This window comes from Pseudomonas sp. UTLPPB19802 (assembly GCF_059730225.1).
The window spans coordinates 6,315,047-6,428,136 of sequence record NZ_AP048545.1 but is presented as its reverse complement, the minus strand read 5'-3'; the positions used below and the strand labels follow the sequence as shown (position 1 = coordinate 6,428,136).

Genomic DNA, 113,090 nt, shown 5'->3' with positions numbered 1-113,090 from the left:
CACAATACCGCGTTGCCCCAGTGCTGGGTGGCGTAGTACAGAGTGATGAAGGTCGCGATGGTGCCGAATCCGATGGAGCCCAGCGCCAGCCCGGTACCATGGGGCAGCACCCGGCCGAGCACGTGCAGGAACGGCAGGCGTTCACCGGCCACGATCGGTGCTGCCTGCTTCGGCCAGGCCAGCAACACGCCAATGGTCGCCAGCAGCAGGATGCTGACGCCCATGCTCCACAGTCCCAACTGGTTGACCAGCCACACCCCCAGCGGTGCGCCGATGGCCAGCGCGCCATAGCTGGCGATGCCGTTCCAGGAAATCACCTTGGCGGTGTTCTGCGCGCCGACCCGGCCGATGCCCCAGCCAATCGAACCGGAGCCCACCAGGCTTTCGGCACTTCCAAGGATCAGCCGGCCGATGAACAGGCTGGCCAGGCTCAGGCTCGGCGCTCCATGCAGGAAACTGGGCAGCAGCATGAATACTCCGCTCAGGCCGCAGCCCGCCAGGCCATAGATGACGGCACGCTTGGCACCCAGGTTGTCGATGATCCGACTGGCGTAGGGGCGGCTGAGCAGGGTGGCGAGGTACTGCACGCTGATCACCAGGCCGGCGATGACTGCGCCAAAGCCCAGTTCGCTGTGGACGTAACCCGGCAGCACCGCCAGCGGGATGCCGATGTTCAGATAGCCGATGAAGGTGAACAGGACGATGGAAACGACTTGCAGCGTCACCGCGAGCGGGCGCTGGGAATCTGACGTGGGCAAAGACTCACCGTGGCAGCGAAGGGGAAAGATAGGCTGCTTATGATAACGAGGCTAAGGGACTTGTAGGGGGTTAAATCGAAAAAAACGCAGGAGAAATCATCAGGACTGCGGCTGCGCCAACAAACGGGTGGTCACCAGTGCGGCCAGGGCGTTTTCCTGGCTGCCGAAACGGGCGAGCAGGGCGGCCTGTTTTTCCTCGGGCAGGTTGTTCCACAGGGTGATCATCTGTTCGGCTGCGCCGATCAGCAGGTTGGCCTGGGATTCGTCGAAGGTGTCGGTCACGGCATGTTCCTGGGGATTCGGACCTGCCTGGCCGTGTGAAAAAACATCAAGAGTGGTTTTTTCACACGGTCAGCTATTGCAGGCTTCAGTCGTTACTGTCGGCCTTCAGGCTGTCGGCAGCCTCGGTCGTTTCAGGCTGTTCAGCGCTGGCTTGTTGCGGGGTTTTCTGCTCAGTCTCGTGCAGGCTCGGGAAGGGGAAGTTGGGTATTTCGTGCATCGTCGTCACTCCTTGCAAAGTCTGTTTTTTAAATCGCTGGGTAGATCCGCGCTTTTAAAAAGCCAGGGAAGGATACAGCACTGGACGTGACAGAAAGATTTTTTATCTTTCATGCAGGCCAGTCATTCGTCGCGGGAAGGCTCGGCGATGGCCTGGTCGGGCATGAGCGGGCAAGCCCGCTCATGCCAGGTCGTCTACTTGCAGACGGCCGCAATTGCCTCGGCCAGGGCATCCAGACGGGTTGCGTCGATGCCGGCGACATTCGCCCGGCCCGAGCTGACCATATAGATGCTGTAGTCGTCACGCAGGCGTTGCACCTGGGCCGGCGACAGGCCTGTGTAGGAGAACATGCCGCGTTGCACGCCGATATGGGCGAAGCGTTCCGCCAGGCCATGGGGCTGGAGCGCCTTGACCAGGCCGCTGCGCAGTTGGGCGATCCGCGTGCGCATGGCTTCGACTTCCTCGCTCCACAGTTTCTTCAACTGGGGGTCGCCGAGAATGGTCAGCACCACCGCCGCACCGTGATCCGGCGGGTTGGACCAGAGGTTGCGCGCCACCGCCGCCAGCTGGCTGCGTACATCCAGCAGTTTTTCCGCGTCGGCGGTGCAGACGAGCAGGGCCCCGGTGCGTTCGCGGTACAGGCCGAAGTTCTTCGAGCAGGAGCTGGTGATCAGCACCTCCGGCAGTTCCCTGGCGAACAGGCGCACCGCCCAGGCATCTTCCTCGACGCCGTCACCAAAGCCCTGGTAGGCGAAGTCGATCAGCGGCAGCAGTTCGCGCCGGCGCACGACTTCCAGGACCCGCTGCCAGTCGGCGTGGGACAGGTCGAAGCCGGTCGGGTTGTGGCAGCAGGCATGCAGCAGCACCACGTCACCTTTGGGCGCCTGCTCCAGCGCGGCCAGCATGCCGTCGACGTTCAGGCGGTTATCCGCACCGACGTAGGGGTAGTGGCTGATCTTCAGGCCGGCGGCGTTGAAGATGGTCTCGTGGATCGGCCAGGTCGGATCGCTGAGCCAGATGCCGCGTCCCGGCAGGCTCTGGGCGATGAAGTCCGCGCTCAGGCGCAGGGCGCCGGTGCCGCCCGGGGTCTGGGTGGCGCCGACCCGACGCTCGGCGATCAGCGGCGAATCCGCGCCCATCACCAGCTCGCACAACAGGCTGCCGAAACGCAGGTCGCCATGGCCGCCGATGTAGGACTTGCTCGGTTGCCCGTCCACCAGCTTCTGCTCGGCCAGCTTGACCGACTGCAGGATGGGCGTCAGGCCTTGGGCGTCCTTGTAGACACCCACGCCGAGATCGAACTTGTTCGGGTTCGGGTCCTGGGCATAAGCCTCCAGCAAGCCGAGGATCGGGTCGCCTGGTACGCGCGCGATGGCGGTGAAATGCATTATTTAAGGCCCTCGGCGGTTTTGCCGACCTCTTCGGTGCGTGCCGCCATGATGAAATCGTTACGGTGCAGGCCCTTGATGGAGTGGCTCCACCAGGTCACGGTGACTTTGCCCCACTCGGTCAACAGGCCCGGATGATGGCCCTCGGCTTCGGAAATGGCACCGACGGCGTTGGTGAAGGCCAGCGCGAACTGGAAGTTCTTGAAGCGGTAGACCTTCTCCAACTGCATGATGCCGTCGCGAACTTCGATATTCCAGTCCGGAATCTGCTTGAGCAGTACCGGCAGTTCTTCATCGCTGACCTGCGGGGCATCGGCGCGGCAGGCTTCGCAGTGGGCTTGGGTAAGAGTGCTCATGGTGTTTTCCTGTCTGTCGTTCTTGTTCGTTGCACGCCCCTCGGCGATGCCGTTCGCTGGCATCGGCGCGAGGGCTCTTGGGGAATGGCCGCAAGTCGCCGCTCAGGCGGCCTTGGGCGGGAATTTCGGGGTGTGCAGACCCAACTGCATGGCCTGCTCGACCAGTCCCATGATGTCTTCATGGGCCAGGTCGAACAAGCGCTTGAGTTCTGGCAGGGCGAAGTACACCGGCTGCAGGATGTCGATGCGGTACGGCGTGCGCATGGCTTCCAGCGGGTCGAACGGCTGATGTTCGGGTTCGTCGGACAGGCTGTAGACCGTCTCCTTGGGCGAGGAGAGGATGCCGCCACCGTAGATGCGCCGGCCTTGTGGCGTGTCCAACAGGCCGAATTCGATGGTCATCCAGTACAGGCGCGCCAGGTACACCCGCTGCTCCTTGGTGGCCTTGAGGCCAAGCTTGCCGTAGGTGTGGGTGAATTCGGCGAACCAGGGGTTGGTCAGCAGCGGGCAGTGGCCGAAGATCTCGTGGAAGATGTCCGGTTCCTGCAAGTAGTCGAGTTCCTCTTCGGTGCGAATGAAGGTGGCCACTGGAAACTGCTTGTTGGCCAGCAGTTCGAAGAAGGTCTGGAAAGGAATCAGGGCCGGCACCCGTGCGACCTGCCAGCCGGTGGTCGCGGCCAGCACCGCATTGATCTCGCCCAGTTGGGGAATCCGGTCATGGGGCAGGCCGAGCTTTTCGATTCCGTCCAGGTATTCCTGGCAGGCACGGCCCTCGATCACTTTCAACTGGCGGGTGATCAGGGTATTCCACACCTTGTGCTCGGCGGCCGGGTAGTCGATAAACCCTTGCGCATCGGGCTCGCGAGCCACGTATTGCGTCTGCTTCATACAGCTCTCCTGCTAGAGGGATCGTTCTTGTTATGTCCAGCTTCGTGTCCCAGTTTGGATCCGGTTGGGCGCTGAATACATTGGGTCACCGCCCAGGGAGAGTTGTTATAGAGGGTGTTTCTGTAAAGTAATCGTTACGAATGTGGCGATACTGCGTGTGGGTGGCTTTTTTCCGGGGTGGTGTTGCGGATGTCTGTCACGTAATCTTTACGAAAAACTGCGATGCCACCTAAAAAGTTGTCGGATTGGTCCGTGAGACCCGTGAGGTCGGGCGATCCAGTTCCAGTTGCGCAGTCGTCCTGAACCTCTTCCCGAGCTTTTTTCATGCGTATCAAAGTGCACTGCCAGAACCGCATCGGCATCCTTCGCGATATCCTCAACCTGTTGGTGGACTATGGCATCAACGTCGCACGGGGGGAGGTCGGCGGTGACCAGGGCAATGCGATCTACCTGCACTGTCCCAATCTGATCAACCTGCAATTCCAGGCCCTGCGACCGAAGTTCGAAACCATCGCCGGGGTGTTTGGCGTGAAGCGGGTCGGCCTGATGCCCAGCGAGCGGCGGCACATGGAACTCAATGCGCTGCTGGGGGCGCTGGAGTTTCCGGTGCTGTCCATCGACATGGGCGGCTGCATCGTTGCGGCGAACCGGGCGGCGGCACAGTTGCTCGGGGTGCGGGTCGACGAGGTGCCGGGGATCGCCTTGTCCCGCTACGCGCCGGATTTCGACCTGCCGGAACTGGTGCGCAGCAACAAGTCGCGAATCAATGGCCTGCGGGTCAAGGTCAAGGGTGACGTGTTTCTGGCGGACATCGCGCCACTGCAGCCCGAACACGAAGACAGCGAGGCCATGGCCGGCGCGGTTTTGACACTGCACCGCGCCGATCAGGTCGGCGAACGGATCTACAACGTGCGCAAGCAGGAGCTGCGCGGTTTTGACAGCATTTTCCAGAGCTCGCGAGTGATGGCGGCGGTGGTGCGTGAAGCCCGGCGCATGGCGCCGCTGGATGCGCCGTTGCTGATCGAGGGTGAAACCGGTACCGGCAAGGAGTTGCTGGCCCGCGCCTGCCACTTGGCCAGTCCACGTGGGCAGGCGCCATTGATGGCACTCAACTGTGCGGGCCTGCCGGAGTCGATGGCCGAAACCGAGTTGTTCGGCTACGGCCCCGGTGCCTTCGAGGGGGCGCGGGCCGAGGGCAAGCTTGGCCTGCTGGAACTGACGGCCGGCGGTACGCTGTTTCTTGACGGGGTCGGGGAGATGAGTCCGCGGCTGCAGGCCAAGCTGCTGCGTTTTCTGCAGGATGGCGGGTTCCGCCGGGTGGGTAGTGACGAGGAGGTCTACCTCGATGTGCGGGTGATCTGCGCGACCCAGGTCGACCTGTCGGAACTGTGCGCTCGCGGTGAGTTTCGCCAGGACCTCTATCACCGGCTCAACGTGTTGTCGCTCCATATTCCGCCGTTGCGCGAGTGCCTGGATGGGTTGACCCCTTTGGTGGAACACTTTCTCGACCAGGCCAGCCGGCAGATCGGTTGCTCGCTGCCCAGGCTGGCACCGGCGGCGATGGAGCGATTGAGCCATTACCACTGGCCGGGCAACGTCCGTCAGTTGGAAAACGTGCTGTTCCAGGCGGTATCGCTGTGCGATGGCGGCCTGGTCAAGGCCGAGCATATCCGGCTGCCGGATTACGGCGTACGCCAGCCACTCGGGGACTTTTCCCTGGAGGGCGGCCTGGACGAGATCGTCGGGCGTTTCGAGAAGGCGGTGCTGGAACGGCTCTATTCCGAACACCCAAGCAGCCGGTCGCTGGGCAAGCGACTGGGGGTTTCCCACACCACCATCGCCAACAAGCTCAAGGCCCATGCCGTCGGCAAGGAAGATTGAACCCAGGATTCGAAAGGGACTTGTTCGTGAGCCAGGAGTGGCCTGGCGATTGCACCTCTGACCGATGCTTGCCGCTAGCGGCATGACAGCGCCGTTTTTTCGTCTTTGCACCCAAGGTTGGAAAAGCTCCTTTGGCTGCTACAGCCCCGGCTGGACTGGGGTTTACGGGGCGCAATGGAATGTTGGTGCAAAAATTGCTAAGGCTCTCGCCGTACAGCGGTGGGCGGCAAACGTCCGTCAGCAAGAGGAAAGACTGTGGACAAGTACCTTTACGTGGCAATGACCGGCGCCAGCCAGAACGCGCTGGCGCAAAAGGCGCATGCCAACAACTTGGCGAACATCTCTACCAGCGGTTTTCAGCGTGACCTGGAGCAGGCGCGTTCGATGCCAGTATTCGGTGACGTCTTTCCGGCGCGGGCGTTCGCCATGTCCGAACGGCCGGCAACCGACTTTTCGCCGGGCGCGATGCAGGAAACCGGGCGTGATCTTGACGTGGCCGTGGGCGGCAACGGTTGGATGGCGGTCCAGACGCCGGATGGCGGCGAAGGTTATGTGCGCACCGCGAGCATGAATATTGACGCCTTGGGCGTGCTGCGTGCCGGCAACGGCATGCCGGTCATCGGCAACGCCGGCCCGATCGCCGTGCCGCCCGAGTCGAAGATCGAAGTGGGCCAGGACGGCACCATCAGCATCCGCTCGATGGGCGAGGGGCCGCGTGTCGTGGCCGTGGTCGACCGCATCAAGCTGGTCAACCCCGATCCCAAGTCCATGACCAAGGGCCTGGACGGCATGATCCACACCAAGGATGGGCAGCCGGCGGTCGCCGATGCCAACGTCAAGCTGGAGTCGGGTTTCCTCGAGGCGAGCAACGTTAATGCCGTCGAAGAGATGACCGCGGTGCTGGCCTTGTCCAAGCAGTTCGAGTTGCATATCAAAATGATGAACACCGCCAAAGACGATGACCAGGCAATGGCTCGGGTCTTGCAGATCAGCTAATCACCACAACGTAGCGCCGTAAAACAGGCGCGCGAAGGAGAACAGAATGCTTCCGGCTCTATGGGTTGCAAAAACAGGTTTGGCGGCGCAAGACACCAACCTGACCACCATTTCCAACAACCTGGCCAACGTCTCGACCACCGGCTTCAAGCGTGATCGTGCCGAATTCCAGGACCTGCTGTACCAGATCAAGCGTCAGCCTGGCGCCCAGTCGACCCAGGACAGCGAGCTGCCGTCGGGCCTGCAACTGGGTACCGGTGTACGCATCGTCGGCACCCAGAAGAACTTCGCCGCCGGCAGCCTGCAGACCACCGACCAGCCGCTGGACATCGCGGTCAACGGCCGTGGCTTCTTCCAGATCCTGCAACCGGACGGGACCACGGCCTACACCCGTGACGGTACTTTCCACCTGGACAACACCGGCCAGATCGTTACTGCCGCAGGTTTCGCCCTGCAGCCGGCGATCGTGATCCCGAACAACGCCCAGACCTTCACTGTCGGCAAGGACGGTACCGTCTCGATCACCACCGCCGGCAACCCGGCCTCGCAAGTGATCGGCAACCTGCAGACCGCCGACTTCATCAACCCGGCCGGCCTGCAGGCCGTCGGTGGCAACCTGTTCCTGGAAACCGCCGCCAGCGGTGCGCCCCAGGTCAGCACTCCGGGCCTGAACGGTTTCGGTACCACCGAGCAGAGCACCCTGGAAACCTCGAACGTCAGCACCGTGGAGGAGATGGTCAACATGATCACCACCCAGCGTGCCTACGAAATGAACTCCAAGGTGATTTCCACCGCCGACCAGATGCTCTCGTTCGTCGCGCAGAATCTGTAATCAAGTCTATATGGCGGCCTCGGGGTCGCCTGCAACACCGTGAGGTAAGGGTCATGAATCGGTTGTTTTCTGTTCTCGCGCTGAGTGGGATGGCGGCGCTGGCCGGGTGCGTGAGTCCGCCGCCCAAGCCCAATGACCCGTACTACGCACCGGTGTTGCCGCGCACCCCGTTGCCTGCCGCGGCGAACAACGGCTCGATCTACCAGGCCGGTTTCGAACAGAACCTGTATGGCGACCGCAAGGCGTTCCGGGTCGGTGACATCATCACCATCACCCTGAACGAAGCCACCCAGGCCAGCAAGAACGCCAACTCCAACCTGTCGAAGAAAAGCTCCAACAGCCTGGGGCTGACTTCGCTGTTTGGCAGTGTGCCGAACACCAACAACCCGCTGGGCAGTGGCGACCTCACCCTGAACGCCGGCTACAGCGGTACCCGTGCCACCGATGGCACTTCCAAGGCTGGCCAGAGCAACAGCTTGACCGGTTCGATCACCGTGACCGTGGCCGATGTGCTGCCCAATGGCATCATTGCGGTACGTGGCGAGAAGTGGCTGACCCTCAACACCGGCGATGAGCTGGTGCGGATCGCCGGTCTGATCCGGGCCGACGACATCGCCACTGACAATACCGTACCGTCCACCCGCGTGGCCGATGCGCGCATCACCTATTCGGGTACCGGCTCCTTTGCCGATACAAGTCAGCCGGGTTGGTTCGACCGTTTCTTCCTCAGCCCACTCTGGCCTTTCTAGGTGCCGACGATCATGTTCAACTTCAAGCATCTGATGGCGGCCGTGCTGCTGATGTCGACCGCCTTCAGTGTCCAGGCCGAGCGGTTGAAGGACATCGCCAGCATCTCCGGCGTACGTTCCAACCAGTTGATCGGCTATGGCCTGGTGGTGGGCTTGAACGGTACGGGTGACCAGACCACCCAGACCCCGTTCACCCTGCAGACCTTCAACAACATGCTGTCGCAGTTCGGCATCAAGGTGCCGGCCAACTCCGGTAGCGTCCAGTTGAAGAACGTCGCGGCGGTGTCGGTCAGTGCCGACCTGCCGGCGTTTGCCAAGCCGGGCCAGATGGTGGATATCACCGTTTCTTCCATCGGTAACTCCAAGAGCCTGCGTGGCGGTACGCTGCTGCTGACGCCGCTGAAGGGGATCGATGGCAACGTCTACGCCATCGCCCAAGGCAACCTGGTGGTGGGTGGTTTCGACGCCGAAGGGCGTGACGGTTCGAAGATCACCGTCAACGTTCCGTCGGCCGGTCGTATTCCTGGCGGTGCGTCCGTCGAGCGTGCGGTACCGAGCGGTTTCAACCAGGGCAACAGCCTGACCCTGAACCTCAACCGTTCCGACTTCACCACCGCCAAGCGGATCGTCGACAAGGTCAACGACATGCTCGGCCCAGGCGTGGCCCAGGCTATCGACGGCGGTTCGGTGCGAGTCACCGCGCCGCTGGATCCGAGCCAGCGTGTCGACTACATCTCGATCCTGGAAAACCTCGAGGTCGATCCGGGTCAGGCCGTAGCGAAGGTCATCATCAACTCGCGTACCGGCACCATCGTGATCGGGCAGAACGTCAAGGTTTCGCCGGCAGCGGTGACCCATGGCAGTCTGACGGTGACCATCACCGAGGACCCGATCGTCAGTCAGCCGGGCCCGCTGTCCAATGGCACCACGGCAGTCGTACCGCGCTCGCGGGTCAATGCACAGCAGGAAGCCAAGCCGATGTTCAAGTTCGGTCCGGGCACCACCCTGGACGAAATCGTCCGTGCGGTGAACCAGGTGGGTGCGGCGCCAGGCGACCTGATGGCGATTCTCGAAGCCTTGAAACAGGCTGGCGCGCTGCAAGCCGACCTGATCGTGATCTGAGGACGATTCCATGGTTGATATTCGTAACAGCGGGATCGTCAATGCCAGCGACTCGGGGGCCTATACCGACCTCAATCGTCTGAACAACCTCAAGGTCGGCGACCGGACCAGCGACGGCAACCTGCGCAAGGTCGCCCAGGAATTCGAATCGCTGTTTCTCAGCCAGATGCTCAAGTCGATGCGTTCGGCCACTGAAGTGCTGGGCCAGGACAACCCGCTCAACACGCCCGCGGCCAAGCAGTATCAGGAAATGTATGACCAGCAACTGGCGGTGACCATGTCCCGTCAGGGCGGTGGTATCGGCCTGGCCGACGTACTGATGCGTCAGATGTCGAAGGAAAAAGGCTTGCGTCCGTCCGAGAGTGGGCTGACCGTTGGTCCGCCCGCCACGGCGACCGATACGCCGGCCGCTGCATCGGTGGAAACGCCGATCGCTGCCGGCACCGTTACCTCGACACCGGGCTCGCCGTTCAGCCGTTCCAATGGCCAGCATGCCTTGTGGGCCTCCAGAGTCGCCCACGGCACCGCCAGCGATGGCACCGCGCGCAACGACGTGGCCAAGCTCAACGCGCGTCGCCTGTCGCTGCCGAGCAAGTTGACCGACCGGCTGCTGGCCGGCCTGGTGCCGTCCGCCGACGCCAGCCAGGTCGCTGCAGCCGGCTATGCCGTACCGGAGCGCAACAGCGCCTCCGCCGATGCAGCGCTCAAGAGTGACAACATGGCGACCCGCAGCGTTGCCGTACCAGCGTCGCGAATGCAGGTTTACAGCCGCGCGGTGGCCCAGCCGCCGCTGGCGCCGGCCAAGCGCGCCTTCAGCTCGGCGGACGAATTCGTCGCAACCATGCTGCCGATGGCCGAGCAGGCTGCCAAGCGCATCGGGGTCGACCCTCGTTACCTGGTGGCCCAGGCCGCGCTTGAAACCGGTTGGGGCAAGTCGGTCATGCGCCAGCAGGACGGCAGCAGCAGTCACAACCTGTTCGGCATCAAGGCCGGCAGCAGTTGGCAGGGGCCGCAGGCGCGGGCCATTACCAGTGAATTCCGCGATGGGCAGATGGTCAAAGAAACAGCGGACTTCCGTTCCTATGATTCCTACCAGGACAGCTTCCATGACCTGGTCACGATGCTGCAAAGCAACAGTCGCTATCAAGATGTGCTGAAGTCGGCCGATAAACCTGAACAGTTTGTGCGTGAGCTGCAAAAGGCCGGCTATGCAACCGATCCGGACTACGCCAGCAAGATCACGCAAATAGCAAAACAGATGAAGAGCTACCAGAACTACGCTGCGGCGACGAGCGCTTCCACGAATTTATAAGGTCTGAATCATGAGTTTGCTCAATATCGGGATGACGGGGTTGAACGCTGCCAGCTCGGCCCTGACGACTACTGGTAACAACATTGCCAACGTTGACACGGCCGGTTACTCGCGTCAGCAGACCGTGCAGACGACTGCGGCCTCGCAGCGATATGGCAACGTCTTCATCGGCACCGGCACCACGCTGGCCGATGTGCGTCGGGTCTACAGTTCCTACCTGGAATCGCAGCTGCATACCGCGACCTCGCTCAACAGCGATGCCTCGTCGTACCTGGCCCAGGTGACGCCGACCGACTCGATGCTGTCGGACACCAATACCGGCATGACCGCGTCCCTGCAGAGCTTCTTCACCGCGCTGCAGTCGGTCTCGACCACGCCGACCGACGATGCTTCCCGCCAGAACACCCTGAGCAGCGCCAAGGCCCTGAGCGATCGCTTCAACTCCATCGCCAAGCAGCTCAACGACCAGAACACCGGGATCAACACCAACCTGGCGGACATGGCCGACCAGGTGAACAAGCTGGCGACCAGCATCGCCCAGCTCAACGAGCAGATCACCAAGATTTCTCCGTCCGCCGGTGCGCCCAACGACCTGATGGACAAGCGTAACGAGGCCGTGCGCCAGCTGTCCGAACTGGTCGGTACCTCGGTGACCGAGCGTGGCTCCAACTATGACGTCTACCTGGCCAACGGCCAGCCGCTGGTCATGGGCAACTCCACCAACACCCTGGCGGCCGTGCCCAGCAAGGACGACCCGAGCCGTTACGCGCTGCAGCTGAACCGTGCCTCCAGCACCATCGACATCACGGATACGGTCAGTGGCGGCGAGATCGGCGGGCTGCTGCGCTATCGCACCGAAGTGCTGAATCCTTCGCTCAACGAGCTGGGGCGCGTGGCCATGGTCCTCTCCGACCAGATGAACAAGCAGAACGCCCAGGGCATCGACAAGAACGGCAACTTCGGTACGGCGATCTTCAACGATATCAACAGCGCCACGCTGGTCAGCCAGCGCAGTATCGCCAAGTCGACCAACAACCCGGCTTCCGGCAACCTCAACGTGAACATCAGCAACACCGGCGCGCTGACTACCTACGACTACCAGGTGACCTTCACCAACGGTACGGACTACTCGGTCAAGCGTTCCGACGGCACCGACATGGGCTCTTTCAGCACCACGACCACGCCGCCGCCGGTGATCGACGGTTTCACCCTGAACCCGAACAGCGCCACGCCGATGACTGCCGGCGACAGCTTCAAGGTCACCCCGACCCGCGCCGGTGCCAGTGACATCCAGATGGTCATGACCGACTCCAAGAGCATTGCTGCCGCAGCGCCATTGACCGGTGTGACCAGTGCCAACAACGGTGGGACCTACACCCAGCCGGTGCTGGTCGACCAGTTGGGCACTTCCAGCGCCACCAACAACGCGCAACTGCAGGACGCCATCAAGTACGGCACGCCGGTCAAGCTGGTGTTCGACGCCGCCGGTACCGGCGCTGCGGCGGGTACCCAGGGCTATACCCTGACCGACGCCAAGGGTAACGTCATGGGCACCGGCACCATCGTGCCGGGCCAGGGCAACACCCTGAACCTGAAAATCAACATGGTCGACGCCTCCGGCAACCCGGTGATGGACAACACGGTCACCCCCGCGGTCCAGAAGACGTTCACCGTGCAGACCACCGTGGGCGGTAACCCGAAAGCCGGCGAAAGCTACACCATCTCGATGACCGGTGCCGCTTCTTCGGACAATCGCAACAGCGCCGCCCTGATTGCTCTTCAGACCAAGAAAACGGTCGACACCGGTACCACCAGTCAAGGTATCAGCCTGTCGGACGCCTACGGCAAGCTGGTTTCCAACGTCGGTACCAAGGCCGCCCAGGCCAAGTCCGACAGCAGTGCGACCACCACCGTGCTGACCACCGCCAAGGGCGCCCGGGATTCATTGTCGGGGGTCAACCTCGACGAAGAAACCGGCAACCTGGTCAAGTACCAGCAGTACTACACCGCCTCTTCGCAGATCATCAAGGCGGCCCAGGAAACCTTCAGCGTGCTGATCAACAGTCTTTAAGGAGTCGTAATCCATGCGCATTTCCACCGCCCAGTATTACGAAACGACCGCCGCCAACTACCAGCGTGGCTACGACGGCATGCTCAAGAGTGCAGCCGAAGCGAGCAGCCTGACCAAGGTCAACACCGCCGCCGACGATCCGGTCGGTGCCGCGCGTCTGTTGCAGTTGGGCCAGCAAAGCGCCGCGCTGACCCAGTACGGCACCAACTCCAGCGCCCTGAAGACCCAGTACAGCCAGAGCGAAACTGCGCTGAGCTCGATCCAGGACGCGATGCAGCGTGCCCGCGAGCTGGCCCTGGCAGCCAATAACGGCACCAAGACCGATACCGATCGCAAGGCGGCCGCCCAGGAACTGGGGCAACTGCAGCAGACCATCCTCGGCCTGATGAACAGCCAGGACTCCAACGGCAACTACCTGTTCGGCGGTTCCAATACCAGCACGCCACCCTATACCGCCAACGCTGACGGTACCTACAGCTATAACGGTGATCAGTCCACGCTGAGCCTGCAGGTGGGTGAAAACCTGTCGCTGGGCAGCAACATCACCGGTTGGGAAGCGTTCCAGCAGACCATCAATACCGCGCGCACCAGCGCCACCATGACCGCACCCGCAGTCGACGACGGACGCGTGACCCTGTCCAACGGCCTGGTCAGCAACAGCGCCACCTATGATGCCAAGTTCACTGCCGGCCAGCCGTACACCGTGACCTTCCTCAGCAGCACGCAGTTGAAGATCACCGATGGTGCTGGCAACGACGTGACCTCCGAAGCGACGCAGAACGGTGTCGTCAGCAATAGCAGCGGCGCCAACCAGACGGTCAACTTCCGTGGCGTCGACCTGGCCCTGAACATCAACCTGAAGTCGGGTGATGTGGCGGATACCGTGATTGCTGGCCATACCTTCACCCTGGCTGCGCAACCGGACACCTTCAACACCACTCGCAGTGCTGGCAACCCGTCGACCACCGTGGTCACCGGCGCGACCACCACCAACCAGACGGCCTACACCAGCACCTTCCCCAACGGTGGCGCGACCATCAAGTTCGGTGCCGGTGGCGCCTATGACGTGTACGCCACGCCAATCAGCTCGACCAGCCAGCCGATCTCCTCCGGTACCATGGCTGCGCCACCTGCGGCGCAGACCATTACGGCGGCCGGGGTGACCTTCACCTTCAGTGGTGCGGCGTCGGCCGGCGACCAGTTCATGGTCCAGTCCAACAATCACCAGACCCAGAACATCCTGGACACCCTGTCGTCGATGATCACCGCGCTGAACACTTCGGTCGATGGCGATCCGGTGGCCCAGCAGAAACAACTGGCGACCATGAACGCCGGGATCAGCAACATCGACAGTGCGTTCAGCCAGACCGGCTCGGCGATCACCACGGTCGGTTCGCGTGGATCGGCGCTGGATAACCAGGCCGCCACCAACCAGAGCCTGACCCTGGCCAATACCAGCAGCCAACAGGCGATCCGCGACTCCGATCCTGCCGAAGTGATGACCCGCCTGACCCTGCAGCAGACCATGTTGCAGGCCGCTCAACTGGCTTTCAGCAAGGTCAGCCAACTGGGCCTGTTCAACAAGATCTGACGACAGCGGGCGCGCCAGCGCCCCCTCGTTGCCCAGTATCGTCTGCCAGCCGCTGCATTCAGCGGCTTCAGGGGCCCTTCCGGCCGGAAGGGAACCCTCCGCTCGAGAGTCCTGCCGTGAACCCTATGCCGCTTGTCAGTGTCGCCATTCCCGCCTCCAGTCCACGGTTTTTCTCCAAGGCCCTTGGTGGGCTGCTGACCCAGGCTTATGGCAATTTCGAGATTATCGTCTGCGACGACAGCCGTGGCGATGAGATCGAGCAGGCGGTTCTGGCATTGAGTGAGCGCAGTGGCAGGGTCGTGCGTTATGTGCGCAACCCGCAGCCGTTGGGCTATATCGGCAACTTGCATGCCTGTCTGGCACAGGCTCGGGGCGAGTACGTCAAGTTCCTGATGGACGACGACCAGTTGCTACCCGACATTCTCGCGCAGCAGACCCAGGTCTTCATCGAGCAGTCGGACGTCAACCTGGTGCTTGCCCAGCGTCTGTTCTGGGACGCCGACGACCTGCAATTGCCATCGCGCCTGGAAAATACCGCGCTGTCGCCGGCGTCCGGGCTGTTCAAGGGCGAAGACCTGCTGGCCATCTGCGAAAACTTTCCGGTGAATTTCTTTGGCGGACTGACCAGTGCGATGTTTCGGCGTTCCGACCTGGTCGAACTGCTGCCGGCTCTTACCCAGCCGGGACATTGCTTTATCGCCTCCCTCGACCTGGCCCTCTATATCTGCCTGTTCCGGCGCGGCACGCTGGCCATGCTGAACAACGTGTTGAGCATCGAGCGTCTGTACCCGGAGCGCATGAGTCACCAGCAGGCGATGAAGGATGCCGCAGTCACGGAGATGGAATGGCTGGTGCAGATGCTCAAAGCGCGTAGTGGCGAATCGGCACCAGCTCCGGGCTGGGTGCGGTTCCTGCCGTTGGCCAGTGCCGTCGGCCTGCCGCGTGAGTGGGATGAACTGCCGCTGAGCCGTACCCTGGGCAACAAGCAGACCACGCAGCCCTGGCGCGTTGGTATTGCCAGTGAGAGCTTCAGCCAGTTGTATAGCGAATGGTTGTCCTGCCGGACCTTGCCGGAACCGCAGAAAAAGCTGTTGTCCGACACCCTGGCGGGGTGGGCCTGGCAGCCGAAGATCGTGCCGGTGGTGATCGACGAGCAGGGCGGCAGTTCCAGCCTGGGGATTACCTTGCGCAGCCTCGAGGAGCAGCTCTATGCCCCGGAACTGACGCTGGTGCTGTCTGCCACCTGTACCGAAGCGAGTCTGCACGGCAAGGTCTTCCACCTGCCGCTGGCGGATGATTGGCGCGAGCAGTTGAATGGGCTGCTGCCGCAGCTCGACGGTGGCGACTGGTTCTATCTGTTGCGCGCTGGCGATCGTCTGCGCGAGCCGGCGCTGCTGGTGCTGGCCGAGCGTATCCTTGCCAATCCGGCGATCCGTTGTGCCTACAGCGACGAAGGCGCCTTGCGCGACGGCGAGTCTGCCGGGCCGGTGTTCAAGCCGCAGTTCAATCTTGACCTGATGCGTAGCTATCCCTACGTCGGGCGTGCGCTGGCTTTTCAGCGCAAGGGCTTCGTGGAGCTGGACGGCTTCGATGTCGTGCAGGGCGAGTTGGCGCCCCAGGATCTGCTCTGGCGTATGGTGGAAAGCGACGGTACCCGCGCGGTGCACCATATTGCCGAGGTCCAGCTGGAGTCGCTGTTCTCATTCTCCAAGTGGCTGTCGTCGCCCGAGGTGCTGGAGCTTGCTCCGCGGGTGACCGAAGCTCATCTGAATCGCCTGGGTGTTGCCCACCGGATTCAGGTAGGCGATGACTCGCCGCTCACGCGTGTCGAGTATGTGCATGCCAGTCGTCCGCTGGTGTCGATCATCCTGGTCAGCAAGGATCAATGCGCGGCCCTGCAGCGTTGTATCGATACTCTGCTGGAGCGTACCGGCTATGCCGAATACGAGCTGCTGCTGGTGGACAATGGCAGCGAGAGTGCCGAGGCCCGGGCCTGGTTCGAGGGCATGGCCGAACTGGGCAGTGAACGCCTGCGCGTGCTGTCCTGTCCACAACAGGGTAATGCGGCGGCTGTGCGCAACTTCGCCGCGCAGCAGGCCCGTGGCGAATACCTGCTGCTGCTCAATCCCTATGCGGTGATCACCAATGGCCAATGGCTGGATGAGATGCTGGCCCAGGCCCAGCGTCCGGAAGTTGGCGTGGTCGGTGCCAAGTTGTTCAGCCCGGAAGGGCGGGTGCTGCATGCTGGCGTGATCCTGGGGCTACGGGGGCCGGCCGGCTTGCCGTTCTACGGCGAGGTGATGCAGGCCGCCGGCTACATGTACCGGCTCCAGGCTGTGCATGACCTCAGTGCCGTCGGTGCCGACTGCATGCTGGTGCGCAAGTCACTGTTCGACAGCCTTGGCGGGTTGGACGAGCAGAGTTTTGCCCACACCCTCAACGAGGTGGATTTCTGTTTGCGGGTCGGCCAGAGCAACCATCTGGTGGTCTGGACGCCGTTCGCACAACTGGCCATGGGTGCTGTCCCTGGCGTGGTACTGGAAGTCGAGGAGCAGACGCAGCGACAGAACGAGGAAAAGAGTTTCTACCAGCGCTGGCTGCCGATCGTTGCCCGTGACCCGGCCTACAACCCGAGCTTGACGCTGGACAGCCTGAACGGTTCGAGCTTCAGTCTGGAACCTGGTCTGCGCGATGGCTGGAGTCCGTTTTCCGCGCCGCATCTGCCGAAAATCATGGCGTTGCCGATCAACGCCTCGGCTGTCGGTCACTATCGGATAACCCAGCCGCTGATCGAGCTGGAAGCGTCTGGGCGAGCCATTGGCCGCACCTATTACACTCTGCCGTCGATCATCGAGGTCGCACGTCAGTCTCCTGACGTCATCGTCCAGCAGGGACGCTACACGGCATTGCCGATCGAGGAGATCGCGGTGCTGATGAGTTACAGCAACGCCCGACGCATCTATGAACTCGATGACTATGTCATCGATCCGCCGCGCAAGAACGGGCATATCCGCAACCTGCCACAACGCGATGAAATGGAGCGCCTGATCCGGCGCGGTATAAGTCTGTGCGATCGAGTCGTGGTGTCGACCCAACCGCTCGCCGACGCGCTGTCTTCGATGCACCAGGACATCCGCGTCGTCCCGAACATGCTTGCGCCGCACATGTGGAGTGACCTGCAGAGCCAGCGCCGGACCAGCAAGAAGCCTCGGGTCGGTTGGGGCGGTGGAACCAGCCATGCCGGCGACCTTGCGGTTATCGCCGATGTCGTGCGGGAATTGGCCAACGAGGTGGACTGGGTATTCTTCGGCATGTGCCCGGAGGAGCTGCGGCCGTACATGCACCAGTTCCATGGCGTCATTGATCTCAAGGATTATCCGAGGAAGCTGGCGAGCCTGAACCTGGACCTCGCCCTGGCTCCGTTGGAGTTTCATATCTTCAACGACTGCAAGAGCAACCTCCGGCTGTTGGAGTATGGAGCATGTGGCTATCCGGTGGTCTGCAGCGACACCAAGGCCTATGCCGGCTACCTGCCGTGCACGCGAGTCAAGACCAATACCACCGACGAGTGGCTCCAGGCCATTCGCATGCACCTGGCCGATCCCGATGCAAGCTACCGCATGGGTGACGAGTTGCGCGAGATCGTCCTGCGCGACTACATGTTGCGCGGTGATAACGTCCGCTACTGGGAACAGGGCTGGCTGGCCGATTGATGTGAGCGCTGGCTCTCCTGTCCCCACGGAGCTGGCGCGTTTCCTGCAAGCCCCCTTCATATCGCCATAAATCGTGCATTTGGCGTCAAGGCCTCGCGGCTTTGAGCCATCGCTTGTGATTTGACCCGGCAGTCTGGAAAGTTCCACAGGGCCCGAGCAGGTCCTGTGCTGAAGAAGAAGGGGACGTTGATGAAGGCAGTAATTCTGGCGGGCGGCCTGGGCACGCGAATCAGCGAGGAGTCGCACCTCAAGCCCAAGCCGATGATCGAGATTGGTGGCAAGCCAATTCTCTGGCACATCATGAAGCAGTACTCGGCCCACGGTATCCACGATTTTGTGATCTGCCTCGGGTACAAGGGCTACGCCATCAAGGATTTCTTCGCCAACTATTTCCTGCACACCTCCGACGTCACCTTCGACATGAGCAACAATCGCATGGACGTTCACCAGAACTACAGCGAGCCTTGGCGCGTGACCCTGATCGACACCGGTGAGGAAACCATGACCGGTGGCCGCCTGCGCCGTGCCGGCCGTTATCTGCAAGATGAGGAGGCGTTCTGCTTCACCTACGGTGACGGTGTCTCGGACCTCGATATCAGCGCCCTGGTGAGTTTCCACCGGGCCAGCGGCAAGCTGGCGACCGTCACTGCGGTACAGCCACCCGGTCGTTATGGTGCGCTGGAGCGTGACGGCGACATGGTCCGTGGTTTCGTCGAGAAACCCCGTGGCGACGGCGGTTGGATCAACGGCGGCTTTTTCGTCCTGTCGCCAAAGGTGCTGCCGTTGATCAGTGGCGACTCCACCATCTGGGAGGCCGAGCCGCTGATGGGCCTGGCCGCCGAGGGCCAACTGAATGCCTTCCAACACGATGGCTTCTGGCATCCGATGGACACCCTGCGTGACAAGAATCACCTGGAACAGCTCTGGCAGAGCGGGGAGGCCCCGTGGAAACAGTGGGACTGAGTCGGGCATTCTGGAGCGGCAAGCGGGTCCTGCTGACCGGTCATACCGGTTTCAAGGGCAGTTGGCTGGCGCTCTGGTTGCAGAGCCTTGGTGCGCAGGTCAGCGGCTTCGCCCTGGCGCCGGCAACCGAGCCGAACCTGTTCGAGCTGGCGCAGGTCGGCGAAGGCATGGACGATCGCCGCGGCGACCTGCGGGATCTCGGCGCGCTGCTGGAACTGATCGCCGAAACCGAGCCGGAAATCGTCTTGCACCTGGCGGCCCAGCCGCTGGTGCGCGAGGCCTATCGCGACCCGCTCGGTACTTATTCGAGCAACGTGATGGGCACGCTCAACCTGCTCGAAGCGATTCGCCAGGTCGGCGGCGTCAGTGCCTGTGTGCTGGTTACCACCGACAAGGTCTACGCCAACCAGGAGTGGCCGTGGCCCTACCGCGAAAACGAAGCCCTCGGCGGTCATGATCCCTATAGCAGCAGCAAGGCCTGTTGTGAGCTGCTCGCGCAGTCCTATGTGGCATCCTTTTTTCCACCTGAGCGTTATGACGTGCATGGCCTGGCTGTCGCGACCGCGCGGGCTGGCAACGTTCTGGGTGGTGGTGATTTCTCGCCGGAGCGACTGATTCCCGATGTGTTGCGCGCCTGGTCGGCCGGCGAGCCGGTGACCCTGCGTTATCCACAGGCGGTGCGGCCTTGGCAGCACGCGCTGGAGCCGCTGGCGGGCTACCTGCAACTGGCTGCGGCGCTGTATGAGCGTGGGCCGGACCTCGCCGGGGCTTGGAACTTCGGGCCGGGCGAGGACGACATGTGCAGTGTTGGCGACGTCGTTGCGCGGCTCGCCGCGCGTTGGCCGCAGGCCCCAGGCCTGCGCGTCGAGCCGAGCGAACTGCACGAGGCCGGATTGTTGCGCCTGGACAGCAGCCGCGCCCGGCAACTGCTCGGCTGGCAGCCTCGCTGGTCGTTGCAGCAGTGCCTGGAACAGACCCTCGACTGGCACCTGGCCTGGCAGGGCGGAGCCGACATGCGTGCGGTGAGCCTGGCCCAACTGTCGCTTTATCGGGGGGTGTTGTGAGCGAGTTCCTGATCCAGACGCTGCCCCTCGAGGGGTTGTTCAACGTTCAACACAAGCACCACGCCGACCCGCGCGGGCAATTTTCCCGACTGTTCTGCGAAGGTAGCCTGGATGCCTTTGGCGCGCCTTTTCATATCCGCCAGATCAACCATTCCTGTACCCGCGAGCGCGGCAGTGTGCGCGGCCTGCATTACCAGAATGCGCAGGCCCCGGAAGCCAAGCTGATCACTTGCCTGCGCGGCGAGGTCTGGGATGTGGCGGTGGACCTGCGCCCGGATTCGCCGACCTTCCTGCACTGGCATGCCGAGCACCTGCGCGCGGGCGATGGCCGCAGCCTCCTGCTGTCGGCTGGTTTCGCCCATGGCTTCCAGGCCCTGAGCGATGATGCCGAGCTGCTGTACCTGCACAGCGCCGACTACACGCCGGAGAGTGAAGGCGGGCTGTCGGTGCTCGACCCGCGCCTGGCGATCACCTGGCCCGAGGCTGTCAAAAATCTGTCGGCCAGGGATGCCAGCCATCCGCTGATCGACGTGTCTTTTCCTGGAGTGCGTTTATGAACTGCCGAGGTTGCGGCACCCCGCTGGTCCTGCCGTTGATCGATCTCGGCACCTCGCCACCGTCCAACGCCTACCTGCGTGCCGATCAATTGGAGCAGGCCGAAGCCTGGGTACCGCTGAAGGTCGCGGTTTGCCAGGCTTGCTGGCTGGTACAGACCGAGGACTACACCCGCGCCGACACGCTGTTCGACGCCGACTATGCCTATTTCAGCTCGTTCTCCAGCACCTGGCTGGCCCATGCCGAGCGTTACGTAGCCGAGATGGTCGAGCGTTTCGGGCTCACCGGTGACAGCCGGGTGGTGGAAGTGGCGGCCAACGATGGTTATCTGCTGCAGTACGTGGCCGACCGTGGCATTCCCTGCCTGGGCGTCGAGCCGACCCGCAGCACCGCCCAGGCGGCGCGGGACAAGGGGCTGGAGATCCGCGAGCTGTTCTTCGGCCGCGATACGGCCTTGCAATTGCGCGAGGAGGGCTGGGCTGCCGACCTGATGGCGGCCAACAACGTGCTCGCTCATGTGCCGGACATCAATGATTTTCTCCAGGGTTTCGCCACCCTGCTCAAGCCGACGGGCGTGGCGACCTTCGAGTTCCCGCACCTGCTGGCGCTGATGGCCGGGCACCAGTTCGATACCCTCTACCATGAGCATTACTCCTATTTGTCGCTGACCGCCGTGCAGGCGCTCTGCGAGCGCAACGGCCTGGAGGTCTTCGACGTCGGCGGCCTGCCGACCCATGGTGGCTCGCTGCGTGTGTTCGTGCAGCGTGCCGATGGCGAGCGGCGCGCCGTGCTACCGGTGGTGCGTCAGGTGCTGGAGGCCGAATTGGCCGCCGGCGTGAAGACCCCGGCGTTCTACGCCACCCTGGCGCCGGCCGCCGAACGCATCAAGCACGACCTGCTGCGTTTTCTGCTCCAGGCCAAGGCCGAAGGCAAACGTGTGGTCGGCTATGGCGCGGCTGCCAAGGGCAACACGCTGCTCAATTACGCCGGCGTGCGTCCGGACCTGCTGGCCTGGGTCGCCGATGCCAACCCGCACAAGCAGGGAAAATTCTTGCCAGGCAGTCGGATCCCGGTGGTTTCGCCGGAGCGCATTGCTGCCGAGAAACCGGACTACGTGCTGGTACTGCCATGGAACCTGTTGCAGGAAGTCAACCAGCAGCAGGTGGCGGTGCGTGAGTGGGGGGGGCGCTTTGTCGTCGCCGTGCCCGAGTTGACGGTCCTGTGAGCGGTCTGAAGGTATTGGTCACGGGCGCGACCGGTTTTGTCGGTCGTCATCTGGTCTCGGCACTTCTGGCGCGTGGGCACTCGGTACGGGCGGTAGCTCGCGATGCTCAGGTCGCAGGCAAGCTGCCGTGGATCGATGATGTCGAGTTCGTCGCGGCTGATGTGCATGTCGAAGACCTCGACCTGGCTAGCCTGAGCGCTGGTGTCGATGTGCTGGCGCACTTGGCCTGGCCGGGTTTGCCAAATTACCAGGCGCTGTTTCATTTCGAGCACAACCTGCTCGCCGACTACCGCTTCATCAAGCGGATGGTCGAGGCCGGCGTGCCCCAGGTGCTGGTCACCGGCACCTGCTTCGAATATGGCATGCAAAGCGGCCCGCTGAGTGAGGCGGCGGCCCCGCAGCCGAGCAATCCCTATGGCCTGGCGAAGAATACCCTGCGGCAGTTCCTGGAGACGTTGCGCCAGCAACTGCCATTCAATTTGCAATGGGCCCGGCTGTTCTACCTTTACGGCGAGGGGCAGAATCCCAACAGCCTGCTGGCCAGCCTGGATCGGGCAATAGATGCCGGTGCCGAGTGCTTCGACATGTCGGCGGGCGAGCAACTGCGCGACTACCTGCCGATCGAGGTTGCTGCCGGCTACCTGGCGCGCCTGCTGGAACAGCGGGATTTTTCTGGCGTGGTCAATTGCTCCAGTGGCCGACCGATAGCGGTCAGGACCCTGGTCGAACAACGGTTGCGCGAGCGTGATACGTCGATCGCCCTGAACCTGGGGCACTATGGTTATCCCAGCCACGAGCCCATGGCGTTCTGGGGCGTGGCGGATCGGCTGCGGCAGTTACTGGGAGTCGAACATGACGTATGAGTGGTCTCGGGCAGAAGGTCTGCCGGTGTGCCGGGAAGTGGAGCGCAGCGACATCATCCTGGGCTCATCGATCGAATTGGCAGTTTGGGGATAGTTATGCAAGACAAGTACGTTTCTGAACAGGCACGGTTCCTGCGGGATGCAGAGTCCCTGGGCGATCTGCTGACTGTGGTCATCGTCACCCACAATCGGCCGGCTTTCCTGCGCCGCGCGGTGGTCTACTACAGTGCCTTGCCTTGCAAGCTGCTGATACTCGACTCTTCGCCCGAACCATGCGTCGGTGTGGACGAGGGGCGCGATCGGGTCGAGTACCTGCACGTGCCTCAGTATGACTACTGGAAGATGCAGGACAAGTTCAGCCATGGCGTGATGAGCGTGAAAACGCCGTACATGACGTTTGCTCCCGACGATGACTTCATCGTCCATGACGCGCTTGACCAGTCCGTGGCCTTCCTGGAGGACCATCCCGACTATGGCATGTGTCACGGCTATTGCCTGATGTATCTGACACTGGCCAACAATGTCCTGTACTACCGTCGCGACAAGAAGGTCCACGAGGACTTCCCCGACGAGCGTGGGCAGGATCGGTTGTTGAAGTACATGGGCCAGTACGTGCCGCCGTTCTACGCGGTGCACCGGACCCAACTGATGCAGGACTGGTATTCGGCGATGCCACGGGGAACCAGTTTCCAGTGGCAGGAAATCGGCCACGTCTACTACATGCTGGCGCGGGCCAAGGCTCGCATCCTGCCGATCCCCTATGTGGTGCGCGAGCTCAACTACGGTGATTCGGAGCACGGGACCGAGGTCTACCACGCACTGTCCTATACCGACGCCAAGTCGACCGCGGAGCGCGAGGCGTTTGCCGACTTCCTGGCCACCTTGCCTACCGGCATCGAAGGCCTCGACCAGGAGCAGACCAGGGCCCTGGCCCTGGAGAGTTTCGAGGCCATGGTCGACAGCTTGCGCAGTGGTCGGGCGCTGACCGTCGAGATGATTTTCGACTCGACCTGGAACACGATCGACGAACCACCGCAGCGGCGTTTCGGGCCCAAGCAGTACGTGGAAATGCCGTTCTACAACCAGGGTTTCTTCGATAAGTTGACCCAGTTCGAGTTCCTGTTGCATGCCATGCCTGCTGGCCGCCTGCAGTTGCAGCGACTGGAGGCCGTTTGGGCCCGCCAGGAGGCGCTGATGCGCCCGCACAACAACGACACCCCGGAAAGTGTGCTCGACCGGCTCTGGCAGGCCCACGATTGCAACCTGTTCAATCGCCGGGTGGTCAGGGCCCTGGTGCAGCAGCTTGAAACCGTCGGCGAAGATGCCGAAGCACAGCGGCTCGCCGTCTGGAGCAAGCGCCTGGATGCGGTTTCCAGCAACGACAACCGCTCGACTTTCGATGGCATGCTCTCGGGGCGTCTGCTGCGGTGGCTCGATGCGCGTGAGCCGGATGCCAGCGAGCGTCAGGCGATTGCCGAGTACCAGGCGCGGCAGGGTGGTGGTCCGGTGTTCGGCCTGATGCTGCTGGACCTGGCGGATGATGTCGAGAAGTTGCAGGTGACCCTCGACAGTCTGCTTGAGGGCCACAGCAAGGCCTTCCGCATCGTGGTCTTCACCACTGGCGAGCCGCAGGCAGCAACCACTGTGCAGAACACCCTGCACTTTATTCGTGTGACCGAAGGCAATTACGTCGACAAGCTCAACCAGTTCGCCCGTCAGTCGTCCTGTGATTGGTTGCTGCTGGCGCAGGTTGGGGACGAGTTCACCGCCAGCGGCCTGTTGAAGGCCGGCCTGGAACTGCGCCATGCCGAAGGCTGCCGCGCAGTGTGCATCGATGAAGTCCAGCGCGATGCGGAAGGGGCGTTGAGCGATGTCTTCAGGCCGGGCTTCAACCCCGATCTGCTGCTGAGCGTGCCGGCCCTGATGGCGCGGCACTGGTTGATCCGGCGCGATGTGCTGGTCGACGCCGGTGGCTACAGCGCCGACTACAGCAATGCCCTGGAGTTCGACCTGCTGCTGCGGTTGATCGAACAGGGCGGCCTGGCCGGGCTGGCACACCTGGATGAGCCGCTGTTGATCTCGGCGAAACCGGAGTTGGTGGAAAATGCCCACGAGCGCTCGACGCTGCTGCGTCACCTCGGTGTGCGCGGCTACAAGGCCCAGGTCAACTCGCAGGAGCCGGGCACCTACATGATCGATTACCGGCACACAGAGCGTCCGCTGGTGTCGATCATCGTCCATGGTGCGGCGGATTTCGACCAGTTGGCGTGTTGCCTGAGCGCGCTGCTGTTGCGCACCCGCTACCTGAAATACGAGGTGCTGGTAGCGGATCACCCGAGCCGTAGCGAAGCCTTGTCGAGCTGGTTGCAGGGCCAGCCGCAGGCGAGCAAGGTCAGTGTGCTGCAGTCCGATTGGCCGAGCACCCCGGCTTTCTGCAATGCCGCGGCACGGCAGGCGAGTGGCGAATATCTGGTGCTGTTGGCCGCCGACAGCGAAGTGGTCAATCCCAACTGGATCGAATCTTTGCTCAACCAGGCGCTGCGTCCGGAGGTCGGGGTAGTTGGCGCCAAGTTCTACAGTTATGACGGCAAGATCTCCCAGGCCGGCCTGATTCTTGGCTTGAACGAGGGCGTCGACTCGCCGTTCGTGGGCGAGAAGAAGGATGCCAGGGGCTACATGCAGCGCCTGGCAGTCGAACAGAACTATTCAGCGGTCTCGGCGGCGTGCCTGATGGTGCGCAAGGCCCTTTTCGATGCAGTCGGTGGGCTGGACGAGGGCGATTTTGCCGAGGGCTTCAGCGAAGTCGACCTGTGCCTCAACCTCGGCCAGGCCGGTTACCTGGTGTCTTGGACGCCACAGGTGCAGGTCCTGCATCCCGGCGTACTACCCGAGGCCCCGCGAGCTCTGGCGGCCTTGCACGAGAAGTGGGCGGCCAACTTGCAGGCCGACCCAGCGTACAACTCGAACCTGGCCTTGAGTGGCAAGGGCTTCACCCTGGGGGCGGCCTATCATGTGGATTGGGCGCAGTTGCTGGTGTAGGCCGGCGCCCATGGGCGGGAACTCAGGGTATGCGCAAAAGTAAACCGTTGTTCATGACCGGCGCCGGCGAATCCGTCGCCGGCCATTTTCCAGCTCGCGTGGTCGAACCGTTTCGGCCGGAGAGGCAATCATGACGCCCTATCAGATTCCCTACGGTCACCAGAGTATTGAACAGGCTGATATCGACGCGGTGGTCGAGGTGCTCAAGTCGCCCTGGCTGACCCAGGGACCGACGATTCCACGTTTCGAGGCGGCCTTGGCGGAACACTGCCAGGCCGATTTCGCGGTGGCAGTCTGCAATGCCACCGCAGCCCTGCATATCGCTTGCCTGGCGGCAGGGTTGGGGCCAGGGGATCGCTTGTGGACCAGTCCGAATACATTCGTCGCCTCCGCCAACTGTGGCCGCTATTGCGGGGCCGAAGTGGACTTTGTCGACATCGATCCGCAAACCCTCAACCTGGACGCCAGCCTGCTGGCGCGCAAGCTGGAGGTTGCCGCCACAGCCGGTCGGCTGCCCAAGGTGGTGGTGGCCGTAGCCTTCGCCGGGCAGAGTTGCGATATGCGCGCGATTGCCGAGCTGGCCGAGCTGTATGGCTTCACCTTGATCGAGGACGCTTCCCATGCGGTAGGCGCCTCCTATCTTGGCCGGCCGGTGGGCTGCGGCGCTTATGCAGCAATGACCATCTTCAGTTTCCACCCGGTGAAGATCATTACCTCGGCCGAGGGCGGGATGGTGCTGACCAACCATCCCGAACTGGCTGAGCGCCTGCGTCGCCTTCGCAGCCACGGTATCACGGGTGATCCTGCGCAGATGAAGGTGCCTGAGCATGGCCTCTGGTATTACCAGCAACTGGAGCTGGGCTGCAATTACCGGATGACCGATCTGCACGCGGCATTGGGGTTGTCGCAAACGGCACGGCTCGACAGTTTTGTCGCCAGGCGGCGAGAGCTGGCGGCGCGCTACAACCGCCTGTTGGCGGACCTGCCGCTGGCCCTGCCGGTCACGCAGCCCGGGGCCGAGTCGGCCTGGCACCTGTATGTGGTGCGCCTGCAACTGGAACGCATCAAGGTCTCCCAGCGAGAGGTCTTCGAGACGCTGCGGGCTGCCGGAATCGGTGTGAACCTGCACTACATCCCCGTCCATCTTCAGCCGTACTACCGTGAGCAGGGTTTCAAGGACGGTGATTTTCCCGAAGCCGAACGCTATTTCGGCGAGGCGCTCAGCTTGCCGTTGTTCCCGCTGCTCACTGAAGAGGAGCAGGATTATGTCGTCGAACAGTTGAGAAACCTGGTCGCTTGAACGATGGTCATTGCTAGGAGGGAGAAGTCAGACATGCGTGAGTTCAGCGAGCAGGAGCATTTCTGGCACGGAGAATTCGGCGATCAGTACGTGGGCCGCAACCAGGGCCAGGGGCTGGTCGCTGCCAACCTGGCGCTGTTTACCAAGGCGCTGGCTTGCACAGGCCGGCTCGACAGTCTGCTGGAACTGGGGACCAACGCTGGCAACAACCTGCTGGCTTTGCACCAGTTGCTGCCTGACTGCCTGCTGCAAGGGGTGGAGATCAACGCCAAGGCCTGCGAGCAGGCCAATGCGCTGGGCATTGCCAAGGTTTGGCACGGTTCGCTGTTTGACTACCCACGAGAGCGTTGCTTTGACCTGACCCTGAGCAAGGGCGTGTTGATCCACCTGGCTCCCGAACTGCTGACGGCGGCCTATGAGCAGCTCTATCACTTGAGCGGCCGTTACATCCTGCTGGCCGAATACTACAGCCCGGTTCCGGTCGAGGTGTCCTATCGCGGCAACAGCGGCAAGCTGTTCAAGCGCGATTTTGCCGGCGAGATGCTCGATCGCTACGGCGACCTGCAGTTGCTCGACTATGGCTTCGGTTATCACCGCGACCGGCAGTTTCCCGTCGACGATGTGAACTGGTTCCTGCTGGAAAAACGCCCTTGAGCGCGGTTGCGATCATCCCGGCGCGCGGTGGCAGCAAGCGCATCCCGCGCAAGAACCTCAAGCTGTTCCATGGCGAGCCGATGATCGTTCGCTCGATCCGGCTGGCGCTGGCCTGTGGTCTGTTCGAGCAGGTGGTGGTCAGTACCGACGATGCGCAGATTGCCGAGGTGGCACGTGAACATGGCGCCCAGGTGCCGTTTCTGCGGCCGGCGACGCTGGCCGATGACTTCACCGGCACGGCGGCGGTGATCGCCCATGCCGTCGACGCCCTGGCACGGCAGGGGCAAGTGTTCGACTACGCCTGTTGCATCTACGCCACGGCGCCATTGCTGCAAGCGCGTTTCCTGCGCGAAGGCTTCGAGTTGCTGGAGCAGCATCCCGGGCGATCCTTTGCATTTTCCGTCTGCGAGTTCGGCTTCCCCATCCAGCGGGCCTTGACCTTGACCGGCGACGGAGCGCTGACCGCACTGTATCCGGAACACCGCCAAACCCGCTCCCAGGATCTGCCGCCAGCGTTCCAGGATGCCGGGCAATTCTACTGGGGCCGTAGCGACGCCTGGTTGCGGGGCGATGTGCTGTTTTCCGAAAAGAGCCTGCCAGTGTTGCTGCCGCGTCATCTGGTCCAGGATATCGACACGCCCGAGGACTGGCGCCGGGCGGAATACCTGTATTCAGCGCTGCAAGCCGGAGGGGAGTTGCAATCGTGAGGGTGTTGTTTCGGGCCGATGCGTCGGCCGCCATTGGCAGCGGCCATGTTGCCCGTTGCCTGACGCTGGCCGCGGTCCTGCGGGCCAGCGGTGCCGAGGTGCTGTTCGCCTGTCGGGAGTTGCCCGGTAATGCCCTGGCTCGCCTGGCTGCGCAAGGGTGGCCCTGCGTGACCCTGCCGGGCAATTATCCGGGCGAGGAGCCGGCGCAGGGCATCGAGGAGCCGTTGCCCTGGCAGGCCGATATCGATGCCTTGGGGCACGGCTTGGCGGGAGAACCCGAATTCGACTGGATCGTCGTCGATCACTATGGGCTCGATCACCGCTGGCAGACGGCCGCCCGCCGCTGGGCGCGGCGAATCGCGGCGATCGATGACCTGAACAACCGCCAGCATGCGGTGGACATCCTCTTCGACCAGAACTTCACTGCCGGCGACCCGGAATATGCCGGGCGCGCCCTGGGCCCGTGCCGGCAGTTGCTCGGGCCGCGCCATGCGCTGATTCGCGATGAGTTCCGTCGTGCTCCGGTCGAGATCAAGGCCCAGGCAAGTCGGGTGCTGGTGAATTTTGGTGGGCTCGACGGCGCCGGGGAGACCTGGAAGGCCATGCTGGCGCTGGCGGATTTCGACGATTTGGAAGTGGACTTCGTCGCTGGCACGGCCAATCCGCGCCTGGCACAGTTGCAGGCCATGGCGGCGGATCGTCCGTTGTGGCGGGTGCAGACCTTCGTCCAGGATTTTGCCCAACTGATGGCCCAGGCTGACCTGTTTATCGGGGCCGGGGGCGGCACCAGTTGGGAGCGTGCCGCATTGGGGCTGCCGACCCTGTGCATCGCCGTGGCCGAGAACCAGCAGGCCAATGCCGAGCGGCTGGCGGCGGCGGGGGCGCATCTCTATCTCGGCACCACCCAGGCGGTGGATGTCGACCGGTTGAAGCAGGCGGTGGGCTTCGTGCTGGGCAATGTCGGCTTGCGCCGCAGCCTGGCCGAGCGCTCGCGTGCGCTGGTCGACGGGCTCGGTGCCCGGCGTTTCGCGGTCGCCCTGTTGGGGGAGAGCCTCGACGTGCGACGGGTGACGCCGGAGGATTCCCGGCTGTTGTTCGAGGGGCGCAACCATGAATCGGTACGCCGTGCGTCGCTGAACAGTGCGCCGATAGAATGGCCGGCGCATCAGCTCTGGTTGGCGGCGAAGCTGCAGGATCGCAATTGCCTGCTGTTGATCGCCGAGTCGGGTGATGGCCCCGTGGGTGTACTGCGTTATGACCTGGCGGACGAGCGAGCCGAGGTTTCACTCTATCTGTTCGAGGGACGCATGGGCCTGGGTTGGGGGCGAGCGCTGCTGGCCCGTGGCGAGCAGGCCATGCGCGAACACTGGCCTCAGGTCACGGCGATTGATGCGCAGGTACTGCCGGACAATCCGGCTTCGATTGAATTGTTTTGTCACAGCGGTTACGTCCAGTCGGTCAGCCGTTTCGAGCGTGTAGTGAAGGAGCAGGCCCATGACTAGTTTCAAGATCGGTCAACGCGTGATCGGCCCGGATGCTCCACCCTTCGTCATTGCCGAAATGAGCGGCAACCACAACCAGTCGCTCGAGGTCGCCTTGCAGATCGTCGAGGCGGCGGCCAAGGCCGGCGCCCATGCGCTGAAATTGCAGACCTACACCGCCGACACCATGACCCTGGACCTGGCCGAAGGCGAGTTTTTCATCAAGGACCCCGGCAGTCTCTGGGCCGGTTCGTCGCTCTACGAGCTGTACGAGAAGGCCCACACACCCTGGGAATGGCATGCACCGATCTTTGCCCGGGCGAAGGAACTGGGCATGCTGGCGTTCTCCACGCCATTCGACGAGACGGCCGTGGACTTCCTCGAAAGCCTCGAGGTGCCGGCCTACAAGATCGCCAGCTTCGAGAACACCGATCTGCCGCTGATTCGCCGAGTGGCCGCGACGGGCAAGCCGCTGATCATCTCGACCGGCATGGCCAGTGTCGCCGAGCTGGATGAAACGGTACGCGCCGCCCGCGCCGCGGGTTGCCAGGACCTGGTGCTGCTCAAGTGCACCAGTACCTATCCGGCATCGCCGCTCAACAGCCATATCCGCACCATTGCCCATTTGCAGCAGTTGTTCGGCTGCCAGGTGGGGCTGTCCGATCATTCCATGGGCGTGGGGGTGGCGGTGGCGGCTGTCGCCCTGGGTGCCACCGTGGTGGAAAAACACTTCACCCTGGACCGTGCCGCCGGTGGCGTGGATGCCAGCTTCTCCCTGGAGCCGGCCGAACTGGCCAGCCTGGTGGTGGAAACCGAAAGGGCCTGGCAGGCCCTGGGCCAGGTGCGCTATGGCGTGACCGAGGCGGAGCAAAAATCCCTGGTCTACCGCCGCTCGCTGTATGTCGTGCAGGACATCGCCCAGGGCGAGCCATTCACTGCGCAGAATGTGCGGGCGATCCGCCCTGGCCTGGGGCTGGCGCCAAAACATGTCGATGGCGTGCTTGGGCGCAACGCTCGTGTGTCCCTGAAACGCGGTACTCCCCTGAACTGGTCGTTGATCGAATAGCTCCTTTGGCGCAGATTCGGGCAAAATAGGCGTGACTTGTGAGTCATGACGCGCATCTTCACTGTATTGTATTTGCCGGGGATGCGGGCGCCTGAGCCTTTTGGATCGGTGATTGCCCTTCTAATCCGCCGTTTTCGCCCCATCTTGGGGTGACGGAAAATCCCTGTTGATCGGCGCCCCTCGATGCCTGCGAGCGGCGATATTCAGCTGTTTATTATTGGGAATTCATAATGATTGGCATAAAAAGCATTGCCAGTTACGTGCCGACAGCCGGCGTGGACAACTACGCTCAGGGTGCCAAATTCGCCAAGGATGAAGAGTTCATCCTGGGCAAGATCGGATCCGCCTTCCTGCCGCGCAAAGACGCCGGGCAGGAAACTTCGGACCTTTGTGTCGAGGCGGTGAACGCCTTGTTCGCCAGCAATCCGCAACTCAAGCGCGAGAGCATCGATGCGCTGATCGTCGTTACCCAGAACGGTGACGAGGAAGGCTTGCCGCATACCGCGGCGATCGTCCAGGACAAGCTCGGCCTGCCGACCCATGTGGCGGCGTTCGATATTTCCCTGGGTTGCTCCGGCTACGTCTATGGCATCTATGCCATGAAGGGCTTCATGGAGGCGGCCGGCCTGAAGAATGGCCTGCTGGTCACCGCCGATCCGTATTCGAAGATCGTCGATCCGGAAGATCGCAACACCACCATGCTGTTCGGCGATGCCGCGACCGCGACCTGGATGGGTGAAGATGCGCCCTGGCAACTGGGCAAGTCGAAATTTGGCACTGACGGTTCCGGTGCGCCGCACCTGAAGGTCAGCGACGGTGTGTTCTTCATGAACGGTCGCCAGGTGTTCAATTTCGCTCTGCTCAAGGTACCGGCGCACTTGCACGAACTGCTCGACGATTCGGGCCTGCAGCCTAGCGATATCGACGCCTTCTGCATCCACCAGGGCAGTGCGGCGATCGTCGATGCCGTGGCGCGGCGCTTCGAGGGTGAGCCGGAGAAGTTCATCAAGGACATGGTCGAGACCGGCAACACCGTGTCGTCGAGCATTCCGCTGCTGTTGGAGAAGCATGTGCTCAATTCGGGCTGGAAGCGCGTAGCCCTCAGCGGCTTCGGCGTTGGCTTGTCCTGGGGGTCGGCGATCATTCATCGCCCTTGATCCTATAGGGTTGCAAAGTAGCGCTCCGGGTGAGTTAACCTTGAGCGCTATTTTTTTGCGCGGAGCGAGGCAGGATGAGCGATAGCTTTGAGCGGAATGCACGGATCCTCGAGGCACGCTGGCCGCAATTGTGGCAGCGCCTGCTGGCCGAGGATGGCGACGGATTGGCAGTCGAACTGGTCGAAGGGATGGGCTCGACACTGAGTGTCGGTGGCGTGCAGTTGACCAGTCGGCATGACCGTATCGCCGAGGCGCGCCTGCAGGCTTCGACCCTGCCGCCCGACAGTGCGACCCTGCATGTCTACGGTACCGCGCTGGGGGATCTGCAGCAGGTGCTGCTGGAGTCTCCGCAAGTGCAGCGGCTGCACGTGCATATCCTCAATGGCGCGTTGTTCAAGCGGGTGCTCGGGTTGCTCGAACAGAGCGACTGGCTGACCGATCCGCGGGTCGAGCTGAGCTACGCTGCCGACCATCCGGAAATCCTCTTTCCGTTTTTTGCATTGCCGGCCGAGCTGGTCCTGGCCGACGACTGCAACGCCCGTATGCGCGATCGGTTGGTGGGCGAAGTGCACTTCAGCTTCAACAACCGCGAATTCGATCCGCAGTCCCCGGAGATCCTGAGGCGCCTTGACGAGAGTCGCGAGATATTTGCCGCCGATCGCGATGTCGCCGAGCTGTTCGCCACGCAGGCGGGGCAACATGTCTACGTGATTGGCACCGGGCCCAGCCTTGAGCAACAGTTCGACAAGTTGCGTGCGGTTCGTGCCCGGGCGCAGCGGCCGTTGTTCATCAGTGTCGACACTGCCTACCGTCCGTTACATGAGCAGGGTATCGAGCCCGACCTGGTGGTGAGCATCGACCAGCGCATCGGCTTTCGGCACCTGCCGCCAGAGGCATCGGCGGGCATTCCCCTGGTCTACATGCCCATGAGCGATCCCGAAGTGCTCCGGGCTTGGCAGGGGCCGCGCTTTGGGGCCTATTCCGCCAGTCCGGTCTATGGAACGGTTCGCCAGCAGTTCAACCGCGGCATGCTCTATGTGGGGGGCAGCGTGCTGCATCCGGCAGTGGACCTGGCGGTGAAGATGGGCGCTGCGACGATTACCCTGTTTGGCGCCGATTTCGCCTTTCCGATGAACAAGACCCACGCTGGCTGGAACGATGGAGAGCTGGGACCTGGGGTCAACGAGGCACGGCATTGGGTGTTGGATGGCAAGGGGCAGCGGGTGCGGACGCAATTGAATTTCCGTCGTTATCTCTGCGAGCTGGAACGTTACATAGCCGCGCATCCGCAGGTGCGTTTCCTCAACAGCAGCCGGGCGGGCGCTCAGATCATCGGCAGTGGGTTCGATGGGGAGTTCGTACAATGAGGTCCTATGAATACGCGATCAACGAGGCTCGGCGTTGTGCGGCACTGTTCCGTTTCGGTCGGGATGTCGAGGCCGCTCTGTCGATGGTCGAGGTATTCGACGGTATCCAGACTCTGCTGCAGCGGGAGTCTGTCGATGTCCAGCAGATGTGGGCGCAATTGCTGCTGTCGATGTTCGGCTCTCAGGAACGTCAGGATTGGCTGTGCCTGGCGGACACCTTGCAATACGAATTGATGGAGTTGCTAGAGGCGGTGCAGGGCGAGCGATGAGGCTCTGCTGACGAACGGTTGGATGCAAGCGGTTCCCTGGCGCCATTTTTCCTCGGCGCTTGTGCGCTAAGCCCTTGTTTTCAGAGGGGTGGCAGGTTGCTAGCAAATTTTTTGAAAAAAGCCCTCAAGCAACCTGCTATCCCGACGATAACTATTACGAAGGTTCTCTAGGCCACACCCGGCGGTTGCCAGGGCCGGAAGCCGTAGTACACAACCCAACGAGGAATTCGTCATGGCTTTAACAGTAAACACCAACACTACGTCGCTGAACGTTCAGAAGAACCTGAACCGTGCTTCCGATGCCCTGTCTACCTCCATGCAGCGCCTGTCTTCCGGTCTGAAAATCAACAGCGCCAAAGATGACGCCGCTGGCCTGCAGATCGCAACCCGTATGGCTTCGCAGATCCGCGGTGGCACCCAGGCTATCCAGAACGCCAACGACGGTATCTCCGTAGCCCAGACCGCTGAAGGCGCTCTGCAAGCTTCGACCGACATCCTGCAGCGTATGCGTGAACTGGCTGTTAAAGCCCGTAACGGAACCAACGGTACTGCCGACCAGACCGCTACCAACGCCGAATTCGCTCAGATGTCTGACGAATTGACCCGTATCTCGGCTTCCACCAACCTGAACGGCAAAAACCTGCTGGACGGTTCGGCTGGTACTGTGACCCTGCAAGTCGGTGCCAACACTGGCAGCGCCAACCACATCGACCTGGTTCTGAGCTCGAAGTTCGACGCCGTCAGCCTGTCGGTAGGTAGCGGTACTGTAGTTCTGACTGGTACCACCGGTACTGGTGCAGGTTCGGCTGCAACCAACATCGATAACGCGATCACCGCAATCGACGCTGCAATCGCTGCCATCGGTGCTACCCGTGCCAGCCTGGGTGCTTCGCAGAACCGTCTGACCAGCACCATCTCCAACCTGCAGAACATCAACGAAAACACCACTGCTGCACAAGGTCGCGTACAAGATACCGACTTCGCCGCAGAAACTGCTAACCTGACCAAGCAGCAGACCCTGCAACAGGCTTCCACCTCTGTTCTGGCTCAGGCTAACCAACTGCCTTCCGCTGTACTGAAGCTGCTTCAGTAATCTCGGAATGAGTTTCGGCGGGGGAGTGTGCTTGTCACGCTCTCTCGCCTTTTTACGTTGAGAGGTGATGAAGATGGACATGAGTGTAAAACTTAATCTGTCTTACCCAGCAGTTCTGCCGGCCAGTTCCAATAGCACCACCGTGGCCGACAAGGCGGCTGCGGCGCCTCAGGCGGACAAGGTGAAAGCGGCTCCAGACACCGACGCCACCAACAAGGATGCGGATTCCTCCGAAAGACTCAAGCGAGCTGTTCAGGATATCGAAAAGTTCGTGCAGTCGATCAAGCGCAACCTGGAGTTCTCGATTGACGAGCATTCCGGGAAAGTCATCGTCAAGGTCATCGCCAGTGATACGGGCGAGGTGGTACGGCAGATCCCCACCGCCGAGGCCATGAAGTTGGCCGACAGCCTGAGCTCGGCAAGCAGTTTGCTATTCGATGGAAAGGCCTGACAACTGGCATGAATAGTGTTTGCTGGATCTTTGGCCGTCGATAAAGGTCAAAAGTCTGGCAGCAACCTGACGGGAGAGGCACATGGCAAGTCCAATTTTACCGGGAACGGGCCTAGGCTCGGGTCTGGATATCAGTTCGATCGTTACTGCGCTGGTGAACGCCGACAAATCGGCCAAGCAGACGCAGATCGATACCGCGACAAAAACCAACACGCTGAAAATTTCCGGTATTGCGTCGCTCAAGAGCGCCCTGGCGGCGTTCCAGAAGACCATGACCGATCTCAGCGCCACGACCAGTACTGCTTTTGCCGGTTATACGGCAACGTCGGGCACGGCGACCACGCTGACTGCAACTTCCGACAATACTGCTGTTCCGGGTACCTATAACGTTGTCGTGTCGAGCCTGGCCACGGGTTCGAAAGTAGCCAGTGCATCGTTTGCCGATGGTGCGAGCAGCGCCATTCCAAGCGGTACCCTGACGATCAGCAGTCAAAATGGCAGCAGCTATAACGTCGATATACCGGCGAATGCTACCTTGCAGAGCACCCGGGATCTGATCAACAGCAAGCTGGGTGGCAATGGCCTCTCGGCCAACATTGTGACCGACAGTACTGGCGCATCGCGCATGGTGATCAGTTCGACGACGACGGGCGCGGGTTCCGACCTGAAGGTCAGCGGTATCGCCGGCCTGGAAATCGACGGCACCCAGGTGATGAGCAGCAGCCCGTCGGCTTCGGATTCTGGAGCGGTCGGGAGCATCGCCAAGGACGCTGTGCTGACCATCGATGGTCTGCAGGTGACCAGCAAGAGCAACACCGTTACCGGCGCGATCAGTGGCCTGACCCTGAACCTGTTGTCGGCCGGTACTCCTGGTGTAGGCGCCAGTTCGACGGTCACCGTTGCCACCAATACCAGTGGCCTGCAGACGTCGATCCAGTCGTTCGTCGACTCCTACAACACCCTGATGAATACCATCAACACCCTGTCCAAGGCGACGGCGGATGCTGACGGTAACCTGACCGTATCGGCGGCCTTTACCGGCGACTCGCTGCCGCGCTCGCTGATTTCCGATCTTCGCCAGCAGCTCACGGCTACAGGCGCAGGCGGTCCGTTGTCGGTGCTGTCGCAGTTGGGCGTGCTGACAGTGGCGGGTAACGATGCCAGCAACTCCGGTAACCTGTCCTTCGACACTGCCACGTTCAACAAGGCCATGGCTACTCCGGGCATGAGTGGCCAGGTGCAGCAGTTGTTCAATGGCACCAATTCGACCAACGGCCTGTTTTCGCGGATGGGGAATGCGCTCAACACCTATCTGGGTACGCCGGTCGGTTCGACCACCGTCCGCACGGGCGGAGTGCTCGATGCGCGCAACACCAGCCTGCAGGCCGTGGCCAAGAACCTGACCAGTCAGCAGTCGGCGCTGGATCTGCGTGTCGCCAACATGACCAAGACCCTGACGGCCAAGTACAACGCCATGGACCTGTTGGTCGGGCAGATGAAGGCGACGGCGAGCAGCATCACCTCGTTCTTCACGTCGCTCAACGCACAGAAGTCCTCCAGTTAATCTGGGGTAACGCCAAAAACCCGGCTACGCTTTACCGCGTGCCGGGTTTTTGCCTTTCGGGTTAAAGTTTTTTGACTCGAGGGCGATACACTGATCATACGAACTTTTAGAGTTGCAGCGAGGTACGACATGAACCCGATGTTAGCCCTTCGGCAGTATCAGAAAGTGGGGGCCCAGGCACAGACCTCCGAAGCCACGCCTCATCGCCTGGTGCAGATGCTGATGGAAGGTGGACTGGATCGCATTGCCCAGGCCAAGGGGGCTATCGCGCGCAATGATATCCCTGCCAAGTGCGTGGCGATCGGCAAGGCCATCGGCATCGTCGGTGGTTTGCGCGAAGGCTTGGATCTGGAGAAGCAGGCGGATGCCCTGGCTGACCTGGACAGTCTCTATACCTACATGATGAAGCGTTTGGCCGAAGCCAACATCAAGTCCGATCCGAAGATCCTTGATGAAGTCTCGGGCCTGCTCAGCACGGTCAAAGAGGGTTGGGACGCCATTGGCGCGCCCGCTCCACAGTTCTAGGGAGTACAGCACATGAGCCTCGTACTGCAGCGTATCCAGGAAACCCGTGAAGCCCTGGTGAAGGCCCTGGCCGAACGGGACTGGGGAAGCATCGCCGAGCTGGACCTTGCCTGTCGTGCCTGCATGGAGGACGTGCTCAACGAGGCCTCGGTGGACGAGGATGCCTTGCGCAGCAATCTGGAAGAACTGCTGCACGTCTATCGTCAGTTGCTGGAGACAGCGATGGCGGAAAGGCAGGCTATAGTTGATGAGATGCAGCACCTCCAGCAAGCGCAGAATGCGGCGAAGGTTTACCATTTATTCGGTTGACACAGGGTTAATCGAAGCGTGTCGCGCCATAAATTTGACTGCGCACGTTTTTTTGACTTAACTAGTGCTGTTTTCCAGATTTCAGTCGTCTTTGAAGGTGATAGCCCACCTCGGGCGTCAAGGTTGCCCAACCATCCCGGGCATCGAGTTGACTAGGGAAGTTGCTATTGCATGTGGCGTGAAACCAAAATTCTGCTGATCGATGACGATAGCGTTCGCCGCCGTGACTTGGCGGTGATTCTAAATTTTCTCGGCGAAGACAATCTGGCCTGTGGCAGCCAAGACTGGCAGCAGGCGGTCGACTCCCTGGCGTCCAGTCGCGAGGTATTGTGTGTCCTCATCGGCACGCTCAATCCGCCGATGGGACTTTCGAGCTTGCTTAAGACACTCGGAACCTGGGATGAGTTCCTTCCGGTTCTGCTTTTAGGCGAAAATAGTTCCTCGGAGCTTCCCGAGGATATGCGCCGTCGAGTGCTTTCCAACCTGGAACTGCCGCCCAGCTACAGCAAGCTGCTTGATTCCCTGCACCGTGCCCAGGTCTACCGCGAGATGTACGACCAGGCCCGCGAGCGCGGTCGTCAGCGTGAGCCGAACCTGTTCCGCAGCCTGGTCGGTACCAGTCGTGCGATCCAGCACGTGCGCCAGATGATGCAGCAAGTGGCCGACACCGACGCCAGCGTGCTGATCCTCGGCGAGTCTGGCACTGGCAAGGAAGTGGTCGCGCGCAACCTGCATTACCATTCCAAGCGGCGTGATGCGCCTTTCGTTCCGGTCAACTGTGGGGCGATTCCGGCAGAGCTGCTGGAAAGCGAGCTGTTCGGTCACGAGAAGGGTGCTTTCACCGGCGCTATCACCAGCCGGGCCGGGCGTTTCGAGCTGGCCAACGGCGGCACGCTGTTCCTCGATGAAATTGGCGACATGCCGCTGCCGATGCAGGTCAAGCTGCTGCGCGTACTGCAGGAGCGGACCTTCGAGCGCGTGGGCAGCAACAAGACCCAGAGCATCGATGTGCGGATCATTGCCGCTACCCACAAGAACCTCGAAAGCATGATCGAGGTGGGCAGTTTCCGTGAAGACCTCTACTACCGCCTCAATGTCTTCCCGATCGAGATGGCGCCGCTGCGTGAGCGGGTCGAGGATATTCCGCTGCTGATGAACGAGCTGATCTCGCGCATGGAGCACGAGAAGCGCGGTTCGATCCGGTTCAACTCGGCGGCAATCATGTCGTTGTGTCGGCATGGCTGGCCGGGTAACGTCCGCGAGTTGGCCAACCTGGTCGAGCGCATGGCGATCATGCATCCGTACGGCGTGATCGGCGTGGCCGAGTTGCCGAAGAAATTCCGCTACGTCGATGATGAAGACGAGCAGATGGTGGATAGCCTGCGCAGCGATCTGGAAGAGCGCGTGGCGATCAATGGTCATACGCCGGACTTCAGTACCTCGGCGATGCTTCCACCCGAAGGCCTGGACCTCAAGGATTACCTGGGCGGCCTCGAGCAGGGGCTGATCCAGCAGGCGCTGGACGATGCCAACGGTATCGTCGCCCGTGCTGCCGAGCGTCTGCGGATCCGGCGTACCACCCTGGTGGAGAAGATGCGCAAGTACGGCATGAGCCGTCGTGAAGGTGATGAGCAGGCGGATGATTGACGCCTGTTTTGCAAATCGCTGAAAATCGGGCGGTTTTTTTTAGGCACGGGTATTGCTAAGTCTCTCGTAACGTTCCGTTTAAATGACGGTCAGTCATGCGAGAGTTTACGATGCCCCAAGCCGCCCAGATGTCTCCTGTCCCCGATGCCGCGGGACAACCATCTTCCGTAGAGCAGGCAAGCCGGCTTGGTCTTGAGCAGGCCTTCGCACTGTTCAACCAGGTGTCTACGCAACTCACCGATTCCTACAGCATGCTTGAAGCGCGGGTCACCGAGCTCAAGGGTGAGCTGGCCGTGGTCAGTGCCCAGCGCATGGCGGAGCTGGCGGAAAAGGAGCGCTTGGCCAATCGTCTGCAGAATCTGCTTGATCTGTTGCCTGGCGGTGTCATCGTGATCGATTCCCATGGCTTTGTCTGCGAGGCCAATCCTGCTGCGCGCGAGTTGCTCGGTGAGCCGCTGGAAGGCGAGCTGTGGCGGCAGGTGATCGCCCGGTGCTTTGCGCCGCGCGAGGATGACGGTCATGAAATTTCTCTCAAGGATGGTCGGCGCCTGTCGATTGCCACGCGTTCGCTGGAAGGTGAGCCGGGGCAGTTGGTGTTGCTCAACGACCTGACCGAAACCCGTCGCCTGCAAGATCAGTTGGCCCGTCACGAGCGGCTCTCCTCCCTTGGGCGGATGGTTGCTTCCCTGGCTCACCAGATTCGTACGCCGCTGTCGGCTGCCCTGTTGTACGCCAGTCATCTCAATGAACAGGCGCTGCCGCTGGAAACCCAGCAGCGTTTCGCCGGGCGCCTGAAGGAGCGCCTGCACGAACTCGAGCATCAGGTGCGCGACATGCTGGTGTTTGCCCGTGGCGAGCTGCCGTTGACGGATCGGCTGACCCCGGCGGTCTTGCTGCAGGCTCTCCAGGCTGCTGCGCAGACCCATGTGCAGGGTGTGGCGATCCGCTGGCAGTGCGACAGTCACGCCGGTGAGTTGTTGTGCAACCGCGATACGCTGGTCGGTGCGCTGCTCAACCTGATCGAGAACGCGATCCAGGCCAGCGGTGCCGATGTGCGCCTCAAGGTGCATCTGTACAGCCGTGGCAATACGCTGCGCCTGAGCATCAGCGATAACGGCAGTGGCATCGAACCCCAGGTCCTGGCGCGCCTGGGCGAGCCCTTCTTTACCACCAAGACTACCGGTACCGGCCTCGGCCTGACCGTGGTCAAGGCGGTCGCCCGGGCACACCAGGGCGATCTGCAATTGCGTTCACGGCTGGGACGCGGCACCTGCGTGATGTTGTGCCTGCCGCTGATTCCTGGCGCCACGGAGGCATAGTAATGGCTGCACAGATCAAGGTCCTGCTGGTCGAGGATGATCGGGCGTTGCGCGAAGCGCTGGCCGATACCCTGTTGCTGGCGGGGCATGAATTTCGCGCGGTGAGCTGTGCCGAGGAGGCATTGGCGGCGGCGGCGCGGGAGTCGTTCAACCTGGTGGTCAGCGACGTCAACATGCCAGGGATGGACGGGCACCAGTTGCTTGGCTTGCTGCGTGCTCGCCAGCCATTGCTGCCGGTACTGCTGATGACGGCCCACGGTGCGGTCGAGCGCGCGGTGGAAGCGATGCGCCAGGGCGCTGCCGATTACCTGGTCAAGCCGTTCGAGCCCAAGGCCCTGCTGGAGCTGGTTGAGCGTCATGCGCTGGGGTGCTCCGGGGTGGTCGAGAGCGAAGGACCGATCGCCGCCGAGCCGGCCAGTGCGCAGTTGCTCGAACTGGCTGCGCGGGTTGCCCGCAGTGATTCGACCGTGCTGATCTCCGGTGAATCGGGTACCGGCAAGGAGGTGCTGGCACGCTACATCCACCAGCAGTCCCAGCGCGCCAGCCAGCCGTTTGTCGCAATCAATTGCGCAGCCATCCCGGACAACATGCTCGAGGCTACGCTGTTTGGTCATGAGAAGGGATCGTTCACCGGTGCGATCGCGGCCCAGGCGGGCAAGTTCGAGCAGGCCGATGGCGGGACCATCCTGCTCGACGAAATTTCCGAAATGCCCCTTGGGCTGCAAGCGAAGCTGCTGCGGGTCTTGCAGGAGCGCGAGGTCGAGCGGGTCGGTGCGCGCAAACCGATTTCCCTGGATATCCGGGTGGTAGCGACCACCAACCGCGATCTGGCCTCCGAGGTGGCGGCGGGACGGTTCCGCGAGGATCTCTATTACCGGCTATCGGTTTTTCCGCTGGCGTGGCGACCGCTGCGCGAGCGCACCGCCGATATCCTGCCGCTGGCCGAGCGGCTGTTGGCCAAGCACTGCGTGAAAATGAAACATGCTGCCGTCAGATTGTCGCCTCGGGCACAGGCTTGCCTGGTCGGGTATGCCTGGCCGGGGAATGTTCGCGAACTCGACAATGCGATCCAGCGTGCGCTGATTTTGCAGCAGGGCGGGGTGATCCAGGCGGAGGATTTCTGTTTGGCCGGGCCGATCAATTGTGCGCCGTTGCCGGTCGCGCGGGTGCCCCAGGTAGAGGTCGACGCCAGCGAAATGACGGCGGTGGAATCGGCTGGCGCGCTCGGTGACGATCTGCGTCGGCGCGAGTTCCAGATGATCATCGACACCCTGCGCGCCGAGCGTGGGCGTCGCAAGGAAGCTGCTGAACGCCTGGGTATCAGTCCGCGTACGTTGCGCTACAAACTGGCGCAGATGCGCGATGCCGGCATGGATGTCGAAGCCTATCTGTTCGCTACTTGAGTCGCTTCACTCGCTTTACGCTCGTGTATCGGTTTTTATTCGGAGGCGACAAGGAGATGGCACCCTTGTTGCTAACACCACTGGTAACCGCTGCACGAGTGTCAAAAAATTGCAGGTCGCCGGAGAGAGTAGTTCATGAGCCAGGGTATTGAATTTAATCGGTTGATGTTGGACATGCGCGCCATGCAAATGGATGCCATGGCCCAACCGAAGTCGGCTGTGGCCGCACCAGAAGTCGCCGGCAGCAGCTTTGCCGACCTGCTTGGCCAGGCTGTCGGCAAGGTCAACGAGACCCAGCAGGCTTCGTCGCAGCTGGCCAATGCCTTCGAAATCGGCAAGAGCGGCGTCGACCTGACGGATGTGATGATTTCCTCGCAGAAAGCCAGCGTCTCGTTCCAGGCCTTGACCCAGGTCCGCAACAAGTTGGTCCAGGCGTATCAAGACATCATGCAGATGCCGGTTTAAGGGCGAGATTGAGTCATGGCAGAAGCAGTCGCCGATAACGTACCGGCCAAGGCCGGTGCGACAGAGAGCAAGCCGCTGTTCGGTTTGTCCTTTCTGGAAAACCTTTCCGAGATGACCATGCTGCGTCAGGTCGGCCTCATGGTCGGCCTGGCTGCCAGCGTGGCGATTGGTTTTGCCGTGGTGTTGTGGTCCCAGCAACCTGACTACCGGCCGCTCTACGGCAGCCTGGCCGGTATGGATGCCAAGCAGGTCACCGAAACCCTGGCGGCGGCGGACATCCCCTACACCGTCGAACCGAATTCCGGTGCGCTGCTGGTCAAGGCCGAAGACGTGTCCCGTGCGCGCCTGAAATTGGCGTCCGCCGGCGTGACGCCGAGCGACGGCACCATCGGTTTCGAGATCCTCGACAAGGACCAGGGCCTGGGCACCAGCCAGTTCATGGAAGCGACCCGCTACCGCCGTGGTCTCGAAGGCGAACTGGCCCGCACCATCTCCAGCCTGAACAACGTCAAGGCGGCCCGCGTGCACCTGGCGATTCCGAAAAGCTCGGTATTCGTCCGTGACGAGCGCAAGCCCAGCGCCTCGGTACTGGTTGAGCTCTACCCTGGCCGCTCCCTCGAACCGGGCCAGGTGGTGGCGATCATCAACCTGGTGGCCACCAGTGTTCCCGAACTGAACAAGTCGCAGATCACCGTGGTCGACCAGAAGGGCAACCTGCTCTCCGACCAGGCGCAGAACACTGAATTGACCATGGCCGGCAAGCAGTTCGACTACAGCCGCCGCATGGAAAGCATGCTGACCCAGCGCGTGCACAACATCCTGCAACCGGTCCTGGGCAACGATCGCTACAAGGCCGAAGTGTCGGCTGACGTGGACTTCAGCGCGGTCGAATCGACCTCCGAGCAGTTCAACCCGGATCAACCGGCGTTGCGCAGCGAGCAGTCGACCAGCGAACAACGCACCGCCAGCAACGGTCCGCAGGGTGTGCCTGGTGCCTTGAGCAACCAGCCGCCAGCACCAGCTTCGGCGCCACAGACCACCGGTGGTGCGGCCACTTCGGCCAGCGCCGTGCAGCCGGGCCAGCCGCTGCTCGATGCCAACGGCCAGCAGATCATGGATCCGGCTACCGGCCAGCCGATGCTCGCGCCGTATCCGTCGGACAAGCGTCAACAATCGACCAAGAACTTCGAGCTGGACCGTTCCATCAGCCATACCAAGCAGCAGCAGGGTCGCCTGACCCGTCTGTCGGTGGCGGTGGTGGTCGACGACCAGGTCAAGGTCAACGCCGCCAACGGCGAAACCACCCGGGCCCCCTGGAGCGCCGACGAATTGGCGCGCTTCACCCGCCTGGTCCAGGACGCCGTCGGTTTCGACGCCAGCCGCGGCGACAGTGTGAGCGTGATCAACGTGCCGTTCTCCGCCGAGCGTGGGGAAGTGATTGCCGATATTCCGTTTTACTCGCAACCCTGGTTCTGGGATGTGGTCAAACAGGTGCTGGGTGTGTTGTTCATCCTGGTCCTGGTGTTCGGCGTGCTGCGTCCGGTGCTCAACAACATCACCAACGGTGGCAAGAGCAAGCAGCTGGCCGGCCTTGGCAGCGACGTCGAACTCGGTGGCATGGGCGGTCTGGATGGTGAGCTGGGCAACGATCGCGTGAGCCTTGGCGGTCCGCAGAGCATCCTGCTGCCGAGCCCGAGCGAAGGTTATGACGCGCAGTTGAACGCCATCAAGAGTCTGGTAGCCGAAGATCCGGGCCGTGTGGCACAGGTCGTCAAAGAGTGGATTAACGCCGATGAGTAATAACGCCGCAGTCACCCAGAAGCTGACCCGGGTCGATAAAGCCGCGATTTTGCTGCTGTCGCTGGGTTCGGCCGATGCTGCTCAGGTATTGCGTCACATGGGGCCCAAGGAGGTCCAGCGTGTTGGCGTGGCCATGGCGCAGATGCGTAACGTGCATCGCGAACAGGTCGAACAGGTCATGAGCGAGTTCGTCGACATCGTCGGCGACCAGACCAGCCTGGGCGTTGGTTCAGACGACTATGTGCGCAAGATGCTCACCCAGGCCCTGGGCGAGGACAAGGCCAACGGCCTGATCGACCGCATCCTGCTCGGTGGCAACACCAGTGGCCTGGACAGCCTCAAGTGGATGGAGCCACGTGCCGTGGCCGACGTCATTCGCTACGAGCACCCACAGATCCAGGCGATCGTGGTCGCTTACCTCGACCCGGACCAGGCCGGTGAAGTCCTGAACAACTTCGACCACAAGGTCCGCCTGGACATCATCCTGCGGGTTTCCTCGCTGAACACCGTTCAGCCGGCGGCGCTGAAGGAACTCAACCAGATTCTGGAGAAACAGTTCTCCGGCAACTCCAACGCGGCCCGTACCACCTTGGGTGGTATCAAGCGTGCTGCGGATATCATGAACTTCCTCGACAGCTCGATCGAAGGCCAGCTCATGGACTCGATTCGCGAAGTGGACGAGGACCTGTCGACCCAGATCGAAGACCTCATGTTCGTCTTCAACAACCTGGCCGATGTCGACGACCGCGGTATCCAGGCGCTGCTGCGCGAGGTGTCTTCGGATGTCCTGGTGCTGGCGCTCAAGGGCTCCGACGAGAACATCAAGGAAAAGATCTTCAAGAACATGTCCAAGCGTGCGGCGGAACTGTTGCGCGACGACCTCGAGGCCAAGGGCCCGGTCCGCGTCAGCGATGTGGAAACCGCGCAGAAGGAAATCCTCACCATCGCCCGCCGTATGGCCGAAGCCGGAGAAATCGTGCTCGGTGGCAAGGGCGGCGAAGAGATGATCTAAGGATCAACCATGACTGATCCAACCGATCTGATCCGCGCGCGGGATGTCAGCGGCTTCGACTTGTGGTCGTTGCCCAGTTTCGATCCGCATGTCGAAGAACCCGAGCCGGAGCCCGAGGAAGAACCGCAGGCCGAGATCGAGGAAGTGCCGCTGGAGGAAGTCCAGCCACTGACCCTCGAAGAACTCGAGACCATTCGCCAGGAAGCCTATAACGAAGGCTTCGCAGTGGGTGAGCGGGAGGGCTTCCACAGCACCCAGATCAAGGTCCGCCAGGAAGCCGAGGTGGCCCTGGGCGTCAAGCTGGCGAACCTTGAGCGGTTGATGAGCAACCTGTTCCAGCCTATCGCCGACCAGGACCAGCAGATCGAGAAGACCCTGGTGGGCTTGGTCGGGCACATTACCCGCCAGGTCATCCAGCGCGAACTCAAGACCGATTCCAGCCAGATCGAGCATGTTCTGCGTGAGGCGCTGAAATTGCTGCCGCTCGACGCCGGGAACGTACGGCTGTACGTCAATCCCCAGGATTTCGAGCAGGTCAAGGCCTTGCGCGAGCGCCATGAAGCCAGCTGGCGCATCGTCGAGGACGAAGCCTTGATGGCCGGCGGATGCCGGGTCGAGACCGAGCACAGCCGGATCGACGCGAGTGTCGAAACGCGCATCGAACAGGCGATCGCGCAACTGTTCGACCAACTGCACGAACAATCCCTGCACCCGGCCCAGCCCGACCTCGCCGTCGACCTGGGCGACTTCCACGTGCCATTGGGCACCCCGGAACCCGCCGATGCGTCTTGAGCGAACCAGCTTCGGCAAGCGCTTGAGCACTTACGCCGATGCGATCGACCTGCCGGGACAGCCGATTCTCGAAGGGCGGCTGTTGCGCATGGTCGGCCTTACCCTCGAAGCCGAGGGGCTGAGAGCGGCCATGGGCGCCCGGTGCGTGGTGATCAACGACGACAGTTACCACCCGGTACAGGTCGAAGCCGAGGTCATGGGCTTTTCCGGCAACAAGGTATTCCTGATGCCGGTGGGCAGCGTCGCCGGCATCGCGCCGGGCGCGCGGGTCGTGCCCCTGGCCGATACCGGTCGCCTGCCGATGGGCATGGCCATGCTTGGCCGGGTCCTCGATGGTGCCGGGCGGGCGTTGGACGGCAAGGGTGGGATGAAGGCCGAGGACTGGGTGCCGCTGGATGGGCCGACGATCAACCCGCTCAATCGTGACCCGATCCATCAGCCGCTGGATGTGGGCATTCGCAGCATCAACGGATTATTGACGGTCGGCCGTGGCCAGCGCCTGGGGCTGTTCGCCGGTACCGGCGTCGGCAAGAGCGTGTTGCTCGGCATGATGACCCGGTTCACCGAGGCCGACATCATCGTCGTCGGGCTGATCGGCGAGCGGGGCCGCGAGGTGAAGGAGTTCATCGAGCACATCCTCGGCGAGGAAGGGCTCAAGCGTTCAGTGGTGGTCGCTTCGCCTGCCGACGATGCACCACTGATGCGCCTGCGGGCGGCCATGTACTGCACGCGGATCGCCGAATATTTTCGCGACAAGGGCAAGAATGTCCTGTTGCTGATGGATTCGCTGACCCGTTTTGCCCAGGCCCAGCGGGAAATCGCCCTGGCCATCGGCGAGCCGCCGGCGACCAAGGGCTATCCACCTTCGGTGTTCGCCAAGCTGCCGAAACTGGTGGAGCGGGCCGGTAACGCCGAGGCTGGTGGCGGTTCGATTACGGCCTTCTACACCGTGCTGTCGGAAGGCGATGACCAGCAGGACCCGATTGCCGACTCGGCGCGGGGTGTGCTCGACGGCCATATCGTGCTGTCCCGGCGCCTGGCCGAGGAAGGGCACTATCCGGCTATCGACATCGAGGCGTCCATCAGCCGGGTCATGCCGGCGGTGATCAGTCTCGAACACATGAAGCGTGCGCAATATTTCAAGCAGCTCTGGTCGCGCTACCAGCAGGCACGTGACCTGATCAGCGTCGGTGCCTATGTGGCGGGTGGCGACCGCGAGACCGATACCGCAATCGCCTTGCAGCCGGCGATGGTGCAGTACCTGCGCCAGGGCCTCAACGATAACGTCAGCCTTGGCGAGAGCGACGCGCACCTGTCGACGATCTTCGCCCCGGCGGCGGGCGGCTGATCCGGCCATGGCCCAGAGTCGTGCCGCGCGCCTGGCGCCGGTGGTCGAGATGGCCGAGAGCAAGGAGCGCACCGCTGCCCAGCGGCTGGGCTACTTTCAAGGCCAGGTGCAACTGGCGCAGAACAAGCTGGCCGACCTCGAGGGGTTTCGCCTGCAGTACCAGGAGCAGTGGATCGAGCGTGGCCGTCACGGTGTCTCCAGCCAGTGGCTGCTGGGCTACCAGCAGTTTCTCAGCCAGTTGGACACTGCGGTGGCCCAGCAGCGTCAGAGTCTGGCCTGGCACCAGAACAACCTCGACAAGGGCCGGGTGGTCTGGCAGGAGGCCTATGCCCGCGTCGAAGGCCTGCGCAAACTGGTCCAGCGCTATATCGAGGAAGCTCGCGTGCTGGAAGACAAGCGCGAGCAGAAGCTGCTGGACGAGTTGTCCCAGCGCCTGCCGCGCCAGAGCGCCTACTGAACCGCAGGTATTTTGACGGGCTTGGTTGCCCTGGCGTCAGCGGGGTGCTAAACCTTGTACACATTGCCACTGACAAGGAAGCTGGATCATGGCTGTAGAGTCTGCAGTAACTGATAACGGCAGGAAATTGACGATCTCCATCAAGGGGCGCTTCGATTTTGGCAAGCATCAGGAATTTCGCGATTCGTATGAGCGGGTTCATACCAGGCCCGACTCGGTCGTCGTCGATCTGAAGGATGCTACCTACCTCGACAGCTCGGCCCTGGGCATGTTGTTGCTGTTACGGGATCATGCCGGTGGCGATACCGCTGATATCCGCGTGATCAACAGCAATTCGGACGTGCGCAAGATCCTCGCCATTTCCAATTTCGACAAGCTCTTCGACATCGCTTGAGCATCATGCAGGCCGATGAAGAGCCGCTGACGGTGCTGATCGCCGAAGATGGCGCGGCTGACCGGTTATTGCTGTCGAGCATCGTGCGACGTCAGGGGCACGCGGTGCTGACTGCCAGCAATGGTGCCGAGGCGGTCGAGGTCTTCCAGGCACAGCGTCCGCAATTGGTGCTGATGGATGCGCTGATGCCGGTGATGGACGGCTTCGAAGCCGCGCGCCGGATCAAGCGGTTGGCCGGCGAGTCGTTGGTGCCGATCATTTTTCTTACTTCCCTGAGCGAAAGCAGCGCATTGGCGCGCTGCCTCGACGCGGGTGGTGACGACTTCCTGGCAAAGCCCTACAACCGGATCATCCTGGCCGCCAAGATCAAGGCCATGGATCGTCTGCGCCGATTGCAGGCCACGGTGCTGCAGCAGCGCGACCTGATTGCCCAGCACCACGACTACCTGCTCAACGAGCAGCGGGTGGCCAAGGCGGTGTTCGACAAGGTCGCCCACTCCGGCTGCCTGCGGGCGCCGAACATCCGTTACCTGCAATCGCCCTATGCGCTGTTCAACGGCGACCTGTTGTTGGCGGCCTACACCCCGGGTGGCGACATGCATATCCTGCTGGGGGATTTCACCGGCCACGGCCTGCCCGCTGCCGTTGGGGCGATGCCGCTGGCGGAAGTCTTCTATGGCATGACCGCCAAGGGCTACGGCTTGTCGGAGACCCTGCGGGAGATGAACGCCAAGCTCAAGCGCATCCTGCCGGTGGACATGTTCTGCTGCGCCACGTTGCTGCGCCTGAGCCCGCAGCGGCGAGTGGTCGAGGTGTGGAATGGCGGCATGCCCGATGGCTATCTGCACGATATCGCCTCGGGCGAGCGCCGGCCGCTGGTGGCCCGGCACTTGCCGTTGGGCGTACTCGGGGCGAAGGCCTTCGATGACCAGACCGAGGTTTACCCGATGGTCCCGGGGGATCGGATCTTCCTGTTGTCGGACGGCGTGATCGATACCTGCAACTTCGAGGAGCAGTTGTTTGGTGTGGAGCGCTTGCATCAGGTGTTCGAGCGCAACCAGGACCCGGACCGGCTGTTCGAGGAGGTCCAGGAGGCGCTCCGGCAGTTCGGCGGCGTGGTGCGCGACGATATCAGCCTGGTCGAGATCGGTTTGCCCGACGCGGGCACGCAGTTGCCGGCGACCGTGATCTATTCCGACAGCGGCGAGTCCTGTCCGCTGGACTGGTCGGTGAACTTCGAGTTTCGCGCGGCGACGTTGCGGCGTTTCAATCCGCTGCCCTACCTGTTGCAGTTGCTGATGGAAGTGCATGGCTTGCGCGGTCTCAGCGGGCCCTTGTACACCGTGTTGGCCGAGCTGTATTCCAATGCCCTGGAGCATGGCGTACTGGGGCTGGAGTCAAGCCTCAAGCGGGATATCAGCGGATTCGCGCAGTACTATGAGCAGCGCAACGAGCGTCTGCTTGGCCTGGATGAGGGCTTTGTCCGGGTCAGTTTGCGAGTGATCCCGGAGGGCGCAGGAGGGCGTTTGTCCATCGAAGTCGAGGACAGTGGAGCCGGTTTCGATTTCGAGCGTCTCATGGAGCGGCCGCTTGAGGTCGGGCGCTTGTCGGGTAGGGGAGTTGGCCTGATCCGGCAACTGAGTCACTGCGCCCGGTGGTCCAAGGGCGGCAGGTGCGCCCACGTGGAGTTCTCGTGGGAGCCTCAGGCATAATTCACGGGTGTTGATCAGGGAGCGAATCAGTGAGCGTCAATCAGGAAGAACACCTCGACTACGAAGTGCTCAGCGCCTTGCAGGAAGTCATGGAGGATGAGTATCCGGTGCTGCTGGACACCTTTCTCACGGATTCGGAAAAGCGCCTGGGCCAGTTGCACCAAGCCACCGATCGGGCCGAGTTGGGTTTGGTGGCGCACAGCTTCAAGGGCAGCAGCGGCAACATGGGCGCGCTGCAGCTGGCCGACCTTTGCCGGCAACTGGAAGAGCGCGCCGCACAATTGTCATTGGCCGGTATCGAGGAACTGCTCGGGCAGATCGACCAGGAATATGAGCAGGTGCGCTACCTGTATGCGCGCGAGCGCGAGCGGTTCCCGGTCAAGCAATAGTCGGTGGTATTTGGGAAAGCTGGCCCAAACCTTGCTTGTGCTCTCTGCATCGAATCCATGATCCCTGTGCAGCGGAGATTGTTATGCCCCTCGCTCCCAACCCTTTTCTTCAGGCCACCGCTGCGGCCAAGTCCAAGGTGGACCTCGCCAGCAGTCAGCCGACTCCGGCTGCGCAGCCCAAGGACAACGGGTCCAGCTTTGCCCAGGTCTACAAGGACACCCAGGACAAACCGGCCAAGGTAGCCGAAGCGCCGGTCAAGTCGAGCCGGGAAAACAGCTCTGCCGTACCGGCAAAAAAAGACGTGGTCGCCAGCAAGAAGGACGATGCGGCAAAGCCTGCCGTTGCCGATAGCGGCAACTCCTTGCCTGCCAACAAGGCCGACGACAAGGTTTCTGGTGATACCACCCAAGCGGGCAATGGTGACCAGGCAAGCTCCGACGACAGCGACAAGAATAGCGCCAGCAGTACGCCGGTGGCTGATGCCGCGCCGGTGGACCCAACTGTCGATCCGGCGCTGATCCAGGCTGCTGCCACGACACCGGCTCCGGCTCCTGAAACGCCGCCAGCGGCCGCTCCTGTTGTGCAAGCTGTCGTCGAAACGCCGTTGGCCGCTGCCTCGGTGGCGGCAACGGTGCAGGCGACCACCACGCCGGCCAGCGACAGTGATTTCGACCCGACTTCCGACCCGCTGGACAACCTGCCGGCCGTGCGCCTGGCGATGGAGCAGGGCGGTCACGTGTCGGCCGCCAGCCAGTCGACCACCACCAAGACCAGCGGCAATAGTGAGCAGGATCCGACCCTGGCACAGAACCAGGCCAGCAGCGTGGCCATGCTGGTCGATCAGAAAACTGACGCCGGCACCACCGAGCAGGGTGGCGAAAAATCCTTCAAGGGTTTGATTGAGGATGGCCTTAAGGATCTGAAAAGCGCCTCCAGCGACACCCGTGTCGATGATTTCGCCAATCGTCTGGCGGCCCTGACCCAGGCAGCGGTACCCAAGACCGCCAATGCATTGCCGGTCAACCAGCCGTTGGCCATGCACCAGAGTGGCTGGACCGAGGAAGTGGTCAACCGGGTCATGTACCTGTCCAGCGCCAATCTCAAGTCGGCCGATATCCAGCTGGAGCCAGCCGAGCTGGGCAGGTTGGATATCAAGGTCAACATGTCGGCCGACCAGGCGGCGCAGATCAGTTTCATCAGCGGTCATGCCGGGGTTCGCGACGCGCTGGAAGGCAACATGTTCCGCTTGCGCGAAATGCTCCAGCAGCAGGGGCTTGGACAGGCTGATGTCAGTGTGTCCGACCAGGCGCGCGGTTGGGCTGGACAGGGCCAGGATCAACAGCAGCAACAGCAGGCCCAGAAGGGCAGCAACCGCGGTGGTGGTCGCGTGGATGGCGGCGATGACGACCTGTCTGTCGCTGCCGTGGGCGAGGCTGCATCGGCGGCCGCCAACGCCAGCGTGGTAGTGGGCTCCAGTGCGGTCGACTACTACGCTTGATTTCTGCGCACTGCTGGCTGGTCAGAGCAACCTCGTAGTAAGCGGGTTTACCCATGTCGGGCTGCAAGGCAGCCCAGCAACCGGCAGGCCTGATGTATCAGTGAGGTCGAGGCGGCTCACCTTGCGACTGCTGCGCAGCCGAGCGTGGTGAAGCCTGCTCGCCACGCCATTTCCTCCCCATTCGCGCCAACTCTGGCATAACACTTGCTCCTGCCTTGCCATGCGACTGTGAAAAACCGAATAGTGACGGATTATTGGCATGGCGAAGAGCGAAGCGGCAGCGACAAAAGAACCCGGCGGGAAAAGCAAACTCAAGCTGATTATCGTGATCGTGGCGGCCTTGCTGTTGGCCATCGGTGCCTCCGTGGGGGCGACCTGGTACTTCATGCACAGCGCCCAGAGCAAACCGGCGGCCGAGGCACATGCCGAGGCGGCCCCGACCGGCAAGCAGCCGGCGATCTATGAGCCGATGGCACCAGCCTTCGTCGCCAACTTCAAGGATGCCAGCGGCCGCCAGCGCTACATGCAGGTGAGCATCACCCTGCTGGGGCGCAACCAGGCCGACCTGGAAGCCCTGCGTGTCCATATGCCGGTCATCCGCAACAACCTGGTCATGCTCTTTTCCGGGCAGACCTACGAAACCCTCGCGACTCCGGTCGGCCAGGAACTGCTGCGCCAGAAGGCCACTGCCAGCGTGCAGGAAGTGGCCCAGAAAGAGGTCGGCAAGGTTGTGGTCGAACAGTTGCTCTTCACTAACTACGTGCTGCAGTAGGATCATCACATGGCCGTGCAAGACCTGCTGTCCCAGGATGAGATCGATGCCCTCCTGCATGGTGTCGATGACGGTCTGGTGCAGACTGAAAGCGCTGCCGACCCTGGCAGTATCAAAAGCTATGACCTGACCAGCCAGGATCGCATCGTCCGCGGACGCATGCCGACCCTGGAAATGATCAACGAGCGTTTCGCCCGCTACACCCGCATCAGTATGTTCAACATGCTGCGCCGCTCCGCCGACGTGGCGGTGGGCGGGGTGCAGGTAATGAAGTTCGGCGAATACGTGCACTCGCTGTATGTGCCGACCAGTCTCAACCTGGTCAAGCTCAAGCCCCTGCGCGGCACCGCGCTGTTCATTCTCGACGCCAAGCTGGTGTTCAAGTTGGTGGACAACTTCTTCGGCGGTGACGGGCGTCACGCCAAGATCGAAGGCCGAGAGTTCACGCCGACCGAGCTGCGCGTGGTTCGCATGGTTCTCGAGCAGGCTTTCATCGACCTGAAGGAAGCCTGGCAGGCGATCATGGAAGTCAACTTCGAGTACATCAACTCGGAAGTGAACCCGGCCATGGCCAACATCGTCGGCCCGAGCGAGGCCGTGGTGGTTTCCACGTTCCACATCGAACTCGACGGCGGTGGCGGCGACCTGCACGTGACCATGCCCTACTCGATGATCGAGCCGGTGCGCGAAATGCTCGACGCCGGTTTCCAGTCGGACCTGGACGACCAGGACGAACGCTGGGTCAAGGCGTTGCGCGAGGACGTGCTGGATGTGGCCGTGCCGCTCAGTGCCACCGTGGCCCGTCGCCAGTTGCGCCTGCGGGACATCCTGCACATGCAGCCTGGTGATGTGATCCCGGTGGAACTGCCCGAGGACATGGTCATGCGTGCCAACGGCGTGCCGTCGTTCAAGGTCAAGCTCGGTTCCCACAAGGGCAACCTGGCGCTGCAAGTGATTGAGCCGATCGAGCGCCGTTGAGCGCGCGACCAGGCATGTACTGTTAACTGAATTTCTGCCCGCCGAGGATGACTGATGGCTGACGAACACGATATGAACGACCAGACCCTGGCTGACGAATGGGCGGCCGCCCTGGAAGAGTCCGGTGAATCCGGCCAGGCTGATATCGATGCGCTGCTGGCAGCCGATGCAGCCACCGCTCCAGGCTCCAACCGCCTGCCGATGGAAGAATTCGGCAGTGCGCCGAGGAGCCAGGAACCGGTGACGCTCGATGGGCCGAACCTGGACGTGATCCTGGACATCCCGGTGTCGATTTCCATGGAAGTCGGCAGCACCGATATCAATATCCGCAACCTGCTGCAACTCAACCAGGGCTCGGTGATCGAACTGGATCGCCTGGCCGGCGAGCCGCTGGATGTGTTGGTCAACGGCACCCTGATCGCCCATGGCGAGGTGGTGGTGGTGAACGAAAAGTTCGGCATCCGTCTGACCGACGTGATCAGCCCGAGCGAACGCATCAAGAAGTTGCGCTGAATGAGCAGGCTTCTCGGCGCCCTCCTGTTGCTGCCGTTTTCTGCGCTGGCGGCCGAGCCCGTCGCCACGGCAGCGGTTGCGCCCACGGTCGGTGGCGGGATGGCCGGACAATTGACGCAATTGGTGCTGGGGTTGTTACTGGTGCTGGGCGTGATCTTTGTCCTGGCCTGGCTGATTCGGCGTGTGCAGCAGTCGGGGCCGACGGGCAAGGGCCAGGTGATCGAGCTGATCGGCTCGCGGGTGCTTGGGCCGCGTGACCGGCTGGTTCTGGTGCAGGTGGGCAACGAGCAGATTCTGCTGGGGCTGACGCCGGGTACGATCACGCCGCTGCATGTACTCAAGGAGCCGGTCAAGGTGACGAGTGGCGAGCCGGCGACGCCGGAGTTCGCCCAACGCCTGATGGAATTGCTGGGTAAGGACAAGAAGTGATGGTTGCGTTGCGTTTCATCCTGACCCTGGCGCTAGTACTCGCCGCGCCGCTGGCATTCGCCGCCGATCCGCTGTCGATTCCGGCGATCACCCTCGGTACCGGGGCCAACGGACAGCAGGAATATTCGGTCAGCCTGCAGATCCTGCTGATCATGACCGCGCTGAGTTTCATCCCGGCGTTCGTCATCCTGATGACCAGCTTCACCCGGATCATCATCGTCTTCTCGATCCTGCGCCAGGCCCTGGGCCTGCAGCAGACACCGTCGAACCAGATTCTCACCGGCATGGCGCTGTTCCTGACCATGTTCGTCATGGCCCCGGTGTTCGACAAGGTCAACCAGCAGGCCCTGCAGCCTTATCTCGCCGAGAAAATGACGGCCCAGGACGCGTTGCTCAAGGCTCAGGGGCCGGTCAAGGATTTCATGCTGGCCCAGACTCGCAGCAGTGACCTGGAGTTGTTCATGCGCCTGTCCAAGCGCACCGACATCGCTACGCCCGACCAGGCGCCGCTGACCATCATCGTGCCGGCCTTCGTCACCTCCGAGCTGAAGACCGCGTTCCAGATCGGTTTCATGATCTTCATCCCGTTCCTGATCATCGACCTGGTGGTCGCCAGTGTGCTGATGGCGATGGGTATGATGATGCTGTCGCCGCTGATCATTTCCCTGCCGTTCAAGATCATGCTGTTCGTGCTGGTGGATGGCTGGGCGCTGATCATCGGTACCCTGGCCAGCAGTTTTGGTGGTGTCTAGATATTTACGGGTAGCGCGCCATGACGCCTGAAGTAGCAATTGATATTTTTCGCGATGCCCTCTGGCTGACCACGCTGATGGTGTCGGTGCTGGTGGTTCCGAGTCTGGTGGTCGGCTTGATCGTGGCGATGTTCCAGGCGGCCACCCAGATCAACGAACAGACCCTGGGTTTCCTGCCGCGCCTGTTGGTGATGCTGATTACCCTGATCGTGGCCGGCCCCTGGCTGGTGCAGAAGTTCATGGAGTACATCCAGTCGCTCTACGGCAGCATTCCGCAGGTCATCGGCTGACATGTCGCTGCTCGCGCTGACCGATACGCAGATCAGCACCTGGGTCGCGAGCTTCATGCTGCCGCTGTTCCGGGTCGGCGCGGTGCTGATGACCATGCCGATCTTCAGCACCACCCTGGTTTCCCGGCGGATACGGCTGTATTTCGTCGTTGCCATTACCGTGGTCATCGCGCCGGGCCTGCCACCAATGCCCGAGGTCCATCCGCTTGATCTCAGCGGGTTGATGCTGATCGTCGAGCAGATCATCATCGGTGCCTTGCTCGGTTTCTCCCTGCAGTTGTTCTTCCAGGCGTTCGTGGTGGCCGGGCAGATCGTCGCGATCCAGATGGGCATGGGCTTTGCGTCCATGGTCGACCCGGTCAACGGGGTTTCGACGGCGGTGATCGGGCAGTTCTTCACCATGCTGGTGACTCTGATGTTCCTCGGCATGAACGGCCATCTGGTGGTATTCGAGATATTGACCGAGAGTTTCACCACCCTGCCGGTGGGCAGCGGCCTGTCGGCCACGGATTTCTGGATGATCGCCGGCAAGCTCGGCTGGGTCCTCGCGGCGGCGTTGATGCTGGTATTGCCGGCGATCACCGCGCTGCTGGTAGTCAACGTGGCATTCGGCATCATGACTCGCGCCGCGCCGCAACTGAACATCTTTTCCATCGGCTTCCCGCTGACCCTGGCGCTGGGGATGTTGATCCTCTGGGTCAGTCTCGGGGATATTCTCAATCAGTATCAACCGCTGGTCGTCGAGGCCCTGCAGTTTTTACGTGAACTGGCACGGGCGCGCTGAGCATGGCAGAGAGCGAGAGCGGTCAGGACAAGACAGAAGAACCCACGGAGAAACGAAAAAAGGACTCCCGGGAAAAGGGCGAGATCGCCCGTTCCAAGGAGCTCAACACGCTTGCGGTGATGCTGGCCGGGGCGGGTGGCTTGCTGGTATTCGGTGGCACGCTGGCGCAGGAAATGGCCGAGCTGATGCGGCTGAACTTCACCCTGACTCGCGAGGTGGTGCTGGACCAGCGCTACATGGCGATTTTCCTGCTGCAGTCGGGCAAGTTGGCGATCCTGGCGGTGCAGCCGATTCTCCTGACCTTGCTGGTCGCCGCCTTCGTCGGGCCGATTTCCCTCGGTGGCTGGCTGTTCGCCGCCGGCAGCATGGCGCCCAAGTTCAGTCGGATGAATCCGTTGTCCGGCCTCAAGCGGATGTTCTCGACCAAGGCTCTTGTGGAACTGCTCAAGGCCCTGGCGAAGTTCTTCATCGTCCTGCTGGTGGCGCTGGCGGTGTTGTCGTCGGATATCGACGACTTGGTACGAATCGCCCACGAGCCCCTGGAAATGGCCATTATCCACAGCCTGCAACTGGTGGGGTGGAGCGCTCTGTGGATGTCCCTCGGCCTGTTGCTGATCGCGGCAGTCGACGTACCGGTACAGTTGTGGGAAAGCCACAAGAAGCTGTTGATGACCAAGCAGGAAGTGCGCGACGAGTACAAGGACCAGGAAGGGCGGCCTGAGGTCAAGCAGCGGATTCGCCAGTTGCAGCGCGAGATGTCCCAGCGCCGGATGATGGCGGCGATTCCCGAGGCGGACGTGGTCATCACCAACCCGACTCACTATGCGGTCGCACTCAAGTACGATTCCGAGAAGGGTGGCGCGCCGGTGCTGCTGGCCAAGGGTAATGACTTCATTGCCCTGAAAATTCGGGAGATCGCCGTCGAACACGAGATCATGTTGCTCGAATCGCCGGCCCTGGCGCGCTCGATCTACTACTCCACCGAGCTGGAGCAGGAGATTCCGGCCGGGCTTTACCTGGCGGTGGCGCAGGTACTGGCCTACGTCTACCAGATCCGTCAGTTCCGTGCGGGCAAGGGCAAGCGCCCGGACCCGCTCAAGGACGACCTGCCGATTCCGCCCGATTTGCGCCGCGATTCCTGATTGGTGCCCTATCTGCCGGTCTTGTGTGGGGCTTGCGGGCCCCTTCGCGGGCAAGCCCTGCTCCTACAACGGGTGGCGGAGCAATACACGGCATGGGTGTACGACGCAAACCCTCTAGGAGCCGGGCTTGCCCGCGAAGAGGCCCGCAAGCCTTGCGCATAGCCGCATTTTCAACGTCTTCGTCATAGTTGGAGAGCTTCTTGCAGAAGCAGCTCCACGGCGCCCGCTGGCGTCAAAAGTTTGCTTCAAGGTGACGAGGAATACCGGTGGATCGCTCTCAACTCATCAACACTGCCCGCAGCAACCTGGTCGGTCTCGGCCGGGGCAACCTGGGGGTGCCGCTGCTGCTGTTGGTCATGCTGGCGATGATGATGCTGCCGGTGCCGGCCTTCCTGCTGGACGTGTTCTTCACCTTCAACATCGCCCTGTCGATCGTCGTCCTGTTGGTCTGCGTGTACGCACTGCGGCCGCTGGACTTCGCCGTGTTCCCGACCATCCTGCTGGTGGCCACGCTGTTGCGCCTGGCCCTGAACGTGGCATCCACCCGGGTGGTCATGCTCCATGGCCAGGAAGGCCATGCCGCCGCCGGTAAGGTGATCCAGGCGTTCGGTGAGGTGGTGATCGGCGGTAACTACGTGGTCGGTATCGTGGTTTTCGCGATCCTGATGATCATCAACTTCGTCGTGGTGACCAAGGGTGCCGGGCGGATCTCCGAGGTGAGCGCACGTTTCACCCTCGATGCGATGCCTGGCAAGCAGATGGCGATCGATGCCGACCTCAACGCCGGCCTGATCGACCAGGCACAGGCCAAGGCGCGTCGTGCGGAAGTGGCCCAGGAAGCCGAGTTCTATGGCTCGATGGACGGTGCCAGCAAATTCGTTCGCGGTGACGCCATCGCCGGCCTGCTGATCCTGTTCATCAACCTGATCGGCGGCATGGCGGTCGGGATCTTCCAGCACAACATGACCTTCGCCGACGCGGGCCGGGTGTATGCCCTGCTGACCATCGGTGACGGTTTAGTGGCGCAATTGCCATCACTGTTGTTATCCACAGCGGCTGCCATCATGGTGACCCGTGCTTCCGGCTCGGAAGACATGGGCAAGCAGATCAACCGGCAGATGTTCGCCTCTCCCAAGGCCCTGGCCGTGTCTGCCGGCCTGATGGCGGTGATGGGCCTGGTGCCGGGCATGCCGCACATTTCCTTCCTCAGCCTGGCGCTGGTGGCCGGTGGTGCAGCCTATCTGCTCTGGAAAAAACAGAATGTCGCCAAGGTCCAGGCCCTGGCCGAAGTCCAGCGCCAGCAGGAACTGCTGCCGTCGCCAGCTCGCGCCATGGAAACCAAGGAGCTGGGCTGGGATGACGTGACCCCGATCGACATGATCGGCCTGGAAGTCGGTTATCGCCTGATTCCGCTGGTGGATCGCAACCAGGGCGGGCAATTGCTGGCGCGGATCAAGGGGGTGCGCAAGAAGCTGTCCCAGGACCTTGGCTTCCTGATGCCCACTGTGCATATTCGTGACAACCTCGACCTGGCGCCCAGCGCCTACCGCCTGACCCTGATGGGTGTGATCCTGGCCGAGGCCGAGATCTATCCCGATCGCGAATTGGCGATCAATCCCGGGCAGGTCTACGGCTCCCTCAACGGGATTACCGCCAAGGACCCGGCTTTCGGGCTGGAGGCGGTCTGGATCGAGATCAGCCAGCGTTCCCAGGCGCAGTCGCTCGGGTACACCGTGGTGGACGCCAGTACCGTGGTGGCGACCCACCTCAACCAGATTCTGTACAAGCATTCCAGCGAGCTGATCGGCCACGAAGAAGTCCAGCAGCTCATGCAATTGCTGGCCAAGGGCTCGCCGAAGCTGGCCGAGGAACTGGTGCCGGGGATCATTTCCCTGTCGCATCTGCTCAAGGTACTGCAGGCGCTGCTGGCCGAACACGTGCCGGTTCGCGATATCCGCAGTATTGCCGAAGCGATCGCCAACAATGCCTCGAAGAGTCAAGATACTGCCGCTTTGGTTGCCGCGGTGCGCGTCGGATTATCCCGTGCAATCGTCCAAAGCATTGTAGGGCTTGACTCCGAGCTGCCTGTGATCACCTTGGAGCCAAGGTTGGAACAAATATTGCTCAATAGTCTGCAGAAGGCCGGACAGGGCTCGGAAGAGGGTGTTCTCCTCGAACCGAGCATGGCTGAAAAGCTTCAGCGGTCACTGATTGAAGCCGCCCAGCGTCAAGAGATGCAGGGGCAGCCGGTGATCCTGCTGGTAGCCGGTCCGGTTCGCGCGATGCTTTCGCGGTTCGGTCGCCTGGCGGTACCCAGCCTGCATGTGCTGGCCTACCAGGAAATTCCGGACAACAAGCAAGTCACCATCGTTGCGACAGTAGGGCCCAACGGCTGAGGTAGTGGGTTATGCAAGTTAAGCGTTTTTTCGCCGCCGATATGCGTCAGGCCATGAAGCTGGTTCGTGACGAATTGGGCTCGGATGCGGCCATCATCGGCAATCGCCGTATTGCGGGCGGTGTCGAGCTGACGGCTGCGCTCGACTACAAGCTCTCGGCCCTGGCTCCACGGGTTCCGAACATGGAGCTCGAGGACGAGCTGCGCAAGACCCAGTCGCGGATCGTCACTGCCCAGGCCGAACTGAGCCTGCGCAATGAGGGTGAAAACGATGGATCGACCAATCGCCAATTGTTCGCCGGACTGCCGCTGACCGCTGCGGAGCCGTTGATCGAACCGACCTTCAGCGAGCCACGGCGTCCTGCCCCGGCGCCGGCTGCGGCCGCCCCGGCAGTCGACCAGCGGGTCTTCGACTCGATGCGCTCGGAACTCAATGGCCTGCGCGAGTTGCTGGAAGTGCAACTGGGCTCGCTGGCCTGGAACCAGTTGCAGGGTCGTCAACCGGAGCAGGCCAACCTGTGGCGGCGCTTGCAGCGTATCGGCCTGTCCGGTCCGCTGTCGCGCGACCTGCTGGCGCTGACCACCGAGATCCAGGAGCCGCGCCAGGCCTGGCGCATGCTGCTGGCGCACCTGGCGCGGATGATCGTCACGCCGGAGATCGAACCGCTCGAAGAGGGGGGCGTGATCGCCATGGTCGGCCCCGCCGGCATGGGCAAGACCACCACGCTGGCCAAGCTGGCGGCGCGCTACGTACTCAAGTACGGCGCACAGAACATTGCGCTGGTCAGCATGGACAGCTTCCGTATCGGCGCCCAGGAGCAACTCAAGACCCTGGGGCGGATTCTCAACGTGTCGGTGACCCACGTCGACCCTGGCCAGTCCCTGGCCCAGGCGCTCGATCCGCTGCTGCGCAAGCGCGTGGTGCTGATTGATACCGCCGGCCTGCAAGCCAGCGACCCGGCCTTGCGCATGCAGTTGGAAAGCCTGGCCGGTCGCGGGATCAAGGCGAAGAATTATCTGGTCCTGGCCACGACCAGCCAGAAGCAGGTGCTCACCGCCGCCTATCACAGCTACAAGCGCTGTGGCCTGGCCGGTTGCATCCTGACCAAGTTGGATGAGACGGCGAGCCTCGGCGAGGTGCTGAGCCTGGCCATCAGCCATGAACTGCCGGTGGCCTATCTGACCGATGGCCCGAGGATTCCGGACGATCTGCATTTGCCGCGTCGCCACCAGCTGGTGAGCCGCGCGGTCAGCGTGCAAATGCAGGAAGAACCCAGCGAAGAGGCCATGGCCGATATGTTCGCTGACATCTACCACAGCCCCTCCAAGCGAGTGGGGTGAGGTAACCATGAAGACGTTGCAACGCATCTACATCGATGGTCTGCCAGGCATCAGTTTCCTTCGGGAAAGCGCAGCCAGTTATGTGGCCTTCCGTCTAAGCAAGACAAGGTAAGAAGAGAACATGGGCAGCATGCATCCCGTACAGGTGATTGCGGTGACCGGCGGCAAGGGTGGCGTCGGAAAGACTAACGTGTCGGTGAACTTGTCCCTGGCACTGGCTGAGCTTGGCCGGCGTGTCATGCTGCTGGATGCCGATCTGGGGCTGGCGAACGTCGACGTCCTGCTGGGGCTGACCCCGAAAAGGACCCTGGCCGATGTGGTCGAGGGCCGCTGCGAGTTGCGTGACGTGATGCTGCAAGGGCCTGGCGGGATTCGCATCGTGCCGGCGGCCTCCGGGACCCAGAGCATGGTCAATCTCAATCCGGCGCAGCACGCCGGCCTGATCCAGGCGTTCAGTGATATCGGCGACAATCTCGACGTGCTGGTGATCGACACCGCTGCGGGTATTGGTGACTCGGTAGTCAGTTTTGTCCGCGCGGCCCAGGAAGTGTTGCTGGTGGTCTGCGATGAGCCGACCTCGATCACCGACGCCTATGCGCTGATCAAGTTGCTCAATCGCGATTACGGCATGAGTCGTTTCCGGGTGCTGGCCAACATGGCCCAGAGCCCGCAGGAAGGTCGCAATCTGTTCGCCAAGTTGACCAAGGTCACGGATCGCTTCCTGGACGTCGCCCTACAATACGTGGGCGCCGTTCCCTATGACGAATGCGTTCGCAAGGCCGTGCAAAAGCAGCGTGCGGTCTACGAGGCTTTCCCACGTTCGAAATGCGCCCTGGCGTTCAAGGCTATCGCGCAGAAGGTCGATACCTGGCCGTTGCCCGCGAACCCTCGTGGGCATCTGGAATTCTTCGTCGAACGTCTGGTACTTCAAACGAGTGCGGGACCGGTGCTATGACTGCAAGTGGCTATCGCATGTATTCCAAATCCTCGCGTGACAGCCAGTATGAATTGATCGAGCGTTACGCGCCCCTGGTCAAGCGGATCGCTTATCACCTGCTGGCGCGGCTGCCGGCCAGTGTTCAGGTCGAAGACCTGATCCAGGCCGGCATGATCGGTTTGCTCGAAGTCTCGACCAAATATGATTCGGGCAAGGGTGCGAGTTTCGAGACCTATGCCGGTATCCGCATCCGTGGCGCGATGCTCGACGAGGTGCGCAAGGGGGACTGGGCGCCGCGCTCGGTGCACCGCAATACCCGCATGGTCAGCGACGCAATTCGCTCAATTGAAGCGAAAACCGGTCGCGACGCTAAAGATCATGAGGTTGCAGCCGAACTCCAATTGAGTCTCGATGATTATTACGGGATTTTGAACGATACCTTGGGCAGCCGACTGTTCAGTTTCGACGACCTGTTGCAGGACGGCGAGCATGAAGGGTTGCATGAGGATGGCGCGAGCGCTCATCTCGAACCGTCGCGCGACCTGGAGGATGAACGCTTCCAGGCCGCACTGGCGGACGCGATTGCCAATTTGCCGGAGCGTGAGCGGCTGGTCTTGTCGCTGTACTATGACGAGGAACTGAACCTCAAGGAAATCGGTGAGGTGCTGGGGGTCAGCGAGTCGCGAGTCAGCCAGTTGCATAGCCAGTGCGCAGCCCGTTTGCGGGGGCGTTTGGGAGAGTGGCGAGCGCGTTGACGGGGCAGTGTGTGGGGACACTGCGAACGAGACCGATGCGGCGTGTGACGGTGCATCGGTGGCTCGGCCGGTTGTGGTTTCCATGCAGTAGGGTACAAAGCCTTGTCGAGTGTTGTGCCGAATTGATTTAACAGCGCGTCCAGGTGCTGAAACGCGTTTAAGACTGCTTGGAGGTCGAATTGAACAAGAACATGAAAATCCTCATTGTTGATGACTTTTCAACGATGCGGCGGATCATCAAAAACCTGTTGCGTGACCTCGGGTTCACCAACACTGTCGAGGCCGATGACGGTACCACCGCCATTCCGGTGCTCAATAGTGGCAGCATCGACTTTCTGGTCACCGACTGGAACATGCCCGGCATGACCGGCATCGATCTGCTGCGCCACGTACGTGCCGACGAGAAGCTCAAGCATCTGCCGGTCCTCATGGTCACGGCCGAAGCCAAGCGCGAGCAGATCATCGAGGCTGCCCAGGCGGGTGTGAACGGTTATGTGGTCAAACCATTCACGGCCCAGGCGTTGAAAGAGAAGATCGAGAAGATCTTCGAACGCATCGGTTGATGAAGTCCGCCACGGGGGCGCTATGGAGCACAACGAATCTTCTCTGGGCGATTTTGAATCGACCCTGAAAAAACATGCCCGCGAACTGGTCGAAAGCCTTGAAAAAGGCCGCTTCGGCGACGCGGTGCAAATGATCCATGAGCTGAACCAGACCCGTGACCGCGGCCTGTATCTGGAAGTCGGCAAGCTGACCCGCGAGCTGCACAGTGCGATCGTCAATTTCCAGATCGATCCCACCATGCCGCAAGCCGAGGAAGTCTCGCAGATCACCGACGCCACCGAGCGCCTGTCCTATGTGGTCAGGCTGACCGAGGCGGCGGCCAATCGCACCATGGACCTGGTGGAGAGCGCGACGCCGCGGGTCAATGGCCTGAATGACGAAGCCAAGGCGCTGAGCGCCGACTGGGGGCGCTTCATGCGCCGCGAGGTCGGTGCCGAGGAATTTCGCGCATTGGCCCGGCGAGTCGACAGTTTCCTGACGCGCAGCGAGCAGGAGACCCAGGCCGTCTCGAGCGATCTCAACGACATCCTGCTGGCCCAGGACTATCAGGATCTGACCGGCCAGGTGATCAAGCGTGTCACGCACATGGTCACCGAGGTCGAGAGCAACCTGCTCAAGCTGGTGCTGATGGCCAGCCAGGTGGATCGCTTTGCCGGTATCGAACATGACCGCGAAGCCATCCTCGCGCAAAAAGATCCACAAAAACAAATGGCAAAGGGTGAAGGTCCGCAGATTCATGCCGATAAACGTGAAGACGTTGTGTCCGGCCAGGACGATGTCGACGATTTGCTTTCCAGCCTTGGATTCTAGGAGCACCCATACACATGAGCTTCGGCGCCGATGAAGAGATCCTTCAGGATTTCCTGGTTGAGGCCGGCGAGATTCTTGAGCAACTGTCCGAACAACTGGTCGAGCTGGAAAGCCGGCCGGACGATGCGGATCTGCTCAATGCCATTTTTCGCGGTTTTCACACTGTAAAAGGGGGCGCCGGCTTCCTCCAGCTCAATGAGCTGGTGGAGTGCTGTCACATCGCCGAGAACGTGTTCGACATCCTGCGCAAGGGTGAGCGTCGCGTTGACGCGGAGCTGATGGACGTGGTCCTGGAAGCGCTGGACGCGGTCAACGGCATGTTCGGTCAAGTGCGCGAGCGCAGCCCGATCACTCCCGCGACTCCTGAGCTGCTGGCGGCATTGTCGCGTCTGGCGGAACCTGCCGGGGCAGAACCTGCGCCCGAGCCGGTGGCCGAGGTCGCGGTAGCTGAGCCTGAGCCGGTCGCCGAAAGCCCGTCGGGTGATATTACCGACAATGAATTCGAACAACTGCTCGACTCGCTCGACGGTGCCGAGGCCGATGCGCCCAAGGCGGCCGCTGCGGAAGGTGAGGCCGAGAGTGATGAAATCACCGACGCCGAGTTCGAGTCGCTGCTCGACCAGTTGCATGGCAAGGGCCAGTTCGCGCCCGACGCTGTCGCGACGCCAGCATCCGCCGCAGCCCCTGCGGCAGCCCCGGCGGCGGGTGAAGCACCCGACAACGGCGATATTACCGATGACGAGTTCGAAGCCCTGCTCGATCAGTTGCACGGCAAGGGATCGTTCAAGGTCGAGGGTATCGACACCGGTGCTGCCGCCGCCCAGGCTGCGGAAGTCACCGGAGCTTCCGGTGGTGACCTGATCACCGACCAGGAATTCGAGTCGCTGCTCGACGAGCTGCACGGCAAGGGCAAGTTCTCCGAAGTGGCCGCGACGGCGGCTGCTCCCGTGGCGGCCAAGCCCGCCGCTGCTGCGACCCCTGCCGCCGCTGCAGCACCGGCCGCCAAGACGCCGGCGGCAGCACCCACGCCAGCCGCCAAGGCTCCGGCTGCCGCCTCTGCGGCACCGGCTCCAGCTCGTGCGCCGGCTCCTGCCGCGGCCGGTGGTGGCGAAAAACCGGCGGCCAGTGAAGCGGAAACCACCGTACGGGTCGACACCGCGCGCCTTGACGAGATCATGAACATGGTCGGCGAGCTGGTGCTGGTGCGTAACCGCTTGGTGCGCCTCGGGCTCAACAGCGGCGACGAAGCCATGTCCAAGGCGGTGTCCAACCTCGACGTGGTGACTGCCGACCTGCAGACCGCGGTGATGAAGACCCGCATGCAGCCGATCAAGAAGGTCTTCGGCCGCTTCCCGCGCCTGGTTCGTGACCTGGCACGGCAACTGAAGAAAGAAATCAACCTGGAACTGGTGGGTGAAGAAACCGACCTCGACAAGAACCTCGTCGAGGCCCTGGCCGACCCGTTGGTCCACTTGGTGCGCAACTCGGTCGACCACGGTATCGAGGAACCGGCCGACCGCGAGGCGATGGGCAAGGCGCGCAGCGGTCGGGTAGTGCTCTCGGCCGAACAGGAAGGCGACCACATCCTGCTGTCGATTTCCGATGACGGCAAGGGCATGGACGCCGACGTGTTGCGCAGCATCGCCGTGAAGAAAGGCCTGATGGACAAGGATGCAGCCGACCGCCTGAGCGAGACCGACTGCTTCAACCTGATCTTCGCCCCGGGCTTCTCGACCAAGACCGAGATCTCCGACGTGTCGGGCCGCGGCGTGGGCATGGACGTGGTGAAGACCAAGATCGCCCAGCTCAACGGCACCATCAACATCTACTCGACCAAGGGCAAGGGCTCGAAGATCGTCATCAAGGTCCCGCTGACCCTGGCGATCATGCCGACCCTGATGGTGATGCTCGGCAACCAGGCCTTTGCGTTCCCGCTGGTCAACGTCAACGAGATATTCCACCTCGACCTGTCGCGCACCAACGTGGTCGACGGCCAGGAAGTGGTGATCGTACGCGACAAGGCGTTGCCGCTGTTCTATCTCAAGCGCTGGCTGGTCAGCTCCGCGGCTCACGAAGAGCAGCGCGAAGGCCACGTGGTGATCCTTTCCGTGGGCACTCAACGCATCGGCTTTGTCGTCGATCAATTGGTTGGCCAGGAGGAAGTGGTAATCAAGCCACTGGGCAAAATGCTGCAGGGAACCCCGGGCATGTCGGGCGCCACCATTACCGGTGACGGTCGCATCGCGCTGATTCTCGATGTGCCGAGCATGCTCAAGCGTTACGCCGCACGGCGTATTTGATTCCGGTTCGGCGGCAGGACATGAGTCCGCCGCCAGGCCTAACGGAGTGTTTATGGTAGTCAAGGTCCTGGTGGTGGATGACTCGGGTTTTTTCCGCCGCCGCGTCTCGGAAATCCTTTCGGCGGATACGAGCATCCAGGTCGTCGGTACGGCGACCAACGGTAAAGAAGCCATTGATCAGGCGCTGGCGCTCAAGCCGGACGTGATCACCATGGACTACGAGATGCCAATGATGGACGGCATCACGGCGGTGCGGCATATCATGCAGCGCTGTCCGACGCCGGTGCTGATGTTTTCCTCCCTGACCCACGAAGGCGCCCGCGTCACGCTTGACGCTCTGGATGCCGGTGCGGTGGATTTCCTGCCGAAGAACTTCGAAGACATCTCGCGCAACCCAGAGAAGGTCAAGCAACTGCTGTGTGAGAAGGTTCACAGCATCTCGCGCAGCAACCGTCGTTTCAGCAGCTACAGCGCCCCGGCACCGCACCCCACTGCGGCGCCTGCTCCCGCGCCGTCCGGCACCAGCAGTTTTTCCAGCAGCCATGCCCCGGCTCCCGCTCCGGCCCGTACCACGCCGGTCGCCAGCCGTACCCCGGCGGCCGCTCCGACGACCTCGGGAACACCCAAGCGCAAGGCCTACAAGCTTGTGGCGATCGGTACTTCCACTGGCGGCCCGGTGGCCCTGCAGCGGGTACTGACACAACTGCCGGCGAATTTCCCTGCTCCGATCGTGTTGATCCAGCATATGCCGGCGGCTTTCACCAAGGCCTTTGCCGAGCGCCTGGACAAGCTCTGCCGGATCAGCGTCAAGGAAGCCGAGGATGGTGACATCCTGCGTCCGGGCCTGGCCTTGTTGGCGCCAGGTGGCAAGCAGATGATGGTCGACGCCCGCGGTTCGGTGAAAATCCTGCCGGGTGACGAGCGCCTCAACTACAAGCCCTGCGTGGATATCACCTTCGGTTCCGCGGCCAAGTCCTACGGTGACAAGGTCCTGGCGGTGGTCCTCACCGGCATGGGCGCCGATGGTCGCGAGGGTGCGCGCCTGCTCAAGCAGGGTGGCAGCGCGGTCTGGGCCCAGGATGAGGCCAGTTGCGTGATCTACGGCATGCCGATGGCGATCGTCAAGGCAGACCTGGCGGACGCCGTATACAGCCTGGACGATATCGGCAAGCACCTGGTCGAGGCCTGTCTCTGATGGATGTGTTGAGCCTCATTGGTATCATCATGGCGTTTGTCGCCATTATCGGCGGCAATTTCCTCGAAGGTGGTCATATCGGTGCACTGGCCAACGGCCCGGCGGCACTGATCGTGCTCGGTGGGACCATCGGCGCAGCCTTGCTGCAATCGCCGATGAGCGCCTTCAAGCGCGCCATCCAGATTCTTGACTGGATCTTTTTCCCGCCCCGGGTCGACCTGGCCGGGGGCATCGATCGTGTGGTCAACTGGAGCCTGACCGCCCGCAAGGAAGGCTTGCTGGGCCTGGAAGGCGTAGCCGACACCGAGGCCGACAGCTACTCGCGCAAGGGCCTGCAACTGTTGGTCGACGGTGCCGAGCCGGAAGCCATCCGCAGCATTCTCGAAGTGGATTTCTTCACCCAGGAAAGTCGCGATATCGAAGCCGCCAAGGTTTTTGAAAGCATGGGTGGCTACGCGCCGACCATCGGCATCATCGGCGCGGTCATGGGCCTGATCCATGTCATGGGCAACCTTGCCGACCCGTCTCAGCTGGGTAGCGGCATTGCCGTGGCGTTCGTTGCGACCATCTACGGCGTGGCCAGTGCCAACCTGGTGCTGCTGCCGATCGCCAGCAAGCTGAAGTCGATCGCCATACGCCAGTCGCGCTACCGGGAAATGCTGCTCGAAGGCATCCTGTCGATTGCCGAGGGCGAGAACCCGCGCTCCATCGAATTGAAGCTCCAGGGCTTCATGGACTGATGGAGTAGACATGGCCAGGCGTCGTCACCACGAAGAGCATGTGAACCACGAGCGTTGGCTGGTTTCCTATGCCGACTTCATTACCCTCTTGTTCGCATTCTTCGTGGTCATGTACTCGATCTCGTCGATCAACGAAGGCAAGTACAAGATCATTTCCCAGGCGCTGGTCGGCGTGTTCACCGACGCCGATCGCAGCCTCAAGCCGATCCCCATCGGCGACGAGCGGCCAGTCACTGTCAAACCGGCCGACCCGCTGATCAAGGATTCCGAGCAGACCGATGCAGCGTTCGGCCAGGGCGCGGCGGATCCGCTCAAGAGCATCGCCGACGATATCAGCGCGGCGTTCGGCGACCTGATCAGTTCCAATCAGATGACCGTCCGCGGCAACGAGTTGTGGGTGGAGATCGAGCTCAATTCCGGTCTGTTGTTCGGCAGTGGCGATGCCTTGCCCAGCGACAAGGCGTTCGACATCATCGCCAAGGTGGCGAAGATCCTGAAGCCGTTCGACAACCCGATCCACGTCGAGGGCTTCACCGATGACCAGCCGATCCGTACGGCGCAGTACCCCACCAACTGGGAGCTGTCCTCGGCGCGCTCGTCGAGCATCGTGCGAATGATGGCGATGGAAGGGGTCAACCCGCAGCGCATGGCGTCGGTCGGCTACGGTGAGTTCCAGCCGGTGGCCAACAATGCCACCGCCGAAGGCCGTGCGCGCAATCGCCGGGTGGTGCTGGTGGTGTCGCGTAACCTCGATGTGCGGCGCAGCCTGACCGGTACCGGTACTGCCAATGCGACACCCGATGCGGCTTTGAAGCGGGCTGGCACACAAACTGCACCGCCAGCGGTAAAGCAAGCGGTACGCGAGAACTCCGTCAAATCTCCGGCACCTGCTCTATAACTTAGCGCTATTTCTCGGCAGGCCTGACATTTTTGCCGGGAGGAACACACTGAATGAGAGTCTGGGCAGTAGCCAATCAAAAAGGTGGCGTCGGTAAGACCACTTCCTCCATCGCTCTAGCCGGTCTGCTGGCTGAGGCGGGCAAGCGCGTGGTCGTTGTCGATCTCGACCCTCATGGCTCGATGACCAGCTACTTCGGCTACGACCCGGACACGCTGGAGCACAGCAACTTCGACCTGTTCCAGCACAAGGGCCAGGTACCCGACGGCTTGCCCGGCCAGCTGTTGCTGTCCACCAGCGACGAGCGGATTTCCCTGTTGCCGTCGAGTACCGCGCTGGCGACCCTGGAGCGCCTGTCGCCGGGGCAGAGCGGGTTGGGCCTGGTGATTGCCAAGAGCCTGGCGCAACTGTGGCAGGATTTCGACTATGCGGTGATCGACAGTCCGCCGCTGCTCGGCGTGCTGATGGTCAATGCCTTGGCGGCCAGCCAGCAACTGGTGGTACCGGTGCAGACCGAACACCTTGCGGTGAAGGGGTTGGAGCGCATGGTCAATACCTTGGCGATGATCAACCGCTCACGTCGCCAGGCCTTGCCTTTTACCATCGTGCCGACCTTGTTCGATCGTCGGACCCAGGCTTCCATGGGCACCCTGCGCGTGCTGCGCGACAAGTTTCCCGAAGCGATCTGGCAGGGTTATATCCCGGTCGATACGCGCCTGCGCGACGCCAGCCGGGCTGGGGTCACGCCTTCGCAGTTCGATGGCAAGAGCCGTGGGGTACTGGCCTACCGTGCCCTGCTCAAGCATCTGCTGTCCCAGCAGCTCGTTCCACAGGTGGCCTGACGTGTTGCATTCAAGTCACCTGCCGTTTCAGCCGATAACTCCTACAGAACACTGTAGCGGGACATTTTCATGGGCATTCAGATGATCCGTCCCGTCGACATCACCACTCGTCCGCAACTGGCACTGCAGTCCTATCTGGATGCCTTGCTCCAGGAGGCGACTGAAGAACTGCCGGTGGAGCTGGCGGTAGAGCCGGCGATCGAGATTGCGGTCGAGCCTGAGCCCGAGCCGGTCAACGAACTCGATGAGTTCCAGGCGGCGGTCCTCGAGGAACAGGCCCGCGATGCCCTGGCCGCGCAGGCAGTGCCGGTTGCGCCGGCCCCCGTGGTCAAGGCCGAAGTGCCACTGGCACAGGTCGAGGTGGTGGTGGCCGAACCGGTCGCCGCGGTATTGGTGGAGCCGGTGGTCGAAGTGCATTTGCCGCCAGTCGGCAATACGCCGCCACCGCCGGTCGAGGGGGATACGCGCCCGCATTGGGCGGCGGAGCCGTTCGAGTGCCTGCTGTTCGATGTCGCCGGGTTGACCCTGGCGGTGCCGCTGGTCTGCCTGGGATCGATCTATTCCCTGGCTGGCCAGGAGTTGACGCCGTTGTTCGGGCAGCCGGAATGGTTCCTGGGCATCCTGCCGAGCCAGGCCGGCAACCTGAAGGTGCTGGATACGGCCCGCTGGGTGATGCCCGATCGCTATCGCGACGACTTCCGCCAGGGCCTGCAATACGTTATTTCGGTCCAGGGTTATGAGTGGGGGCTGGCGGTGCACCAGGTCAGCCGCTCGTTGCGCCTGGACCCCAACGAGATCAAATGGCGCACCCAGCGTGGGCAGCGACCGTGGCTGGCTGGCACGGTCATCGAACACATGTGTGCGTTGCTCGATGTCTCCGAGCTGGCCGAGTTGATCGCCAGCGGTGCCGTCAAGCAGATGCAGTTGCACAAACCGACATAAACAACAGCGTCAGGGCGACCAGTGCGTCAGGGCGTCAGACAGCACACACACCGTATCAACGGTAATCGAGGGGCAGGGGTATGAATAAGTCAGCGTCTTCACAGGGTTCCGATGATCCAATCCTGCAGTGGGTGACGTTCAAGCTGGACAATGAGTCCTATGGCATCAACGTGATGCGGGTCCAGGAAGTCCTGCGCTATACCGAGATCGCTCCGGTGCCGGGTGCGCCGAGCTACGTGCTGGGGATCATCAACCTGCGCGGCAACGTCGTCACCGTGATCGACACCCGCCAGCGTTTCGGCCTGATGCCGACCGAAGTCAACGACAACACCCGTATCGTCATCATCGAGGCCGACAAGCAGGTCGTCGGGATCATGGTCGACAGCGTGGCTGAAGTTGTCTACTTGCGTCAGTCGGAAGTCGAGACCGCACCGAACGTGGGTAACGAAGAGTCGGCCAAGTTCATCCAGGGCGTCTGCAACAAGAATGGCGAACTGCTGATCCTGGTCGAGCTGGACAAAATGATGACTGAAGAAGAATGGTCCGAGCTGGAGAGCATCTGATTGATTCTTGAGGTCATAGTCATCCTCCTGGTCCTGTTGTGGATCGGGACGCTGGGGATGTTCCTGTTCCATGTGCGCAACCAGCAGAAAATTGCCGCACAGCAGGCCGAGGGCGATGCGCTGCGCGACCAGCGCATCAAGGAACTGGCCCGCCGGGTCGACAACTTCCAGAACGGCACGGTTCGCATGGGCGAGGATCTGCACGAGTTGCGGGCGGTGGTTGCGCCCCTGCCGGACAAGCTGGCCCAGCTGGAACAGCGCGATCCCTCGACCCTGTCCTTCGCCCAGGCCGCCCGGCTGGTAGGCATGGGCGCCAGTATCGACGAATTGACCCAGGCCTGCGGACTGACCCAGGCCGAGGCCGAGTTGATGAGCAAGCTGCATCGCAGCTGATCCTCGGCTGCGGCAGGTTCCACGTTTCAGGCAGGCTGTCTGGCCTGCCTTGCACATCAGTAATCGTCGCCCCGTTCGGTGACGTCTTTTTCCACCGGTTCCGGTAGCGGCTCGAACCCCTGTGGCACCTTGCCCTTCAGGTTCCAGGCGAAGGCGATGATCACCGCGATAGTCCGGTACAACTCCTCGGGAATGCTGTCGCCCAGTTCCAGGCGCGCCAGCAGTTTCACCAGTTCGGCGTTCTCATAGATCGGCACTTCGTAGTCGCGGGCCAGCTTGAGGATGGCTTCGGCCAGTTCTTCGTCGCCCTTGGCGATCAGGGTCGGGGCCTGTTGGCCGTCGTACTTGAGGGCGATGGCCTGGCGTGGGGTGTTCGGATTTCTCATGCGGTTTCGTCGACCCAGCGTTGTTCCAGTCGGGTTTGCTTGCCTTGCGGTGGGGTGCCCCGGTGACAGTCGAGTTCGCCGACGTTGAGCCCCGAGTCCAGCAGGCGCTTGCGCAGGGCGTCCAGTTGGCTTTCGATCAGGTTGGCGGTTTGCTCGCGTTCGGCCCAGAGATGACCAGACAGGCTGCCACTGAGCAATTGCGCCTGGACGTGCAGCGGGCCCAGCGGGTCGAGATCGAAGGCCAGTTCCACCCGCCACAGTTGCGACTTCTGCTCACGTGGTTCGGGTTTGTCGTTCGATTCCCTTTCTTCCCGTTCCTCACGCTGGATCTTGACCTGCAAGGGCACGATGTCTTGCAGGTTGCGCATGGGAATTTCCAGTTGCCAGGTGGTCTGCAGGTTGCCATCGGCGGTGCGACCGGTCTGTTCCAGACTCGACAGCTGATGGCTTTGCAGGCGCGAGACCGCCGCCGCGGCGAGGCGCAGCAGGTTTTCCAGGTCACCTTCGCCGGCCAGGCTCTGCAGCAACCGCGAGGGCAGCGGAAAACTGATCGGCTGGGGCTTGCCGCCGACCTGGCCGAGTGCGCCTAGGGCGCTGCGGACGAAACCCGGCAGGGCCTGGGCGAGTACGGCGGCGGAGGCTCCCGGGTTGCTGGCGGCACCGTCCGGCAATTGCGGCGTTATCTGTGCGATCAGGCGCAGCAGGTTGCCCTTGAGGTCGGGGACCATCGCTGGGTTCTGGCCCAGCAGCAGCCTGGCTTCGAGGAACAACCCGCTGTTCTGCAGGGCCTGGGCCAGGCCCTTGGGGGTGCTCAACTGGCTGATGTCCGGCAGGTCGGCGAGCAGCGTGGCGATGGCGCTGCGCAGGTCGGCCGGCAGGTCGGCGCTGCGTGGCAGGTTCTGCAGGCTGTTGAGCAGGCTGTCCAGCGAGCCCTGGCGGCCTTGCTGGGCCAGCAACTGCTGGGTCACTGCCAGTTGATCCTGGCGCCCACCCAGGGGCACGAAGCTCAGGCTCTGCGAGCCTTCGACCAGGGCGCTGAGCAGGCTGCCGATGCGCAGTGGCTGGGGGCTGTCGAGGGTCAGGGTGGTGCCGCTGAGTGAGGTATTGAGGAGGCTGACCAGCGAGCGATATACCTGCGGCTGCCCCGGTACTTGCGGTAGCGCCTGGCTGGTCAGGACCTTGCCCTGCAACAGTGTGCCGAGTGGCAGTTGCGTGGTATCCAGGCGGGTCAGGGCGGCGGCGCTGGCGCTGAGGGCCTGTTGCACGGTGACGGCCAGGTTACCGGCCGACGGCTGTGTCACGGTCAGTTGGGCGCCCTGGGGCAGTGGCTGGTCGCTGGTGGCTTGCACCGTGGTCTGGCGACCGTTTTCAGTGGTCAGCTTGAGCAGCAACTGGAAGGTCTGGTCGGTCTGCTTCAGCGACAGGATATCGGCCCTGGCGCTTTGCCCGGGCGCAATCAGTCCGTCCAGCGGCGGCGTCAGCTTCAGCAGCTCGCCGGCCTGCACCGTCGGGCGGCTGCTGGCCGGGATCAACTGGGCCAGCGGAGGGATGTTGAATTCGCCTGTCATCGGGTCGCAACCTGTTGAGATAGCCCTCTTTGGAGTAGGGCGATGCATGTATAATGCCGCGCCGTTCCCGAAAGTGTGTCCAAACTATCGCATAAATTGACGCAGCTCTCTGGAACGAGCTGCAAAAGCAATTATGCTGCCTTACGTTAACGGCCGCGTCATGGCCGACTTGAGAACCGCAAAAGGCTTCGATCATTTGACCAGCCCTCTTCTAGAAGCCGTAGCACTCGCCTGTGAGCGTGATTGGCGGATGCTGTTCGAGAACCTCGAACTGCGTCTGAATCCCGGCGACATGGTGCAGATCAGCGGCCCCAACGGCAGTGGCAAGACCAGTCTGTTGCGCCTGCTGGCCGGGCTGATGCAGCCCACCAGCGGCGAGATCCGCCTCAATGGCGAACCCCTGGACAGCCAGCGCAGCGAGCTGGCGCGCACGTTACTGTGGATCGGCCATGCCGCCGGCATCAAGGATTTGCTGAGCGCCGAGGAAAACCTGCGCTGGCTCTGTGCATTGCACCGGCCGGCCGCGCGCGAAGCGATCTGGCAGGCCCTGGCCGCTGTCGGCCTGCGTGGTTTCGAGGACGTGCCTTGCCACACGCTTTCCGCCGGCCAGCAACGTCGCGTGGCCCTGGCCCGGCTGTACCTGGACAGCCCGCCGCTGTGGGTCCTCGATGAACCCTTCACCGCCCTCGACAAGCAAGGCGTGGCGCAGTTGGAGGAGCACCTGGCCGGTCATTGCGAGCGTGGCGGAATGATCGTGCTGACCACCCATCACACTCTCACGCGGGTGCCCGTGGGCTACCGCGACCTGGACCTCGGGCGGTGGGCGGTATGAGTGTCTTCGGTCTATTGTTTGCCCGCGAGGCGCGGCTGCTGTTCCGGCGTCCGGCCGAACTGGCCAATCCGCTGGTGTTCTTTGCCATCGTGATCGCGCTGTTTCCGTTGGCGGTCGGTCCCGAGACGAATATGTTGCAAGCCTTGTCTCCGGGGCTGCTGTGGGTCGCGGCACTTTTGTCCGTCCTGCTCTCGCTGGACGGGCTTTTCCGCAGTGATTTCGAGGACGGTTCCCTTGAACAGTGGGTCCTTTCGCCGCACCCCCTGGCTCTTCTGGTGCTGGCCAAGGTACTGGCACACTGGGTGTTTTCCGGTCTGGCGCTGGTGTTGCTGGCGCCGTTGCTGGCATTGATGCTCGGCTTGCCGAGCGCCTGCCTGCCGGTGCTGTTGTCATCGCTGCTGCTGGGAACACCGGTGCTGAGCCTGCTCGGTGCGGTAGGCGCGGCGCTGACGGTGGGGCTCAAGCGCGGTGGCCTGTTGTTGGCACTGCTGATCCTGCCCTTGTATATCCCGGTATTGATTCTCGGCAGCGGGGCCTTGCAGGCCGCGTTGCAGGGCATGCCGGCCACCGGTTATCTGCTCTGGCTCGGCAGCCTGGCCGCCCTGGCAGTGACCCTGGCACCTTTTGCAATAGCGGCTGGCCTGAAGATCAGCGTCGGCGAATAATGAGGTCTGGCCGGTTTACGGCCAGCAAAGACCCTTGGATGTACCGTGATGAACTGGACTTGGTTTCACAAGCTGGGCTCGCCCAAATGGTTTTATGGCATCAGCGGGCGCCTGCTGCCCTGGCTGAGTATCGCCGCCGTGCTGCTGATCGCCAGCGGAGTGGTCTGGGGGTTGGCCTTCGCGCCGCCGGACTACCAGCAGGGCAACAGCTTTCGCATCATCTACATCCACGTGCCTGCGGCCATGCTGGCGCAGTCCTGCTATGTGATGCTGGCGGTCTGCGGGGTGGTCGGGCTGGTGTGGAAGATGAAACTGGCCGACGTCGCCCTGCAATGCGCGGCGCCCATCGGCGCCTGGATGACCGCCGTGGCGCTGGTCACTGGAGCCATCTGGGGCAAGCCGACCTGGGGCGCATGGTGGGTCTGGGACGCGCGCCTGACCTCGATGCTGATCCTGCTGTTCCTCTATTTCGGCCTGATCGCCCTGGGCAACGCCATCACCAATCGTGACAGCGCCGCCAAGGCCTGCGCGGTACTGGCGATCGTCGGCGTGATCAACATTCCGATCATCAAGTACTCGGTGGAGTGGTGGAACACCCTGCACCAGGGCGCGACCTTCACCCTGACCGAGAAGCCGGAGATGCCGGTTGAAATGTGGTTGCCGCTGCTGCTGACCGTGCTCGGTTTCTACTGCTTCTTCGGCGCCGTGCTGCTGCTGCGCATGCGCCTCGAAGTGCTCAAGCGCGAAGCGCGGGCAAGTTGGGTCAAGGCCGAGGTATTGAGCGAACTGGAGGCGGCTCGATGATTTTTGCGTCATTCGGCGATTTTCTCGCCATGGGCCATCACGGCCTGTATGTCTGGTCGGCCTATGGCATCTGCCTGGCGGTACTGCTCATCAACGTCGCGGCGCCGCTGCTGGCACGCCGGCGTTACCTGCAACAGGAGGCGCGTCGTCTGCGCCGGGAGAATAGCAAGTGAACCCGCTGCGCAAGAAGCGACTGATCATCATCCTGGCGATCCTGGTCGGGGTCGGCGCTGCCGTCGGCCTGGCCCTGAGCGCCCTGCAGGAAAACATCAACCTGTTCTACACCCCGACCCAGATCGCCAATGGCGAGGCACCGCTGGATACGCGCATTCGCGCCGGCGGCATGGTCGAGAAGGGCTCGCTGGTCCGTTCCAGCGACTCGCTGGACGTGAAGTTCGTGGTCACCGATTTCAACAAGTCCGTGACCATCAGTTACCGCGGCATTCTCCCCGACCTGTTCCGCGAAGGGCAGGGCATTGTCGCCCTCGGCAAGCTGAACGCCGAAGGCGTGGTGGTGGCCGACGAGGTGCTGGCCAAGCACGACGAGAAGTACATGCCACCGGAAGTGACCAAGGCACTCAAGGACAGCGGCCAGGCCGCCCCGACGCCTGCGAAGGAGGGTTGATCATGATTCCCGAGCTTGGCCACCTGGCCATGATCCTGGCGCTGTGCTTTGCCCTCGTGCAGGCCAGCGTCCCGCTACTCGGTGCCTGGCGTGGCGACCGCCTGTGGATGAGCCTGGCACAGCCGGCGGCCTGGGGGCAGTTCGCCTTCCTGGTGTTTGCCTTCGGGGTGCTGACCTACGCGTTCATGACCGATGACTTCTCCGTCACCTACGTCGCCAGCAATTCCAACAGCGCCTTGCCCTGGTACTATAAGTTCAGCGCCGTATGGGGGGCCCACGAAGGCTCGCTGCTGCTCTGGGCGCTGATCCTCGGTGGCTGGACCTTCGCCGTCTCGGTGTTCTCGCGCCAGTTGCCACAGGTGATGCTGGCGCGGGTGCTGGCAGTGATGGGCATGATCAGTTCCGGCTTCCTGTCGTTCCTGATCCTCACCTCCAACCCGTTCTCGCGCATCCTGCCGCAGATTCCGGCCGATGGTCGCGACCTCAACCCGTTGTTGCAGGACATCGGCCTTATCGTCCATCCGCCGATGCTGTACATGGGCTATGTCGGCTTCTCCGTGGCCTTCGCCTTCGCCATTGCCGCATTGCTCGGCGGTCGCCTCGATGCGGCCTGGGCGCGCTGGTCGCGGCCGTGGACCATCGTGGCCTGGGCCTTCCTCGGCCTGGGGATCACCCTGGGCTCGTGGTGGGCCTATTACGAACTCGGCTGGGGTGGCTGGTGGTTCTGGGACCCGGTGGAAAACGCCTCGTTCATGCCCTGGCTGGTGGGCACGGCTCTGATCCATTCCCTGGCGGTCACGGAAAAGCGCGGGGTGTTCAAGAGCTGGACGGTGTTGCTCGCCATCGCTGCATTCTCCCTCAGCCTGCTCGGTACCTTCCTGGTGCGTTCGGGCGTGCTGACTTCGGTGCACGCGTTCGCTTCCGATCCGGCCCGTGGCGTGTTCATCCTGATCTTCCTGCTGTTCGTGGTCGGCGGTTCGCTGACACTGTTCGCCTTGCGCGCGCCAGTGGTGAAGAGCCAGGTCGGCTTCAACCTGTGGTCCCGCGAGACGCTGCTGCTGGCCAACAACCTGGTGTTGGTGGTGGCCGCCTCGATGATCCTGCTGGGGACCCTGTACCCGCTGGTGCTCGACGCCCTGAGCGGGGCCAAGCTGTCGGTCGGCCCACCGTACTTCAATGCGCTGTTCATCCCGCTGATGGCGGTGCTGATGGTGGTGCTGGCGGTCGGTGTGCTGGTGCGCTGGAAAGACACCCCAGTCAAATGGCTGGTGGGCATGCTCGCCCCGGTCCTGCTCGGTAGCGTCGCTCTGGCGGTGGTGGCCGGCCTGGTCTACGGCGATTTCAACTGGGCGGTGCTGGCGACCTTCCTGCTGGCGGCCTGGGTGGTCCTGGCGGGTGTGCGCGACATCCTCGACAAGACCCGTCACAAGGGCCTGTTCAAGGGCCTGCCAACGCTGACCCGCAGCTACTGGGGCATGCATCTGGCGCACCTGGGCATCGCGGTCTGCGCCCTGGGCGTGGTGCTGTCGAGCCAGGAAAGCGCTGAGCGCGACCTGCGCCTGGCACCGGGCGAATCCATGGAACTGGCCGGTTACCAGTTCGTCTTCGAAGGCGCCAAACACTTCGAAGGGCCGAACTTCACCTCGGACAAGGGCACTGTCCGGGTGATCGACAAGGGCCGCGAAGTGGCTGTACTCCATCCGGAAAAGCGCCTCTACACTGTGCAGCAATCGATGATGACCGAAGCCGGGATCGATGCCGGTTTCACCCGTGACCTCTACGTCGCTCTCGGCGAACCACTGGGCGATGGCGCCTGGGCGGTGCGGGTGCACGTCAAGCCGTTCGTGCGCTGGATCTGGTTCGGCGGGCTGCTGACTGCCCTCGGTGGCGCGCTGGCGGCGCTCGATCGGCGCTATCGGCTCAAGGTCAAGAGCCGCGTGAAGGAAGCATTGGGCATGAGCGGAGCGACGGCATGAAGCGTTGGATAATGGTAGTGCCGCTGGCGGTGTTCCTGCTGGTGGCGGTGTTTCTCTATCGCGGGTTGTACCTGGACCCGGCCGAGTTGCCGTCGGCAATGATCGGCAAGCCGTTCCCGGCGTTCTCCCTGCCCGATGTACAGGGCGAGAAGACCCTGACCCAGCTCGACCTGCATGGTCAGCCGGCGCTGGTCAACGTCTGGGGCACCTGGTGCATTTCCTGCCGGGTCGAGCACCCGGTACTGAACAAGCTGGCGCAGCAGGGCGTGCGCATCTACGGCGTGAACTACAAGGATGACAATGCCGAAGCGCTGAAGTGGCTGAAGGATTTCCACAACCCGTACCAGTTGGATATCCGCGACGAGCAGGGCAGCCTCGGCCTGGACCTGGGCGTGTATGGCGCACCGGAAACCTTCTTCATCGATGCGAAGGGTGTGATCCGTCACAAGTACGTCGGGGTGATCGACGACGTGGTCTGGCGCGAGCAACTGGCGCCGGTGTACCAGGCACTGGTGGACGAGGCTCGGCCATGAAGCGCTGGTTAGCCGCCGTTGCCCTTGGCTTGAGCCTGTCCGGCGTGGCCCACGCCGCCATCGATACCTACGAGTTCGCCAATGATGCCGAGCGCGAGCGTTTCCGCGACCTGACCAAGGAACTGCGCTGCCCCAAGTGCCAGAACCAGGACATCGCCGACTCCAACGCGCCGATTGCCGCCGACCTGCGCCGGGAGATCTTCCGCATGCTCGGCGAGGGCAAGGACAATCAGCAGATCATCGGCTTCATGGTCGATCGTTATGGCGATTTCGTCCGCTACAAGCCGGCGCTGACCGGCAAGACCGCGCTGCTCTGGTTCGGCCCGGCCGGGTTGTTGCTGGGCGGCCTGGTCGTCATCGCCGTGATCGTCCGCCGTCGTCGCGCCCAGCGCGGCGAAACCCCGGACGTGCTTTCCGCCGAGGAGCGCGAGCGCCTCGACCACCTGCTGGATAAAAACCACGAATGATTGATTTCTGGCTTGCTACCGGTCTGTTGTTGCTGATTGCCCTGAGTTTCCTGCTGATCCCGATCCTGCGTGATCGCCGTGCCCAGCAGGAAGAGAATCGAACCGCGCTCAACGTGGCGCTGTACCAGGAACGCGTGGCTGAGCTGCAGGCTCAGCACGACGAGGGTGTGCTGACTGCCGCGCAGATGGACAGCGCCCGGGCCGAAGCCGCTCGCGAGCTGCTGGCCGATACCGAGGGTGTCGGCCCGGCGCCGGTTTCGCGCCTGGGCAGGCCGCTGCCACTGCTGGCGGCGCTGTTGGTGCCGGTGCTCGGGATGGTCCTGTACCTGCATTTCGGTGCCAGCGACAAGGTTGAACTGACCCGCGAATTCGCCCAGGCGCCGCAGTCCATGGAAGACATGACCCGCCGCCTGGAGCGAGCGGTTGCCGCCCAGCCGGACTCGGCCGAAGGCCTGTATTTCCTTGGCCGTGCCTACATGGCCCAGGACCGGCCAGGCGATGCGGCGAAGATCTTCGAGCGCACGGTCAAGCTCGCCGGGCGCCAGCCCGAGCTGCTTGGGCAATGGGCGCAGGCGCGTTACTTCGCCGATGGCAAGCAGTGGTCGCCCCAGGTCCAGGCATTGACTGATGAGGCGCTCAAGGCTGATCCAAATGAAGTCACCAGCCTGGGCCTGTTGGGGATTGCCGCGTTCGAGGCGCAGCGCTACCAGGAAGCGATCGACTACTGGAAGCGCCTGCTGGTGCAGTTGCCGGCGCAGGATCAGTCCCGCGCGGCCTTGCAGGGCGGTATCGACCGTGCCAGCGAGAAGCTGCTGGAGAGCGGTGGCAAGGTTGCCGTGGCGCCTGTCGAGAAGGCGCCGGCTGAGAAAGGCGCACTGCTCAAGGTACGGGTCGACCTGGCAGCGGGCCTCAAGGCCAAGGTCCAGCCGGGCGACAGCGTATTCATCTTTGCCCGTGCCACCCAAGGGCCTCCGGCGCCCTTGGCGGCCAAGCGCCTGACCGTGGCCGATTTGCCAGCCACGGTCGAGTTGGGCGACGCGGACGCGATGATGCCGCAATTGAAACTGTCGAACTTTCCTGAAGTCCAACTGGTTGCACGGGTATCCCGCGCCGGCCAGCCAATGTCCGGTGAATGGATCGGTCGCAGCCAGCCTTTGGCAAGCAATACCGCCGTGCAACAGAACCTGACCATCGACAGCCCGGATAAGTAGAGACCCGCCATGACCGCCATCGCTCGCCTCACCCTGTTAACGCTGGTCCTGGGGGTGAGCGCCTGTACGGTCCATCGCCCGTCGGCACCGACGGGCCCGACGATCCCGCCGTCCGGTCCGACCACCCAGCCCAATCCGCCAGCCACTCCCGGCACGCCAGGGACTCCAGGCAAGCCGATCCCTGCGGCCAAGCCGCGCCCCAGCACTTCGGCGACCTTCGCCCCGCCGCCAGGCGGTCGCAGCCACTGGGACGGGCAGATGGGCGTTTATGTGCTCGACAGCCAGCCCAGCACGTTCTATCGCCAACGTACCTACTATCGCTGGGATAACGGTTGGAGCCGCTCGATCAGCCCCAACGGGCCATGGGAAGAAACCGATATCCACGGCGTGCCACCAGGCTTGGGCAAGCAATTCGCGCAGTAGGAGCGCGGCTTGCCCGCGAACCGCCAAAGGCGGCCATTCACCACCGGGGCGTCAGTGAGTACGCCTTCGCGGGCAAGCCCGGCTCCTACTTGCCGTAGATCTGGTCGAACACGCCACCGTCATTGAAGTGGGTCTTCTGCACGGTGCGCCAGTCACCGAAGGTCTTCTCCACCGAGAGGAAATCGACTTTCGGGAAACGGTCGGTGAACTTGGCCAGTACCTTCGGATCACGTGGACGCAGATAGTTCGCCGCAGCGATTTCCTGGCCTTCCGGCGACCACAGGTACTTCAGGTATTCCTCGGCTGCCGCGCGGCTGCCCTTCTTGTCCACGACCTTGTCGACCACGCTCACCGGTGGTTCGGCCTCGGCGGACACGCTCGGGTAGATCACTTCGAACTGATCGCGACCGAATTCGCGGGCAATCATTTCCGCTTCGTTCTCGAAGGTCACCAGCACGTCGCCGATCTGGTTGGTCATGAAGGTGGTGGTGGCGGCACGGCCACCGGTATCCAGCACTGGCACCTGCTTGAACAGCTTGCCGACGAAGTCCTTGGCCTTGTTCTCATCGCCGCCGTTCTTCAGCACATAGCCCCATGCCGAGAGGTAGGTGTAGCGACCGTTACCCGAAGTCTTCGGGTTCGGCACGACAACCTGCACGCCTTCCTTGAGCAGGTCCGGCCAGTCCTTCAGCGCCTTGGGGTTGCCCTTGCGCACGATGAACACGGTGGCCGAGGTGAATGGCGCGCTGTTGTTCGGCAGGCGGGTGACCCAGTTGTCCGGTACCAGCTTGCCGTTATCGGCCAGCGCGTTGATGTCGGTCGCCATGTTCATGGTGATCACGTCCGCCGGCAGGCCATCGATAACCGCACGGGCCTGCTTGCTCGAACCGCCGAAGGACATCTGCACAGTGACGTTTTCGTTGTGCTCGGCCTGCCAGTGTTTCTGGAAGGCGCTGTTGTAGTCCTTGTAGAAGTCGCGCATCACGTCGTAGGACACGTTCAGCAGAGTCGGTGCGGCGGCCTGGGCGATGCCGCCGAAGGCCAGGCCTGCGGCCAGGAGCGAGGCGCCAAAGAGTTTTTTCACTGCGCATTCCTTGTTCGAGTTAGAGAGAGGGCAATTTGCCAGCAACTATAGCGGTGAGCGGATAGTCGCTAAAAGATTAAAAAGTACTTTGCTTATTCCTGTTTCTTGAAAAGCGCGCTGCCACACCGCGAGCAGAAAGATGCCTCGGGCTCATGGCTGTTTTTCCGGCACACCGGGCACGCGTGCTTGAGTTGTTCGCCACGCAGGGCGGTGGCCAGTTCGGCAGTGAAAATCCCGGTGGGCACGGCGATGATCGAGTAACCGGTGATCATCACCAGCGACGAGATGATCTGCCCGAGCACGGTCCTGGGCACGATATCGCCATAGCCGACGGTGGTCAGGGTGACGATCGCCCAGTAGATGCCCTTGGGAATGCTGGTGAAACCGTGTGTCGGGCCTTCGATCACATACATCAGCGTCCCGAAGACGGTCACCAGGGTGCAGACGCAGAACAGGAACACCAGGATCTTCTGCTTGCTGCCGCGCAGGGCATCGAGCAGGTAATGGGCCTGCTTGAGATAGGGCGCCAGCTTGAGCACGCGGAAGATCCGCAGCATGCGCACGATACGGATGATCAGCAGGTACTGGGCATCGCTGTAGTACAGGGCGAGGATCCCCGGGACGATCGCCAGCAGGTCGACCAGCCCGTAGAAACTGAAGGCATAGCGCAATGGTCGGGGCGAGCAGTAGAGGCGTACCAGATACTCGATCGCGAAGATCAGCGTGAAGCCCCATTCGATCCCGGCCAATAGCCCGGCGAAGTTCTGGTGGATGCTCTCGATACTGTCGAGGATCACCGTCACCAGGCTGGCGAGGATGATCAGCAGGAGGATTTTGTCGAAGCGCCGTCCGGCGACGGTGTCGGTTTGAAAAACCATGACGTAGAGCCGTTGGCGCCAGTCGTTGTTGCTAGTCATGAGGTGTTGCCCAAGTGATTGATGCCGCAAGCGTGGGGCAAGGGCGGGCATTCCGCAAGCCGGGGCGGGCCCTGGTGCGTTACCGCACGATACGCTGGCGTCGACCTGTCGGTGCAGACCCGCTCGGCGCCACTTTTACGACTGCGTACACAACGGCGGGGGCAACATCCGCGCGACTGCTCGACTCAGCCAGCAGGCCAGGATGAACGGCGCGGTCAGTGGCGACAGGCCCAGGGTGGCGAGCGCGGGTGGCAGCAGGATGGCCAGGACGATGCCGGCCAGTACCAGCCAGGGCCGACGCTGCAACGGGCTGAGGGCCAGGGCGGCGAGAGCCGCGTTGTAGCTACCCAGCCCTGCCAGGGCCGGGGTGGCTTCGCTGCCGATACCGACGGCCAGCCCCAGGCCACTGCCGAACACCGCCCACAGCGCCGCCCGTCGGTTGGCCAGCAGCAAACCGACCAGGATCAGGCCGCCCGCCAACGATTTGTCCAGGAACATGACCTGGCCGAAGCCCTTGATGACTGCCTGTAGCAGAGTGGGCAGGCTTATTTCGAGTTGCGGGGCTGGTGTCGGCGTGGCCGGGTCGAATGCCAGGAGAATCCAGCCGAGCAGTACGAAAGGCGCGGTATAGGTCGGCAGGCTTCGAGGCCAGTGTCGGACCAGTATCGCGCCCAGGCCGCCGGCGGCGATGATCAGCAGCGGCTGCAGCGGTGACCAGGGAGTGTTCAGGCTGATCAGCAGGCCCAGCAGGATGCCGTTGTAGCTGTACAGGCCGGCCTGGCGGTCGGCCTTGGGGTAGCCGCGGCGCTGGGCCGTGAGCAGGCCGGCGATACCGCCCAGCAACGCACCACCGAGCTGGCCAGGCGCAGTGCAGAGGATCGCCAGCAGGCAGCACAGGCCGCAGAGTGGATGGCGCTGGAGAAAGATCTGGCTGAAACCGTTGAACAGGGCGGTGGCCCAGTCGGGGCAGTGTTGATTGAAGTTCGATTGCATGGGGGCAGGTCAGTAAAGGTGCTGTGTATGACAGTCTGTTTGCGAGTGGCCCCTTCGCGGGCTTGCCCGCGAAAGAGGCTCCCCGGCCTGGCTTCAGATCAAGGTTTCCATCCGCAACGAGTGGATCGAGCCGGGCTGGCCAAAAGGCACACCTGCGTGACGACCAGTGCATCGAGCGCGGCGAAGTAGCCATAGCCGTTGTTGTCATCCAGTTCGTCGCTGGCGGTCAGGCCCAGCAGGAATTCTTGCGGACCGACCGACATGACGGGCTCCGGAATTACTGTCACTGATCGCGAATCGAGAAGTTGGCCATGTGTTCCAGCCCCTTGATCAGTGCCGAGTGGTCCCATTCGCTGCCACCGATGGCCGCGCAGGTGCTGAACACCTGTTGCGCGTTGGCGGTGTTGGGCAGGTTGATGTCCAGCTCGCGGGCACCGGCCAGCGCCAGGTTGAGGTCCTTCTGGTGCAGGTTGATGCGGAAGCCCGGATTGAAGGTGCCCTTGATCATGCGCTCGCCATGCACCTCGAGGATCTTCGACGAGGCAAAGCCGCCCATCAGTGCCTCGCGAACCTTGGCCGGGTCGGCACCGTTCTTCGCCGCGAACAGCAGCGCTTCGGCCACCGCCTGGATGTTCAGGGCGACGATGATCTGGTTGGCCACTTTGGCGGTCTGACCATCGCCATTGGCGCCGACCAGGGTGATGTTCTTGCCCATGCTCTGGAACAGCGGCAGGGCACGGGCGAAGGCCTGGCTGTCGCCGCCGACCATGATGCTCAGGGTCGCGGCCTTGGCCCCGACTTCACCGCCGGACACTGGCGCGTCGAGGTACTGCGCGCCTTTTTCGTTGATCTTGGCGGCGAAGGCCTTGGTGGCGCTCGGCGAGATCGAACTCATGTCGATGACGATCTTGCCGGGGCCGACACCGGCGGCGATCCCGTCGGCGCGGAACAGCACATCTTCTACCTGCGGGGTATCAGGCACCATGACGATGATGAATTCGGCTTCCTGGGCAACTTCCTTCGGGTTGGCCAGGGCCACGGCGCCAGCGGCGACCAGGTCGGCTGGAGCGCTGGCGTGATGCTCGGAAAGCAGCAGGCTGTGACCCGCCTTCTGCAGGTTCGAAGCCATGGGGTGGCCCATGATGCCGGTGCCGATAAAACCGATTTTAGCCATGAGAAAATCCTCTTGTCGCATGTATCAAGGTAGGGGAACGCTCAGATCGCGTTGTGGCTTTTCAGCCAACCGAGGCCGGCTTCGGTGGTGGTCAGCGGCTTGTATTCGCAGCCAACCCAGCCCTGGTAGCCGATGCGATCCAGGTGTTCGAACAGGAAGCGGTAGTTGATCTCGCCGGTGCCGGGCTCGTTGCGGCCGGGGTTGTCGGCGAGCTGCACATGATTGATTTCGCCCAGGTGATTGCTCAGGGTCCGGGCCAGGTCGCCCTCCATGACCTGCATGTGGTAGATGTCGTATTGCAGGAACAGGTTGGCGCTGCCGACCTGCTCGCGAATCGACAGGGCCTGGGCCGTGGTGTTCAGGTAGAAGCCGGGAATGTCGCGGGTGTTGATCGCCTCCATCACCAGTTTGATGCCGGCGGCCTGGAGCTTGTCGGCGGCATACCTGAGGTTCTCGACCAGGGTCTTCTCCAGGAAAGCCTCGTCGAAACCCAGCGGGCGAATCCCGGCCAGGCAGTTGACCTGGCTATTGCCCAGCACCTGGGCATAGGCGATGGCCAGGTCGACCCCGCGGCGAAATTCCTCGACACGATCCGGGTGACAGGCGATGCCGCGCTCGCCCTTGGCCCAGTCGCCGGCGGGCAGGTTGAACAGCACCTGGGTGAGGCCGTGGGCGTCCAGTTGTGCCTTGATCTGGGCGGAACTGAAGTCATAGGGGAACAGGTATTCCACGCCGCTGAAGCCGGCGTCGGCGGCGGCCTTGAAGCGGGCGAGGAAGTCCTGTTCGGTGAACAGCATGGACAGGTTGGCGGCAAAACGGGGCATGGCGGTCTCCGGTAGGTAGACGTTGATCATTCAGCTCGATTCACGCTGTAGGAGCAGGCTTGCCCGCGAAGAGGGCATCGAGCCCCCAGGGGCTTCCTGGGCAAGCCCGCTTTTACATTCAGAGTGGTGTCAGTCGAGCAGCGCGATGGCGGTTGGCGCGTCGTTGCCGACCAGGGCCAGATCCTCGAATTCGTTGATGGCGTTGATCTCGGTGCCCATGGAAATATTGGTCACCCGTTCGAGGATGATCTCGACCACGACCGGCACCTTGAACTCTTCGATCAACGCCTGGGCCTGGCGCAGCGCCGGCTGGATCTGGCCCGGTTCGAACACGCGCAGGGCCTTGCAGCCCAGGCCTTCGGCGACGGCCACGTGGTCCACGCCGTAGCCGTTGAGCTGTGGCGCGTTGAGGTTGTCGAAGGACAACTGCACGCAGTAGTCCATGTCGAAGCCGCGCTGGGCCTGGCGGATCAGCCCCAGGTAGGAGTTGTTCACCACCACGTGGATGTACGGCAGCTTGAACTGCGCGCCCACCGCCAGTTCCTCGATCATGAACTGGAAGTCATAGTCGCCCGACAGCGCCACCACCTTGCGCTGCGGGTCGGCCTTGACCACCCCGAGCGCCGCTGGAATGGTCCAGCCCAGCGGGCCGGCCTGGCCGCAGTTGATCCAGTGGCGTGGCTTGTAAACGTGTAGGAACTGCGCACCGGCAATCTGCGACAGGCCGATGGTGCTGACGTAGCAGGTGTCCTTGTCGAACACCTGGTTCATCTCCTCGTAGACACGCTGCGGCTTGACCGGCACGTTGTCGAAATGGGTCTTGCGCTGCAGGCTGGCCTTGCGCTGCTGGCAGTCCTTGAGCCAGGCGCTGCGGTTCTTCAGCTTGCCGGCTGCTTGCCATTCGCGGGCCACGTCGATGAACACCGTCAGCGCCGAGGCGGCGTCGGAAACGATGCCCAGGTCAGGAGTGAACACCCGGCCGATCTGGGTCGGCTCTATATCCACATGAATGAACTTGCGGCCTTCGGTGTAGACCTCCACCGAGCCGGTGTGGCGGTTGGCCCAGCGGTTACCGATGCCCAGTACCAGGTCGGACTTGAGCAGGGTGGCATTGCCGTAGCGATGGGAAGTTTGCAGCCCAACCATGCCGACCATCAGTGGGTGGTCGTCGGGCAGGCTGCCCCAGCCCATCAGAGTCGGGATCACCGGAATGCCGGTCAGTTCGGCGAACTCCACCAGCAGTTCGCTGGCGTCGGCGTTGATGATCCCGCCACCGGCCACCAGCAGGGGCCGCTCGGCCAGGTCGAGCAGGGCCAGGGCCTTCTCGACCTGAATCCGCGTGGCACTGGGCCTGGCCAGCGGCAGTGGCTGGTAGGCGTCGATGTCGAATTCGATCTCGGCCATCTGCACGTCGAACGGCAGGTCGATCAGCACCGGGCCGGGACGTCCCGAGCGCATTTCATGGAAGGCTTTCTGGAAGGCATAGGGCACCTGGCCCGGCTCCAGCACGGTAGTCGCCCACTTGGTCACCGGCTTGACGATGCTGGTGATGTCCACGGCCTGGAAGTCTTCCTTGTGCAGGCGGGCACGGGGGGCCTGGCCGGTGATGCAGAGGATCGGGATCGAGTCGGCGCTGGCGCTGTACAGGCCGGTGACCATGTCGGTGCCGGCCGGCCCCGAGGTACCGATGCACACGCCGATGTTGCCGGCTCGGGTCCTGGTATAGCCCTCGGCCATGTGCGAGGCACCTTCAACGTGGCGAGCGAGGACATGATCGATGCCGCCGACTTTTTGCAGTGCGGAGTAAAGCGGGTTGATCGCGGCGCCGGGGATGCCGAAGGCGGTATCGATTCCTTCGCGGCGCATCACCAGCACGGCAGCTTCGATTGCTCTCATTTTGCTCATTATTTTGTGCCTCTTAAGTTTTGTAATTGTATACAAGTGGCTCTGGGTCGAGTGTATTCACGGCGAATGGCGCAGGTCAATCCATTTTCTTGAATCGGAGTGGTATTTGTCTGGATCAAGGAAAACCAGGATGTCCACAGCGTTTTGTCCGTGTGTTGATTTTTTTGTATACAAAAATATCTATTATTGTGTTCTATTTGATGTTCGAAATCGCTCCCGCACGGAGCCCGAATGACTTTCCAAAAACAATGAGGACGGCACCCATGAGCGCGTTAACCTTGAAAGTCGCAGTCAGCCTGGCAGGCCAGGCGATCGCTGCGGGAAGGACGATTTCGGCGGCGCCGCTGACCATCGCGGTACTCGATGGCGGCGGGCATCTGGTGACCCTGCAGCGTGAGGATGGGGCCAGCCTGCTGCGTCCGCAGATCGCCATCGGCAAGGCCTGGGGCGCGATTGCCCTGGGCAAGGGCTCACGCCTGCTGGCGCTGGACGCGCAACAACGGCCGGCGTTCATCGCGGCGTTGAATGGCCTGGGTCAGGGTAGCGTGGTGCCGGCACCGGGCGGGGTACTGATTCGCGATCAGGCCGGGTTGTTGCTGGGGGCGATCGGCATCAGTGGTGACACCTCGGACATCGACGAGCAGTGCGCGATCAGTGCGATCGAGGCGCTGGGGCTGATGGCGGATGCCGGGGTGTCAGCCTGACGGCAACCGTTGGAGAGGCGAGCTTCCTGGTGTTGTTGCAGTGTTAGCGAGCTTGTGTGGCGAGCGGGCTTGTCGGAACGCCGCACCGCCACGCTCGGCTGCGCAGTGGCCAGGGAACCTGGGTTCCCCATTTTGGCTGATGCACCGTGTTGGCTGGTTTCAGGGCCGCTGCGCGCCCCAGCGCAGGCAAGCCTGCTCGCCACACAAGCTTGCTACTACACAAGCCCGGGCAAAACGGTTACCGGTCGGGCTCGCAGCCCTTGAGCACCAGGCGCACGATGGTCTGCGTGGCGGCCTCGTAGTCGCTGTCATCGAGCTTGGCCTTGCCGGTGATCGATGAGATCTGCCAGTCGAAGTCGGCATAGGTCTGGGTTGCGGCCCAGATGCTGAACATCAGGTGATTGGGGTCCACCGGGGCGATCTGGCCTCGGTCGATCCAGCTCTGGATGCATTCGATGTTGTGCCGGGCCTGGGCATTGAGCTGTTCGACCAGGTCGGGGCTCAGGTGCGGGGCACCGTGCATGATCTCGCTGGCGAACACCTTCGACGCCGCCGGCAGGTCACGGGAGATGCGGATCTTCGAGCGGATGTAGCCGGCCAGCACTTCGCCGGGCACACCGTCGGGGTTGAACGGCGTCGAGGCCTGCAGGATCGGTTCGATGATGCTTTCCAATACCTCGCGGTACAGGTTGTCCTTGGACTTGAAGTAGTAGTAGACGTTGGGCTTGGGCAGGCCGGCCTTGGCGGCGATGTCGCTGGTCTTGGTGGCGGCGAACCCCTTGTCGGCGAACTCTTCACTGGCTGCGCGCAGAATCAGTTCTTTGTTGCGTTCGCGGATGGTGCTCATAAACCAGGGTTTTCCTTGCCTGTCCGGGCGGTTGGGCATGGTAGCACCGGGTCCGCGACAGGCCAAGATTGCCCCATCGCGGGCCGGGCGGCGGGCTCAGGCCGGCTTGCGCGAGGCCAGCAGCACGATCCCGCCGACCACGATCAGGCCGCCGACGATCTGCATGTGGCTTAGCAACTGGTCGAGGATGAGCCAGCCGAGCAACAGGCTGGCAATCGGTTCGACATTCATCACCGGTGCGTTGCGCACGATGTCCAGGCGGCTCACGCAGATGAACAGCAGCGAGAACGCCAATCCGTAAAGCAGTACCAGGCAGCCCAGCGCCAGCCAGCCGGTCGGCGTACTGGGCAGGCTGACACCGCCGGGCAACAGTCCGCTCAGGCCGAGCAGGGTGGTGCTGCAGAACACTACCAGCAAGGTCAGCAGGCTGCGCACGCTGCCGCGCACCTGGGCCAGCTTGTGCTCGGTTATCCACAGGGCGCAGGCAAAGACTCCGGCACCGGCAAAGGCGAACGACACACCTTCGAGCCACTGGCGCTCATTGCTTTCCACGCCGCCCAGGCGTTGTGGCACATCCAGGGCGAACAGCAGGCCGACGAGAATCATGCCCATCAGCAGCAACGTCTGCCGGTTGGGCGCACGGCCGCCCAGGGCCCAGTTGAGCAGCACCAGCAGGATCGGCGCGGTGTTGCCCACCAGCAAGGCCAGGGCCACGGGAATCCGCGCCACGGCCGAATAGATACAGAAACTCTGGGTGGCGATCAGCACCCCCATCAGCAATTGCCAGCGCCAGGTGCCGGCCTTCAGCCTGAGGCTTTCGCGCTGCCAGAGCACCACGGCGGCGAGTGCCAGCAAGGTGATGCCGGAACGGCAGAGAATCGCCAGCAACAGGCCGGTGTCGTGGTCGAAGGCGATCCGCGCGGCGATGTGATTGCCGGCGAAGGCGCAGGCGAGGGTGGCGAGAATCAGCACCGCGAGCGGGCGCGGCAGGGCAGGGGAAACGGACATGGCAGGCGGTTTTCCTTCACCGAAAATGCAGGGCCGCCAGCGGCGGCGGCCCTTGGGAACAGCGGGCCTACAGCACCAGGTGCGGCAGCCAGAGTGACAGCGCCGGGATGTAGGTCACGGCCATCAGCACCAGGAACAGCACGCCGTAGAATGGCAGCAGCGCGGTCACGGTCTTCTCGATACTGACCTTGCCCACCGCCGAGCCGACGAACAGCACCGCGCCCACCGGCGGGGTGATGAGGCCGATCCCCAGGTTCACCAGCATGATCATGCCGAAGTGCACCGGGTCGACGCCGATGCCGAGAATCACCGGCATCAGGATCGGCGTGAGGATCAGGATCAGCGGCGCCATGTCCATCACCGTGCCGAGCAACAGCAGCATGGCGTTGATGCACATCAGGATCACGTAGCGGTTGTCCGACAGGGTCAGGAACAGCGTGGTGATCTTCGCCGGGATCTGCATCAGGGTCATGATGTAGCCGAAGCTGGCGGCGAAGCCGATCAGGATCATCACGATGGAAATGGTGCGCACCGTGCGATGCATCAGCTTGGGCAGTTCACTCCACTTGTAGTCGCGGTAGATGAACATGGTCACGAAGAACGACCAGAGCACCGCGATCGCCGCCGACTCGGTGGCGGTGAAGATCCCCGAGAGAATCCCGCCGAGGATGATCACCATGGCCATCAGGCCCCACAACGCATCGGCGCAGATTTTCAGGGCCTGGCGCAGGGGAATGACTTCGCCCTTGGGATAGTTGCGCTTTTTCGCGAAGATCAGGCACAGCACCATCAGGCAGGCGCTCATCAGCAGGCCCGGCACCACGCCGGCCATGAACAGCGAGGCGATCGACACCGTGCCGCCGGCGGCCAGCGAGTAGAGCACCGAGTTGTGGCTCGGCGGGGTCAGCAATGCCTGGACCGAGCCGCTGACCGTGACTGCGGTGGAAAAGTCGCGGGGGTAGCCACGGCGCTCCATTTCCGGAATCAGCACCGAACCGACCGACGCGGTGTCGGCCACCGATGAACCGGAAATCGCCCCGAAGAAGGTCGAGGCCATGATGTTCACCAGGGACAGGCCGCCGCGGACGAAACCCACCAGCACCCCGGCGAACGCCACCAGCCGCCGCGACATGCCGCCCTCGGCCATGATCGCGCCGGCCAGGACGAAGAACGGAATCGCCATCAGCGAGAACTTGTTGACGCCACCGGCGACCTGGATCATCAGGGCCTGGAACGGAATGTCGATCCACCAGGCGCCGATCAGCGCGGAAAGCCCGAGGGCATAGGCCACCGGCATGCCGATCAGGATCAGCAGGATAAAACTGCCCAACAGGATAAAGGCGTCCATCACGCGGTCCCCTCGTTTTCTTCGACAAGGTCGAAACGCACCACGCGGCGCTGGCTCTGGTCGCCCAGCAGGAGTTTTTCCAGGACGAACACCAGGGTCAGGAAACCGCCCACGGGGATCGGCATGTAGGTGACGCCGACCCGCAAGGTCGGCAGCGCACTCATGAACTGGTTCCAGGTCGAGGCGCAGAGCTTGGCGCCCCAGATGGTCATGAACAGGCAGATGGTCGCCATCAGCAACTGGGCCACCAGCGCGGCAGCCGAGCGCAGCGCCGGGCTCAGGCGGTCGGTCAGCATGGCCACCGCCATGTGTGCGCCGGCCCGGTAGCTGGAGGCAGCGCCGATGAAGGTGAACACCATCATCAGCAGGATCGCGGTGGGCTCCGGCCAACTGGAGCCGGTGCCAAGGACGTAGCGGGCGAAGATGCCCCAGGGGATGATCAGGCTGATGGCGAGGATCGCCAGGCCCGCGACCCAGACACAGGTCATGTAGAGCCGATCGTTGATCAGCAGCACGAGATTCTTCATCGGATTTCACCGTTACCCGCCGGCACGCGCCTGGGCGCGTGCCGGTCGGGCCTTCCATGTGGGTGGGGGCGTTACTCGACCGCTTCGATGCGGGTCATCAGCTCGGCGTAGGGCGCGCCGTACTTCTGGCGGATCGAGGCGGTGGCCTCATGGAAGGGTTTCTTGTCGACTTCGACGAACTCGACACCGGCGGCCTTGAGCTTCTCTTCGCTGCTGGCCGACTTGGCATCCCACAGCGCGCGCTGTTCCAGCTGGGCCTGGCGGGCGACCTGGCGCACCAGCGTCTGCTGCTCGGGCGTGAGTTTTTCCCAGGTGCTCTTCGACATCACCACCGGCTCCGGCAGGATCAGGTGGCCGGTCAGGGCGTAGTACTTGGCGTTCTGGTAGTGGTTGTGTTCGAGCAGGGTGGGCGGGTTGTTTTCCGCACCATCGATCACCCCGGTCTGCAGGGCGCTGAAGATCTCGCCGGTGTCCATGGCGATGCCGTTGCCGCCCATGGCGTTGATGGTTTCGATGAACAGCGGGTTGCCCTGCACGCGGATCTTCATGCCCTTGAGGTCGGCCAGGCTGCGTACCGGCTTCTTGGTGTAGAGGTTGCGGGTACCGCCGTCCATCCAGGCCAGGGCCACCAGGTTGAATTCGGACTGGGTGATCTTGTCGAGGATCTCCTGGCCGATCTCGCCGTCGATGATCTTGCGCATGTGCGCCTGGTCGCGGAACACGAAGGGCATGTTGAACACGTTCACGTCCGGTACCACCGGACCTACGATACCGAGGCTGACCCGGGCCATCTGGATGGCGCCGATCTGGGTCTGCTCGACCACTTCCTTTTCCGAGCCGAGTACACCGCCTGAGAACATCTTGAAGGTCAGCTGGCCGTTGCTCTGCTGGACCAGGGCCTTGCCCATGTTTTCTTCGGCGACCACGGTCGGGTAACCGGCCGGATGCACATCGGCGAACTTGATTTCCAGAGCCTGGGCCAGGTGGCTGAAGCCGAGGGCGAGGGGGAGTGCGGCGACAAGAAGCTTGCGTTTGAAATCCATGGGGTGATTCTCCGTTTTGTTGTTATTGTCTGGCTGCTTCGGTCTTGCGGAGGTGCTCGGAGTGAACGCTGTCGGTCAGGCGTTGAAAGAGGGTTTGTCCAGGCCCCGGGTTGCCCGGGGCAGGATGGGCACGCCACGGGTCGGTGGCGGCTCGATGTCATGAGTGAGGCTGGCGCGGACTCAGTCGCCGAATGGGCCGGCCACGATGAAGGCGCCGCCCTGGTAGACCAGCGTCGGATCATCCGCAGGTGGCGCCGGCTGGGCTTCGACTTCGGCTCGGAACGGCTCGGAGCTGTCCCGGGGCTGATAGCCGAGGTGGGCGGCCAGGTGGTTGTCCCACCAGATGTAGCGGTTGTCGGAAACGCCATAGACCACGGTGTGCCCGACGTTCGGTGTGTACAGGGCGCGTTCGAGCAGTTGGGTCAGGTCGCCGAAGCTCAGCCAACTGCTGAGCATCCGGCGGTTCTGTGGCGTGGCGAACGACGAGCCGATACGCACGCTGACGGTCTCGATGCCGTAGCGATCGAAGTAGAAACTGGCCATGTCCTCACCGTAGGACTTGGACAGGCCGTAGTAGCTGTCCGGGCGGTGCGGGACGCGAGCGTCAATGGTTTCGCTCTGTTTGTAGAAACCGATCACATGGTTGGAACTGGCGAAGATCACGCGCTTGACGCCATGACGGCGGGCCGCCTCGTAGATATGGAACACCCCGCAGATGTTGGCGCCGAGGATCTCTTCGAACGAACGCTCCACCGAGACGCCGCCGAAGTGCAGGATCGCGTCCACGCCTTCGACCAGTTGGTGCACCGCCTGCTTGTCGGAGAGGTCGCAGGGCTGGACTTCCTCGCGCTCGTCGACGGCCGGGGCCATTTCGGCGATATCGGAAAGGCGCAGGACACGAGCGTAGGGCCGCAGGCTTTCGCGCAATACCTTGCCCAGGCCACCGGCCGCACCAGTGAGCAGAAGACGGTTGAAGGGCTGCGGGGTCGGTCTTGCTGAGGTCATGGCTGGGCCTTGGTCGAGGTTATTGTTGTTTTTGTCGTCCGTTGTCGTACGACGTTTTGCTGGATTATCGTCAGCGTGAAATGGCTTTGTCAATGCAACGAGAGGGGTGATTCGCGGCGATTTCTGAGCGTAGATTTTGCAAAATATTTCGGTGGTATGGAGTATGGGGGCCAGCGGTCCGACCCCCATAAGCGGCGTTTATAGCAGTGAAATCGGATAACTGATGAACAGGCGGTTCTCGTCGAACTCGTTGGTGCTGAAGTTCTTGCGAATGCTCGAGTTGCGCCAGCGAATGTTCAGGTTGCGCAAGGTGCCGCTCTGGATGGTGTAGGCCAGTTCCGACTCTCGTCCCCATTCCTTGCCATCGGTGATTGTGCCCATATGGACGTTGTCACCGCTGATGTAGCGGTTCATCAGGGTCAGCCCCGGAATCCCCAGCGCGGCGAAGTTGTAGTCATGGCGCAATTGCCAGGACTTTTCCTGGGCGTTGTCGTAGCTGCTGTTGTAACTGTCGTTGGCCAGGGTGCCGCCGCTGGTGCCGTTGACACGCATCCAGGCGCTGTCGCCGGTGAGTTTCTGCAGGCCGACATAGAACGTGTTGCCGCCGTACTTGGCCGAGAACATGCCCGACCAGGTCTTGTTCTCCAGGTCGCCGGCCAGGGCGCTGCCGTCTTCCTTGCCGTAGAAGAAACCGAGGTTGGCGCCCAGGGTCCAGTCGCCCAGCGGCTGGCTATGCACCAGGTTGATGTACTGCTGGCGGTAGATGTCCTTGAGCTGCGCATTCCACAGCCCGATCATCGTGCGCTTGTCGTTGAAGGTGTATTCGCCGCCGGCGAAGTTGAAGCGGTCGGAGGTGATACCCGCCCGGCCGTTCATGAACATGTCGGTCATGCTCGAGTCGTTGCGCGGGCTGTTTTTCTGGAACTGGCCGCCGTAGAGGGTGAGGCCGTCGATTTCCTTCGAGGTGACCTGGCCGCCGCGGAAGGTTTGCGGCAGCGAGCGACCATCGTCGGAGCGCAGGATCGGCAGAACCGGCATCCACTCGCCGACCTTCAGTTCGGTTTTGGAAATTTTTGCCTTGAGCGCCACGCCCAGGCGACCGAAGTTGTCGGCCGGGCGACCGTCGCGGTCCAGCGGTAAAAGCTGCGTGCCGCCGGTGCCCTTGCCGCCATCGAGCTTCTGCGAATAGGTGCCGAGCACATCCATGCCAAAACCGATGGTGCCCTGGGTGAAGCCGGACTTGGCGTCGAGGATGAAGTTCTGTGTCCATTCCTCAGCCTTGCCCTGGGGGTAGGCCGGGTTGGTGAAGTTGCGGTTGAAGTAGGCGTTGCGCAGGTTCAGGTTGGCGCTGGCATCGTCCACGAAACCTTCGGCGCAAGCCAGTGTAGGTAGGGTCAGAGCGAGGCTTGCGGTACCGGACAGCCACAGCGAACGGGAGGGACGAATCATCATGACGGTGAAGCTCCTGCGGTTTTTATTGTTATTGGCGTTATACGTCGTCGTACAACATGGCGCGGATTATCAACAGCTGAAAAAAGCTTTGTCAACGTGCCTTGAGCGGCTCAATTGGCGGGAAAATGCTGGGAAGTCACGGGGAAGGGGCCGGAGGCTTGAGTTAGAGCGGTTTTGCGCGGGGACGTGGAGGCGAGGTTTTTTTGCGGTTATGTGATGACGTGGTGACCAACGCGGCAAACAGGGAGCCCGTCGGGCTCCCGTTCTTCATCAGAAGTGGTACTTGACCAGCAGGCTCGCGGTGTCCTGGTTGGTCTTGAAGGCGCCGGAGTCCTCGATACCGTACTTGTTTTTCCAATAGTCGTACTCGATACCCACGTACAACTGCTTGGCACTCCAATGCAGGGCCTTGCCCAGGTCGTACTTGATCTGCGGGTTGAAGTGCAGGTTGGCATGGTAGGTGCCGCGCGAGGTCTGGTCGTTGTCGACAACCCAGTCCATGAAGCCGTCGATCAGCACATTGGAGTCGCCCACCGGGATGGTGTAGGACCAGACCGGAGTGATCTGCCAGACGTTGTCGCCGGGGCGGTTACCCTCGGTCTGGCGCTGGTAGAAGTTCAGCTGGAAGTAGTCGAAGCCGGGGATCGCCAGGTCGAAGCCCGGACCGAACAGGTAGGACTCGTTGTCGCCTTCGCCGAACTCATAGGTCAGGGCCAGCAGGACGTCCTTGATCGGGCCGAACTCGAGCTTCTGGTCGAGGATCTTGCCGAACGACAGGCGTGGGCTGAATTCACCGTAGTAGGTGTTGGGGCCGACGTTGCCGTCTGCCTTGCCGTTGTAGAAGATCCGGTCGAGGAAGAAGAAGTTGTCCCCGTATTTCCAGGCGTCGGCGTGCTCGAAGGTCACGGTCTGCTGGATCTGCGGGTTGACCGCGAAGTTCTTGCCCCACAGGTAGGTCAGGCTGTTGTTCTGCCACTGCAGCAGGTCTTCGGCGGCGGCTGTGCCGGTGGCCAGCAGTGTCCCCGCGAGCATCAGGCTCGTGCAAGTACGTTTCATTTGGTTGCTCCCAAAGTTAAGAGGTTCGACCTGGAGGTCGTCCGGCGCTCTGGCGTGGCGCCTTTTTTCGGCTGTAGAACGAGAGGGCGCGCAGGATACAGAGGTGCGCACCTGGCCTCAAGTGCCAGCGACAGAGCGTCGCTGGCCACCCGATAAGCGTTCTTGCAGGGCCTTGCCGGCCTTCAGTGTGGGGGCGCGTGCCCGCTGAGGGCGGCGCGTTCGGCACCGCCGAGCACATTGAACAGCAGGTTCAGGGCCACGGCGCTGAGGGTCGCCATGGCGATGCCGCTGTGGGTGATCGGCCCCATCCACTGTGGCAGGTGGGCAAAGAACTCCGGGCGGACCACGGGGATCAGGCCCATGCCGATGCTCACGGCCACCAGCAACTGGTTGCGCCGGTCGGAAATGTCGGCTTCCTGGAGGATCTTGATGCCGGTGGCGGCGACCATGCCGAACATCGCGATGGCCGCGCCGCCGAGTACCGCCGGTGGAATCGAGGCCACCAGGAACGCGGCCTTGGGCAGCAGGCTGAGGACGATCAGGAAGCCGCCGGCGACCATGGTCACCGAGCGGCAACGCACGCCGGTCATCTGCACCAGGCCGATGTTCTGGGCGAACGAGGAGTGGGTGAAGGTGTTGAAGAAACCGGCCAGGAACGAAGCGCCGGCGTCGCACAGCAGGCCACGGCGGAGCATCCGCGGGGTGACTTCCTGGCCGGTGATCTTGCCCAGTGCGAGGAACATGCCGGTGGATTCGACGAAGATGATCACCACCACCAGGCACATCGAGAGGATCGGCGCGAGGTGGAACTGTGGCAGGCCGAAATGCAGCGGCGTGACCACCTTGACCCAGGGCGCCTGGGCCAGGCCGCCGAGGTCGACCATGCCGATGACGCCGGACAGCACATAGCCCAAGGCCATGCCGATCAACACCGAGATGTTCACCCAGAAACCACGCATGAAGCGGTTGATCAACAGGATGGTCGCCAGCACCAGTCCGGCGACGGTCAGGTAGATCGGCGAACCGAACTGCACCACGCTGCTGCCGCCGCCAGCCCAGTTGACGGCTACCGGAAACAGCGAAAGGCCGATCGCGGTGATCACTGTGCCAGTGACCAGCGGCGGGAAGAAGCGCACCACCTTGGACATGAATGGCGCGATCAGCATGCCGAAGAAGCCGGCGGCGATGGTCGCGCCGAAGATACCGGTCATGCCGATGCCGGGCATGCCAGCCATGGCCACCATGCTGCCGACAGCAGCGAAGCTGGCGCCCATCATCACCGGCATGCGAATGCCCAGCGGGCCGATGCCGAAGGATTGCACGAGGGTGGCGATGCCCGCCACCAGCAGGTCGGCGTTGATCAGGAAGGCGATCTCTTCACGACCCAGGCCAGCAGCCTGTCCGATGATCAGCGGTACGGCGACGGCCCCGCCATACATCAGCAGGACGTGCTGCAGGCCCACCAGCAGCAGTTGCAACAGGGGCAGGCGCTGAATTGCGGGTGCTTCGGGTATGCGCGGTTCGGATAGCTCGGACATGCAACACCTCGGATGGTTTTTATTCTTGTGGTTTTGGCGCTGTGAGGTTGCCTGTGGCGAGCGGGCTCGCCCGCGCTCGGCTGCAAGGCAGCCGTAAACCTGTGTCCGCGTTCCATCAGCGATATCGCGTCCATCGGTCTCAGGGGCGCTTCGCCCCCCGCGCAGGCAAGCCTGCTCGCCACAAGGTCTCACTTCATGAAGCTTTTAAGCCTCTGCTAGTTGGTACGTGCCCCCTGGTTGATCCAGGCGCCAATCAGGTCACGTTCCTGCTGGGTCATCTGGGTGATGTTGCCCAGGGGCATGATCTGGGTGGTGACGGCCTGGGCTTGGATGCGTGGGGCCAATTGCTGGATCTGTTGCGGGGTATCGAACATGATCCCCGCCGGCGCGCTGCTGAACAGCGGACTGGTCGGCTTGGCCGAATGACAGACCGCGCAACGCTCCTGGATGACGTTGTGCACCTTGTCGAAGGCGACGGCATCAGCCGCTGGCGTCGCTGCCGGGGCCGGTGCCGCCGCTGTCGTCGGTGCGCTCGGTTCAGCCGCCGGGGCTGGCTTGGGACCACCGCCGAGAGCGGTTTCCGGCAGGGGCTGGTACTCGATCTTCGCGGGCGCCTTGGCTACTTCGGGGGCGGCAGGGGTCGACGCCGGGCCGGTGACATAGGCCAGGCAGATCATGCCCAGCGCTGCGACCGGCAGGGTCCAGGCGAACTTCTGGCTGTCGTGGCGGGTGTTGAAGTAGTGCCGCACCAATACCGCCAGGACCGCGATTCCGGCCAGGATCAGCCAGTTGTACTGGCTGCCGTAGGTACTCGGGAAGTGGTTGCTGATCATGATGAACAGCACTGGCAGGGTGAAGTAGTTGTTGTGCCGCGAGCGCAGCAGGCCCTTGGCCGGCAGGGCCGGGTCCGGTGTGCGGTTCTCGGCGATCGCTGCCACCAGCGCGCGCTGGGCCGGCATGATGATACGGAACACGTTGCCGACCATGATGGTGCCGATGATCGCGCCGACATGCAGGTAGGCGCCGCGCCCGCTGAACACCTTGCTCAGGCCGTAGGCCGCGGCGATCAGCAGCATGAACAGGATCAGGCCGAGCAGGGCGGGGCGCTTGCCCAGCGGTGAGTCGCAGAGGAAGTCATAGACGAACCAGCCGGCGACCAGCGCACCAATACCGATGGCGATGCCTTCACCACCGCTCAGGCCACTGCCGGGCGCGACCAGGTACAACAGCGGATTGGAATAGAACACCACGCACAGCAGCGCGATGCCCGACATCCAGGTGAAGTAGGCCTCCCATTTGAACCAGTGCAGGTTCTCCGGCATGCTCGGTGGGGCCAGCTTGTATTTCTCCAGGTGGTAGATACCGCCGCCATGGATGGCCCACAGGTCGCCGGCCAGGCCGCTCCTGGGGTTGACCCGGTTGAGGTTGTTTTCCAGCCAGACGAAGTAGAACGAAGCGCCGATCCAGGCGACGCCGGTGATCATGTGAACCCAGCGTACGCTGAGGTTCAGCCATTCCAACAGATGTGCTTCCACAGTCTTTACCTTTTTCCCGTCGACCTTTTGCAGGGCGATCGGGCCTTTTCTTATTTGAAGACGGTGTGAAAACGTAGCGAGCAATGGCAGGGCTGCATGAAAACCGTGGCGATGCCCCGCTCGACCAGGGCCTGCGGATATCCACGCTCGGTTTTCAGCAGGGCCTTGCCTGGCACAAGGGTTTTCACTCCGCCCGCTGGTGGGGGGCGAGGATCAACAGCTCATCCTCTTGGAAAAAATGCTCATCGCAGTTGTTACCGCTGCCACTGCGATCAACCACCAGGAAGTCATCCCGCTTTTCGATCGTCAGCACCGGATGGTGCCAGACGCCGCGATGGTAATTTATGCCCTGCCTGCCATTGGTGATGAAGGCACGGACGAGACCCGATACAGGTGCATCGCCAAGTGGCGCGACCACGATCAGAAAGGGATTGCCGAGCAGCGGGATGAAAGCCTGGCTGCCCAGCGGATGGCGTTCGAGCATGCGGACGGTCAGCGGCATGTCCAGCGCATCGGCGCGGAAGATGCTGATGATCGCCTTGTCGTCGGGCGTTGCGGTTTCTACCGTGGCCAGGCGATGGAAGCGCTGGGTCGAACCGTTGTTGATCATGAAGTGATCGCTGCCGTCGGTTTCGATCACATCACCGAAAGGGGCGAAGGCTTCTTTGGTCAGCGGTTCAATCGTCAGTGTGCGCATGCTGTTCTTCTGTTCTCGAATTCAATGATTCTTTACGTTGCGTTGATTCTTTCACGGCACAACCTTGTAGGAGCGCGGCTTGCCCGCGAAGCTCTTAGCGGCCTTGCGGGCCCCTTCGCGGGCAAACCGCGCTCCTACACAAGGGCGAAGCGTTATTTCGCGACCTTGCCCAGCAACCGCAGGCGGCTCACACCACCATCCGGGAACACGTTCAGGCGGATATGGGTAATCGGGCCCAGCGCCTTGATCTGCTCGGCGAAGGTGTGTTCGGCGTGCATTTCCAGCTTCTGGCTCGGCAGCAGTTCACGCCAGAACAGGCTCTGGGTCTCGATCTGGCTGTCGGTGCCGCCCTTGACGAAAGCGGCCTGGATCGAGCAGCTGTCAGGGTAGTTGCCCTTGAAGTGCAGGGTGTCGACGATGATCTTCTCGATCTCGCCCGGATGGCCGAGAGCGACGATCACCCAGTCGTTGCCAGGGGTGCGTCGGCGAGCGGTTTCCCAGCCGTCGCCCATGTTGACGCCACGGCCCGGGTTGAGGATGTTGCTCATGCGGCCGAAGTGTTCGTCGGAGCAGGCCAGTGCGCGGCCGCCGTTCAGCGCGGCGGCGAGGTCGACCTGCTCATTGTCGCCCACGGCCGACCAGTCGCGGTACGGAATGCCATGCACGCGCAGGCGGGCCACGCCGCCGTCCGGGTAGATGTTGAAGCGCAGGTGGCTGAAGTGCTGCTCGTGGTTGATTTCATGGTAATGGTGGCTGTTGCCCTGCAACTCGACGGCAGGCAGTACTTCGATCCACTGGGTGTTTTCGTCCGGCTCGCCGTCGGCCAGGAAGCAGGCTTCCAGTGACGCCGATGGCGGGTAGTTGCCGGTGAAGAACGAGGTGTCGATGTCCACGCCCTTGATCGAGCCGGGTACGCCCAGGCGGATCACCGCGCTGTCGTAGCCTTCGAAGCGTTTGCGGCGCGATTCCCAGCCATCCATCCACTTGCCGTTGTCATCGAACACGCCTTCCTTCCACACGGCCGGTGTTGGCTGGAACAGGCGGTTGGCATCGGCGAACCAGTCGTCGGTGACGGAAATGATCCGGGTGCCCAGGCGGGCGTCGGCCAGGTTGACGAATTTTTCGAAAGGTGCGGCGTAAGCTTTCATTTTTCTTGTCTGCCTTTGAGCAAGTGGCTGGGGATGTTCGCCAGGCCCTGGACACCTACGGCGCCGGGGCCCGGCGTGCTATAGAGTCAGTAATCGGAACAGGGCGATCTTGTTGATCTCGGTCAGCGCGCATTTGAACTCGGTGTCCACCGGGTTGTGGATGCGTGTTTCGAACGCGGCGAGGATCTGATGCCGGTTGCTGCCTTTTACCGCCATGATGAAGGGAAACTTGAACTTGGCCTTGTAGGCCTCGTTCAGCTCGGTGAAGCGCTGGAACTCTTCGGCCGTGCAGTGGTGAATACCGGCGCCAGCCTGTTCGTGGGTGCTGGCTTCGGTCAGTTGGCCCTGGATCGCGGCCTTGCCGGCCAGGTCCGGGTGGGCGTTGATCAGTGCCAGCTGGCTGGCGTGATCGGCGCTCAACAGGATATCGCTCATGCGCTGGTGCAGGGTTTCGACCTGGTCGATTGTCGCGTCCTGGCCCAGGTCAAAGGCCTTTTCGGCCACCCATGGCGAGTGTTCGTAGATGTCGGCGAAGGCCGCGACGAAGGCCGCGCGGTCCAGGGTCGACGGCTTGAGGGTCTGGAACGCGCTCATTGCGCCGGCTCCTGGTAGGGGTGGGTAGCGTGCCAGTGGCGGGCGATGTCCACCCTGCGGGCAAACCAGACCTGGTCGAAGCCCTTCACGTATTCGAGGAAGCGTTGCAGCGCGGCCAGGCGCGCCGGGCGTCCGATCAGGCGGCAATGCAGGCCGATGGAGAGCATTTTCGGCGCTTCGGCACCCTCGGCGTAGAGCACGTCGAACGCATCCTTGAGGTACTGGTAGAAGTCGTCGCCCTGGTTGAAGCCCTGCACCTGGGTGAAGCGCATGTCGTTGGTATCGAGGGTATAGGGGATCACCAGGTGCGGCTTGCCGGTCGGGTTGTTCGGTTCCCAGTAGGGTAGGTCATCGTCGTAGGTGTCCGAGTCGTAGAGGAAGCCGCCTTCTTCCATCACCAGCCGGCGGGTGTTCGGGCCGGTGCGACCGGTGTACCAGCCCAGCGGGCGTTCGCCGGTGATTTCGGTGAGGATGCGGATAGCTTCGAGCAGGTGCTCGCGCTCCTGCGCCTCGTCCATGTACTGGTAGTCGATCCAGCGATAGCCGTGGCTGCAGATTTCGTGGCCGGCCTCGACCATGGCGCGGATGACATCCGGGTGGCGCTGGGCAGCCATGGCCACGGCGAAGATGGTCAGCGGGATGTCCAGTTGCTTGAACAGCTTGAGAATCCGCCAGACGCCGGCGCGGCTGCCATACTCGTAGAGCGACTCCATGCTCATGTTGCGCTGGCCCTGCAGAGGCTGTGCCGCAACCATCTCCGAGAGGAAGGCTTCGGATTCCTTGTCGCCGTGCAGGATGTTGCGCTCGCCGCCTTCCTCGTAGTTGAGCACGAAGGACAAGGCGATACGGGCATTGCCCGGCCAGCGTGGGTGAGGAGGGTTACTGCCGTAACCGATCAGGTCGCGGGGATAGTCAGCGCTCACTGCAGTCTTCCTTCTTGTTCGTGGTGACAGTTGCGTGGCGCCCCGTTCGGGTTGGGCAGCGTCACGGCGATGAGGTGATTGTATACAACTTTATCGCCGATTTGTAAGTCAGTTTTTTTCCAGATGCTCTCGATCCTACCTGTTCTGTTTGTCATTTGAAACCTGTCTGATCGGTCAGCTAATGGATTAAAAGTCGGCTATTCACGGGGCTTCTGTCAAGACTCACGGCGACAGGTGGTCGGCCGAAAACGGGCAAAATTTATTGTGTACAATTTTCCTTGGAAGTGTCTTAATCACTTCATCGGCGCAACGCCCAGGTGTCTCCTCGGTGTTCGCCAGCTCCTTCATCCACTGACTCCGGGAGGCGCGAAACCCGGTCTGCCGCAGGGCGGGCGGGTACGCAGAAGCAATGGGACGTTTGACTACGCATGTTTTGGATGCCGCGCATGGCTGCCCGGGCAGTTCGATCCAGGTCGAGCTGTATCGGGTCGAAGGCGCCGGTTTGGAACTGGTCGCCAAGGCCGTGACAAACAGCGACGGCCGTTGCGATACACCGTTGTTGCAGGGCGATGACTACCGCTCCGGGGTCTATCAGTTGCAATTTCATGCCGGTGACTACTATCGGGCTCGTGGCGTGACGCTGCCGGAGCCGGCGTTTCTCGATGTGGTGGTGCTGCGTTTCGGCATCCGTGCCGAGCAGGAGCACTACCACGTTCCGTTGCTGATCTCGCCGTACAGCTATTCGACCTATAGAGGAAGTTAGATCCCCCCAAGAACTGCGCAACAACTTCTTCGGTCCTCTTGCCCGCCCACACTGCGGGCTTTTTTTCGCCCGGATTTTCGTGGAGATCTTTCGGGTCTCTTCGCGGCGGTTCGGTGCCCCGACAAGCCCGGCGCCTGCGGGGCCAGGAGCTACACAGGCGTTGTGAGGGCCTCAAAACCGTGGGAGCGTGGCTTGCCCGCGAAGAGGCCGTCATGTCATGCGCGTTCTACCGGCTCAACAAGGAAGCCGCCCCCGCTCCGCTGAACAACCCGGCACTGACCCGGTTGAACCAGCTCTGCCCCTTGCCGCTGCGCAGGTATTTCGCCGCCCCATGGGCACCCAGGCCGTAAGTCAGCTTGCACAGCAGGTCAAGCACGGTCCAGGTGGCGATCATCACCAGCAACTGGCCCAGGAACGGCTGGTCGGCCTTGAGGAACTGCGGCAGGAAGGCGGCAAAGAACAGGATGTCCTTGGGATTGCTCGCACCCAGCATGAAGGCGCGCCCAAACAGTGCGCGAAAGCGTGGCACGGGGGCCGCTTCCGATACGTTCGCCGTCTGCGCCGGCTGGCGCGATTGCTGCCAGCTCTGCCAGGCAAGGTAGAACAGGTACAGTGCGCCGATCACCTTCAGCGTGCTGAACAATTGTTCCGAGGCCAGCAGCAGGGCACCCAGGCCCAGCGCCGAGGCACTGAGCAGGCAGATCGAGGCGCTGACGCCGCCGAGGAAGGCCGGGTATGAGCGGCGCAGTCCATAGTTCAGGCTGTTGCTGATCATCAGCAGCGACAGCGGCCCGGGGATGAGGATCACCACCAGGGCGGCGGCGCTGAACAACAACCAGGTTTCCAGACTCATCGGGTTTCTCCCTTGTGTGCGAAGGCCCCATGGGAATAGGGCCGGTCGTTTGTTGCCTGCTACTGCCAGTCTTCTTTCAGAGAAAGATGAACTTGGCGATGAAAATGACGCATAACACCCACAGGCTGACAGAAATGTCCCTGAACTTGCCGGTCCCCGCCTTGAGTGCCACGTAGGTGATGAAACCCAGGGCAATCCCGTCGGCAACCGAGAAGGTCAGTGGCATCATGATCGCGGTGATGATCGCCGGAATGCTCTCCGTCGCCTCTTCCCAGTCGATATGCGCCAGGCTGCCCATCATCAGCATGGCTACGTAGATCAGCGCCCCCGCCGTTGCATAAGCAGGGATCATGCCGGCCAGTGGGGCGAAGAACATTGCCGCCACGAACAGTATGCCTACAGTAACAGCGGTCAGACCAGTCCGACCACCTGTGGCGACGCCGGCGGCACTTTCCACGTAGCTGGTGACCGGCGGCACACCCACCACTGCGCCGAATACGCTGGAGACGCTGTCGGCCTTCATCGCCCGCGACAGGTTCTCGATACGACCGTCGGCGTTGACCAGATTGGCACGCTGGGCGACGCCCATCAGCGTCCCGGCGGTGTCGAACATGTGCACGAAGAGAAACGCCAGCACCACGCTGATCATGCTGACGTTGAACACTCCCGCCAAGTCCATGGCCATCCAGGTCGGCGCCAGGCTCGGCGGGGTGGAGAAGACCCCGTGATACTCGACCAGGCCCAGGCCCCAGCCGATCAGGGTGACACTGATGATGCTGATCAGGATGGCGCCGAACACCCGGTGATAGCTGAGGATCGCGATCATCAGGAAACACACCGCAGCCAATAGCGGGCCGGGTTCGTGCAGGGCGCCGAGCCGGATCAGGGTGGCGGGACTGGCGACGACGATACCGGCGGTCTTCAGGCCGATGAGCCCGAGGAACAGCCCTACGCCGGCGCCCATGGCATGGCGCAGGCTCACCGGGATGCTGTTGAGCAGCCATTCGCGCACCCTGGACAGGGTCAGGACCATGAACAGCACGCCGGAGATGAATACCGCACCGAGAGCGGTTTCCCAGTGGTAGCCCATGGTGCCGACCACGGTGTAGGTGAAGAACGCATTGAGCCCCATGCCGGGTGCCAGGCCTACCGGCCAGTTGGCGTAGAGCCCCATCAGCAGGCAGCCGAGGGCGGCGGCGATGCAGGTGGCGACGAACGCTGCGCCGTGGTCGATACCGGCGTCGGCCATGATGTTGGGATTGACGAAGATGATGTAGGCCATGGTGATGAAGGTGGTCACCCCGGCGATCAGTTCGGTTTTCACCGTGGTGCCATGCCGCCTGAGCCTGAACAGGCGTTCCAGCAGGCCCGTGTTCGAGGGCGGCGAGAGATCCAGCGTGGGTGCTTCGGATTTGCGGCTTTCCACAGCAGTACTCCTCAAGAGTTTTATTGTTATTTCCAGAGCCGGACACGTTGTCGTGGGCAGCGGCTCTTTGAGGGAGTGCGGTTTTTTGACCGAAAGGTCAGGAAATTGCACGAGGTGAATTATGCTTTTGTATACAAAGAAAGCAAATAATGTTTTTGAGGGTGTGTGCGATTTTTCGGTGGGATGGGCTATATCGGTCTGGCGGTAGGGAGAGAGGGCCGCTTTGCGGCCCAGCACGGCGGTGCGGCGTCCAACAAGCCCGCTCGCCACCGGGTGGCATCAGCCCTGGCGGCTTTCGCCCAAGGCCCGGTTGACCGCCATCCAGCCATCCACCGCCGCTTCGCCGGCCTGGGCAAAGGCCTTCTGCAGCAGCTTGACCTGTTCTCGGCGTAGCAATTCTTCCAGGCTGGCACCGTCGGCGGTCAGGCACAGCAGGCGTTTGCGCTTGTCGCTCGGCGAGGCGACGCTTTGCACCAGACCCATCTCGGTCAACTGGCGCAATGGCATGTTCAGCGCCTGCTTGCTCACTCCCAGTTGATCCAGCAGTTCCTTGACGCTCAGGTCCGGATAACGGGCGATGAAAAACACGATCCGCTGGTGTACCCGGCTCAGGCCGCGCCGTTCGAGCATTTCATCGGCCTTGGTGGTGAAGGCCTGGTAGCCGAAGAAAAACGCCTCCATGGCGTCCTGCTGGGTATTGGAATTTTTAAGGTCAAGCATATTGACGTATTGGTCCGTGGCGTCGTAATTTCGGTCAACCAGTTTGACGTATTTCCCTTTCACTCCGCTACGGTGACCTGTCATGGCCTTCTCCGAACGTGTTACGCGTCTCAAAAGCTCGCTGATTCGTGAAATCCTCGCTGCTGCCCAGCGTCCTGAAGTGATGTCGTTCGCCGGTGGCCTACCAGCCGAGGCGATGTTGCCGACGCTGGAGTGGGAGGGCATGCCCCGTGCCATCGGCCAGTACGGCATGAGCGAGGGCGAGCCGGCCCTGCGCGAGGCGCTGGCGGCCGAGGCGCGGGCCCTGGGTGTCGACTGCCAGGCCAGCCAGGTGCTGGTACTCGGCGGCTCCCAGCAGGCCCTCGACCTGGCGGCCAAGCTGTACATCGACAAGGGCACCGAGATTCTGCTGGAGGCGCCGACCTACCTGGCGGCCCTGCAAATCTTCCAGCTGTTCGGCGCCGATTGCCTGAGCGTTCCCCAGGAGCATGACGGGCCGGACCTGCAGCAGTTGCGCGCTCGCCTTGAGCAACACCGGCCGGCGTTCGTCTACCTCATCCCGACCTTCCAGAACCCGTCGGGAGTCTGCTACAGCGAGGCCAAGCGTGCCGGGGTCGCGGCGTTGCTGGATGAGTTCGGTGTGACCTTGATCGAGGACGAGCCCTACCGCGAACTCAGCTACGACGGGGTGGATGCCGTACCGATCGTCGCCCGGTTGAAGACGGCGAGCTGGATCTACACCGGTACCGTTTCCAAGACGCTGGCACCCGGCCTGCGGGTCGGTTACCTGATCGCCAGTCCCGACCTGTTCCCGCACCTGCTCAAACTCAAGCAGTCGGCGGACCTGCACACCAATCGCGTCGGCCAATGGCAGGCGTTGCAATGGATCGGTACGGAAAAATATCGCCAGCACCTGCTGGAACTGCGGGAGTTCTACCGGGTGCGCCGGGACGCATTCGCCGAGGCGCTGGGACGGCATTTCTCCGACCTGGCCGACTGGCAGGTGCCCCAGGGCGGATTGTTCTTCTGGCTCACGCTGAAGCAGCCGCTGGACACCCGGACCCTGCTTGATGCGGCCCTGGCACGGGATGTCGCGTTCATGCCGGGCGAACCTTTTTTTGCCGAACCGGAGCGTAATCCGGGTAATCTGCGCCTGAATTTCAGCCATATCGCGCCGGAGCGCCTGGACGAAGGTCTGGGGCGACTGGCCGCTGTCGTACGTCACGCACAGGCCGCGCAAGCGGCTTAAGGGGAGGGCCATGTACAAGGTTTACGGGGATTACCAGTCGGGCAACTGCTACAAGATCAAGCTGATGTTGCACCTGTTGGGCCAGGAGTACCGCTGGCACCCGGTGGACATCCTCAAGGGAGACACCGAGACACCGGAGTTCCTGGCGATGAACCCCAACGGCAAGGTCCCGGTGCTGGAGCTGGAAGACGGCACCTGCCTGTGGGAGTCCAATGCCATCCTCAACTTCCTGGCCGACGGCAGCGAGTTCCTGCCGACCGAACCACGCCTGCGTACCCAGGTGTTGCAATGGCAGTTCTTCGAACAGTACAGCCATGAACCCTACATTGCGGTGGCGCGCTTCATCGAGTTCTACCTGGGCTTGCCGGAAGAGCGCCGCGAGGAGTACCTCAAGCTGCAGAAACGTGGGCACAAGGCCTTGAAGGTGATGGAGAAACAGTTGCAGCAGACGCCGTACCTGGTCGGCGAGCATTACTCGATCGCCGATATCGCCCTGTACGCCTACACCCATGTCGCGCACCAGGGCGGTTTCGACCTGAGCATCTACCCAGCCATCCAGGCCTGGCTGCAGCGGGTGGCGAGCCATCCGCGGCATGTCGGCATGCTGGACTGATCGACAACTCTGCAAACACTTGAACCGGCTCCCAGGCCGGTTTCTTTTTGCCGACGGCGAAACCCTGTCGCACACTCGACGACTCATTCACTGACATGGGGACATCCATGACGCATCCGCTTGCGCTCTTCCTGACTTTAGGTCTGCTGGGCCTGACTACGGCTGCCCAGGCGGCTGATGGTTGCGGCGCCAACCAGGCATCAATGAACACGTGCGCGGCCACGGCGTTCAAGAAGGCCGATGATGACCTGAACAGGTACTACAAGGCTCAGATGGGCTATCTGGATACGCCAGCCAACAAGGCCGCGCTCAAGGATGCCCAGCGCAAGTGGCTGGCCTTTCGCGATGCCGACTGCCGGTACCAGGTCGGCAAGCCGGAGGAGGGTGGTTCAATGTGGCCGATGCGCGACCTGCAATGCCGAACCGAACTGACCCGGCAGCGCGCCGCGCAGTTGAAGGCCTATACCGAATGCCGCAACGAATACGACCAGTGCCCCCGTTGAAAAGGGTGTGATCGCTAAAAGCTTCGCGGATAAACCGGGGCGCCTGTTCATCCGCGAACAGGACCTTACGGGCGCTGAAGTTCCCCGACAGCCCTTTCAGACTGTTGCGAAGCGCTTGTCCAGATAGTCGATGATCACCTTGGATTCGTACATCCAGGTGGTCTGGCCGTTTTCCTCGATGCGCAGGCACGGCACCTTGATCTTGCCACCTTGTTCAAGCAGGGTTTGGCGATCCTGTTCGTTGTTCTTCGCATCGCGCAGCGCCACCGGTACGTTCAGGCGGTGCAGGGTGCGGCGGGTCTTCACGCAGAAAGGACAGGCGTGGAACTGGTAGAGGGTCAGTCCCTTGGCGGCGGTATCGACCTTGGCCTGGTCCTGGGCGCTGCGTTGCTGCTTGCGTGGGCGAGTGATGAAGTCGATGAGGATGATGAGCTGGCCCAGGCCGACTCGAAGGGCTTTGACTAACACGGAATGGCCTCGCGGGCGGTGGAGAAGGCGGCAGCTTACCTGATTTTCCCCAGACGCAAAAAAACCGGCGATGAACGCCGGTTTTTTCATGTCGCCAGGTGTTACTTGATCAGCGCGAGGAACTCGCTGCGGGTCGCTGCGTTCTCGCGGAACTCACCGAGCATCACCGAAGTGATCATCGACGAATTCTGCTTCTCGACGCCACGCATCATCATGCACATGTGCTTGGCCTCGATCACCACGGCAACACCCAGGGCGCCAGTGACCTGCTGGACCGCATCGGCGATCTGGCGGCTGAGGTTTTCCTGGATCTGCAGGCGGCGGGCGTACATGTCGACGATCCGCGCGACTTTCGACAGGCCAAGGACCTTGCCGCTCGGGATATAGGCAACATGGGCCTTGCCGATGAATGGCAGCAGGTGGTGTTCGCACAACGAGTAGAGCTCGATGTCCTTGACCAGCACCATTTCGCTGTTATCGGAACTGAACAAGGCACCGTTGGTGACTTCTTCCAGGGTTTGTTGGTAACCGCGGCAAAGGTACTGCATGGCTTTGGCGGCACGCTTTGGCGTGTCGAGCAAACCCTCGCGGGAGACGTCCTCGCCGAGTTGGCCGAGGATCGCGGTGTAATTCTGTTCCAGTGTCACAGATCGTTATTCCGTATGGGTTCTATTGAGGTACGGTTTCGGTCTGTACCAATTTTGTACCATTGAGGCTTTTCTCCAGCTTCCCGATCTCGCTCCAGTCCTCACTGGAGTTGATCCACCGGGCGTAGGTCGTGAGCAGCATCTGCACGCTATGCCCTAGCTGATTGGCGATGAACCCCAGGTTCATGCCGGCCATGAGGCACATAGTAGCGTAGGTATGCCGGCAGTTGTATTGCCGCCTGACGCGAATTCCCAAATCTTCCAGGGCCTGCTGGAAATGCTTGTCGGTGACGCTGGCCTGTTGGATGTACTCGAAATTCTTTGTAGGTGGAAACACATACGGCGATTTCTTGTGTCTACGTCGGGCCTGACCAGCCCGCAGGGTCGCAATTTTTTGGGCCTCCTCCAAGGCGTGCATGGCACGGCTGTTCATCATCACCACGCGGGCATCCTTGGTTTTTGTCCGCTCCTCGATCAGGGTGTCGGCGACGATCCGGCACACGTTGACCCGTCGACTACTCCAGTCCACTTCCTCCCAACGCAATGCCGCAATTTCACCAGGCCGCATTCCGCTATAAAATGCGAATTCGAAATATGCCGCATAAACTCTCATCGATCCTTTGAGCATCTTGTACAAGTGATCGACAATTGAGTCAGCTTCGCTCACAGTGAAGGGGTCAACAAGCTTCTTGGTTTTAGCCGGAAGCTCTAAGGAGCTGACTGGGTTTCTGACTATCAGGCCGTCCTTTACAGCAGTTTCCATCATTGCTCCCAGTCTTTGAATGGAAGCCCTTTTCACTGTCGGTGATTTCCAGGATATCTCACTAGTGATTTTTCGAAGCATGACAGATGAAACATGATCAATTGGCAATAGAGCTAAGTAAGGCATCCAGTACTTGTTCAGTGTAATTCTGTAGTTTTTTAGGGTTCCCTTTACAACTTCCCTGCCGTTCAGCCAAGACTGTGCATACTCACCAAAAAGTGGCATCGCTGAGTATTCAGTGTACTTGGAGTTCGGAAAAAGCTCGGCGTAACGTTTTTCATCCATTACGCCGTGCTTTATAAGGCTTGTTACTGTAGAACGCAAATCGGCTGCCGCTTTAATTCCTTTTGGCGTCGGGGGATAGGGGAGGGTTTCGCAACGCCTGAAGTTCCACGTGAAGCGAATGCGGAGCGATTGCCCCGCGAGTTCAACTCCGGCGGGCAATCCCACTGGCTTTCTAGCCATTCTTCATATCTCCTGATGCTGTAATAAATCTGCCCGTCAATTTCTTTCCAGACCCCACGTGGTATCACACCGCGCTGGCGTTTACCTTGAAGTGCACGTCGAGTCGAAAACACCATTTCGGCAAAGTCTTTCTCAGGAACCTTGTCCGAACTGAATTTTTCCGATAGTTGTTCTGCTGCTTGCATGAGTTTCTCCGCACCGCCGCTGGCGGCAGGTATGTAGTCAGTCGACTTGGTAGTAGACGTAGCAGTTGACGCCCTGGTCCTTGAGTGATTTGTGCATGGCCTGGACGCCGGCGCTGTGCCGGTTTCCTATCCCAGGCCACGGCGTATCGAGGTGGATACCCTGCTGGTGGTACCGGCTCTTCTTCTGCACATAGCCAGGTAGGCCTTGCAGTTGGCTGGCGCGCAGTCCCGGGACCGGGATCA

Annotated in this window: 115 protein-coding genes (2 of these 115 running past the window's edge); 78 read left to right on the top strand and 37 right to left on the bottom strand. The window is 62.3% G+C overall.

Going from position 1 to position 113,090, the window contains the following annotated elements; genetic code table 11:
- The 6 genes from AC6I6U_RS28115 to phhA all read right to left on the bottom strand — a co-directional run.
- On the bottom strand, positions 1-758 hold the 5' portion of the coding sequence (locus AC6I6U_RS28115) for an MFS transporter (RefSeq protein ID WP_497879241.1). 448 nt of this gene lie to the left of the window's left edge; the window shows 758 of its 1,206 coding nt (coding positions 1-758); its start codon is at positions 756-758; its stop codon lies off the left edge, out of view.
- Between the two features lie 99 nt (positions 759-857).
- Positions 858-1,040, bottom strand: coding sequence for a hypothetical protein (locus AC6I6U_RS28110; RefSeq protein ID WP_497879240.1), 183 nt, complete (start codon positions 1,038-1,040; stop codon positions 858-860).
- An 85-nt stretch (positions 1,041-1,125) separates the two neighbouring features.
- Positions 1,126-1,257, bottom strand: a complete 132-nt coding sequence (locus AC6I6U_RS28105; RefSeq protein ID WP_497879239.1) for a hypothetical protein — start codon at positions 1,255-1,257, stop codon at positions 1,126-1,128.
- 194 nt (positions 1,258-1,451) lie between these two features.
- The gene (locus tag AC6I6U_RS28100) at positions 1,452-2,645 is read right to left on the bottom strand and encodes an amino acid aminotransferase (RefSeq protein ID WP_497879238.1); all 1,194 of its coding nucleotides are present in this window, start codon (positions 2,643-2,645) and stop codon (positions 1,452-1,454) included.
- Complete coding sequence (locus AC6I6U_RS28095; protein ID WP_497879237.1) at positions 2,645-3,001, bottom strand: 4a-hydroxytetrahydrobiopterin dehydratase; 357 nt, start codon at positions 2,999-3,001, stop codon at positions 2,645-2,647. Before AC6I6U_RS28095 ends, AC6I6U_RS28100 begins: the two co-directional genes overlap by 1 nt.
- A 102-nt stretch (positions 3,002-3,103) precedes the next feature.
- Positions 3,104-3,889, bottom strand: coding sequence for a phenylalanine 4-monooxygenase (gene phhA, locus AC6I6U_RS28090; protein ID WP_497879236.1), 786 nt, complete (start codon positions 3,887-3,889; stop codon positions 3,104-3,106).
- Between the two features lie 324 nt (positions 3,890-4,213).
- Here phhA and AC6I6U_RS28085 point away from each other — a divergent pair, with 324 nt between their 5' ends.
- The 63 genes from AC6I6U_RS28085 to AC6I6U_RS27775 all read left to right on the top strand — a co-directional run bounded on the left by AC6I6U_RS28085 (position 4,214) and on the right by AC6I6U_RS27775 (position 72,380).
- Entirely contained in the window at positions 4,214-5,770 is a 1,557-nt protein-coding gene (locus AC6I6U_RS28085) for a sigma-54-dependent transcriptional regulator (RefSeq protein WP_497879235.1), read from the top strand.
- A 255-nt stretch (positions 5,771-6,025) separates the two neighbouring features.
- Positions 6,026-6,766 (top strand): flagellar basal body rod protein FlgF, encoded by a 741-nt coding sequence (locus tag AC6I6U_RS28080; protein WP_497879234.1) that lies wholly within the window; start codon positions 6,026-6,028, stop codon positions 6,764-6,766.
- Positions 6,767-6,812: 46 nt separating this feature from the next.
- Complete coding sequence (flgG, locus tag AC6I6U_RS28075; RefSeq protein WP_497879233.1) at positions 6,813-7,598, top strand: flagellar basal-body rod protein FlgG; 786 nt, start codon at positions 6,813-6,815, stop codon at positions 7,596-7,598.
- A gap of 53 nt (positions 7,599-7,651) precedes the next feature.
- Positions 7,652-8,347, top strand: coding sequence for a flagellar basal body L-ring protein FlgH (gene flgH, locus AC6I6U_RS28070; protein ID WP_497879232.1), 696 nt, complete (start codon positions 7,652-7,654; stop codon positions 8,345-8,347).
- Between the two features lie 12 nt (positions 8,348-8,359).
- Positions 8,360-9,469 carry a flagellar basal body P-ring protein FlgI gene (locus tag AC6I6U_RS28065; protein ID WP_497879231.1) on the top strand — a complete coding sequence of 370 codons (1,110 nt, stop codon included), beginning with the start codon at positions 8,360-8,362 and terminating at the stop codon, positions 9,467-9,469.
- A gap of 10 nt (positions 9,470-9,479) precedes the next feature.
- Positions 9,480-10,781 (top strand): flagellar assembly peptidoglycan hydrolase FlgJ, encoded by a 1,302-nt coding sequence (flgJ, locus tag AC6I6U_RS28060; protein WP_497879230.1) that lies wholly within the window; start codon positions 9,480-9,482, stop codon positions 10,779-10,781.
- 10 nt (positions 10,782-10,791) lie between these two features.
- Complete coding sequence (gene flgK / locus AC6I6U_RS28055; RefSeq protein ID WP_497879229.1) at positions 10,792-12,852, top strand: flagellar hook-associated protein FlgK; 2,061 nt, start codon at positions 10,792-10,794, stop codon at positions 12,850-12,852.
- Between the two features lie 13 nt (positions 12,853-12,865).
- Positions 12,866-14,443 carry a flagellar hook-associated protein 3 gene (locus AC6I6U_RS28050; RefSeq protein ID WP_497879228.1) on the top strand — a complete coding sequence of 526 codons (1,578 nt, stop codon included), beginning with the start codon at positions 12,866-12,868 and terminating at the stop codon, positions 14,441-14,443.
- A 116-nt stretch (positions 14,444-14,559) separates the two neighbouring features.
- Positions 14,560-18,156, top strand: coding sequence for a glycosyltransferase (locus AC6I6U_RS28045; RefSeq protein WP_497879227.1), 3,597 nt, complete (start codon positions 14,560-14,562; stop codon positions 18,154-18,156).
- A 189-nt stretch (positions 18,157-18,345) separates the two neighbouring features.
- Positions 18,346-19,119: a glucose-1-phosphate cytidylyltransferase gene (gene rfbF / locus AC6I6U_RS28040; RefSeq protein ID WP_497879226.1), complete on the top strand. Its 774-nt coding sequence runs from the start codon at positions 18,346-18,348 to the stop codon at positions 19,117-19,119.
- Positions 19,101-20,183 (top strand): CDP-glucose 4,6-dehydratase, encoded by a 1,083-nt coding sequence (gene rfbG, locus AC6I6U_RS28035; protein WP_497879225.1) that lies wholly within the window; start codon positions 19,101-19,103, stop codon positions 20,181-20,183. Before rfbF ends, rfbG begins: the two co-directional genes overlap by 19 nt.
- Positions 20,180-20,740: a dTDP-4-dehydrorhamnose 3,5-epimerase family protein gene (locus AC6I6U_RS28030; RefSeq protein WP_497879224.1), complete on the top strand. Its 561-nt coding sequence runs from the start codon at positions 20,180-20,182 to the stop codon at positions 20,738-20,740. Before rfbG ends, AC6I6U_RS28030 begins: the two co-directional genes overlap by 4 nt.
- Positions 20,737-21,963 carry a methyltransferase domain-containing protein gene (locus AC6I6U_RS28025; RefSeq protein WP_497879223.1) on the top strand — a complete coding sequence of 409 codons (1,227 nt, stop codon included), beginning with the start codon at positions 20,737-20,739 and terminating at the stop codon, positions 21,961-21,963. The genes AC6I6U_RS28030 and AC6I6U_RS28025 overlap by 4 nt, the downstream gene beginning before the upstream one ends.
- Before the next feature lie 5 nt (positions 21,964-21,968).
- On the top strand, positions 21,969-22,826 hold the full coding sequence (locus tag AC6I6U_RS28020) for an NAD-dependent epimerase/dehydratase family protein (protein ID WP_497883119.1): 858 nt from the start codon (positions 21,969-21,971) through the stop codon (positions 22,824-22,826).
- 96 nt (positions 22,827-22,922) lie between these two features.
- Positions 22,923-25,865, top strand: coding sequence for a TIGR00180 family glycosyltransferase (locus AC6I6U_RS28015; protein WP_497879222.1), 2,943 nt, complete (start codon positions 22,923-22,925; stop codon positions 25,863-25,865).
- Positions 25,866-25,995: 130 nt separating this feature from the next.
- Positions 25,996-27,165 (top strand): UDP-4-amino-4,6-dideoxy-N-acetyl-beta-L-altrosamine transaminase, encoded by a 1,170-nt coding sequence (gene pseC, locus AC6I6U_RS28010; RefSeq protein WP_497879221.1) that lies wholly within the window; start codon positions 25,996-25,998, stop codon positions 27,163-27,165.
- A 33-nt stretch (positions 27,166-27,198) separates the two neighbouring features.
- Positions 27,199-27,819: a pseudaminic acid biosynthesis-associated methylase gene (locus AC6I6U_RS28005; protein ID WP_497879220.1), complete on the top strand. Its 621-nt coding sequence runs from the start codon at positions 27,199-27,201 to the stop codon at positions 27,817-27,819.
- Positions 27,816-28,526, top strand: coding sequence for a pseudaminic acid cytidylyltransferase (gene pseF, locus AC6I6U_RS28000; RefSeq protein WP_497879219.1), 711 nt, complete (start codon positions 27,816-27,818; stop codon positions 28,524-28,526). Before AC6I6U_RS28005 ends, pseF begins: the two co-directional genes overlap by 4 nt.
- Complete coding sequence (pseG, locus tag AC6I6U_RS27995; protein ID WP_497879218.1) at positions 28,523-30,028, top strand: UDP-2,4-diacetamido-2,4,6-trideoxy-beta-L-altropyranose hydrolase; 1,506 nt, start codon at positions 28,523-28,525, stop codon at positions 30,026-30,028. Before pseF ends, pseG begins: the two co-directional genes overlap by 4 nt.
- A complete protein-coding gene (gene pseI / locus AC6I6U_RS27990) occupies positions 30,021-31,073 on the top strand; it encodes a pseudaminic acid synthase (RefSeq protein WP_497879217.1) in 1,053 nt (350 codons plus the stop codon). Before pseG ends, pseI begins: the two co-directional genes overlap by 8 nt.
- A 230-nt stretch (positions 31,074-31,303) precedes the next feature.
- Positions 31,304-32,230, top strand: a complete 927-nt coding sequence (locus tag AC6I6U_RS27985; RefSeq protein ID WP_497879216.1) for a ketoacyl-ACP synthase III — start codon at positions 31,304-31,306, stop codon at positions 32,228-32,230.
- Between the two features lie 74 nt (positions 32,231-32,304).
- Positions 32,305-33,597 (top strand): motility associated factor glycosyltransferase family protein, encoded by a 1,293-nt coding sequence (locus tag AC6I6U_RS27980; protein WP_497879215.1) that lies wholly within the window; start codon positions 32,305-32,307, stop codon positions 33,595-33,597.
- Complete coding sequence (locus AC6I6U_RS27975; RefSeq protein ID WP_497879214.1) at positions 33,594-33,866, top strand: hypothetical protein; 273 nt, start codon at positions 33,594-33,596, stop codon at positions 33,864-33,866. Before AC6I6U_RS27980 ends, AC6I6U_RS27975 begins: the two co-directional genes overlap by 4 nt.
- Positions 33,867-34,098: 232 nt before the next feature.
- Positions 34,099-34,959, top strand: coding sequence for a flagellin domain-containing protein (locus AC6I6U_RS27970; RefSeq protein WP_497879213.1), 861 nt, complete (start codon positions 34,099-34,101; stop codon positions 34,957-34,959).
- 73 nt (positions 34,960-35,032) lie between these two features.
- Positions 35,033-35,410 (top strand): flagellar protein FlaG, encoded by a 378-nt coding sequence (locus AC6I6U_RS27965; RefSeq protein ID WP_497879212.1) that lies wholly within the window; start codon positions 35,033-35,035, stop codon positions 35,408-35,410.
- 82 nt (positions 35,411-35,492) lie between these two features.
- Positions 35,493-36,974, top strand: coding sequence for a flagellar filament capping protein FliD (gene fliD, locus AC6I6U_RS27960; protein ID WP_497879211.1), 1,482 nt, complete (start codon positions 35,493-35,495; stop codon positions 36,972-36,974).
- Positions 36,975-37,103: 129 nt separating this feature from the next.
- Complete coding sequence (fliS, locus tag AC6I6U_RS27955) at positions 37,104-37,499, top strand: flagellar export chaperone FliS (RefSeq protein ID WP_497879210.1); 396 nt, start codon at positions 37,104-37,106, stop codon at positions 37,497-37,499.
- Positions 37,500-37,511: 12 nt separating this feature from the next.
- Positions 37,512-37,808 (top strand): flagellar protein FliT, encoded by a 297-nt coding sequence (gene fliT / locus AC6I6U_RS27950; RefSeq protein WP_054064080.1) that lies wholly within the window; start codon positions 37,512-37,514, stop codon positions 37,806-37,808.
- A 171-nt stretch (positions 37,809-37,979) separates the two neighbouring features.
- Positions 37,980-39,455, top strand: coding sequence for a sigma-54-dependent transcriptional regulator (locus AC6I6U_RS27945; protein WP_497879209.1), 1,476 nt, complete (start codon positions 37,980-37,982; stop codon positions 39,453-39,455).
- Between the two features lie 128 nt (positions 39,456-39,583).
- A complete protein-coding gene (locus AC6I6U_RS27940) occupies positions 39,584-40,774 on the top strand; it encodes a sensor histidine kinase (RefSeq protein ID WP_497883118.1) in 1,191 nt (396 codons plus the stop codon).
- 2 nt (positions 40,775-40,776) lie between these two features.
- Positions 40,777-42,177 (top strand): sigma-54-dependent response regulator transcription factor FleR, encoded by a 1,401-nt coding sequence (fleR, locus tag AC6I6U_RS27935; protein ID WP_497879208.1) that lies wholly within the window; start codon positions 40,777-40,779, stop codon positions 42,175-42,177.
- 135 nt (positions 42,178-42,312) lie between these two features.
- A complete protein-coding gene (fliE, locus tag AC6I6U_RS27930) occupies positions 42,313-42,642 on the top strand; it encodes a flagellar hook-basal body complex protein FliE (RefSeq protein WP_010449930.1) in 330 nt (109 codons plus the stop codon).
- Positions 42,643-42,657: 15 nt separating this feature from the next.
- Positions 42,658-44,442, top strand: a complete 1,785-nt coding sequence (gene fliF, locus AC6I6U_RS27925) for a flagellar basal-body MS-ring/collar protein FliF (RefSeq protein ID WP_497879207.1) — start codon at positions 42,658-42,660, stop codon at positions 44,440-44,442.
- Positions 44,435-45,454 (top strand): flagellar motor switch protein FliG, encoded by a 1,020-nt coding sequence (gene fliG, locus AC6I6U_RS27920; RefSeq protein ID WP_497879206.1) that lies wholly within the window; start codon positions 44,435-44,437, stop codon positions 45,452-45,454. Before fliF ends, fliG begins: the two co-directional genes overlap by 8 nt.
- A gap of 9 nt (positions 45,455-45,463) precedes the next feature.
- The gene (fliH, locus tag AC6I6U_RS27915; protein WP_497879205.1) at positions 45,464-46,246 is read left to right on the top strand and encodes a flagellar assembly protein FliH; all 783 of its coding nucleotides are present in this window, start codon (positions 45,464-45,466) and stop codon (positions 46,244-46,246) included.
- Complete coding sequence (gene fliI, locus AC6I6U_RS27910; RefSeq protein WP_497879204.1) at positions 46,236-47,594, top strand: flagellar protein export ATPase FliI; 1,359 nt, start codon at positions 46,236-46,238, stop codon at positions 47,592-47,594. The genes fliH and fliI overlap by 11 nt, the downstream gene beginning before the upstream one ends.
- Before the next feature lie 7 nt (positions 47,595-47,601).
- Entirely contained in the window at positions 47,602-48,051 is a 450-nt protein-coding gene (gene fliJ, locus AC6I6U_RS27905) for a flagellar export protein FliJ (RefSeq protein ID WP_497879203.1), read from the top strand.
- Between the two features lie 88 nt (positions 48,052-48,139).
- On the top strand, positions 48,140-48,445 hold the full coding sequence (locus tag AC6I6U_RS27900) for an STAS domain-containing protein (RefSeq protein ID WP_497879202.1): 306 nt from the start codon (positions 48,140-48,142) through the stop codon (positions 48,443-48,445).
- A 5-nt stretch (positions 48,446-48,450) separates the two neighbouring features.
- Positions 48,451-50,157, top strand: a complete 1,707-nt coding sequence (locus AC6I6U_RS27895) for an ATP-binding SpoIIE family protein phosphatase (RefSeq protein ID WP_497879201.1) — start codon at positions 48,451-48,453, stop codon at positions 50,155-50,157.
- A 29-nt stretch (positions 50,158-50,186) separates the two neighbouring features.
- Positions 50,187-50,546, top strand: coding sequence for an Hpt domain-containing protein (locus tag AC6I6U_RS27890; RefSeq protein ID WP_497879200.1), 360 nt, complete (start codon positions 50,187-50,189; stop codon positions 50,544-50,546).
- 83 nt (positions 50,547-50,629) lie between these two features.
- Positions 50,630-52,045, top strand: coding sequence for a flagellar hook-length control protein FliK (locus AC6I6U_RS27885; RefSeq protein WP_497879199.1), 1,416 nt, complete (start codon positions 50,630-50,632; stop codon positions 52,043-52,045).
- Positions 52,046-52,304: 259 nt separating this feature from the next.
- Complete coding sequence (gene fliL, locus AC6I6U_RS27880; protein WP_497879198.1) at positions 52,305-52,817, top strand: flagellar basal body-associated protein FliL; 513 nt, start codon at positions 52,305-52,307, stop codon at positions 52,815-52,817.
- Between the two features lie 9 nt (positions 52,818-52,826).
- Positions 52,827-53,795: a flagellar motor switch protein FliM gene (gene fliM, locus AC6I6U_RS27875; RefSeq protein WP_497879197.1), complete on the top strand. Its 969-nt coding sequence runs from the start codon at positions 52,827-52,829 to the stop codon at positions 53,793-53,795.
- Between the two features lie 54 nt (positions 53,796-53,849).
- On the top strand, positions 53,850-54,308 hold the full coding sequence (gene fliN / locus AC6I6U_RS27870) for a flagellar motor switch protein FliN (RefSeq protein ID WP_497879196.1): 459 nt from the start codon (positions 53,850-53,852) through the stop codon (positions 54,306-54,308).
- Positions 54,309-54,737 (top strand): flagellar biosynthetic protein FliO, encoded by a 429-nt coding sequence (gene fliO, locus AC6I6U_RS27865; RefSeq protein ID WP_497879195.1) that lies wholly within the window; start codon positions 54,309-54,311, stop codon positions 54,735-54,737. It abuts the gene before it with no gap.
- Positions 54,737-55,489 carry a flagellar type III secretion system pore protein FliP gene (gene fliP, locus AC6I6U_RS27860; protein WP_497879194.1) on the top strand — a complete coding sequence of 251 codons (753 nt, stop codon included), beginning with the start codon at positions 54,737-54,739 and terminating at the stop codon, positions 55,487-55,489. Before fliO ends, fliP begins: the two co-directional genes overlap by 1 nt.
- Before the next feature lie 20 nt (positions 55,490-55,509).
- On the top strand, positions 55,510-55,779 hold the full coding sequence (fliQ, locus tag AC6I6U_RS27855; protein ID WP_497879193.1) for a flagellar biosynthesis protein FliQ: 270 nt from the start codon (positions 55,510-55,512) through the stop codon (positions 55,777-55,779).
- A 1-nt stretch (position 55,780) separates the two neighbouring features.
- The gene (fliR, locus tag AC6I6U_RS27850; RefSeq protein ID WP_497879192.1) at positions 55,781-56,563 is read left to right on the top strand and encodes a flagellar biosynthetic protein FliR; all 783 of its coding nucleotides are present in this window, start codon (positions 55,781-55,783) and stop codon (positions 56,561-56,563) included.
- Between the two features lie 2 nt (positions 56,564-56,565).
- Positions 56,566-57,705, top strand: a complete 1,140-nt coding sequence (gene flhB, locus AC6I6U_RS27845; RefSeq protein ID WP_497879191.1) for a flagellar biosynthesis protein FlhB — start codon at positions 56,566-56,568, stop codon at positions 57,703-57,705.
- Between the two features lie 266 nt (positions 57,706-57,971).
- A complete protein-coding gene (gene flhA, locus AC6I6U_RS27840; protein ID WP_497879190.1) occupies positions 57,972-60,101 on the top strand; it encodes a flagellar biosynthesis protein FlhA in 2,130 nt (709 codons plus the stop codon).
- A gap of 11 nt (positions 60,102-60,112) precedes the next feature.
- Entirely contained in the window at positions 60,113-61,441 is a 1,329-nt protein-coding gene (gene flhF, locus AC6I6U_RS27835) for a flagellar biosynthesis GTPase FlhF (protein ID WP_497879189.1), read from the top strand.
- 121 nt (positions 61,442-61,562) lie between these two features.
- The gene (fleN, locus tag AC6I6U_RS27830; RefSeq protein ID WP_497879188.1) at positions 61,563-62,396 is read left to right on the top strand and encodes a flagellar synthesis regulator FleN; all 834 of its coding nucleotides are present in this window, start codon (positions 61,563-61,565) and stop codon (positions 62,394-62,396) included.
- Positions 62,393-63,133, top strand: a complete 741-nt coding sequence (gene fliA / locus AC6I6U_RS27825; RefSeq protein ID WP_497879187.1) for an RNA polymerase sigma factor FliA — start codon at positions 62,393-62,395, stop codon at positions 63,131-63,133. Before fleN ends, fliA begins: the two co-directional genes overlap by 4 nt.
- Before the next feature lie 191 nt (positions 63,134-63,324).
- Positions 63,325-63,696 carry a chemotaxis response regulator CheY gene (locus AC6I6U_RS27820; RefSeq protein WP_003183998.1) on the top strand — a complete coding sequence of 124 codons (372 nt, stop codon included), beginning with the start codon at positions 63,325-63,327 and terminating at the stop codon, positions 63,694-63,696.
- A gap of 22 nt (positions 63,697-63,718) precedes the next feature.
- Complete coding sequence (locus AC6I6U_RS27815) at positions 63,719-64,507, top strand: protein phosphatase CheZ (RefSeq protein WP_497879186.1); 789 nt, start codon at positions 63,719-63,721, stop codon at positions 64,505-64,507.
- 14 nt (positions 64,508-64,521) lie between these two features.
- Complete coding sequence (locus AC6I6U_RS27810) at positions 64,522-66,807, top strand: chemotaxis protein CheA (RefSeq protein WP_497879185.1); 2,286 nt, start codon at positions 64,522-64,524, stop codon at positions 66,805-66,807.
- Positions 66,808-66,859: 52 nt separating this feature from the next.
- Positions 66,860-68,002 carry a protein-glutamate methylesterase/protein-glutamine glutaminase gene (locus AC6I6U_RS27805; RefSeq protein ID WP_497879184.1) on the top strand — a complete coding sequence of 381 codons (1,143 nt, stop codon included), beginning with the start codon at positions 66,860-66,862 and terminating at the stop codon, positions 68,000-68,002.
- Positions 68,002-68,742, top strand: coding sequence for a flagellar motor protein (locus tag AC6I6U_RS27800; protein WP_497879183.1), 741 nt, complete (start codon positions 68,002-68,004; stop codon positions 68,740-68,742). The genes AC6I6U_RS27805 and AC6I6U_RS27800 overlap by 1 nt, the downstream gene beginning before the upstream one ends.
- A 10-nt stretch (positions 68,743-68,752) precedes the next feature.
- Positions 68,753-69,640, top strand: a complete 888-nt coding sequence (gene motD, locus AC6I6U_RS27795; RefSeq protein ID WP_497879182.1) for a flagellar motor protein MotD — start codon at positions 68,753-68,755, stop codon at positions 69,638-69,640.
- A 53-nt stretch (positions 69,641-69,693) separates the two neighbouring features.
- The gene (locus AC6I6U_RS27790; RefSeq protein WP_497879181.1) at positions 69,694-70,482 is read left to right on the top strand and encodes a ParA family protein; all 789 of its coding nucleotides are present in this window, start codon (positions 69,694-69,696) and stop codon (positions 70,480-70,482) included.
- Positions 70,483-70,563: 81 nt separating this feature from the next.
- Positions 70,564-71,424, top strand: coding sequence for a CheW domain-containing protein (locus tag AC6I6U_RS27785; RefSeq protein ID WP_497883117.1), 861 nt, complete (start codon positions 70,564-70,566; stop codon positions 71,422-71,424).
- An 80-nt stretch (positions 71,425-71,504) separates the two neighbouring features.
- Complete coding sequence (locus tag AC6I6U_RS27780) at positions 71,505-71,987, top strand: chemotaxis protein CheW (RefSeq protein ID WP_010449884.1); 483 nt, start codon at positions 71,505-71,507, stop codon at positions 71,985-71,987.
- A complete protein-coding gene (locus tag AC6I6U_RS27775; RefSeq protein ID WP_497879180.1) occupies positions 71,988-72,380 on the top strand; it encodes a DUF2802 domain-containing protein in 393 nt (130 codons plus the stop codon). It begins immediately after the preceding gene.
- 56 nt (positions 72,381-72,436) lie between these two features.
- Here the strand turns inward: AC6I6U_RS27775 and AC6I6U_RS27770 are convergent, their stop codons facing one another.
- Complete coding sequence (locus AC6I6U_RS27770; RefSeq protein WP_497879179.1) at positions 72,437-72,766, bottom strand: EscU/YscU/HrcU family type III secretion system export apparatus switch protein; 330 nt, start codon at positions 72,764-72,766, stop codon at positions 72,437-72,439.
- On the bottom strand, positions 72,763-74,334 hold the full coding sequence (gene fliK / locus AC6I6U_RS27765; protein WP_497879178.1) for a flagellar hook-length control protein FliK: 1,572 nt from the start codon (positions 74,332-74,334) through the stop codon (positions 72,763-72,765). The genes AC6I6U_RS27770 and fliK overlap by 4 nt, the downstream gene beginning before the upstream one ends.
- A 160-nt stretch (positions 74,335-74,494) precedes the next feature.
- Here fliK and ccmA point away from each other — a divergent pair, with 160 nt between their 5' ends.
- Genes ccmA through AC6I6U_RS27715 form a run of 10 tightly spaced genes read left to right on the top strand, consistent with a single transcriptional unit; the run spans position 74,495 to position 81,870 of the window.
- Complete coding sequence (gene ccmA, locus AC6I6U_RS27760) at positions 74,495-75,166, top strand: cytochrome c biogenesis heme-transporting ATPase CcmA (RefSeq protein ID WP_497879177.1); 672 nt, start codon at positions 74,495-74,497, stop codon at positions 75,164-75,166.
- Positions 75,163-75,831 carry a heme exporter protein CcmB gene (gene ccmB, locus AC6I6U_RS27755; protein WP_497879176.1) on the top strand — a complete coding sequence of 223 codons (669 nt, stop codon included), beginning with the start codon at positions 75,163-75,165 and terminating at the stop codon, positions 75,829-75,831. The genes ccmA and ccmB overlap by 4 nt, the downstream gene beginning before the upstream one ends.
- 45 nt (positions 75,832-75,876) lie before the next feature.
- Complete coding sequence (locus AC6I6U_RS27750; RefSeq protein WP_497879175.1) at positions 75,877-76,635, top strand: heme ABC transporter permease; 759 nt, start codon at positions 75,877-75,879, stop codon at positions 76,633-76,635.
- The gene (gene ccmD, locus AC6I6U_RS27745) at positions 76,632-76,808 is read left to right on the top strand and encodes a heme exporter protein CcmD (protein ID WP_497879174.1); all 177 of its coding nucleotides are present in this window, start codon (positions 76,632-76,634) and stop codon (positions 76,806-76,808) included. The genes AC6I6U_RS27750 and ccmD overlap by 4 nt, the downstream gene beginning before the upstream one ends.
- A complete protein-coding gene (gene ccmE / locus AC6I6U_RS27740) occupies positions 76,805-77,260 on the top strand; it encodes a cytochrome c maturation protein CcmE (protein WP_497879173.1) in 456 nt (151 codons plus the stop codon). Before ccmD ends, ccmE begins: the two co-directional genes overlap by 4 nt.
- A 2-nt stretch (positions 77,261-77,262) precedes the next feature.
- A complete protein-coding gene (locus AC6I6U_RS27735) occupies positions 77,263-79,236 on the top strand; it encodes a heme lyase CcmF/NrfE family subunit (RefSeq protein ID WP_497879172.1) in 1,974 nt (657 codons plus the stop codon).
- Complete coding sequence (locus tag AC6I6U_RS27730) at positions 79,233-79,769, top strand: DsbE family thiol:disulfide interchange protein (protein ID WP_497879171.1); 537 nt, start codon at positions 79,233-79,235, stop codon at positions 79,767-79,769. The genes AC6I6U_RS27735 and AC6I6U_RS27730 overlap by 4 nt, the downstream gene beginning before the upstream one ends.
- Positions 79,766-80,236 (top strand): cytochrome c-type biogenesis protein, encoded by a 471-nt coding sequence (locus tag AC6I6U_RS27725; RefSeq protein WP_497879170.1) that lies wholly within the window; start codon positions 79,766-79,768, stop codon positions 80,234-80,236. The genes AC6I6U_RS27730 and AC6I6U_RS27725 overlap by 4 nt, the downstream gene beginning before the upstream one ends.
- Positions 80,233-81,447: a c-type cytochrome biogenesis protein CcmI gene (ccmI, locus tag AC6I6U_RS27720; RefSeq protein WP_497879169.1), complete on the top strand. Its 1,215-nt coding sequence runs from the start codon at positions 80,233-80,235 to the stop codon at positions 81,445-81,447. The genes AC6I6U_RS27725 and ccmI overlap by 4 nt, the downstream gene beginning before the upstream one ends.
- Before the next feature lie 9 nt (positions 81,448-81,456).
- Positions 81,457-81,870, top strand: coding sequence for a hypothetical protein (locus AC6I6U_RS27715; protein WP_497879168.1), 414 nt, complete (start codon positions 81,457-81,459; stop codon positions 81,868-81,870).
- A gap of 85 nt (positions 81,871-81,955) precedes the next feature.
- Here the strand turns inward: AC6I6U_RS27715 and AC6I6U_RS27710 are convergent, their stop codons facing one another.
- From AC6I6U_RS27710 to gcl, 7 genes are all read right to left on the bottom strand, one after another.
- Positions 81,956-82,954 (bottom strand): sulfate ABC transporter substrate-binding protein, encoded by a 999-nt coding sequence (locus AC6I6U_RS27710; RefSeq protein ID WP_497879167.1) that lies wholly within the window; start codon positions 82,952-82,954, stop codon positions 81,956-81,958.
- 92 nt (positions 82,955-83,046) lie between these two features.
- Positions 83,047-83,871 carry an ion transporter gene (locus tag AC6I6U_RS27705; RefSeq protein ID WP_497879166.1) on the bottom strand — a complete coding sequence of 275 codons (825 nt, stop codon included), beginning with the start codon at positions 83,869-83,871 and terminating at the stop codon, positions 83,047-83,049.
- 135 nt (positions 83,872-84,006) lie between these two features.
- Entirely contained in the window at positions 84,007-84,864 is an 858-nt protein-coding gene (locus tag AC6I6U_RS27700; protein WP_497879165.1) for an urea transporter, read from the bottom strand.
- 98 nt (positions 84,865-84,962) lie between these two features.
- Positions 84,963-85,127: a hypothetical protein gene (locus tag AC6I6U_RS27695; protein WP_497883163.1), complete on the bottom strand. Its 165-nt coding sequence runs from the start codon at positions 85,125-85,127 to the stop codon at positions 84,963-84,965.
- 20 nt (positions 85,128-85,147) lie between these two features.
- Positions 85,148-86,038 (bottom strand): 2-hydroxy-3-oxopropionate reductase, encoded by an 891-nt coding sequence (locus AC6I6U_RS27690; RefSeq protein WP_497879164.1) that lies wholly within the window; start codon positions 86,036-86,038, stop codon positions 85,148-85,150.
- A 41-nt stretch (positions 86,039-86,079) separates the two neighbouring features.
- Positions 86,080-86,862, bottom strand: a complete 783-nt coding sequence (gene hyi, locus AC6I6U_RS27685; RefSeq protein ID WP_497879163.1) for a hydroxypyruvate isomerase — start codon at positions 86,860-86,862, stop codon at positions 86,080-86,082.
- A gap of 129 nt (positions 86,863-86,991) precedes the next feature.
- Positions 86,992-88,767, bottom strand: a complete 1,776-nt coding sequence (gene gcl / locus AC6I6U_RS27680) for a glyoxylate carboligase (RefSeq protein WP_497879162.1) — start codon at positions 88,765-88,767, stop codon at positions 86,992-86,994.
- 263 nt (positions 88,768-89,030) lie between these two features.
- Between gcl and AC6I6U_RS27675 the strand changes: the two genes are divergently transcribed.
- Entirely contained in the window at positions 89,031-89,471 is a 441-nt protein-coding gene (locus AC6I6U_RS27675) for a GlcG/HbpS family heme-binding protein (protein WP_497879161.1), read from the top strand.
- Between the two features lie 238 nt (positions 89,472-89,709).
- Here AC6I6U_RS27675 and AC6I6U_RS27670 read toward each other — a convergent pair whose 3' ends face one another.
- From AC6I6U_RS27670 to puuE, 14 genes are all read right to left on the bottom strand, one after another.
- The gene (locus AC6I6U_RS27670; RefSeq protein ID WP_497879160.1) at positions 89,710-90,318 is read right to left on the bottom strand and encodes a TetR/AcrR family transcriptional regulator; all 609 of its coding nucleotides are present in this window, start codon (positions 90,316-90,318) and stop codon (positions 89,710-89,712) included.
- A 96-nt stretch (positions 90,319-90,414) separates the two neighbouring features.
- Complete coding sequence (locus tag AC6I6U_RS27665) at positions 90,415-91,326, bottom strand: EamA family transporter (RefSeq protein WP_497879159.1); 912 nt, start codon at positions 91,324-91,326, stop codon at positions 90,415-90,417.
- A 67-nt stretch (positions 91,327-91,393) separates the two neighbouring features.
- On the bottom strand, positions 91,394-92,674 hold the full coding sequence (locus AC6I6U_RS27660; protein WP_497879158.1) for a TRAP transporter large permease: 1,281 nt from the start codon (positions 92,672-92,674) through the stop codon (positions 91,394-91,396).
- The gene (locus AC6I6U_RS27655; protein WP_497879157.1) at positions 92,674-93,201 is read right to left on the bottom strand and encodes a TRAP transporter small permease; all 528 of its coding nucleotides are present in this window, start codon (positions 93,199-93,201) and stop codon (positions 92,674-92,676) included. The genes AC6I6U_RS27660 and AC6I6U_RS27655 overlap by 1 nt, the downstream gene beginning before the upstream one ends.
- A 71-nt stretch (positions 93,202-93,272) precedes the next feature.
- Positions 93,273-94,244, bottom strand: coding sequence for a TRAP transporter substrate-binding protein (locus AC6I6U_RS27650; protein ID WP_497879156.1), 972 nt, complete (start codon positions 94,242-94,244; stop codon positions 93,273-93,275).
- Between the two features lie 180 nt (positions 94,245-94,424).
- A complete protein-coding gene (locus tag AC6I6U_RS27645) occupies positions 94,425-95,249 on the bottom strand; it encodes an NAD-dependent epimerase/dehydratase family protein (RefSeq protein WP_497879155.1) in 825 nt (274 codons plus the stop codon).
- 198 nt (positions 95,250-95,447) lie between these two features.
- The gene (locus tag AC6I6U_RS27640) at positions 95,448-96,701 is read right to left on the bottom strand and encodes an OprD family porin (protein ID WP_497879154.1); all 1,254 of its coding nucleotides are present in this window, start codon (positions 96,699-96,701) and stop codon (positions 95,448-95,450) included.
- Between the two features lie 270 nt (positions 96,702-96,971).
- A complete protein-coding gene (locus AC6I6U_RS27635; RefSeq protein ID WP_497879153.1) occupies positions 96,972-97,757 on the bottom strand; it encodes an outer membrane protein OmpK in 786 nt (261 codons plus the stop codon).
- 182 nt (positions 97,758-97,939) lie between these two features.
- The gene (locus AC6I6U_RS27630; RefSeq protein WP_497879152.1) at positions 97,940-99,295 is read right to left on the bottom strand and encodes a nucleobase:cation symporter-2 family protein; all 1,356 of its coding nucleotides are present in this window, start codon (positions 99,293-99,295) and stop codon (positions 97,940-97,942) included.
- Positions 99,296-99,510: 215 nt separating this feature from the next.
- On the bottom strand, positions 99,511-100,830 hold the full coding sequence (locus AC6I6U_RS27625; RefSeq protein ID WP_497879151.1) for a urate hydroxylase PuuD: 1,320 nt from the start codon (positions 100,828-100,830) through the stop codon (positions 99,511-99,513).
- A gap of 184 nt (positions 100,831-101,014) precedes the next feature.
- Entirely contained in the window at positions 101,015-101,527 is a 513-nt protein-coding gene (locus tag AC6I6U_RS27620; RefSeq protein WP_497879150.1) for an ureidoglycolate lyase, read from the bottom strand.
- A gap of 152 nt (positions 101,528-101,679) precedes the next feature.
- Positions 101,680-102,675 (bottom strand): allantoicase, encoded by a 996-nt coding sequence (gene alc / locus AC6I6U_RS27615; RefSeq protein WP_497879149.1) that lies wholly within the window; start codon positions 102,673-102,675, stop codon positions 101,680-101,682.
- A 78-nt stretch (positions 102,676-102,753) separates the two neighbouring features.
- Positions 102,754-103,269 carry a 2-oxo-4-hydroxy-4-carboxy-5-ureidoimidazoline decarboxylase gene (uraD, locus tag AC6I6U_RS27610; RefSeq protein WP_497879148.1) on the bottom strand — a complete coding sequence of 172 codons (516 nt, stop codon included), beginning with the start codon at positions 103,267-103,269 and terminating at the stop codon, positions 102,754-102,756.
- A complete protein-coding gene (gene puuE, locus AC6I6U_RS27605; RefSeq protein ID WP_497879147.1) occupies positions 103,266-104,192 on the bottom strand; it encodes an allantoinase PuuE in 927 nt (308 codons plus the stop codon). The genes uraD and puuE overlap by 4 nt, the downstream gene beginning before the upstream one ends.
- A gap of 409 nt (positions 104,193-104,601) precedes the next feature.
- Between puuE and uraH the strand changes: the two genes are divergently transcribed.
- Positions 104,602-104,955 carry a hydroxyisourate hydrolase gene (gene uraH / locus AC6I6U_RS27600; protein ID WP_497879146.1) on the top strand — a complete coding sequence of 118 codons (354 nt, stop codon included), beginning with the start codon at positions 104,602-104,604 and terminating at the stop codon, positions 104,953-104,955.
- Between the two features lie 226 nt (positions 104,956-105,181).
- On the opposite strand, the gene AC6I6U_RS27595 is transcribed toward uraH, so the two are convergent.
- From AC6I6U_RS27595 to AC6I6U_RS27585, 3 genes are all read right to left on the bottom strand, one after another.
- Positions 105,182-105,808, bottom strand: a complete 627-nt coding sequence (locus tag AC6I6U_RS27595) for a LysE family translocator (RefSeq protein WP_497879145.1) — start codon at positions 105,806-105,808, stop codon at positions 105,182-105,184.
- Positions 105,809-105,884: 76 nt separating this feature from the next.
- Positions 105,885-107,234 carry an NCS2 family permease gene (locus AC6I6U_RS27590; RefSeq protein ID WP_497879144.1) on the bottom strand — a complete coding sequence of 450 codons (1,350 nt, stop codon included), beginning with the start codon at positions 107,232-107,234 and terminating at the stop codon, positions 105,885-105,887.
- Positions 107,235-107,513: 279 nt separating this feature from the next.
- On the bottom strand, positions 107,514-107,954 hold the full coding sequence (locus AC6I6U_RS27585) for a MarR family winged helix-turn-helix transcriptional regulator (RefSeq protein WP_497879143.1): 441 nt from the start codon (positions 107,952-107,954) through the stop codon (positions 107,514-107,516).
- 82 nt (positions 107,955-108,036) lie between these two features.
- Between AC6I6U_RS27585 and AC6I6U_RS27580 the strand changes: the two genes are divergently transcribed.
- The 3 genes from AC6I6U_RS27580 (at position 108,037) to AC6I6U_RS27570 (ending at position 110,319) form a co-directional block, all read left to right on the top strand.
- Positions 108,037-109,203 (top strand): aminotransferase-like domain-containing protein, encoded by a 1,167-nt coding sequence (locus tag AC6I6U_RS27580; RefSeq protein ID WP_497879142.1) that lies wholly within the window; start codon positions 108,037-108,039, stop codon positions 109,201-109,203.
- Positions 109,204-109,213: 10 nt separating this feature from the next.
- Positions 109,214-109,816 (top strand): glutathione S-transferase family protein, encoded by a 603-nt coding sequence (locus AC6I6U_RS27575; RefSeq protein WP_497879141.1) that lies wholly within the window; start codon positions 109,214-109,216, stop codon positions 109,814-109,816.
- Positions 109,817-109,923: 107 nt separating this feature from the next.
- The gene (locus AC6I6U_RS27570) at positions 109,924-110,319 is read left to right on the top strand and encodes a lysozyme inhibitor LprI family protein (protein ID WP_497879140.1); all 396 of its coding nucleotides are present in this window, start codon (positions 109,924-109,926) and stop codon (positions 110,317-110,319) included.
- A 96-nt stretch (positions 110,320-110,415) separates the two neighbouring features.
- Here the strand turns inward: AC6I6U_RS27570 and AC6I6U_RS27565 are convergent, their stop codons facing one another.
- The 5 genes from AC6I6U_RS27565 to AC6I6U_RS27545 all read right to left on the bottom strand — a co-directional run.
- Positions 110,416-110,787 (bottom strand): glutathione S-transferase N-terminal domain-containing protein, encoded by a 372-nt coding sequence (locus tag AC6I6U_RS27565; RefSeq protein WP_497879139.1) that lies wholly within the window; start codon positions 110,785-110,787, stop codon positions 110,416-110,418.
- Between the two features lie 101 nt (positions 110,788-110,888).
- Positions 110,889-111,434: a GTP cyclohydrolase I FolE gene (folE, locus tag AC6I6U_RS27560; RefSeq protein ID WP_497879138.1), complete on the bottom strand. Its 546-nt coding sequence runs from the start codon at positions 111,432-111,434 to the stop codon at positions 110,889-110,891.
- Positions 111,435-111,456: 22 nt separating this feature from the next.
- Positions 111,457-112,602 carry a tyrosine-type recombinase/integrase gene (locus tag AC6I6U_RS27555; RefSeq protein ID WP_497883116.1) on the bottom strand — a complete coding sequence of 382 codons (1,146 nt, stop codon included), beginning with the start codon at positions 112,600-112,602 and terminating at the stop codon, positions 111,457-111,459.
- Positions 112,506-112,847 carry a hypothetical protein gene (locus tag AC6I6U_RS27550; protein WP_497879137.1) on the bottom strand — a complete coding sequence of 114 codons (342 nt, stop codon included), beginning with the start codon at positions 112,845-112,847 and terminating at the stop codon, positions 112,506-112,508. The genes AC6I6U_RS27555 and AC6I6U_RS27550 overlap by 97 nt, the downstream gene beginning before the upstream one ends.
- A gap of 37 nt (positions 112,848-112,884) precedes the next feature.
- Positions 112,885-113,090, bottom strand: partial view of a hypothetical protein gene (locus AC6I6U_RS27545; RefSeq protein ID WP_497879136.1) — the 3' portion only. The gene runs 118 nt beyond the window's last position; only the last 206 of its 324 coding nucleotides appear in the window; the start codon falls outside the window, past its right edge — the gene reads right to left on this strand; its stop codon occupies positions 112,885-112,887.

Coding starts and splice junctions, on each gene's coding strand:
- uraD (WP_497879148.1), bottom strand. CDS start 103,269: ATGAGCGCGTTCCAGACCCTCAAGCCGTCGACCCTGGACCGCGCGGCC.
- AC6I6U_RS28100 (WP_497879238.1), bottom strand. CDS start 2,645: ATGCATTTCACCGCCATCGCGCGCGTACCAGGCGACCCGATCCTCGGC.
- AC6I6U_RS27715 (WP_497879168.1), top strand. CDS start 81,457: ATGACCGCCATCGCTCGCCTCACCCTGTTAACGCTGGTCCTGGGGGTG.
- ccmI (WP_497879169.1), top strand. CDS start 80,233: ATGATTGATTTCTGGCTTGCTACCGGTCTGTTGTTGCTGATTGCCCTG.
- AC6I6U_RS27800 (WP_497879183.1), top strand. CDS start 68,002: ATGGATGTGTTGAGCCTCATTGGTATCATCATGGCGTTTGTCGCCATT.
- AC6I6U_RS27985 (WP_497879216.1), top strand. CDS start 31,304: ATGATTGGCATAAAAAGCATTGCCAGTTACGTGCCGACAGCCGGCGTG.
- fliE (WP_010449930.1), top strand. CDS start 42,313: ATGAGCCAGGGTATTGAATTTAATCGGTTGATGTTGGACATGCGCGCC.
- AC6I6U_RS27980 (WP_497879215.1), top strand. CDS start 32,305: ATGAGCGATAGCTTTGAGCGGAATGCACGGATCCTCGAGGCACGCTGG.
- AC6I6U_RS27770 (WP_497879179.1), bottom strand. CDS start 72,766: ATGAGAAATCCGAACACCCCACGCCAGGCCATCGCCCTCAAGTACGAC.
- AC6I6U_RS27695 (WP_497883163.1), bottom strand. CDS start 85,127: ATGTCGGTCGGTCCGCAAGAATTCCTGCTGGGCCTGACCGCCAGCGAC.
- flgJ (WP_497879230.1), top strand. CDS start 9,480: ATGGTTGATATTCGTAACAGCGGGATCGTCAATGCCAGCGACTCGGGG.
- AC6I6U_RS27660 (WP_497879158.1), bottom strand. CDS start 92,674: ATGGACGCCTTTATCCTGTTGGGCAGTTTTATCCTGCTGATCCTGATC.
- AC6I6U_RS27970 (WP_497879213.1), top strand. CDS start 34,099: ATGGCTTTAACAGTAAACACCAACACTACGTCGCTGAACGTTCAGAAG.
- fliF (WP_497879207.1), top strand. CDS start 42,658: ATGGCAGAAGCAGTCGCCGATAACGTACCGGCCAAGGCCGGTGCGACA.
- AC6I6U_RS28085 (WP_497879235.1), top strand. CDS start 4,214: ATGCGTATCAAAGTGCACTGCCAGAACCGCATCGGCATCCTTCGCGAT.
- AC6I6U_RS27585 (WP_497879143.1), bottom strand. CDS start 107,954: ATGCTTGACCTTAAAAATTCCAATACCCAGCAGGACGCCATGGAGGCG.
- fliQ (WP_497879193.1), top strand. CDS start 55,510: ATGACGCCTGAAGTAGCAATTGATATTTTTCGCGATGCCCTCTGGCTG.
- AC6I6U_RS28105 (WP_497879239.1), bottom strand. CDS start 1,257: ATGCACGAAATACCCAACTTCCCCTTCCCGAGCCTGCACGAGACTGAG.
- fliH (WP_497879205.1), top strand. CDS start 45,464: ATGACTGATCCAACCGATCTGATCCGCGCGCGGGATGTCAGCGGCTTC.
- AC6I6U_RS27575 (WP_497879141.1), top strand. CDS start 109,214: ATGTACAAGGTTTACGGGGATTACCAGTCGGGCAACTGCTACAAGATC.
- AC6I6U_RS27790 (WP_497879181.1), top strand. CDS start 69,694: ATGAGAGTCTGGGCAGTAGCCAATCAAAAAGGTGGCGTCGGTAAGACC.
- rfbF (WP_497879226.1), top strand. CDS start 18,346: ATGAAGGCAGTAATTCTGGCGGGCGGCCTGGGCACGCGAATCAGCGAG.
- AC6I6U_RS27725 (WP_497879170.1), top strand. CDS start 79,766: ATGAAGCGCTGGTTAGCCGCCGTTGCCCTTGGCTTGAGCCTGTCCGGC.
- AC6I6U_RS28065 (WP_497879231.1), top strand. CDS start 8,360: ATGTTCAACTTCAAGCATCTGATGGCGGCCGTGCTGCTGATGTCGACC.
- AC6I6U_RS27700 (WP_497879165.1), bottom strand. CDS start 84,864: ATGCAATCGAACTTCAATCAACACTGCCCCGACTGGGCCACCGCCCTG.
- AC6I6U_RS27885 (WP_497879199.1), top strand. CDS start 50,630: ATGCCCCTCGCTCCCAACCCTTTTCTTCAGGCCACCGCTGCGGCCAAG.
- AC6I6U_RS27975 (WP_497879214.1), top strand. CDS start 33,594: ATGAGGTCCTATGAATACGCGATCAACGAGGCTCGGCGTTGTGCGGCA.
- AC6I6U_RS27570 (WP_497879140.1), top strand. CDS start 109,924: ATGACGCATCCGCTTGCGCTCTTCCTGACTTTAGGTCTGCTGGGCCTG.
- pseI (WP_497879217.1), top strand. CDS start 30,021: ATGACTAGTTTCAAGATCGGTCAACGCGTGATCGGCCCGGATGCTCCA.
- AC6I6U_RS28025 (WP_497879223.1), top strand. CDS start 20,737: ATGAACTGCCGAGGTTGCGGCACCCCGCTGGTCCTGCCGTTGATCGAT.
- AC6I6U_RS27705 (WP_497879166.1), bottom strand. CDS start 83,871: ATGACTAGCAACAACGACTGGCGCCAACGGCTCTACGTCATGGTTTTT.
- fliN (WP_497879196.1), top strand. CDS start 53,850: ATGGCTGACGAACACGATATGAACGACCAGACCCTGGCTGACGAATGG.
- fliT (WP_054064080.1), top strand. CDS start 37,512: ATGAGCCTCGTACTGCAGCGTATCCAGGAAACCCGTGAAGCCCTGGTG.
- alc (WP_497879149.1), bottom strand. CDS start 102,675: ATGAAAGCTTACGCCGCACCTTTCGAAAAATTCGTCAACCTGGCCGAC.
- phhA (WP_497879236.1), bottom strand. CDS start 3,889: ATGAAGCAGACGCAATACGTGGCTCGCGAGCCCGATGCGCAAGGGTTT.
- ccmD (WP_497879174.1), top strand. CDS start 76,632: ATGATTTTTGCGTCATTCGGCGATTTTCTCGCCATGGGCCATCACGGC.
- AC6I6U_RS27895 (WP_497879201.1), top strand. CDS start 48,451: ATGCAGGCCGATGAAGAGCCGCTGACGGTGCTGATCGCCGAAGATGGC.
- AC6I6U_RS27735 (WP_497879172.1), top strand. CDS start 77,263: ATGATTCCCGAGCTTGGCCACCTGGCCATGATCCTGGCGCTGTGCTTT.
- fliD (WP_497879211.1), top strand. CDS start 35,493: ATGGCAAGTCCAATTTTACCGGGAACGGGCCTAGGCTCGGGTCTGGAT.
- fliP (WP_497879194.1), top strand. CDS start 54,737: ATGGTTGCGTTGCGTTTCATCCTGACCCTGGCGCTAGTACTCGCCGCG.
- fliL (WP_497879198.1), top strand. CDS start 52,305: ATGGCGAAGAGCGAAGCGGCAGCGACAAAAGAACCCGGCGGGAAAAGC.
- AC6I6U_RS27815 (WP_497879186.1), top strand. CDS start 63,719: ATGGAGCACAACGAATCTTCTCTGGGCGATTTTGAATCGACCCTGAAA.
- flhB (WP_497879191.1), top strand. CDS start 56,566: ATGGCAGAGAGCGAGAGCGGTCAGGACAAGACAGAAGAACCCACGGAG.
- AC6I6U_RS28050 (WP_497879228.1), top strand. CDS start 12,866: ATGCGCATTTCCACCGCCCAGTATTACGAAACGACCGCCGCCAACTAC.
- AC6I6U_RS27820 (WP_003183998.1), top strand. CDS start 63,325: ATGAAAATCCTCATTGTTGATGACTTTTCAACGATGCGGCGGATCATC.
- AC6I6U_RS27645 (WP_497879155.1), bottom strand. CDS start 95,249: ATGACCTCAGCAAGACCGACCCCGCAGCCCTTCAACCGTCTTCTGCTC.
- gcl (WP_497879162.1), bottom strand. CDS start 88,767: ATGAGCAAAATGAGAGCAATCGAAGCTGCCGTGCTGGTGATGCGCCGC.
- AC6I6U_RS27650 (WP_497879156.1), bottom strand. CDS start 94,244: ATGGATTTCAAACGCAAGCTTCTTGTCGCCGCACTCCCCCTCGCCCTC.
- fliJ (WP_497879203.1), top strand. CDS start 47,602: ATGGCCCAGAGTCGTGCCGCGCGCCTGGCGCCGGTGGTCGAGATGGCC.
- ccmA (WP_497879177.1), top strand. CDS start 74,495: ATGGCCGACTTGAGAACCGCAAAAGGCTTCGATCATTTGACCAGCCCT.
- AC6I6U_RS27805 (WP_497879184.1), top strand. CDS start 66,860: ATGGTAGTCAAGGTCCTGGTGGTGGATGACTCGGGTTTTTTCCGCCGC.
- ccmB (WP_497879176.1), top strand. CDS start 75,163: ATGAGTGTCTTCGGTCTATTGTTTGCCCGCGAGGCGCGGCTGCTGTTC.
- AC6I6U_RS27620 (WP_497879150.1), bottom strand. CDS start 101,527: ATGCGCACACTGACGATTGAACCGCTGACCAAAGAAGCCTTCGCCCCT.
- flhF (WP_497879189.1), top strand. CDS start 60,113: ATGCAAGTTAAGCGTTTTTTCGCCGCCGATATGCGTCAGGCCATGAAG.
- AC6I6U_RS28015 (WP_497879222.1), top strand. CDS start 22,923: ATGCAAGACAAGTACGTTTCTGAACAGGCACGGTTCCTGCGGGATGCA.
- AC6I6U_RS27665 (WP_497879159.1), bottom strand. CDS start 91,326: ATGTCCGTTTCCCCTGCCCTGCCGCGCCCGCTCGCGGTGCTGATTCTC.
- pseC (WP_497879221.1), top strand. CDS start 25,996: ATGACGCCCTATCAGATTCCCTACGGTCACCAGAGTATTGAACAGGCT.
- AC6I6U_RS27670 (WP_497879160.1), bottom strand. CDS start 90,318: ATGAGCACCATCCGCGAACGCAACAAAGAACTGATTCTGCGCGCAGCC.
- AC6I6U_RS27940 (WP_497883118.1), top strand. CDS start 39,584: ATGTCTCCTGTCCCCGATGCCGCGGGACAACCATCTTCCGTAGAGCAG.
- fleR (WP_497879208.1), top strand. CDS start 40,777: ATGGCTGCACAGATCAAGGTCCTGCTGGTCGAGGATGATCGGGCGTTG.
- AC6I6U_RS27965 (WP_497879212.1), top strand. CDS start 35,033: ATGGACATGAGTGTAAAACTTAATCTGTCTTACCCAGCAGTTCTGCCG.
- fliI (WP_497879204.1), top strand. CDS start 46,236: ATGCGTCTTGAGCGAACCAGCTTCGGCAAGCGCTTGAGCACTTACGCC.
- AC6I6U_RS27675 (WP_497879161.1), top strand. CDS start 89,031: ATGAGCGCGTTAACCTTGAAAGTCGCAGTCAGCCTGGCAGGCCAGGCG.
- flgH (WP_497879232.1), top strand. CDS start 7,652: ATGAATCGGTTGTTTTCTGTTCTCGCGCTGAGTGGGATGGCGGCGCTG.
- AC6I6U_RS27655 (WP_497879157.1), bottom strand. CDS start 93,201: ATGAAGAATCTCGTGCTGCTGATCAACGATCGGCTCTACATGACCTGT.
- AC6I6U_RS27945 (WP_497879209.1), top strand. CDS start 37,980: ATGTGGCGTGAAACCAAAATTCTGCTGATCGATGACGATAGCGTTCGC.
- AC6I6U_RS27635 (WP_497879153.1), bottom strand. CDS start 97,757: ATGAAACGTACTTGCACGAGCCTGATGCTCGCGGGGACACTGCTGGCC.
- AC6I6U_RS27690 (WP_497879164.1), bottom strand. CDS start 86,038: ATGGCTAAAATCGGTTTTATCGGCACCGGCATCATGGGCCACCCCATG.
- hyi (WP_497879163.1), bottom strand. CDS start 86,862: ATGCCCCGTTTTGCCGCCAACCTGTCCATGCTGTTCACCGAACAGGAC.
- AC6I6U_RS27785 (WP_497883117.1), top strand. CDS start 70,564: ATGATCCGTCCCGTCGACATCACCACTCGTCCGCAACTGGCACTGCAG.
- fliA (WP_497879187.1), top strand. CDS start 62,393: ATGACTGCAAGTGGCTATCGCATGTATTCCAAATCCTCGCGTGACAGC.
- fliS (WP_497879210.1), top strand. CDS start 37,104: ATGAACCCGATGTTAGCCCTTCGGCAGTATCAGAAAGTGGGGGCCCAG.
- flgG (WP_497879233.1), top strand. CDS start 6,813: ATGCTTCCGGCTCTATGGGTTGCAAAAACAGGTTTGGCGGCGCAAGAC.
- AC6I6U_RS27550 (WP_497879137.1), bottom strand. CDS start 112,847: ATGCAAGCAGCAGAACAACTATCGGAAAAATTCAGTTCGGACAAGGTT.
- AC6I6U_RS27630 (WP_497879152.1), bottom strand. CDS start 99,295: ATGTCCGAGCTATCCGAACCGCGCATACCCGAAGCACCCGCAATTCAG.
- flgK (WP_497879229.1), top strand. CDS start 10,792: ATGAGTTTGCTCAATATCGGGATGACGGGGTTGAACGCTGCCAGCTCG.
- AC6I6U_RS27900 (WP_497879202.1), top strand. CDS start 48,140: ATGGCTGTAGAGTCTGCAGTAACTGATAACGGCAGGAAATTGACGATC.
- fliG (WP_497879206.1), top strand. CDS start 44,435: ATGAGTAATAACGCCGCAGTCACCCAGAAGCTGACCCGGGTCGATAAA.
- AC6I6U_RS27780 (WP_010449884.1), top strand. CDS start 71,505: ATGAATAAGTCAGCGTCTTCACAGGGTTCCGATGATCCAATCCTGCAG.
- fliK (WP_497879178.1), bottom strand. CDS start 74,334: ATGACAGGCGAATTCAACATCCCTCCGCTGGCCCAGTTGATCCCGGCC.
- AC6I6U_RS27810 (WP_497879185.1), top strand. CDS start 64,522: ATGAGCTTCGGCGCCGATGAAGAGATCCTTCAGGATTTCCTGGTTGAG.
- uraH (WP_497879146.1), top strand. CDS start 104,602: ATGGGACGTTTGACTACGCATGTTTTGGATGCCGCGCATGGCTGCCCG.
- fliM (WP_497879197.1), top strand. CDS start 52,827: ATGGCCGTGCAAGACCTGCTGTCCCAGGATGAGATCGATGCCCTCCTG.
- fleN (WP_497879188.1), top strand. CDS start 61,563: ATGGGCAGCATGCATCCCGTACAGGTGATTGCGGTGACCGGCGGCAAG.
- AC6I6U_RS27595 (WP_497879145.1), bottom strand. CDS start 105,808: ATGAGTCTGGAAACCTGGTTGTTGTTCAGCGCCGCCGCCCTGGTGGTG.
- AC6I6U_RS27730 (WP_497879171.1), top strand. CDS start 79,233: ATGAAGCGTTGGATAATGGTAGTGCCGCTGGCGGTGTTCCTGCTGGTG.
- fliR (WP_497879192.1), top strand. CDS start 55,781: ATGTCGCTGCTCGCGCTGACCGATACGCAGATCAGCACCTGGGTCGCG.
- AC6I6U_RS27580 (WP_497879142.1), top strand. CDS start 108,037: ATGGCCTTCTCCGAACGTGTTACGCGTCTCAAAAGCTCGCTGATTCGT.
- AC6I6U_RS27640 (WP_497879154.1), bottom strand. CDS start 96,701: ATGATGATTCGTCCCTCCCGTTCGCTGTGGCTGTCCGGTACCGCAAGC.
- motD (WP_497879182.1), top strand. CDS start 68,753: ATGGCCAGGCGTCGTCACCACGAAGAGCATGTGAACCACGAGCGTTGG.
- AC6I6U_RS28005 (WP_497879220.1), top strand. CDS start 27,199: ATGCGTGAGTTCAGCGAGCAGGAGCATTTCTGGCACGGAGAATTCGGC.
- fliO (WP_497879195.1), top strand. CDS start 54,309: ATGAGCAGGCTTCTCGGCGCCCTCCTGTTGCTGCCGTTTTCTGCGCTG.
- AC6I6U_RS28095 (WP_497879237.1), bottom strand. CDS start 3,001: ATGAGCACTCTTACCCAAGCCCACTGCGAAGCCTGCCGCGCCGATGCC.